The 115,343-nt window shown below is 62.7% G+C and carries 105 protein-coding genes, 1 tRNA gene, 1 other RNA gene and 1 pseudogene (2 of these 108 cut by a window edge); 86 read left to right on the top strand and 22 right to left on the bottom strand.

Features of this window, described 5'->3' with window-relative positions:
* Positions 1–250, bottom strand: the 5' end (the start) of a protein-coding gene (locus tag G394_RS0110215) for an AI-2E family transporter (protein WP_028577564.1). It extends 812 nt beyond the left edge of the window; 250 of the gene's 1,062 nt are visible here — the first part of the coding sequence; its start codon is at positions 248–250; the stop codon falls past the left edge of the window.
* 204 nt (positions 251–454) lie between these two features.
* A complete protein-coding gene (locus G394_RS0110210) occupies positions 455–2,638 on the bottom strand; it encodes a glutamine synthetase III family protein (RefSeq protein WP_028577563.1) in 2,184 nt (727 codons plus the stop codon).
* A gap of 417 nt (positions 2,639–3,055) precedes the next feature.
* Between G394_RS0110210 and G394_RS0110205 the strand changes: the two genes are divergently transcribed.
* The gene (locus tag G394_RS0110205) at positions 3,056–4,300 is read left to right on the top strand and encodes an EAL and HDOD domain-containing protein (RefSeq protein ID WP_051307104.1); all 1,245 of its coding nucleotides are present in this window, start codon (positions 3,056–3,058) and stop codon (positions 4,298–4,300) included.
* Between the two features lie 4 nt (positions 4,301–4,304).
* Here the strand turns inward: G394_RS0110205 and G394_RS0110200 are convergent, their stop codons facing one another.
* A complete protein-coding gene (locus tag G394_RS0110200; RefSeq protein WP_028577561.1) occupies positions 4,305–6,755 on the bottom strand; it encodes a glycogen/starch/alpha-glucan phosphorylase in 2,451 nt (816 codons plus the stop codon).
* 209 nt (positions 6,756–6,964) lie between these two features.
* On the opposite strand from G394_RS0110200, the gene msrB reads away from it, so the two are divergent.
* Positions 6,965–7,366: a peptide-methionine (R)-S-oxide reductase MsrB gene (gene msrB, locus G394_RS0110195; protein ID WP_028577560.1), complete on the top strand. Its 402-nt coding sequence runs from the start codon at positions 6,965–6,967 to the stop codon at positions 7,364–7,366.
* A gap of 221 nt (positions 7,367–7,587) precedes the next feature.
* Positions 7,588–8,070 (top strand): 3D domain-containing protein, encoded by a 483-nt coding sequence (locus G394_RS20200; RefSeq protein ID WP_051307102.1) that lies wholly within the window; start codon positions 7,588–7,590, stop codon positions 8,068–8,070.
* A 61-nt stretch (positions 8,071–8,131) separates the two neighbouring features.
* Here G394_RS20200 and G394_RS0110185 read toward each other — a convergent pair whose 3' ends face one another.
* Genes G394_RS0110185 through G394_RS0110175 form a run of 3 tightly spaced genes read right to left on the bottom strand, consistent with a single transcriptional unit; the run spans position 8,132 to position 10,371 of the window.
* Positions 8,132–8,434: a Dabb family protein gene (locus tag G394_RS0110185; protein ID WP_028577559.1), complete on the bottom strand. Its 303-nt coding sequence runs from the start codon at positions 8,432–8,434 to the stop codon at positions 8,132–8,134.
* A 10-nt stretch (positions 8,435–8,444) separates the two neighbouring features.
* Positions 8,445–9,119 carry a nicotinate-nicotinamide nucleotide adenylyltransferase gene (locus G394_RS18775; RefSeq protein WP_051307101.1) on the bottom strand — a complete coding sequence of 225 codons (675 nt, stop codon included), beginning with the start codon at positions 9,117–9,119 and terminating at the stop codon, positions 8,445–8,447.
* Positions 9,112–10,371, bottom strand: coding sequence for a glutamate-5-semialdehyde dehydrogenase (locus G394_RS0110175; RefSeq protein ID WP_028577558.1), 1,260 nt, complete (start codon positions 10,369–10,371; stop codon positions 9,112–9,114). The genes G394_RS18775 and G394_RS0110175 overlap by 8 nt, the downstream gene beginning before the upstream one ends.
* Before the next feature lie 238 nt (positions 10,372–10,609).
* Between G394_RS0110175 and G394_RS18770 the strand changes: the two genes are divergently transcribed.
* From G394_RS18770 to G394_RS0110140, 7 genes are all read left to right on the top strand, one after another.
* On the top strand, positions 10,610–11,263 hold the full coding sequence (locus G394_RS18770; RefSeq protein ID WP_051307100.1) for a tetratricopeptide repeat protein: 654 nt from the start codon (positions 10,610–10,612) through the stop codon (positions 11,261–11,263).
* An 82-nt stretch (positions 11,264–11,345) separates the two neighbouring features.
* Entirely contained in the window at positions 11,346–12,914 is a 1,569-nt protein-coding gene (locus tag G394_RS0110165; RefSeq protein WP_028577557.1) for a sigma-54-dependent Fis family transcriptional regulator, read from the top strand.
* Between the two features lie 64 nt (positions 12,915–12,978).
* Positions 12,979–14,286, top strand: coding sequence for a sensor histidine kinase (locus tag G394_RS18765; RefSeq protein WP_043775451.1), 1,308 nt, complete (start codon positions 12,979–12,981; stop codon positions 14,284–14,286).
* A gap of 25 nt (positions 14,287–14,311) precedes the next feature.
* Positions 14,312–15,724 carry a response regulator gene (locus G394_RS18760; protein WP_051307099.1) on the top strand — a complete coding sequence of 471 codons (1,413 nt, stop codon included), beginning with the start codon at positions 14,312–14,314 and terminating at the stop codon, positions 15,722–15,724.
* Between the two features lie 193 nt (positions 15,725–15,917).
* Positions 15,918–17,366 (top strand): UTP--glucose-1-phosphate uridylyltransferase, encoded by a 1,449-nt coding sequence (locus tag G394_RS0110150; RefSeq protein WP_043775447.1) that lies wholly within the window; start codon positions 15,918–15,920, stop codon positions 17,364–17,366.
* The gene (locus tag G394_RS0110145; protein ID WP_043775443.1) at positions 17,359–19,902 is read left to right on the top strand and encodes a diguanylate cyclase domain-containing protein; all 2,544 of its coding nucleotides are present in this window, start codon (positions 17,359–17,361) and stop codon (positions 19,900–19,902) included. The genes G394_RS0110150 and G394_RS0110145 overlap by 8 nt, the downstream gene beginning before the upstream one ends.
* Before the next feature lie 249 nt (positions 19,903–20,151).
* Complete coding sequence (locus G394_RS0110140) at positions 20,152–21,876, top strand: methyl-accepting chemotaxis protein (protein WP_028577554.1); 1,725 nt, start codon at positions 20,152–20,154, stop codon at positions 21,874–21,876.
* A gap of 97 nt (positions 21,877–21,973) precedes the next feature.
* On the opposite strand, the gene G394_RS20195 is transcribed toward G394_RS0110140, so the two are convergent.
* On the bottom strand, positions 21,974–25,102 hold the full coding sequence (locus G394_RS20195; protein ID WP_051307098.1) for an EAL domain-containing protein: 3,129 nt from the start codon (positions 25,100–25,102) through the stop codon (positions 21,974–21,976).
* A gap of 205 nt (positions 25,103–25,307) precedes the next feature.
* Between G394_RS20195 and G394_RS0110130 the strand changes: the two genes are divergently transcribed.
* Both G394_RS0110130 and G394_RS0110125 read left to right on the top strand, forming a co-directional pair.
* Complete coding sequence (locus G394_RS0110130; RefSeq protein WP_028577553.1) at positions 25,308–25,769, top strand: YehS family protein; 462 nt, start codon at positions 25,308–25,310, stop codon at positions 25,767–25,769.
* Positions 25,766–26,599 (top strand): CvfB family protein, encoded by an 834-nt coding sequence (locus G394_RS0110125; protein WP_028577552.1) that lies wholly within the window; start codon positions 25,766–25,768, stop codon positions 26,597–26,599. Before G394_RS0110130 ends, G394_RS0110125 begins: the two co-directional genes overlap by 4 nt.
* 228 nt (positions 26,600–26,827) lie before the next feature.
* Here the strand turns inward: G394_RS0110125 and G394_RS0110120 are convergent, their stop codons facing one another.
* Positions 26,828–27,367 carry a hypothetical protein gene (locus G394_RS0110120; RefSeq protein WP_156902566.1) on the bottom strand — a complete coding sequence of 180 codons (540 nt, stop codon included), beginning with the start codon at positions 27,365–27,367 and terminating at the stop codon, positions 26,828–26,830.
* A 157-nt stretch (positions 27,368–27,524) separates the two neighbouring features.
* On the opposite strand from G394_RS0110120, the gene gcvH reads away from it, so the two are divergent.
* The 4 genes from gcvH to G394_RS0110100 all read left to right on the top strand — a co-directional run bounded on the left by gcvH (position 27,525) and on the right by G394_RS0110100 (position 32,218).
* Positions 27,525–27,905, top strand: a complete 381-nt coding sequence (gcvH, locus tag G394_RS0110115) for a glycine cleavage system protein GcvH (protein WP_028577550.1) — start codon at positions 27,525–27,527, stop codon at positions 27,903–27,905.
* Positions 27,906–28,008: 103 nt separating this feature from the next.
* Positions 28,009–29,337 carry an aminomethyl-transferring glycine dehydrogenase subunit GcvPA gene (gene gcvPA / locus G394_RS0110110; protein ID WP_028577549.1) on the top strand — a complete coding sequence of 443 codons (1,329 nt, stop codon included), beginning with the start codon at positions 28,009–28,011 and terminating at the stop codon, positions 29,335–29,337.
* Positions 29,334–30,785, top strand: a complete 1,452-nt coding sequence (gcvPB, locus tag G394_RS0110105) for an aminomethyl-transferring glycine dehydrogenase subunit GcvPB (protein WP_028577548.1) — start codon at positions 29,334–29,336, stop codon at positions 30,783–30,785. The genes gcvPA and gcvPB overlap by 4 nt, the downstream gene beginning before the upstream one ends.
* A gap of 482 nt (positions 30,786–31,267) precedes the next feature.
* Entirely contained in the window at positions 31,268–32,218 is a 951-nt protein-coding gene (locus tag G394_RS0110100; RefSeq protein ID WP_028577547.1) for an HDOD domain-containing protein, read from the top strand.
* Here the strand turns inward: G394_RS0110100 and G394_RS18750 are convergent.
* From G394_RS18750 to hslV, 5 genes are all read right to left on the bottom strand, one after another.
* Entirely contained in the window at positions 32,215–33,480 is a 1,266-nt protein-coding gene (locus G394_RS18750) for a DUF3999 domain-containing protein (protein ID WP_043775438.1), read from the bottom strand. The two genes, G394_RS0110100 and G394_RS18750, sit on opposite strands and share 4 nt — an antisense overlap.
* Positions 33,477–36,113 carry a DUF2339 domain-containing protein gene (locus G394_RS18745; protein ID WP_051307097.1) on the bottom strand — a complete coding sequence of 879 codons (2,637 nt, stop codon included), beginning with the start codon at positions 36,111–36,113 and terminating at the stop codon, positions 33,477–33,479. Before G394_RS18745 ends, G394_RS18750 begins: the two co-directional genes overlap by 4 nt.
* Positions 36,114–36,268: 155 nt before the next feature.
* Complete coding sequence (argB, locus tag G394_RS0110085; RefSeq protein WP_028577546.1) at positions 36,269–37,150, bottom strand: acetylglutamate kinase; 882 nt, start codon at positions 37,148–37,150, stop codon at positions 36,269–36,271.
* 181 nt (positions 37,151–37,331) lie between these two features.
* Positions 37,332–38,675, bottom strand: coding sequence for an ATP-dependent protease ATPase subunit HslU (gene hslU / locus G394_RS0110080; protein ID WP_028577545.1), 1,344 nt, complete (start codon positions 38,673–38,675; stop codon positions 37,332–37,334).
* The gene (gene hslV / locus G394_RS0110075) at positions 38,672–39,223 is read right to left on the bottom strand and encodes an ATP-dependent protease subunit HslV (RefSeq protein WP_028577544.1); all 552 of its coding nucleotides are present in this window, start codon (positions 39,221–39,223) and stop codon (positions 38,672–38,674) included. The genes hslU and hslV overlap by 4 nt, the downstream gene beginning before the upstream one ends.
* Positions 39,224–39,420: 197 nt before the next feature.
* On the opposite strand from hslV, the gene G394_RS0110070 reads away from it, so the two are divergent.
* Together G394_RS0110070 and ssrA are read left to right on the top strand one after the other, a co-directional pair.
* A tRNA-Arg gene (locus G394_RS0110070) sits at positions 39,421–39,497 on the top strand.
* A gap of 96 nt (positions 39,498–39,593) precedes the next feature.
* Positions 39,594–39,985, top strand: a transfer-messenger RNA (tmRNA) gene (gene ssrA / locus G394_RS20785).
* A gap of 419 nt (positions 39,986–40,404) precedes the next feature.
* Here ssrA and G394_RS0110065 read toward each other — a convergent pair.
* The 4 genes from G394_RS0110065 to G394_RS0110050 are packed head-to-tail and all read right to left on the bottom strand — an operon-like array spanning position 40,405 to position 43,204.
* Entirely contained in the window at positions 40,405–40,827 is a 423-nt protein-coding gene (locus G394_RS0110065; RefSeq protein ID WP_011700568.1) for a hypothetical protein, read from the bottom strand.
* Positions 40,824–42,410: a recombinase family protein gene (locus tag G394_RS0110060; protein WP_028577543.1), complete on the bottom strand. Its 1,587-nt coding sequence runs from the start codon at positions 42,408–42,410 to the stop codon at positions 40,824–40,826. The genes G394_RS0110065 and G394_RS0110060 overlap by 4 nt, the downstream gene beginning before the upstream one ends.
* Positions 42,403–42,927: a DUF2924 domain-containing protein gene (locus G394_RS0110055; RefSeq protein WP_028577542.1), complete on the bottom strand. Its 525-nt coding sequence runs from the start codon at positions 42,925–42,927 to the stop codon at positions 42,403–42,405. Before G394_RS0110055 ends, G394_RS0110060 begins: the two co-directional genes overlap by 8 nt.
* Before the next feature lie 34 nt (positions 42,928–42,961).
* The gene (locus G394_RS0110050; protein WP_028577541.1) at positions 42,962–43,204 is read right to left on the bottom strand and encodes a hypothetical protein; all 243 of its coding nucleotides are present in this window, start codon (positions 43,202–43,204) and stop codon (positions 42,962–42,964) included.
* Positions 43,205–43,500: 296 nt separating this feature from the next.
* On the opposite strand from G394_RS0110050, the gene G394_RS0110045 reads away from it, so the two are divergent.
* The 12 genes from G394_RS0110045 (at position 43,501) to G394_RS0109990 (ending at position 56,625) form a co-directional block, all read left to right on the top strand.
* The gene (locus G394_RS0110045; RefSeq protein WP_009379056.1) at positions 43,501–43,734 is read left to right on the top strand and encodes a LexA family protein; all 234 of its coding nucleotides are present in this window, start codon (positions 43,501–43,503) and stop codon (positions 43,732–43,734) included.
* A 33-nt stretch (positions 43,735–43,767) separates the two neighbouring features.
* Positions 43,768–44,556, top strand: coding sequence for a hypothetical protein (locus tag G394_RS0110040; protein WP_028577540.1), 789 nt, complete (start codon positions 43,768–43,770; stop codon positions 44,554–44,556).
* Positions 44,546–46,648 (top strand): 7-cyano-7-deazaguanine synthase, encoded by a 2,103-nt coding sequence (locus G394_RS0110035; protein WP_028577539.1) that lies wholly within the window; start codon positions 44,546–44,548, stop codon positions 46,646–46,648. The genes G394_RS0110040 and G394_RS0110035 overlap by 11 nt, the downstream gene beginning before the upstream one ends.
* Positions 46,649–46,821: 173 nt before the next feature.
* On the top strand, positions 46,822–47,148 hold the full coding sequence (locus G394_RS0110030; protein ID WP_028577538.1) for a hypothetical protein: 327 nt from the start codon (positions 46,822–46,824) through the stop codon (positions 47,146–47,148).
* A 195-nt stretch (positions 47,149–47,343) separates the two neighbouring features.
* A complete protein-coding gene (locus tag G394_RS0110025) occupies positions 47,344–47,928 on the top strand; it encodes a sigma-70 family RNA polymerase sigma factor (protein ID WP_028577537.1) in 585 nt (194 codons plus the stop codon).
* Positions 47,929–48,032: 104 nt separating this feature from the next.
* On the top strand, positions 48,033–48,368 hold the full coding sequence (locus G394_RS0110020) for a hypothetical protein (protein ID WP_028577536.1): 336 nt from the start codon (positions 48,033–48,035) through the stop codon (positions 48,366–48,368).
* Positions 48,365–49,381: a PD-(D/E)XK nuclease family protein gene (locus G394_RS0110015; protein WP_028577535.1), complete on the top strand. Its 1,017-nt coding sequence runs from the start codon at positions 48,365–48,367 to the stop codon at positions 49,379–49,381. Before G394_RS0110020 ends, G394_RS0110015 begins: the two co-directional genes overlap by 4 nt.
* A gap of 26 nt (positions 49,382–49,407) precedes the next feature.
* The gene (locus G394_RS0110010; RefSeq protein WP_028577534.1) at positions 49,408–50,178 is read left to right on the top strand and encodes an ATP-binding protein; all 771 of its coding nucleotides are present in this window, start codon (positions 49,408–49,410) and stop codon (positions 50,176–50,178) included.
* 12 nt (positions 50,179–50,190) lie between these two features.
* Complete coding sequence (locus tag G394_RS0110005; RefSeq protein WP_028577533.1) at positions 50,191–50,664, top strand: DUF669 domain-containing protein; 474 nt, start codon at positions 50,191–50,193, stop codon at positions 50,662–50,664.
* Positions 50,664–51,146: an ERCC4 domain-containing protein gene (locus G394_RS0110000; protein WP_013258639.1), complete on the top strand. Its 483-nt coding sequence runs from the start codon at positions 50,664–50,666 to the stop codon at positions 51,144–51,146. Before G394_RS0110005 ends, G394_RS0110000 begins: the two co-directional genes overlap by 1 nt.
* Positions 51,098–53,326 carry an SF1B family DNA helicase RecD2 gene (recD2, locus tag G394_RS0109995; protein WP_028577532.1) on the top strand — a complete coding sequence of 743 codons (2,229 nt, stop codon included), beginning with the start codon at positions 51,098–51,100 and terminating at the stop codon, positions 53,324–53,326. Before G394_RS0110000 ends, recD2 begins: the two co-directional genes overlap by 49 nt.
* Positions 53,323–56,625, top strand: coding sequence for a CHC2 zinc finger domain-containing protein (locus tag G394_RS0109990; RefSeq protein ID WP_028577531.1), 3,303 nt, complete (start codon positions 53,323–53,325; stop codon positions 56,623–56,625). Before recD2 ends, G394_RS0109990 begins: the two co-directional genes overlap by 4 nt.
* A 33-nt stretch (positions 56,626–56,658) precedes the next feature.
* Here the strand turns inward: G394_RS0109990 and G394_RS21190 are convergent, their stop codons facing one another.
* Both G394_RS21190 and G394_RS0109980 read right to left on the bottom strand, forming a co-directional pair.
* Positions 56,659–56,808 carry a hypothetical protein gene (locus tag G394_RS21190; RefSeq protein ID WP_043775422.1) on the bottom strand — a complete coding sequence of 50 codons (150 nt, stop codon included), beginning with the start codon at positions 56,806–56,808 and terminating at the stop codon, positions 56,659–56,661.
* Between the two features lie 24 nt (positions 56,809–56,832).
* Positions 56,833–58,341, bottom strand: a complete 1,509-nt coding sequence (locus G394_RS0109980) for a Fic family protein (protein WP_028577530.1) — start codon at positions 58,339–58,341, stop codon at positions 56,833–56,835.
* A 627-nt stretch (positions 58,342–58,968) separates the two neighbouring features.
* On the opposite strand from G394_RS0109980, the gene G394_RS0109975 reads away from it, so the two are divergent.
* The 3 genes from G394_RS0109975 (at position 58,969) to G394_RS0109965 (ending at position 60,616) form a co-directional block, all read left to right on the top strand.
* Entirely contained in the window at positions 58,969–59,742 is a 774-nt protein-coding gene (locus G394_RS0109975; protein WP_028577529.1) for a hypothetical protein, read from the top strand.
* 3 nt (positions 59,743–59,745) lie between these two features.
* Positions 59,746–60,024 carry a hypothetical protein gene (locus tag G394_RS0109970; protein WP_028577528.1) on the top strand — a complete coding sequence of 93 codons (279 nt, stop codon included), beginning with the start codon at positions 59,746–59,748 and terminating at the stop codon, positions 60,022–60,024.
* 91 nt (positions 60,025–60,115) lie between these two features.
* The gene (locus tag G394_RS0109965) at positions 60,116–60,616 is read left to right on the top strand and encodes a hypothetical protein (protein WP_015721258.1); all 501 of its coding nucleotides are present in this window, start codon (positions 60,116–60,118) and stop codon (positions 60,614–60,616) included.
* Positions 60,617–61,216: 600 nt separating this feature from the next.
* Here the strand turns inward: G394_RS0109965 and G394_RS0109960 are convergent.
* The 3 genes from G394_RS0109960 to G394_RS0109950 are packed head-to-tail and all read right to left on the bottom strand — an operon-like array spanning position 61,217 to position 62,714.
* The gene (locus G394_RS0109960; protein WP_028577527.1) at positions 61,217–62,131 is read right to left on the bottom strand and encodes a tyrosine-type recombinase/integrase; all 915 of its coding nucleotides are present in this window, start codon (positions 62,129–62,131) and stop codon (positions 61,217–61,219) included.
* Positions 62,112–62,486 carry a hypothetical protein gene (locus G394_RS0109955; protein WP_028577526.1) on the bottom strand — a complete coding sequence of 125 codons (375 nt, stop codon included), beginning with the start codon at positions 62,484–62,486 and terminating at the stop codon, positions 62,112–62,114. Before G394_RS0109955 ends, G394_RS0109960 begins: the two co-directional genes overlap by 20 nt.
* Positions 62,487–62,519: 33 nt before the next feature.
* Positions 62,520–62,714, bottom strand: coding sequence for a hypothetical protein (locus G394_RS0109950; RefSeq protein WP_028577525.1), 195 nt, complete (start codon positions 62,712–62,714; stop codon positions 62,520–62,522).
* 140 nt (positions 62,715–62,854) lie between these two features.
* Between G394_RS0109950 and G394_RS0109945 the strand changes: the two genes are divergently transcribed.
* The 53 genes and pseudogenes from G394_RS0109945 to G394_RS0109680 all read left to right on the top strand — a co-directional run.
* Positions 62,855–63,127 carry a hypothetical protein gene (locus G394_RS0109945; protein WP_028577524.1) on the top strand — a complete coding sequence of 91 codons (273 nt, stop codon included), beginning with the start codon at positions 62,855–62,857 and terminating at the stop codon, positions 63,125–63,127.
* Positions 63,124–63,402, top strand: coding sequence for a hypothetical protein (locus G394_RS0109940; RefSeq protein WP_011366961.1), 279 nt, complete (start codon positions 63,124–63,126; stop codon positions 63,400–63,402). The genes G394_RS0109945 and G394_RS0109940 overlap by 4 nt, the downstream gene beginning before the upstream one ends.
* Positions 63,402–64,925, top strand: coding sequence for a terminase large subunit domain-containing protein (locus G394_RS0109935; RefSeq protein WP_028577523.1), 1,524 nt, complete (start codon positions 63,402–63,404; stop codon positions 64,923–64,925). The genes G394_RS0109940 and G394_RS0109935 overlap by 1 nt, the downstream gene beginning before the upstream one ends.
* A gap of 114 nt (positions 64,926–65,039) precedes the next feature.
* The gene (locus G394_RS0109930; protein ID WP_028577522.1) at positions 65,040–66,548 is read left to right on the top strand and encodes a phage portal protein family protein; all 1,509 of its coding nucleotides are present in this window, start codon (positions 65,040–65,042) and stop codon (positions 66,546–66,548) included.
* A complete protein-coding gene (locus G394_RS0109925; RefSeq protein ID WP_028577521.1) occupies positions 66,548–71,137 on the top strand; it encodes a minor capsid protein in 4,590 nt (1,529 codons plus the stop codon). Before G394_RS0109930 ends, G394_RS0109925 begins: the two co-directional genes overlap by 1 nt.
* Positions 71,134–71,646 (top strand): hypothetical protein, encoded by a 513-nt coding sequence (locus tag G394_RS0109920; RefSeq protein WP_028577520.1) that lies wholly within the window; start codon positions 71,134–71,136, stop codon positions 71,644–71,646. The genes G394_RS0109925 and G394_RS0109920 overlap by 4 nt, the downstream gene beginning before the upstream one ends.
* Positions 71,643–71,996 (top strand): hypothetical protein, encoded by a 354-nt coding sequence (locus tag G394_RS0109915; protein ID WP_028577519.1) that lies wholly within the window; start codon positions 71,643–71,645, stop codon positions 71,994–71,996. Before G394_RS0109920 ends, G394_RS0109915 begins: the two co-directional genes overlap by 4 nt.
* A 103-nt stretch (positions 71,997–72,099) precedes the next feature.
* Complete coding sequence (locus G394_RS0109910; protein WP_028577518.1) at positions 72,100–74,508, top strand: DNA adenine methylase; 2,409 nt, start codon at positions 72,100–72,102, stop codon at positions 74,506–74,508.
* A 12-nt stretch (positions 74,509–74,520) separates the two neighbouring features.
* Complete coding sequence (locus tag G394_RS0109905; RefSeq protein ID WP_028577517.1) at positions 74,521–74,883, top strand: hypothetical protein; 363 nt, start codon at positions 74,521–74,523, stop codon at positions 74,881–74,883.
* A gap of 18 nt (positions 74,884–74,901) precedes the next feature.
* Positions 74,902–75,765, top strand: coding sequence for an HK97-fold major capsid protein (locus G394_RS0109900; RefSeq protein ID WP_011366969.1), 864 nt, complete (start codon positions 74,902–74,904; stop codon positions 75,763–75,765).
* 18 nt (positions 75,766–75,783) lie between these two features.
* Entirely contained in the window at positions 75,784–76,143 is a 360-nt protein-coding gene (locus G394_RS0109895; protein ID WP_013258624.1) for a hypothetical protein, read from the top strand.
* Complete coding sequence (locus tag G394_RS0109890; protein WP_028577516.1) at positions 76,130–76,594, top strand: hypothetical protein; 465 nt, start codon at positions 76,130–76,132, stop codon at positions 76,592–76,594. The genes G394_RS0109895 and G394_RS0109890 overlap by 14 nt, the downstream gene beginning before the upstream one ends.
* The gene (locus G394_RS0109885) at positions 76,581–76,940 is read left to right on the top strand and encodes a hypothetical protein (RefSeq protein ID WP_028577515.1); all 360 of its coding nucleotides are present in this window, start codon (positions 76,581–76,583) and stop codon (positions 76,938–76,940) included. Before G394_RS0109890 ends, G394_RS0109885 begins: the two co-directional genes overlap by 14 nt.
* Positions 76,930–77,415: a phage virion morphogenesis protein gene (locus G394_RS0109880; protein ID WP_028577514.1), complete on the top strand. Its 486-nt coding sequence runs from the start codon at positions 76,930–76,932 to the stop codon at positions 77,413–77,415. Before G394_RS0109885 ends, G394_RS0109880 begins: the two co-directional genes overlap by 11 nt.
* Positions 77,416–77,474: 59 nt before the next feature.
* Complete coding sequence (locus tag G394_RS0109875) at positions 77,475–78,023, top strand: hypothetical protein (RefSeq protein WP_028577513.1); 549 nt, start codon at positions 77,475–77,477, stop codon at positions 78,021–78,023.
* Positions 78,024–78,035: 12 nt separating this feature from the next.
* A complete protein-coding gene (locus tag G394_RS0109870; protein ID WP_028577512.1) occupies positions 78,036–78,293 on the top strand; it encodes a hypothetical protein in 258 nt (85 codons plus the stop codon).
* A gap of 2 nt (positions 78,294–78,295) precedes the next feature.
* Complete coding sequence (locus tag G394_RS0109865; RefSeq protein WP_028577511.1) at positions 78,296–79,825, top strand: phage tail sheath C-terminal domain-containing protein; 1,530 nt, start codon at positions 78,296–78,298, stop codon at positions 79,823–79,825.
* 30 nt (positions 79,826–79,855) lie between these two features.
* Entirely contained in the window at positions 79,856–80,302 is a 447-nt protein-coding gene (locus G394_RS0109860; protein WP_225940361.1) for a phage tail protein, read from the top strand.
* Between the two features lie 15 nt (positions 80,303–80,317).
* Positions 80,318–80,995 carry a T4 family baseplate hub assembly chaperone gene (locus G394_RS0109855; RefSeq protein WP_028577510.1) on the top strand — a complete coding sequence of 226 codons (678 nt, stop codon included), beginning with the start codon at positions 80,318–80,320 and terminating at the stop codon, positions 80,993–80,995.
* 143 nt (positions 80,996–81,138) lie between these two features.
* Positions 81,139–82,011 (top strand): annotated as a pseudogene (locus G394_RS21835) (phage tail tape measure protein); the annotation flags it as partial.
* Between the two features lie 2,771 nt (positions 82,012–84,782).
* Positions 84,783–85,094, top strand: coding sequence for a DUF7768 domain-containing protein (locus tag G394_RS0109845; protein WP_028577508.1), 312 nt, complete (start codon positions 84,783–84,785; stop codon positions 85,092–85,094).
* 3 nt (positions 85,095–85,097) lie between these two features.
* Entirely contained in the window at positions 85,098–85,568 is a 471-nt protein-coding gene (locus G394_RS0109840; protein ID WP_011366981.1) for a CIS tube protein, read from the top strand.
* Entirely contained in the window at positions 85,565–85,855 is a 291-nt protein-coding gene (locus G394_RS0109835) for a LysM peptidoglycan-binding domain-containing protein (RefSeq protein WP_028577507.1), read from the top strand. Before G394_RS0109840 ends, G394_RS0109835 begins: the two co-directional genes overlap by 4 nt.
* A gap of 66 nt (positions 85,856–85,921) precedes the next feature.
* On the top strand, positions 85,922–87,205 hold the full coding sequence (locus G394_RS0109830) for a phage late control D family protein (RefSeq protein WP_028577506.1): 1,284 nt from the start codon (positions 85,922–85,924) through the stop codon (positions 87,203–87,205).
* Complete coding sequence (locus G394_RS0109825; RefSeq protein WP_028577505.1) at positions 87,198–87,572, top strand: YcbK family protein; 375 nt, start codon at positions 87,198–87,200, stop codon at positions 87,570–87,572. Before G394_RS0109830 ends, G394_RS0109825 begins: the two co-directional genes overlap by 8 nt.
* Positions 87,569–87,988: a DUF1353 domain-containing protein gene (locus tag G394_RS0109820; RefSeq protein WP_028577504.1), complete on the top strand. Its 420-nt coding sequence runs from the start codon at positions 87,569–87,571 to the stop codon at positions 87,986–87,988. Before G394_RS0109825 ends, G394_RS0109820 begins: the two co-directional genes overlap by 4 nt.
* Complete coding sequence (locus G394_RS0109815) at positions 87,981–89,030, top strand: phage baseplate assembly protein V (RefSeq protein WP_028577503.1); 1,050 nt, start codon at positions 87,981–87,983, stop codon at positions 89,028–89,030. Before G394_RS0109820 ends, G394_RS0109815 begins: the two co-directional genes overlap by 8 nt.
* Before the next feature lie 13 nt (positions 89,031–89,043).
* The gene (locus G394_RS0109810) at positions 89,044–89,418 is read left to right on the top strand and encodes a hypothetical protein (protein ID WP_015721232.1); all 375 of its coding nucleotides are present in this window, start codon (positions 89,044–89,046) and stop codon (positions 89,416–89,418) included.
* On the top strand, positions 89,415–89,678 hold the full coding sequence (locus tag G394_RS0109805) for a PAAR domain-containing protein (protein WP_013258605.1): 264 nt from the start codon (positions 89,415–89,417) through the stop codon (positions 89,676–89,678). The genes G394_RS0109810 and G394_RS0109805 overlap by 4 nt, the downstream gene beginning before the upstream one ends.
* 10 nt (positions 89,679–89,688) lie before the next feature.
* Positions 89,689–89,997 (top strand): hypothetical protein, encoded by a 309-nt coding sequence (locus tag G394_RS0109800; RefSeq protein WP_020886740.1) that lies wholly within the window; start codon positions 89,689–89,691, stop codon positions 89,995–89,997.
* A complete protein-coding gene (locus tag G394_RS0109795; protein ID WP_028577502.1) occupies positions 89,994–91,004 on the top strand; it encodes a carboxypeptidase regulatory-like domain-containing protein in 1,011 nt (336 codons plus the stop codon). Before G394_RS0109800 ends, G394_RS0109795 begins: the two co-directional genes overlap by 4 nt.
* A 12-nt stretch (positions 91,005–91,016) precedes the next feature.
* Positions 91,017–91,907, top strand: coding sequence for a hypothetical protein (locus G394_RS0109790; protein ID WP_028577501.1), 891 nt, complete (start codon positions 91,017–91,019; stop codon positions 91,905–91,907).
* The gene (locus G394_RS0109785) at positions 91,907–92,824 is read left to right on the top strand and encodes a GPW/gp25 family protein (protein ID WP_028577500.1); all 918 of its coding nucleotides are present in this window, start codon (positions 91,907–91,909) and stop codon (positions 92,822–92,824) included. Before G394_RS0109790 ends, G394_RS0109785 begins: the two co-directional genes overlap by 1 nt.
* 99 nt (positions 92,825–92,923) lie before the next feature.
* Positions 92,924–94,333, top strand: coding sequence for a baseplate J/gp47 family protein (locus G394_RS0109780; RefSeq protein ID WP_028577499.1), 1,410 nt, complete (start codon positions 92,924–92,926; stop codon positions 94,331–94,333).
* Positions 94,333–95,907 (top strand): phage tail protein, encoded by a 1,575-nt coding sequence (locus tag G394_RS0109775; protein WP_028577498.1) that lies wholly within the window; start codon positions 94,333–94,335, stop codon positions 95,905–95,907. Before G394_RS0109780 ends, G394_RS0109775 begins: the two co-directional genes overlap by 1 nt.
* Before the next feature lie 10 nt (positions 95,908–95,917).
* The gene (locus tag G394_RS0109770; RefSeq protein ID WP_028577497.1) at positions 95,918–96,511 is read left to right on the top strand and encodes a hypothetical protein; all 594 of its coding nucleotides are present in this window, start codon (positions 95,918–95,920) and stop codon (positions 96,509–96,511) included.
* Positions 96,512–96,521: 10 nt separating this feature from the next.
* Positions 96,522–97,511 (top strand): hypothetical protein, encoded by a 990-nt coding sequence (locus G394_RS0109765; protein ID WP_028577496.1) that lies wholly within the window; start codon positions 96,522–96,524, stop codon positions 97,509–97,511.
* 122 nt (positions 97,512–97,633) lie between these two features.
* On the top strand, positions 97,634–98,095 hold the full coding sequence (locus G394_RS0109755) for a hypothetical protein (RefSeq protein WP_028577495.1): 462 nt from the start codon (positions 97,634–97,636) through the stop codon (positions 98,093–98,095).
* A gap of 12 nt (positions 98,096–98,107) precedes the next feature.
* Positions 98,108–98,641, top strand: a complete 534-nt coding sequence (locus G394_RS0109750; RefSeq protein WP_028577494.1) for a hypothetical protein — start codon at positions 98,108–98,110, stop codon at positions 98,639–98,641.
* A gap of 15 nt (positions 98,642–98,656) precedes the next feature.
* Entirely contained in the window at positions 98,657–102,205 is a 3,549-nt protein-coding gene (locus G394_RS0109745) for a DUF4815 domain-containing protein (RefSeq protein ID WP_028577493.1), read from the top strand.
* Between the two features lie 12 nt (positions 102,206–102,217).
* Positions 102,218–102,475 (top strand): hypothetical protein, encoded by a 258-nt coding sequence (locus G394_RS0109740; protein ID WP_022993020.1) that lies wholly within the window; start codon positions 102,218–102,220, stop codon positions 102,473–102,475.
* Between the two features lie 249 nt (positions 102,476–102,724).
* Positions 102,725–103,684, top strand: coding sequence for an amidoligase family protein (locus G394_RS0109735; RefSeq protein ID WP_028577492.1), 960 nt, complete (start codon positions 102,725–102,727; stop codon positions 103,682–103,684).
* Positions 103,685–103,695: 11 nt separating this feature from the next.
* Positions 103,696–104,220, top strand: a complete 525-nt coding sequence (locus G394_RS0109730; protein WP_028577491.1) for a DUF5049 domain-containing protein — start codon at positions 103,696–103,698, stop codon at positions 104,218–104,220.
* Entirely contained in the window at positions 104,205–105,002 is a 798-nt protein-coding gene (locus G394_RS0109725; protein WP_028577490.1) for a glucosamine 6-phosphate synthetase, read from the top strand. The genes G394_RS0109730 and G394_RS0109725 overlap by 16 nt, the downstream gene beginning before the upstream one ends.
* A complete protein-coding gene (locus tag G394_RS0109720) occupies positions 104,999–105,523 on the top strand; it encodes a gamma-glutamylcyclotransferase family protein (protein ID WP_028577489.1) in 525 nt (174 codons plus the stop codon). The genes G394_RS0109725 and G394_RS0109720 overlap by 4 nt, the downstream gene beginning before the upstream one ends.
* A 160-nt stretch (positions 105,524–105,683) precedes the next feature.
* A complete protein-coding gene (locus G394_RS0109715) occupies positions 105,684–105,899 on the top strand; it encodes a helix-turn-helix domain-containing protein (protein WP_011367784.1) in 216 nt (71 codons plus the stop codon).
* 9 nt (positions 105,900–105,908) lie between these two features.
* The gene (locus G394_RS0109710) at positions 105,909–108,041 is read left to right on the top strand and encodes a type I restriction-modification system subunit M (protein WP_028577488.1); all 2,133 of its coding nucleotides are present in this window, start codon (positions 105,909–105,911) and stop codon (positions 108,039–108,041) included.
* Entirely contained in the window at positions 108,041–109,456 is a 1,416-nt protein-coding gene (locus G394_RS0109705; RefSeq protein ID WP_043775376.1) for a restriction endonuclease subunit S, read from the top strand. The genes G394_RS0109710 and G394_RS0109705 overlap by 1 nt, the downstream gene beginning before the upstream one ends.
* Positions 109,443–110,486 carry a PDDEXK nuclease domain-containing protein gene (locus G394_RS0109700; RefSeq protein WP_028577486.1) on the top strand — a complete coding sequence of 348 codons (1,044 nt, stop codon included), beginning with the start codon at positions 109,443–109,445 and terminating at the stop codon, positions 110,484–110,486. Before G394_RS0109705 ends, G394_RS0109700 begins: the two co-directional genes overlap by 14 nt.
* Positions 110,483–113,473: a type I restriction endonuclease subunit R gene (locus tag G394_RS0109695; RefSeq protein WP_028577485.1), complete on the top strand. Its 2,991-nt coding sequence runs from the start codon at positions 110,483–110,485 to the stop codon at positions 113,471–113,473. The genes G394_RS0109700 and G394_RS0109695 overlap by 4 nt, the downstream gene beginning before the upstream one ends.
* A complete protein-coding gene (locus G394_RS0109690) occupies positions 113,463–114,509 on the top strand; it encodes an HTH domain-containing protein (RefSeq protein ID WP_028577484.1) in 1,047 nt (348 codons plus the stop codon). The genes G394_RS0109695 and G394_RS0109690 overlap by 11 nt, the downstream gene beginning before the upstream one ends.
* Complete coding sequence (locus G394_RS0109685; protein ID WP_028577483.1) at positions 114,506–114,685, top strand: hypothetical protein; 180 nt, start codon at positions 114,506–114,508, stop codon at positions 114,683–114,685. Before G394_RS0109690 ends, G394_RS0109685 begins: the two co-directional genes overlap by 4 nt.
* Positions 114,686–114,814: 129 nt before the next feature.
* Positions 114,815–115,343 carry the start of an HlyD family secretion protein gene (locus G394_RS0109680; protein ID WP_028577482.1) on the top strand. The gene runs 545 nt beyond the window's last position, so only the first 529 of its 1,074 coding nucleotides appear in the window; its start codon is at positions 114,815–114,817; its stop codon lies off the right edge, out of view.

Here is a 115,343-nt window from a genome sequence, read left to right as displayed (position 1 = left end):
GCAGCACGGCCAGGAAGAGCATGAAGAGCCCGAAGACGATGCCGACGGCCAGCAGCCGCGGGCAGCGGAAACGCTCCAGGGTTCGAACCAGTCCTTCCAACAGGAAGGCGATGACCACGCTGGCGATGACAGGCGCCAGCAGGTTGCCGACGGACAGGACGACGGCCGTGCAGATGGCCAGGACCAGCAGAAGGATGACCAGCTGCGTGTCCGAGAAGACCGTGTTCAGCCACTTGCGCAGGATTTCCATGGTGTTCGCTCGTTCGGGGTGGAAATGGGCTTCCGCTTATCTAGACACAGCCGTGCGCGCCGTCAACGCGGGGCCTGCGCCCAAAAAAGCGGCCGCCCCTGGTGGGGGCGGCCTGAGGAGGAGTTTCCGGAACCGGCCGGTTTTCGGCAAAGAACCTGGCGAGGGGAGGATGCGCTTCGACAGGCCGGTTCGGCGGAAATAGGGTTAGCGGATGAAGAGCATCTCCATGTAACTCGGCAGGGTCCAGAGGTCGTCGGCGACGAGGGTCTCCAGAATGTCGGCGTGCTTCCGCACTTCGCCCATGGCCGGCAGGATGGTCTTCTGGAAGTACTTGGCGTGCTCCATGGTCGAGGAGCCCTTGTCGGCTTCGAGCAGAGCTTCGAGCTCGTAGGTGACCTTCTGCATGGCGCGCAGGTTGGTGGTCAGTTGGTCGAGGGTCGTGGTGCCGAATTCCTTGCCGATGGCCTTCAGGTTCGCGCAGGCCGTGGCCAGTTCGCTCTGGTAACGGAAGGAGGCCGGGAAGATGACGGTCTTGGCCATGCGCAACATGAGGTTGGCTTCGGTCTCGACGGTCTTGCAGTACTGCTCCAGGTAGATCTCCTCGCGGGAGCGCAGCTCGGCCTCGGTCAGCACGCCGAACTTGGTGAAGAGCTCGATGGTCGAAGGCGCGGACAGCATGGGCAGCGCGTCGGGGGTAGCCTTCAGGTTGGCCAGGCCGCGGCGCTCGGCTTCCTTGTGCCATTTCTCGGAGTAGCCGTCGCCGTTGAAGATGACGGCTTCGTGCTCGACCATGAGCTTCTGCAGCAGTTCCTGTACGGCGGCGTTGAGCTTGGTCTTCTTGCCGCCAGTGGCCTTTTCCAGCTCCGTGGCGATGTAGTCCAGGGACTCGGCCATCATGGTGTTCAGGGCCACCTGGGAGCCGGCGATGGACATGGAGGAGCCCACGGCGCGGAACTCGAAGCGGTTGCCGGTGAAGGCGAAGGGGCTGGTGCGGTTGCGGTCGCCCGGATCCATGGGCAGCGGGGGCAGCGTGTCGACGCCGATGTGCATGACGCCCTTCTGCTTGGAGCTCTTGACCTCGCCCTTCTTGAACTGCTCGAAGACGTCGGTCAGCTGTTCGCCGAGGTAGACGGACATGATGGCCGGCGGGGCCTCGTTGGCGCCGAGGCGGTGGTCGTTGGAGGCGCTGGCCACGGTGGCGCGCAGCAGCGGGCCGTACTTGTGCACGGCGCGGATGGCGGCGGCGCAGAAGACCAGGAACTGGGCGTTGTCATGGGGCGTGTCGCCGGGATCGAACAGGCAGCCGACCTCGTCGTTGCCGATGGAGTAGTTGAGGTGCTTGCCCGAGCCGTTGATGCCGGCGAAGGGCTTTTCGTGCAGCAGGCAGACCATGCCGTAGCGCTTGGCCACGCTGCGCAGCACGGTCATGACCAGCTGGTTGTGGTCCGTGGCCAGGTTGCCCTGCTCGTAGATGGGCGCGATCTCGAACTGGCTGGGGGCCACCTCGTTGTGGCGGGTCTTGACCGGGACGCCGAGCTTGAAGAGTTCACGGTCCACTTCCATCATGAAGGACAGGACGCGGCGCGGCACGACTCCAAAATACTGGTCCTCGAACTCCTGGCCCTTGGGCGGCTTGGCGCCGAACAGGCTGCGGCCGGCGATGAGCAGGTCGGGGCGGGCGAAGACGAAGTTGCGGTCGATGAGGAAATATTCCTGCTCGGGGCCGGCGTAGCTGGTGATGGGCAGCTTGGTCTCGACGCCGAAGAGCTTCAGGACGCGCTTGGCCTGCTTGTTCAGGGCCTGCATGGACCGCAGCAGCGGAGTCTTCTTGTCCAGTGCCTCGCCGGTCCAGGACACGAAGGCCGTGGGGATGCACAGCACAGTGCCGTTGGGGTTTTCGAGGATGTAGGCCGGGCTGGTCACGTCCCAGGCGGTGTAGCCGCGGGCCTCGAAGGTGGCGCGCAGGCCGCCGGAGGGGAAGCTGGAGGCGTCGGGTTCGCCCTGGATGAGCAGCTTGCCGCTGAACTCGGCGATGGCGCCGCCCTTGCCGTCGGGCACCAGGAAGGAGTCGTGCTTCTCGGCGGTCAGGCCCGTCAGGGGGAAAAAGACGTGGGTGAAGTGGGTGGCGCCCTTCTCGATGGCCCAGTCCTTCATGGTGTTGGCCACGACGTCGGCCACGGAGGCGTCGAGCTTCTCGCCCAGCTCGATGGTCTTCTTCAGGGACTTGTAGATGTTCTTGGGCAGGCGCTCACGCATGACGCTGTCGTTGAACACGTTGCTGCCGAAAACCTCGGTCGGGGAGGTTTCCTTGAAATTCAGGGGGGCATGCGTGGGTTTATAGTCGGTGATGGCCTTGATGGCGTCCCGACGGGCCGTTAATCCGTTCATGATATCCTCCAGGGCAAGTTGGTGTATGCAGTTTCCGGCATGAGCCGTGCTCAGGTTCGCGAGGTACTAAGCAATCCAAGTGCCATTTCGACAACACCCTGAAATATATACCCCAGCCGAACTGGACAGTTAAATAGGTTACATTTTTGAAATATGCAACCGAATTATTTCCCCGGATGATCATAACAAAATTACAATTTTGCAAATCATGTATTGGGACTGGATACATCCTTGTACCCAGCAGCCACCGCAAAGAAAGCGTGCGAACCGCGCGCGACCGCATCGGCAGCATCGCGAGGCCTCCTTTGTCGTGAACATTAATGTTAACAATCCGTCCGGACCTTGATTTAAAGATCATACGCGTGCACGCTCTCCGGCAGAGCGACCTTCTCCCCACCGCAACCCGGAGTCCGTCCGATGCAAGCACCCGGCGCCGACAATCTGCATCTGCTGTCCCGCAATCCGGTTTTCACCTCCGCAAAATCCGTCTGGGGCTACGAGATCCAGGCCGCTTCGGGCCAGGCCGGCCTCCCGCCCGACCGGGAAGGCGTCGGCACGGTTGTGATCGCCGGGGATTACGTAGGCCTGAAGAACATCCTGGCCCGCAACAAGAAAATGCTCCTGGCCTATTCCCGGAAGCAGCTGGAACAGGCCGTACCCCGGGCCATACCTGCACAGTCGTCCGTCATCCTCCTCGGCCCCGACTGCCAGCGGGACAAGGGCCTGGACCAGTCACTGGCCCTGCTGGTCCGAGAGGGCCACACCCTGGCCCTGGAGTGGGACCCGCAGGTCACGCCCGGCGCCTCGTGCCTGGACGCGGCATCCTTACTCTGCCTGGACAGGCCCGGCATGATCGCCGACGCCGGCCTGCCCGAAGCCCTGAAGCGCGGCGCCGCGGCGAAGGATTGCCTGGTCCGCAACGTCGTCACGCGCTGCGAGGCGGAGAGCCTGCTCGGCCTCGGCGCGACCCTCTTCCAGGGGTCCTTTTTCAAGACCGCGGAAATCATCCCCGGCCGCCGGCTGTCCTCCCACCAGAACTCGCGCCTGCAGTTGCTGCGCGTCGTCGAAGGAGAAAATCCGGACCTCGACGCCCTGGCCAGGACCATCCAGGCCGACGTGAGCCTGTCCTACCGCCTCCTGTCGTACCTGAACTCCCCGGCCTTCGGCTTCATGCGCAAGATCGACTCCATCCGCCAGGCCATCACGCTGCTGGGCTGGATCAACGTCCGCAACTGGCTGCGCGCCGTACTCATGGCAGACATGGCCCAGGGCGAGATCCAGGGCGAGGTCCTGCACGTCTCCCTGTGGCGGGGCCGGTTCCTCGAACAGCTCGTGGCGCAGAACGATTTCTGGGATTTCAGGCCCGACGAGATGTTTCTGATGGGCATGTTTTCGCTGCTCGACGCCATCCTCGGTGTGAACATGTCCGATGCCCTGGCCTGCCTGCCCCTGACCGAGGCCCAGAAAAAGGCACTCATGGCGGCGGGACCCACGGAATACGCCCCGCTGCTGAACCTGCTACCCGCGCTGGAAGACGGTGAAGGCCAGGGCCCCGACAGGATGCTCCAGGACCTGAGCCTGGACGCGGACGCGACGCGCCGGCTCCATCTCGAAGCCGGCGCCTGGGCCGCGGCGATCCTGGACCTGGGACCCAGGAGCTGACGGATCACGCCAGGGGCGTCACCTGCCAGATGTTCCGAGCGTATTCCATGATGGCCCGGTCGCTGGAGAACCGCCCCATGTGGGCCGTGTTCAGGATGGACATGCGCGTCCACCGCTCCTGGTCCTCATAGGCCCGCGAGACCTCTTCCTGGGCGTGAACGTAACTCTCGTAGTCGGCCAGGACCATGTAGTAGTCGCCCTGGTTCAGCAGGGAATCGACGATGGGCCTGAACAGGTCCGGCGCCTCGGGCGAGAACGCGCCCGTGGCGATCATGTCCAGGGCCTTCTTCAGTTCCAGGGAACGTTCGAAGTACTGCCGCGGGTCGTACCCGTCCACGCGCATCCCCACCACCTCTTCCTCGGTCAGACCGAAAAGGAAGAAATTCTCCTCCCCCACCGCCTCCCGGATCTCGATGTTCGCGCCGTCCAGGGTGCCGATGGTCAGAGCCCCGTTCAGGGAGAATTTCATGTTGCCCGTGCCCGAGGCTTCCATGCCCGCCGTGGAGATCTGTTCCGAGAGGTCCGCCGCGGGGATGAGTTTTTCGGCCTGGGACACGCAGTAGTTGGGCAGGAAGACCACACGCAGGTCGCTGCCCACGGCCGGGTCCGCGTTGACCACGGCGGCCACGGAGTTGATGAGCTTGATGATCAGCTTGGCCTGGAAATACCCCGGCGCCGCCTTGCCCCCGAAGAAGACGGTGCGCGGCGTGTGGTGGCCTCCGGCCTCGGTGCGGATGCGGTTGTAGAGGGTGATGACGTGCAGGACGTTCAGGAGCTGGCGCTTGTACTCGTGAATGCGCTTGACGTGCATGTCGAAGAGGGTCGCGGGGTTCAGGCCCACGCCCAGCTTGCGCAGCACGTAGCGGGCCAGGAGTTTCTTGTTGCGCCGCCGCACCTCCTGCCAGCGTTGCCGGAAATCGGGGTCCTCGGCATGGGGCGCCAGGGCGTCGAGCCGGTCCAGATCCATGATCCACTCGTCGCCGATGACGGAGGTGATGAGCTCGGACAGGGCCGGGTTGGCCTGCAGGATCCACCGGCGCGGCGTGATGCCGTTGGTCACGTTGATGAAGCGCCCCGGATAAAACTCGTCGAAGTCCCGGAACAGCCTGTTCTTCAGGATGTTCGAGTGCAGCTGCGCCACGCCGTTGACCTTGTGGCTGCCGACGATGGCCAGGTGGGCCATGCGCACCTGCTTGCGGTCCCCTTCGGCGATGAGGGACAGGGCGCGCAGCAGGTCCGTGCGGCCGGGGTGCCTGCGGTCGACCTCGTCCAGGAAGCGGCGGTTGATCTCGAAGATGATCTGCATGTGCCGCGGCAGGACGTTCCCCACGAGGTCCACGGACCATGTCTCCAGGGCCTCGGGCAGGACGGTGTGGTTGGTGTAGGAGAAGGTCCGCTGGCAGATGCCCCAGGCCCGCTCCCAGTCCAGGGCCTCGTCGTCGACCAGCAGGCGCATGAGCTCGGCGATGCTGATGGCCGGGTGCGTGTCGTTGAGCTGCACGGCCACCTGGTCCGGGAAGCAGTCGAAGGATGAGTAGTTGTTCTTGCGGAAGCGGCGCAGGATGTCCTGAAAGGTCGCGGCTACGAAGAAATACTGCTGCCGCAGGCGCAGCTCCTTGCCGCGGGCGCTCTGATCGTTGGGATAGAGGACCTTGGAGATGTTCTCGCTCTCGGCCTTGGCCTGCACTGCGCCGATGTAGTCGCCGCGGTTGAAGACCTCCAGCTCGAAATCGCGGGTGGAGATGGCTTTCCACAGCCGCATGTTGGTCACGTTACCGTTCAGGTACCCCGGGACCATGATGTCGCAGGCCATGGCCATGACCGAGTCCGTGTCGACCCAGCGGAACCGCTCCAGGCCGGCGCTGTCCTGATAGACCTCACTGCGTCCGTAAAAGTGAATGCGATACATGAAGTTTACGCGGCGAAGGACCCACGGCGAGTCCTGCCGCAGCCAGTTGTCCGCGCACTCGTGCTGGTAGCCGTTCACGATGGTCTGATAGAAGATGCCGTAATCATAGAGGATGCCGTACCCGTAGGCCGGAATCCTGCACGTCGCCATGGAGTCCATGTAGCAGGACGCGAGCCGCCCCAAGCCGCCGTTGCCCAGGCCCGGGTTCCACTCCTCCTCCAGCAGCTCGTCCAGATCCAGACCGAAATCGCGCACGGCCTCCCGGCATTCGTCCTCGATGCCCAGAGCCTGGATGTAGTTCATCAGGAACCTGCCGGGCAGAAATTCCAGGGACATGTAGTAGACCCGCTTGGCGATGGAATCGTAGTAGGAGCGCTGGGTTTCCAGCCACTTGCTGACCAGGCGGTCGCGCACGCTGTAGCACAGACCGAGGTAGTAGTGCATCTGCCGGGGCGGGAAGGGGTCGCTGCCGAGGGTCAGGGCCACGTGCCGCTGGATATCGTCCTTGAGCACTTCCACGGTATGGTTGATCTCCGGGCTGTTCATGAATCCTCCTGCTTTTGATGCTGTCCGTACCCCGAACGGGAAAACATTCCAACTGGAATGTGCTCCTTTACAGGTTCAGCGCCGGCATTAGAAAACCTGAAACAAGGAGAACAGCAATGTCTGTCGCCAACGCTAAAGGGCCGCGAGCCCTGCTCTTGACAATTATGGTGCTGGCCTTGGCCTCAACCTGGCCGGCCGGAGGAGAGGCAATGGAAAAGATCATCAAGACCGACGCCCAGTGGCGCGAGTCCCTGACGCCCGAGCAGTACCATGTGCTGCGCGAAAAGGGCACGGAACCCGCCTTCACGGGCCTGTATCACGACCATCACGAGACCGGGGTCTATGCCTGCGCCGGCTGCGGCACCCCCCTCTTCGCTTCGGACGCCAAATTCGACTCCGGAACGGGATGGCCGAGTTTCTTCCAGCCCATCGACGAGACGCATGTCTCCACGCACGAGGACCGCTCCTGGTTCATGGTCCGCACGGAAGTGGTCTGCGCCGTCTGCGACGGGCACCTCGGACACGTCTTCCCGGACGGGCCCAAGCCCACCGGCCTGCGCTACTGCATCAATTCGGCTGCCCTGAACTTCGTACCCCAAAATACCAAGTAATCATCCCATCCCCCAGGAAGGAATGACTTTTCCTTCCTGGGCCACCCCAAATCCAATGCCCTTCCCCTGGGGTTGCCTCCCTTCGCTTCATCGGTTACATGCAAAATCGTTATGGACTCTCTTGTGTCATGCGGCCGGCATTTCCCGCTCCCCTTTCTCCTGCCCGTCTCCCCTCTCCCGATTCCCGCCGGCGGCATCAACTGAAGCATCACGAGGTATATATGAACGGTCACGGCTCTTTTGTCGTCACCTCCCTCTTCTTCGCCATGTTTTCCACCCTGGTGGGATTCGGGGTGCAGAAGACGGCCGAGTCGGAAGCGCGGCAACAGTACCTGCCCCGCATCCAGGCCCTCGACGAGGAACGGCAGGAACTGACCCGCCAGGTGGCGGAACTCGAACAGATGAAGATCAAGGAGGTCACGGTCACGGCCTACAGCCCGACCGAGGCCGAATGCGGACCCGATCCGCATGTCACCGCAAGTATGGTCAAGGCCCGGCCCGGCATCGTCGCCGTCAGCCGAGACCTCTTCGACCAGGGCTGGGTCTTCGGAAAGAAGGTCTACGTCAAAGGGCACGGGATCTTCGAGATTGCCGATCTCATGTCCAAGCGCCACACGCAGCGCGTGGATATCTTCTTCCCGGACACCGAGAAAGCCAAGAACTTCGGCGTCAAACAGGTCAAGGTGGCCCTGCTGGCAGGGTAGGGCAACGAAAAACCCCGTCTCGCGACGGGGTTTTTCATTTCAGAGGGAGCGGGCCGGAAGGCTAGAAGTTGTAGTCCACCACCCTTCTCTCGGCCGCGACGGCGGAGACGAAGGACACGCATTTCTGGTGTTCGGGATGGACTTGGTAGGTCTGCAGGTCTTCGGGGGAGTCGAAGACGGTGTACAGCACGACCTGGGTCTCCGGGATGGATGCGAATACGTCCGCGCTCACGACCAGGGTGCGCAGCTCGGGGATGAGCCCAGGCAGGGCGGACAGCATGTCCTTCATGATCTTCGCGTTTTCGGCCGCGGTCTTGCCCTCGGCGCTGTCCTTCAGTTTCCACATCACGATATGTCCGACCATGATTCCTCCGTCAGGGTTGTGATTGCCAGCAGTCCAGGAAGACGCGGGATTCGTCCCGCAACCTGCGCCTGACCGCCTCGGGCACGAGCCCGGATGTCTCCAGGCCCGCGCAAAACTTGTCCCGCACCATGCTCGCGCTGATGTCAAGCCGCGGCATGCTCACGAAGGCCACGAGCCGGCCGCCGGCGATGCGCCGCAGGCCGGGACCCTCCTTCTCAAAACGCCAGTGTTCGTCCAGAAAGCCGTCGACCCTGTCAAGCCCGATGCCCATGCGGTCCACCACGGCCAGATCCGCCAGCAGTGGCAGTTCGAGCCCGCGGTGCCATTCGGGCAGGGTCAGCAGATCCGTGCTGCCGAGGATGAAGACGTGGTTCACGTCCGGGGCGAACTCGCGCAGGCGGGTCAGCGTGGCGAAGGAGTAGGACGGAACCGGCATCCCGCCCTCGAAGTCGCTCGCCCCCAGGCCGTCCACGCCTTCGACCGCCTCGCGCAGCAGGCCCAGGCGTGTGTCGAAATCCAGCAAGCCCACCTCGCCCTTGTGCGGCGGGATGCGGGCGGGCATCAGGTCCACCCGCGCCAGGCCCAGGGCCTCCCTGGCCTCCAGGGCCATGCGCAGGTGGCCGTTGTGCACGGGGTTGAACGTGCCGCCGAGTATCCCGACCGATCCGGCCAGGGGGTTAGGCACGCACCTGTCCTTCGCCGAAGACGATGAACTTCAGGCTCGTCAGTTCCTTTACACCCATGGGGCCGTAGGAATGGATCTTGGAAGTGCTGATCCCGATCTCGGCCCCCAGGCCCAGTTCGCCGCCGTCGTTGAAGCGCGTGGACGCATTGATGAGCACGCAGGAGGCGTCCACCGTGCGCAGGAAACGCATGGCGCGGTCGTGGGTGCGGGTCAGGATGGCTTCCGAATGGCCGGAGCCGTGGGCGGCAATGTGCTCCTCGGCCTCGCGCTGGGTGTCCACGACCTTGACGGCCAGGGTCAGTGCCAGGAACTCGCGGCCGTAGTCGTCGGCCGCCGCGGGCTGGGCCGAGGGGCCGAGCAGGGCCAGGGAGCGGGGGCAGGCCCGGAAGGTCACGCCCTGGGGTGCGAGGCGCTCAGCCAGACGCGGCAGGAAGGACTGCGCCGCCTCGCGGTGGACCAGCAGGCACTCCAGTGCGTTGCACACGCCGGGGCGCTGGACCTTGGCGTTCTCGATGATGGCCAGGGCCTGGTCCTGGTCCGCGTCGGCGTGGACGTAAATGTGGCAGACGCCCTTGTAGTGCTTGAGCACGGGCATGGTCGCGTCCTTGACCACGGCCCGGATGAGACCCTCGCCGCCGCGCGGGATGACCACGTCGATATACTCGTCCAGCGACAGGAGATGCTTGACCGCGGCCCGGTCCGTGGTCGGGACCATCTGCACGCAGCCCTCGGGCAGCCCGGCCGTGTCCAGGGCCCTGCGCAGGAGGCCGCCCAGGATCTGGTTGGAGTGGTAGGCCTCGGAGCCGCCGCGCAGGATGACGCTGTTGCCGGCCTTGAGGCAGAGGATGGCCGCGTCGACCGTCACATTGGGCCGGGACTCGTAGATGATGGCGATGACGCCCAGGGGGATGCGCATGCGGCCCACGAGCAGGCCGTTGGGGCGCTTGATCATGCCCTCGACCTCGCCCACGGGGTCGGACAGTCCGGCCACGTGCCGGCAGGCCGCGGCCATGGAGTCGACGCCCTTGTCGGTGATGCGCAGGCGGTCGATGCGGGCCTCGTCGAGGCCCGCCGCCCTGGCGGCGTCGAGGTCCTTGGCGTTGGCCGCGAAAATCTCACCGCGGGTCTCTTCGAGGAGGCCCGCCAGGACCGTCAGCACCGTGTCGCGCTGACATCCCGTGGCCGTGGCCAGTGTCCGCGACGCCGCCCGGGCCGACGCGGCCAGTTCGCGCATTTGCGTTTCCAGATTCATCCGTCACTCCTGTCTGCTGGGGGTCCAAAGCCGAATCGTGAAAATGATGTTCATTAAAGACTATACCAAGGCCGTCCGCCAGGCAAGAAACGGTCGGGGCGCAGTCCCCCTTTTCGCCAAAAACTCATTGATCTCAATATATTTTTTCCCGCAGCATTCCCTTTGACCTTTTTTCTGATTCCGCATACACAGGCAGAGCTTTTACAATAATGGCAATTTGAAATTTAAGGAGCCTTCCATGGACGAACGCACCCCCCATCTCGATATCCTCAAGACCATCGAACAGGAAATGGACTCGGACATCCATCCCCTGCTGAAAAAGATCCTCGACAATATCAAGCCCATCGGCATCGCCGTCGGCGGCATCGTGGCCGCCGTGGCCGTGTACACAGGGGTCACCTCCTACCAGTCTTCCCAGCACGAGAAGGCCGTGAGCCAGCTCGGCTCCATCATGGTCCTGGACGACCAGGCCGCGCGCGCCGAGAAGCTCCAGTCCTTCGTCCAGACCGGTCCCGCAAGCCTGCGGCCTGCTGCCCAGCTCGAACTGGCCCGGATCTTCATGGACGCAGGCGACTACGACAAGGCCGCCGCCGCCTGGAAGGCCCTGGCCCCGAGCGCGAACATGAAGACCGTGACCGGGCTCGGCGAAGCCAAGGCCCTGGTCTTCAAGGGCGACTACGCCGGCGCCGTGACCATCCTGTCCGCCCTGAAGAAGGACGCCGGCGAGGAGTTCGCCGGGGCCATCTCCGCCAATCTGGCCTTCGCCGCGGAAAAGGCCGGGCAGTCCGACCTGGCCATCGCCGAATACGAGGCCCTGAAGACCAAGGACAGCGGGAACGACGCCTTCCTCGACTACAAGATCGGCAAGCTCAAGGCCAAGACCCAGGGCTAGAGACCGATGCACGGCCCGCCGCCGCAACCGCGCGGCGGCCGGCTTCGCCCGCACCAACTTCGGGATATCGGACGCAATCCTCATGACAACCGACGATTTTCTGCACTATCTGCAGACCCTGCACGCCACGGTGCAGCAGCTCGACCCCCTGAGCCCCCTCCAGTCGAGCCTGGACAGCCTGCTGTCCATGACGGCCGAGGCCATGAAGTACAAGCGCATGGCCCTGGCCATCTTCGACCCCAAGACCAATACCATCCGCTTCGACCTGACGTACGGGCACAAGGGGCCGGTCAAGGCCACCTACACGCCCGGCCAGGGCGTCACGGGGCAGGTCCTGGGCAGCGGCAAGCCCATCATCGTCGAGGCCATGGAGCGTGACGAGCGGTTCCTGAACAAGGCCATGGGGCGTTCCCCCAAGGAACTGGCCGAGCTGTCCTTCATCTGCGTGCCCATTTCGCGCATCAACGCCGACGGCTTGACCGAGGCCCTGGGCGTGCTGAGCGCCGACATCCCCTGCCAGCCCCTGGACGTCCTGCGCATGCACTGCGCCTTTCTGGAGGTGCTGGCCGCGGTCATCGCCCGCCAGACCGCCTACCTGCAGGAGAACATGGCCCAGAAGGAGCTGTGGGCCTCCATGGGTTTCCTGGGCGAGACCATGGACCGCGAGAAGGCTCTCATGCAGGCCAAGATCGTGGCCACCTCCAAGGCCATGGCCTTCGTCATGGGGCAGATCATGCAGGTCGCGTCCAGCAAGGCCTCGGTTTTGCTTCGCGGCGAATCCGGCACTGGCAAGGAGTTGCTGGCCGAGGCCATCCACAACGCCAGCTCCCGCCGCACCAAGCCCCTGGTGCGCCTGAACTGCGCCGCCCTGCCCTCGGAACTGCTGGAGAGCGAACTCTTCGGCCATGAACGCGGGGCTTTCACCGGCGCCGTGGGCACCAAGAAGGGCCGCTTCGAGTTGGCCCACACGGGCACCCTCTTCCTCGACGAGATCGGCGAACTGAGCGCCGAGGCCCAGGCCAAGCTGCTGCGCGCCCTGCAGGAGGGCGAGATCCAGCGCCTGGGCAGCGAAAAGAGCATCAAGGTCGACGTGCGCATCATCTGCGCCACGCACCAGCCCCTGGAGAACCTCATCCAGTCGGGCCGCTTCCGCGAGGACCTCTACTACCGCATCAACGTCTTCCCCATCTTCATTCCGCCCCTGCGCGAGCGCCGGGAGGACATCCTGCCTCTGGCCGAGTACTTCCTGGAGTTCTTCTCCAAGGAATACGCCAAGAACATCAAGCGCATCTCCATGCCGGCCATCGACCTCCTGACCCAGTACCAGTGGCCGGGCAACGTGCGCGAACTGCGCAACTGCATGGAGCGCGCGGCGCTGATCTGCAACGAGGAGGCCATCCGCACCTACCATCTGCCCCCGACCCTGCAGACGGCCGAGAGTTCGGCCACGGACAACCAGCTGTCCTTCGGCGAGGCCGTGGGCAAGTTCGAACAGGAGATCCTCGTGGAGGCCCTGCAGAAGTGCGGTGGCAACATGCTGCAGGTGGCCCGGGAGCTGCGCGCCAGCTACCGGATCATCAACTACAAGATCAAGAAATACAACCTCGACCCGAAAAAGTACGACGTGCGGGGCAAAACGCGCAAACCCTGATTGCGGGAGGCCTGCGCCTGGGCTATGCTGACGACGTTCGGCCCAGCCCGGCAAGGAGTGTTCCATGCAGCCCGCGCCGCCAAAACGCGCCCACATCCGCACCAGAATCCTCGAACGTCTCGCCCGCCGCAAGGATGAGGGGCTTCCTGCGGACAGGCTCACGGCGCTGAACATCTTCTTCGAACTGGGCCTGGAATTCGAATCCCTGCGCGACTTCAAGTCCCTCTGCGTGCTCGTTCCCGACATCTGCCTGGGAACGCCCGCCTCCCTGTACATGCGCGGCCCCAAAGGGGACCTGCGCCTGCGCCGGACCACCAGCGCCCAGGGATCAAAGGTGTTCAGCCTGCCCGACCCGCCGTGCCCCCAGTCTCCGGGCATCGTCCGTACTGACGGGGCCACCATCGTGACCATCTGCGACGCCGAACAGGAGCCGACGCTGCTCGGCGCCCTGTCCCTGCACCGCGAAGTGCCGCCGGACGAGGATGCGTTCTGGCTGGAGTACGCGCGCGGGGCCGCCCGCGTCATGGCCGTCAAGCTGACGGCCGTGAGCAACCGCAAGCGCCTCACCTTCATCAACAACCTGGTTCGTGACATCGGGCACAACGTCATCGTGCCCAATATCCAGTTCAAGCTTCTTTTCCTGCAGCTGGAACGCCAGCTGACCCAACTGCAGCACAGGATCGACGGGCTCGCCCCGCCCAGGCGCGACGCCCCGGACCGCGACGCGCGTCTCGAACTGCCCGTCCTGGCCCGGGACCTGCTGGCCCTGCAGAAGACCATCTCCAGACGCTTCCAGCATTCGAGCCTGTTCCTGGAAAGCCTGCTGCGGCGCAGCCATTTCGAGAAAGGCGGCTACGACCTCCTCCTCAAGCCGTGCCGTTTCAAGAGCCAGATCTTCGAACCCCAGATCGAGCGCTTCCTGTCCATGTTCCGCGCCCAAGGCATCCGCATCGAGGTCGCCCCGGACGTGCGCATTGACGAGGACGTCGTGCTGCAGGCGGACCTGGGGCTCTTTTCCCAGGTCTTTGCCAACCTGCTGGCCAACGCCATCAAGTACACCAGGCCAGCCGGCCAGGACGGCGGGACCGGCGAGAAGCTCATGCGCTACGGATGGGAGACCGTGCCGGACTCCTTCGGTCAGGGCAGGGAAGGGGTCCGCGTCTTCGTGGCCACCACGGGTCCCGAGATTCCCCCCGAGGAGCAGGCCCGCCTCTTCGACGAGGGGTTCCGGTCGGCGGAGACGGACAGCGTGGACGGAAGCGGCCACGGCCTGTCCTTCGTCAAGCAGATCGTCGAACTCCACCGCGGCCGGGTCGGCTACGCCTACGAAGCGCCCATGAACATCTTTTCCATCATCATGCCCCGCGCATAGGGCGCCGGACGGCAGAGGCTTGAACATGGTCGATTCCATACTGATCATCGAGGACGAGGCGACCTTCCGCGAGGCGCTGCGCCATTTCCTGCAGGACGCCGGCTTCGCCGTATGCGAGGCGGCGCAGGCCCACCAGGCCCTGGAGCTTTTCGAACTGGGGCCTGCGGACTTGGTCCTGCTGGACCTCGGCATCCCCGGCGGCGACGGCCTCGAACTGCTCTCGGCCATGAAAAGGCTCCGCCCGGCCACGCCCGTCATCATCGTCTCGGGCCGGACGCACATCGACGCGGCCATCGAAGCCTTCAAGGCTGGCGCCTGGGACTACGTCACCAAGCCCATCGCCAGCATGGACGTCTTTCTCAACGCCGTGCGCAACTGCCTGGCCCAGGCCCGACTCACGCAACGGGTGCAGGACAGCCAGGAGCACCTTTTCCGTCTCGTGCAGAACCTGCCGGTCATCATCTTCAGCATCAACCGCAACCGGGAGTTCGAGTTCCTGAACCGCGCCACCCTGGACATCCTCGGCTACACGCCCGAAGAGATACAGCAGGAGCCCATGGCCTTCCTGAAGCGCATCGCGCCTGCGGACCGAAGGAAGTTCACGGCCGGCCTGAAGAACGGTTTCAAAGCCAACGCCACGGAGTTCCGGCTGGATTTCCGATTTCTGCACAAAAAGGGGTACGAAATCGAGCTGCGCATCCAGTCCATACCCAGCCCGCACCGCGGGGACGACGCCCCGGACCGCATGGAGGGCATGATCCAGGACGTGACCCGCAATGCCTACATGGATAAGGTGCTCATTCAGAACGAGCGTCTGAACATGCTGCGCAGCATGACCGAAGAGGTGGCTCACGAGATCCGCAACCCCCTCGTCTCCCTGGGCGGCTTCGCCCGGCAGCTGCGGGCCAGGTACCCCGATGCCCGCGAGACCGAGGTCATCATGGACGAATGCAACCGTCTCGAACGCCTGGTGCAACGCGTCAACGCCTACCTCGAACCCCTGGCCGTGACTCTGACGCGCTGCTCCGTGCCCGCAACCCTCGACTTCGTCATGCGCCTGCTGTCCATCCGCCTGGAGCACAAGTCCATCGCCTGCAGAAACGAGATCGACGACGATCTGCCGCCCGTCCTGGCGGACCAGGAGTTCCTGCACCGCATCTTCATCTATCTCCTCGGCCATGGTGCCGACGTCGTGGCCGAGTCGGGCTCCATCCACATCACGGCGTCCGCGGCCGCAGGCCTGCTCCACGTGACCCTGACCATGAGCCCCGTCGGGGACGCGGCCGTGGACGAATACCGCCTGTTCATGCCCTTCGAGGACGAGGAGGTGAACCTGGCCATGTGCTCCCGCCTGGTGGAGCGCATAGGCGGCCATCTCCTGCTGACCCGCGCGGAAGGCCGGGCGATCATGACCGTCAGCCTCCCCGTCCACCCCTGACAAAGGCGGGTGGGCTCCCGTCTGGCAGCTTTTTTTGCGCAAACGAAGAAAAATGTTCCACTTTCGTCCTTCGGCCATATGGACGAACCGACTTTGTTGAACTATTTCTGGCACACATCCGCGACCCGAATCGGGATGCTCGCGCACCGGCCCGGACGTGCGCACGCGAAACCTCAATCACCAAGGAAACCTCATGGCAAAGGATATAAGCTGCGTCAGCGTCGACGACCCCAAGCTCTCCACCCTCTTCCGCCCCTTCGCCCTGAAGATGGAACAGCAGGGACTGCCGCCCATCGTCATCAACACCTTCAAGTGCTACTTCAACCAGTTCCTCTACGGCGCCCAAGGCAAGCTCTCGGACCGCGACATCCTGCCCGTCGAGGACGTCGAACTGGCCGATTACGACGCCATGGACCAGTTCAAGGACGTCGGCGAAAAGGCCCTGGAGCAGACCGCGGTCATCAAGCTCAACGGCGGCCTGGGCACGAGCATGGGCCTGGAGTCGGCCAAATCCCTCATCCCGGTCAAGGACGGCCTGAGCTTCCTGGACCTCATCCTCCTGCAGGCCAAGACCGTGCGTGCCCACTACGGCGTGGAGTTCCCGCAGATCTTCATGAACAGCTTCAAGACCCACATGGACACCATGCTCAAGGTCGGGAACTTCAACAACGGCACCACCGGCATCGACTTGGCCTTTCTCCAGCACCGCTACCCAAAGATCATGGCCAAGGACCACTCCCCGGCCTCCTGGCCCCAGAACCCCGAGCTGGAGTGGAACCCCCCCGGCCACGGCGACATCTACACGGCCATGATCACCTCGGGCATTCTCGACGCCCTGCTGGACAAGGGCTACAACTACGCCTTCATCTCCAACTCCGACAACCTCGGGGCCATCATGAACCGCCGGCTGCTCGGCTACATGGTTCACCACAAGCTGCCCTTCCTCATGGAGGTGGCCCGGCGCACGGAGCAGGACAAGAAGGGAGGTCACCTCTGCCGCCTGAAGAAGAACAACCAGCTGGCCCTGCGCGAGGTGGCCCAGTGCCCGGACCAGGAGATGGACTCCTTCGGCGACATCGGCAAGTACCGCTTCTTCAACACCAATTCCATCTGGGTCGACCTGCGCGTGCTGCAGTCGGTCTTCGTGTCCCACCGCATGATGCCGCTGGACCTCATCATCAACCCCAAGACCCTGGACCCGCGCGACCCTGCCTCGCCCAAGGTCTTCCAGCTGGAGACGGCCATGGGCTCGGCCATCACCAACTTCCTGAACGCCCAGGCCGTCATCGTGCCCCGCAAGCGCTTCGCCCCGGTCAAGACCACGAACGACCTGCTGCTGGTCATGTCCGACTGCTTCATCCGCACGGAGCGTGACACCATCGTGCCCAACCCGCTGCGCAAGGACGCCATGCCGGAGGTTTCCCTGGACGGAAAGTTCTTCAAGAAGATCGACGCCTTTCTCGAGCGCTTCCCCCAGACCCCGCCGTCCCTGCTGGATTGCGCGAGCCTGAAGGTCGAAGGGGACGTGCGCTTCGAGGAGGGGGTGCGCTGCGTCGGCGACGTGCGCATCGTCAACAAAGGGCCGGTCCAGGCCGTGGTGCCCGCCGGAAGCGTGCTGCAGGGAGAGACGCTCCTTGGCTGATCCCGGAACGGCCGCCTGGAGCCCCTTTCGCTGCGTGCTGCTGTCCATCCTGGCGGTCGTTTTCCTCGCCCTGTGCCCGCAAGGGGCACAGGGCGCCGGCCAGGTGCTTGTCCTCAATTCCTACCATCCCGGCTACAAGTGGTCCGACGACATCCTGCACGCCCTGGAGACCAGCCTGCATCAGTTCGACCCGGAGCTCGTCATCAGGGTCGAGCACCTGGATACCAAGCGCAACCTCGACCAAACCTACATTGACAGCCTGCCGGACTGTTTGAAGCGCAAATACGCCTTCATGCGTCCGGACCTCGTAGTGGCTGTGGACGAAGCAGCCTTCAAGCTGATGCTGGGGCGCGGCGAGGAAATGTTCGGGAGCGTCCCGACGGTCTTCTGCGGCGTCAACGCCAGCCCCCTGCCGGCCGTGCCGCCCTGGATGACGGGAGTGCGCGAGCACGCGGACCTTCCGGCGACCATCCGTCTCATGCGCAGCCTGAAGCCGAACCTGCGCGAGGTGGCCGTGATCGTGGACCGCACCGACACCGGACAGGCCATCCTCGCGGACCTGCGCACCGTCTTTCCCGCGGATCTCTCCCTCCGGGTCCTCGACGACCTGCCCCTGCCGCAGCTGGCGCGCGAGGTGTCCGGCCTGCGGCCGGAAACGGGCCTGCTTTTCCTGCTCTACTCCAGCGACCGCAACGGCAACGTCTACGAACCCGCAGAGGCCATGGGCGTCGTCTCCAAGGCCAGCCCGACGCCGGTCTTCGGCGCCTGGAACTTCCTCATGGGCCACGGGCTTCTGGGCGGCTACCTGACGAGCGGGTACGCTCAGGGGCGCATCGCCGGAAACCTGGCGGCGCGCATCCTGTCGGGGGAAAGCCCGTCACGGATTCCCGTGGTCGTCGACGATGTCGTCGCTCTCGAAGTCGACGTCCGTGAGATGGCGCGTTTCGGCCTCTCCACCATCCAGTTTCCCGAGGAAACCCGTTTCTTCAACGTCGGGCAGGGAACGCGCCGGGACATTCTGGTCCTGCACTCCTACAATGCGGGCTTCCGCTGGACGGACGACATCCTGCGCGGCATCACGGAAAACCTGGCGAATTTTCCGGGCGGCACGGAACTGCATGTCGAGTACATGGATACCAAACGGCATCCCGAAGCCGAATTCACCTACCTGAACTACCTCCTGCTGCGCGAAAAGTACCGCTTCACAAAATTTTCGGCGGTCCTGACCTCCGACGACAATGCCTTCAACTTCGCCCGTCAGTACCGCAAGGCCCTTTTCCCGGGCGCCCCCATTGTCTTCTGCGGGGTCAACTACCTCGAAAACCCGCCGGCCATGGCCGCCGAGAACATCACCGGGGTGCTCGAATCCTACGACATCGTCGGCACCGTGAAGGCCGCGACGGATCTGGTGCCGGGCGCCCGGCACCTCGTCGTCATCAACGACGCCACGCCCACGGGCCTGGGCAACCTGAAGCGCTTCGAGGAGGTGCGCCCCCTCCTGCCCGAACGGTTGCGGGTGGAAATGCTTCAGAACATGTCCATGACCCGCCTGCTGGAACGGCTGGCATCCCTGCCTCCCGACGCCATCATCCTGCTCATGAGCATGAACCGGGACAAGGACGGCAACACCTTCACCTACGATGAAAGCTGCGCGAAAATCGTCGGAGTCAGCCCCGTGCCGGTCTTCTCCTTCTGGGACTTCTACCTCGGGGCGGGGACCGTGGGCGGCGTCGTGACCAGCGGGTACCATCAGGGGCTGTCGGCCGGCTCCCTGGCCCGGCAAATCCTGTCCGGCAAGAGCGCCCGCGACCTGCCCGTCATCGTGGAAAGCCCCAAAAGCCTCATCTTCGACGCCGGCGTCATGCGGCGCTTCGGCCTGAATCGCCGCCCGCTGCCCCAGGACGCCGTTCTCATCAACGACGACGCGGAATCGGCCCGCTACACCCGGGCCGTCTGGACCATCGTGATCCTCATGGCCATCATCGTCCTGCTCCTGATGGCCTTCCTCGGCTTTTACGGCTGGCAGCGGCGCAAACGCCGCCACCTGGAGCGCACGGTGCGCATCGATCCCCTGACCGGGGCCTTCACGCGCGCAGCCTTCGAGTCGGAGATGCCGCGCACGATCGCCTCGTCCACGGAGCGCGGGGAGCGATTCATGCTCTGCTTCGTGGACGTGGACAAGCTCAAGCACGTCAACGACACCCACGGCCATCTGCACGGGGACACCTACCTCAAGGAGGTTGTGGCCGTCCTGCGCTCCTCGATCCGTTCCAGCGACGAGATCTACCGCGTCGGAGGCGACGAGTTTGTCGTCGTCTTCCCGGGCTGCGGCCAGGTCGAAGCCAATCGGGTCTGGAACCAGGTGGACGAGCGCATCCGGGACATCAACCGCGAGGGACGCCTGCCCTACGCCATGGGCATCACCCATGGCTGCGTGGGCTTTGATCCGCAGTCGCCCCAGGACATGGCTACGCTCCTGCGCCTGGCCGACTTGTCCATGTACGGACGCAAAAACCATCAGGCCGACGCGCCCTGACCAACCGCACCGCCTTCACCCCTTCCGGCCCCGCTCTGGGAACGCCGGCATGTCATACATTTTCTTGTTTTTTTCGGCTGATCGGATATATTGTCAGACAAGCTCCGCTCCAAATCCCGAAGACAGGCTTGAACAGCGTTCAGGCAGTCGAGGCAGGGCTGGCGCAGTGTCCGGAAGACGCGTTTTTCCGCAGGAGCCTTGAACATCGAGAAAGACGAAAACCACGCACCATCCATGAGGAGGCACACCATGGGCATTCGCTTCGGAATCCGCAACCGGCTGTTGTTCCTGACCGGCATCATGCTGCTTTTCATGGGCGCCGTGGTGACCTTCTTCATCTTCCAGGCGCGCGGCACCAAGGAGGACATGATCGCCACCGTGGGTCGCATCATGAACGAGGACGCCCGCGCCAAGATCATGGTCGCCACGAAGAACATGGCCACGAGCATCGGCGCGGCCATCCAGGGCGAGAGCGACAACGACCGGCGCATTGGCATCATCAAGAAGCTCATCGGCGACATCCGCTTCGAAGCGGACAAGTCCGGCTACTTCTTCGTCTACCAGGGCACCGTGTGCCGGGTGCTGCCGCCCAAGCCCGAATCCGAAGGCAAGGACATGGGAGGAAGCAAGGACGTGGGCGGAATCCTTTTCGTCCAGGAGCTGCAGAAGCAGGCCCAGGCCGGGGGAGGTTTCGTCGAGTACGTCTTCGCCAAGCCCAACAAGGGCGACCAGCCCAAGCTCAGCTACGCCGTCATGATCCCCGGCACGGACATGTGGATCGGCACGGGCGTGTACATCGACAACATCGCCGAGGCCCAGGCCGCGGTGGCCGCCGACTTGGAGGCCGCGGCCGCGCGGTCCCTGACCATCGCCCTGTCCTTCATCGGCGCGGGCTTCGCCTTCCTCATCCTGCCCCTGACGATCTTCCTCATCCGCTCCATCATCACCCCGCTGAAACGCATGATCGGGATGCTCAAGGACATCGCCGAGGGCGAGGGCGACCTCACGGCGCGCCTCAAGGACACCTCCGGCACAGAGACCCAGGAGCTGGCCGAATGGTTCAACACCTTCGTCGAGCAGGTCCACGGCATCATCCGCGAGGTGGTCGGCAATTCGAACCAGCTGAACCAGGCCTCCCAGGGCCTGCTCGGACTGGCCACGCAGCTGCGCCGGGCCTCGGGGGACATGACCTCCAAGTCCACCACCGTCGCCGCCGCCACCGAGCAGATGAGCTCGAACATGAACTCCGTGGCCTCGGCCATGGAGGAGTTCTCGACCAACATCTCCACCGTGGCCTCGGCTTCGGAGGAAATGACCGCGACCATCTCCGAGATCTCCCAGAACGCCTCCAAGGCCAAGGAGATCACCGGACACGCCGTGGGCAAGGCCGGCGAGGCCTCACGCCGCGTGAATGAACTGGGCGCGGCCGCCCAGGAAATCGGCAAGGTCACCGAGGCCATCACGGCCATCTCGTCCCAGACCAACCTCCTGGCCCTGAACGCGACCATCGAGGCGGCCAGGGCGGGCGAGGCCGGCCGCGGCTTCGCAGTGGTGGCCAACGAGATCAAGGAGCTGGCCCAGCAGACCGCCAGGGCCACGGAGGAGATCAGGGACAAGATCCAGGGCATTCAGGGCGCCACGGGCGTGACGGTTTCGGAGATTCAGCAGGTCACCCAGGTCATCGACGAGGTCGACGCCATCGTCGGCAGCATCGCCGCGGCCGTGGAGGAGCAGTCCGTGACCACGCGCGACATAGCCGACAACGTCGGACAGGCCGCCCAGGGCGTGCAGGAGGTCAACACCAACGTGTCCCAGGCCGACACCGTGACCCGCGACATCGCCAGGGAAGTGGCCTCCGTCAACGCCGCCTCGGGCGACATCGCCTCTTCGGCCGAAGCCGTGCAGCAAAGCTCCGAGGGTCTGAGCGGCCTGGCCCGCGACCTGAACGCCATGGTCGGAAAGTTCAGAATATAGCGCCCCGGGTGCGTGCGAAAAAACGGGCCCCTGCGAGGACGCGCCGCGTCCTCGCAGGGGCCTTTTCGTTATGCGGCGGATTCGGTCGCGGTGAGATTCAGGACGCCAGGGCCGGCAGCAGCGCGCCGCGGGCCAGGAGCTTTTCGCATTCAGCGGCCGGCACGGGCCGGCTGGCCAGATAGCCCTGCATCGTCATGGGGCCCAGGCCGGCCAGGATGCGGCGCTGGGCCTCGGTCTCCACGCCTTCGGCCACGATGCGCAGGTTGAGGGTCCGGGCCATGGACACGATGGCCGTGACGATGGCCAGGCTGTCCTGGTCCTCGGTGATGTCGCGGATGAAGGAGCGGTCGATCTTGAGCCCGTCGATGGGCAGGCGCTTGAGGTACGACAGGGAGGAGTAGCCCGTCCCGAAGTCGTCGAGGAAGAAGGTCCCGCCTGCCGCCCGCAGGGAATTGAGGGTCGCCTCGGCCTTGGCCACGTCGCCCATGAGCATGGACTCGGTGATCTCGAAATACAGCCTGCCGGGCTGCAGTCCCGTGTCCGCGAGCACCTCGCCCAGGGTCTGGGCCAGCCCGGCCCCCGCAAACTGCCGCGAGGAGATGTTCACGGACATGCTCAGCTCGAATCCGGCGTCCTGCCAGAGCTTGGCCTGGCGGGCCGCCGTGCGCAGGACCCACTCGCCCAGGGGGAGGATCAGGCCCGAATCCTCGGCCAGAGGGATGAACTCGGCCGGGGAGACGAGGGTGTCGCCGTCGCGCCAGCGCACCAGGGCCTCGACCCCGACGATGCGGCCCGTGTCCATGCGCACCAGGGGCTGGTAATGCAGTTCGAAGCGCTCCCCTTCGATGGCCTTGCGCAGCTTCGATTCCAGGGAGATGCGCCGGTGCGCCGCCGCGTCCATTTCGGGCGTGAAGAATTGGTAGTTGTTGCGGCCCAGGTTCTTGGCCCGGTACATGGCCATGTCGGCGTTCTTGATGAGTTTGCCGACCTCGTTCCCGTCGTCCGGGGCGATGGTCACACCCAGGCTGGCCGTGACGAAGAACTCAACGTCGCCGAGGCTGAAGGGCCGGCCCAGGGCCTCCAGGATGCGGGTGGCGATGTGGCTCACGCCTTCGACGGCCTCGATTTCCGGCAGCAGGATGAGGAACTCGTCCCCGCCCAACCTGGCCAAGGTGTCGCCGGCGCGCAGGAGGCCTTCCAGCCGGCGCGAGAGCTCCACCAGCAGGGCGTCGCCGGCCCCGTGGCCGAGGCCGTCGTTGATGTTTTTGAAGTTGTCGAGGTCCAGGAACAGCAGCGCCAGCTTTTCCCCGCTGCGCCCCAGCTGCGCCAGGGCCATGCGCAGCCGGTCGTCCAGCAGCATGCGGTTGGGCAGCCCGGTCAGGGCGTCGTGCTGGGCCTGATATTTGAGGGCGTCCTCCTGGCGCTTGAGCTCCGTGATGTCGTGAAAGATGGACACGTAGTTGGTAGTCAGTCCGGCCTCGTTCCTCACGGCGCTGATGGTCAGCCACTCCGGGTAGGACTCCCCGTTCTTGCGGCGGTTCCAGATTTCCCCGGCCCAATGCCCTTCATGCACCAGTTGGGTCCACATGTGATGGTAGAAATGCTGGGGGTGCCGGTCGGACTTGAGGAGGCGCGGGTTGTGGCCGATGGCCTCCTCGGCCGCGTACCCGGTGATGGTCGTGAATCCGGGGTTGACCTGCACGATCTGCCCCTTGGGGTCCGTGACCACGATGCCTTCGATGGTGTTCTCGAACACCTTGTTGGCCAGCAGGAGCTTTTCCTCGGCGTTCTTGCGGGCCGAGATGTCGCGCACCACGATGAGGTAGAACTCCGGCCTGTCACTATCGGCCCACAGGGCCGAGACGGTGACCATGCCCCAGAACGGGGGGGCATCCCTGCGCACAATGCGGACCTCCAGCGTGGTCTCCATGAGCCGTTCGGCCAGCAGCGTATCCAGGGCGTCTTCAAGCATCCCGAGGTCGCGGGGGCGGACCAGGTCGCGCCAGGTCATGGCGCTCAACTCCCGCGCCGTGCAGCCCGTCAGTTCCCGAAACTTCTCGTTGACCTTGCAGAAGTTTCCCGTCACGCCGTCGATCTGTGCGACGCCCATGCCCGCCATTTCGAAAAAGACCCGGAAACTCCGCTCGCTGGCCGTCAGGGCCGCGGTCTGTTCCTGCACCTTCCGGCCCAGCCTCGCATTGAAGAGGAAAAGAACGCCCGCGATGCTGCTGCCGACGCAGACGGCCGCCAGCAGGACAACCACCGAGACGCGGACCAGCCTCTCCCTTCTGGCCCGCACGTCGTCCTTGAGCTCCGAATAGATGAACCCCGACAGGTCGGCATCCTCCGCGACCAGCCCCAGGCGGGCGTACGCCCCGGCCATCTGTCTCCAGCGCGCGGGGTTCATGTGCCCGATCTCGACGAGGTCGGCCCTGACCAGTTCGCGCATGGCCTCGGCCTCGAAGAGGAGCTGCTCCTTGGGAATGTCCGGCGCGTACCTGGCGTGGATCAGGTCCACCATCTCGCCGGGGTGGGACATGGCGTAGGCCCAGCCGCGCCTGACGGCGCGCAGGAAGCCTTCCACGCCTTCGGGGTCTTCGCTGATGCGCCCTTTGGTCGTGACCAGGCAGTCCCCGTAAAAATCGACGCCGTAGTGGGAGGGCCGCATGATCAGAGGCGCCAGGCCCATGCGCCGCAGCAGATACGGTTCGCTCGTCATGTAGGCGCTCATGGCGTCGACGCGGCCCGCGGCAAGGTCATCCACGCTCCACGTGTGGGGCACGACCTCGAAGGCGTCCGGGTTCATGCCCTCGGCCGCGATCATGGCCGAAACCTCCACGTCGAATTCCGGTTCGAACATGACACGCTTGCCGACCAGATCGTGGGGCATACCGATGCCCGCGCCGCGCACGGCCATGAGCATGTTCGGGGAGTGCTGGAAAATGGCGGCCAGGACCACCAGCGGATCGCCCTTCAAGCGCCGGACAAGGACCGACGGCGATTCCACGGCGAATTCGGCGCGGCCCGAAAGGAGGCTATCAGAAGGTTCGGCGCCGGCAGTGCGCTCCAGGAAGGCGACATCGAGCCCTTCCTCGCGAAAATAGCCTTTCTCCAGGGCGGCGTAATAGCCGGCGAACTGAAATTGATGACGCCACTTGAGCTGCAGCCTGATCTTCGGCGTGGGGGCCGCCCAGACGCCTTCGGGCGACCAGGCGACAAGAGTCATTGCCAGGATTGCGGCCACCGCAGCGACGAAGACGCATTGCGGCAGGCGTGGACGTGTAAGACGAGCCGTATGACAGCGCATGACGTATGCCCTACCAGCAGAAACCACGGGGTCAAGGGCCAATATGGCCTGCAGCGCCCCATTTTTCAGATGACCGCCGGACCCATCCCGTGTACTCGGTGGGGCACCTAAAGGAAACACGTACATGACCAACAACGACATCCTGCGCAGACTGCGCTATGCCCTGAACCTGGACAACGCCGCCCTCCTGCGCCTCTTCGGCCTCGGCGGACACTCCTTGAGCCCCGGCGACCTCGACCTGCTGCTGAAAAAGGACGAGGAGCCCGGCTTCGTCGACTGTCCCGACATCCTGCTGCTGGCCTTTCTCGACGGGCTCGTCATCTCCCGTCGCGGTCCTCGCGACCAGGACCCGACCGAGTCCGGCGAGCTGAACAACAACCTCGTCCTGCGCAAGCTGCGCATCGCCCTGGAGCTCAAGGACGCGGACATGCTGCGCATCCTGGAGGCCGGCGGCATGAAGGCCTCCAAATCGGAACTTTCGGCGCTCTTCCGAAACCCTTCGCACCGCAACTACATGCCGTGCCGCGACCAGCTGCTGCGCAGGTTCCTGGCCGGCCTGGCCGCCATCTCACGGGAGGAGTTATGAGCCGCATCGGCACCACAGCCAGCCTGAAAATCATGAAACTGGTCACGGGCGGGGCCTTCCTCGACAGCGGCGACCTCGGCGAGGTCTTCATGTCCAAGCGGGAGCTGCCGGCGGGTGTCGCCGTCGGCGACGAGGTCTCCGTCTTCCTGTACCGCGATTCCGAGGCCGTCCTGACGGGCACCACGGCCCGGCCCAAGGCCGAGCTCGGCCAATGCGCCTTCATGAAGGTCGTGGCCGTGACCAAATCCGGCGTTTTCGTGGACTGGGGGCTGCCCAAGGACCTCTTCGTCCCGGCCTCGGAGCAGTACAAACCCCTGGAAGAGGGGCGCTCCTACGTCATCCTGGTCTACCTCGACGAGCGTACCGGACGCCTGGCCGGGACGGCCAAGCTCCACTCCCATCTGAACGAGGACGGTTCAGGCTTCGTGCCGGGTCAGGAGGTGGACCTGCTCATCTGCGGCTTCTCGGACATCGGCTTCAAGGCTGTGGTCGACAACACGCACCTGGGCCTCGTCTTCCGCGACGACGCGCCGGGCGAACTGCGCTACGGCCAGCGCGTCAGGGGCTTCGTCAAGGCCGTGCGGCCCGACAACAAGCTTGACCTGTCCCTGCTGCCCCCCGGACTGTCCGGCGTGGACATGCTCGCCGGGCGCATCGTCGAATACCTGCGCGCCAACGGCGGCGTTGCCCCGCTGACGGACAAGAGCCCCTCCGAACACATCGCCGCCGCCTTCGGGACGAGCAAATCCGCCTTCAAGAAGGCCCTGGGCAGACTCTACAAGGACCGCAAGATCCGCCTGGAGCCCGACCGCATCGTGCTTATCGACTGAACCGGAAACGCCACGACGTGCCAACGTAACCGCGCCGGCTTCCGACGCGGGCTGGCAGTCGTACAGGACCTGGAACACGTACGGCGTGCGATGCTGGATCGCCGGATGGCGGGGATGGTCAGGCAGGCCAGGACCAGGTGAGACCGGCGACGAAGACTTCCGAAAAAGATGCAGGGGCTGAAAATGCGGATGCCGCCCGAAGGCGGCATCCCATGTACGGACAAGACCTTACTCTTGCCAGTCGAAGATGGTGTCCAGTTGCGGAATGAAAGGCTTGACCGCTTCCCGGTTTTCCACGGAGGTGGCCAGCGTCTTCTCCATTTCCACCATGCTCTGCTTCATCTGCTCGATCATCTGCGCCTTGGAGTCGGCGGGGATGTCCTTGCTGGCCTGAATCTCGTCCACGGACTGCTGCATCTGGCCCAGCACATTCTCGCCGTCCTTGCCGAGCTTGACGGCCATATAGGCCTGGGTCACCTGCTGGGAGACCTCGCTCCAGCTCTCGACATTGAAGCCATGCTTTTTGAGCATGCCTTCGACCTCGCGCTGGTCCTTCAGGCTCCTGGCCCAGTCACCCATGAGGCGGGACGTGCTCGTGGCGTCCCCGTCATCCTCGGCCTCGTCGGCATACTGGTCGAAATAGGGCTTGAGTTCCTGCATGGCACCGATGAACCCCTCCACCTGCTTCGCCCCGAGTCCCGCACACCACGCCCCCTGGGACACGAACAAAAACGCCGGCAACATGACCAACAAACGCCACAACCGCATAGCTTCCTCCTTGCAGTCACGGGCAATGCATAATCGATTTGCACTGTCCCACTTCTCTTCATTGCGCTTTCGTGGCATTATATTTATGTCACCCCGAACTCAAGGGGCTTAGGGGGCAATTCCCCCATATTTTTCCCTACTTCATCTGGAGGCTGGCATGAATCCCAAAGAGCTTATGTATGCAAAATCCCATGAATGGGTCAGAATCGAAGGCGACGAAGCCGTAGTGGGCATCACCCATTTCGCCCAGGAACAGCTCGGCGACCTGACCTTCGTCGAACTGCCCCAGCCCGGCGACCAGGCCCAGGCCGGCAAGGAGATCGGTTCCGTCGAATCCGTCAAGGCGGCCAGCGAGATATACTCTCCCGTCAGCGGCGAAGTCGTCGCGGTCAACAGCGAACTCGAGAACGCCCCCGAGCTGATCAACAAGGAGCCCTTCGGCGCCGGCTGGATGTTCAGGGTCAAGCTGTCCGCACAGCCCCAGGGCCTCCTCGACACCGACGCCTACGCTGAACTCTGCGCGGCCGAGGCCCACTAAACACCACCCCGGCCGCTATTTCCGCTGCGCGAAGGTTCATCGCAGGACCTGACGAACTCCTCGCCTCCGGCTGGATGACCGCGGCCCCATACCCGGAGGCACCATGCCCTTCATTCCGCACACTCCCGAAGAACAGCGGGAGATGCTGGCCGCCATCGGCGTGGACAGCATCGAAGCCCTGTTCGAGGATATTCCCGCAAAATTCCGGGCCGGGGAGCTGAACATTCCCTCCGGCCTCAGCGAGATGGAAGTCCGCCAAAAGCTCGACAAGACAGCGGCCCGGAACCACACGGACCTGACCTCGTTCCTCGGGGCGGGCTTCTACGACCACTACATCCCCAGCGCCGTGGACGCCCTGTGCAGCCGCGGCGAGTTCTACACGGCCTACACCCCCTACCAGGCCGAGGCCTCCCAGGGCATGCTGCAGGCCATCTTCGAGTACCAGACCGCCGTGGCGCGCCTGATGGACCTCGAATACGCCAACGCGTCCCTCTACGACGGCGGCACGGCCCTGTACGAGGCCATCATGATGGCCGTGCGGCACACCAGGCGTTCGCGCATCCTCATCTCCGAGAGCGTGAACCCCATCTACCGGGTCATGCTGGACAGCTATACGACCAACCTCAAGCTCGACCTGGTCACCGTCCCCCACAAGGACTGCAACACGGATATGGACGCCATGCTCGCCGCCCTGAACGACGAAACGGCCGCGGTCATCGTCCAGAACCCCAACTTCTTCGGTACGGTCGAGGATTTCACGGCCCTCTTTGAAAAGGCCCGCGAGCGCAAGATCGTCTCCGTCATCTCGACCTATCCCGTCATGCAGTCGATCCTGAAGACGCCCGGCAGCATGGGCGCCGACATCGCCGTGGCCGAGGGTCAGAGCCTGGGCCTGCCCCTGAGCTTCGGCGGGCCGTACCTGGGCATCATGGCCTGCAACAAGCAGCTCATCCGCCAGATGCCCGGCCGCATCGCCGGCCGCACCGTGGACAAGAACGGCAAGACGGGCTTCGTCCTGACCCTGCAGGCCCGCGAGCAGCACATCCGCCGCGAGAAGGCCACGTCCAACATCTGCTCCAACCAGGCCCTGTGCGCCCTGCGCGCCCTGATGTACATCAGCCTGCTCGGGCCCCAGGGCCTGAAGAAGACGGCGCAGACCGGCATCGAGCGCGCCCATTACGCGGCAAATCGCCTGGAGCGGCTGCCCGGCGTGCGCGTGGTCAACCAGCCCTTCGGCAACGAGTTCACGGTCAAGCTGCCCGTGCGCGCCTACGAGGTCATCGACAAGCTCCTCGACATGAAGTTCGTGCCGGGCTTCCCCCTGGGCCGCTACTACCAGGGCATGGACAACCACCTCCTGGTGGCCTGTACCGAAAAAACCACGAAGCAGTGCATCGGCATCCTGGCCGAACTGATTGGAGGCGCCCTGTGAAAACCCTTTTCCAAGATTCCTCCAAGGGACGCACCGGCGTGTGGCCCAAGGAACCCAAAGGCAACACCGAGGCCGACATCCCCGCCTATCTGCTGCGCGACACGGCGCCGAAGCTGCCCGAATTGTCGGAGATCGACGTCATCCGCCACTTCACCCGGCTCTCGCGCCTGAATTACAGCGTGGACAGCAATTTCTATCCCCTGGGGTCGTGCACCATGAAGTACAACCCCAAGTTCACCGAAGCAGTGGCCGCCCAGCCGGGCTTCACGAACCTGCACCCGCTCATCCCGCAGCTCAAAGGGGCCGGGCACATGACCCAGGGCGCCCTGGAGGTCCTCTACGAGACCGAGCAGCTCCTGGGCGAGATCACGGGCATGAGCGCCTTCACCCTGCAGCCCATGGCCGGCGCCCACGGCGAGCTGACGGGCGTCATGCTCATGGCCGCCTACCACAACGACAAGGGCAACAAGAAGACCAAGATCATCGTGCCCGACTCGGCCCACGGCACCAACCCGGCCTCGGCGGCCATCGCCGGCTACGACGTGGTCTCCATCCAGTCCAAGAACGGCATGATCGACCCCGACGAGCTGGAGAAGGTCCTGGACGACGAGGTGGCGGGCCTGATGATGACCTGCCCCAACACCCTGGGCCTGTTCGAGTGCGGCCTGGAGCGCATCGTCAAGCTGGTCCACGGCGTGGACGGCCTGCTCTACTACGACGGCGCGAACCTGAACGCCATCATGGGCAAGATGCGCGTGGGCGACGTGGGCTTCGACGTCGTGCACCTGAACCTGCACAAGACCTTCGCCACGCCCCACGGCGGCGGCGGGCCTGGTTCCGGACCCGTAGGCGTCAGCCAGCGCCTGGTCGACTTCCTGCCCATCTCACGCGTGGTGAAGCTGGAGGACGGCCAGTACTACCTGAACTACGACTATCCCAAGTCCATCGGCTACATCGCGCCCTTCTACGGCAACTTCGGGGTCATCCTCAAAGCCTACGCCTACATCCTGCGCCTGGGCCGCGAGGGCATCGTGCGGGCCACGGAGAACGCCGTCCTGGCCGCCAACTACCTCCGCAAGCGCATCGAGGAGCACCTGGAAATCCCCCACGACCGCATCTGCATGCACGAGTTCGTGGCCTCGGCCGCCAAGCAGGCCGAAAAGGGAGTGCGCGCCCTGGACATCGCCAAGGCCCTGCTGGACAAGGGACACTACGCGCCGACCATCTACTTCCCGCTCATCGTCAAGGAATGCCTCATGTTCGAGCCCACCGAGACCGAGAGCAAGGAAACCCTGGACGGCTTCGTGGACGACCTGATCGAGATCCTCGGACGCGTGGAGACGGACCCCGAGTCCATCCACGACGCCCCGGTGACCACGCCCGTGCAGCGGCTAGACGAAGTGCGCGCCGCCCGCAGCATGGAGTTGGTGGACGACGCAGGACTCTAGCAAGCCTAAATATCAATCTACAAAGAGAACTTAAAGCCCCCGAAAGGGGGCTTTTTCATTGAAAAAATAAAATAACGACAAAATTTTATATGTGATATACTATAATTTTCATTTCAAATTAAAATTCATATATCGAGTATTTTGTCACTCAAGACAGCACATAACAATTCGAATTTTTGGATAAATCAGACAAATTTACTAGAGATTAAAGGAATTCAGAAAATGACAATGGATACGAACGCTCGAAACACGTTGCAAGGCAAATAGAAGTGATATAATTCTCCTGCATCGCTGACCGACTGCATGTAGGGAATTCCATGTCATACACTTTTGTAATACCTGCGCTCTTGACCCTCGCCGGCCTTGGATATGTATTCCTTATGCGCAATACTGACCCGAAGGATGTTGCAGGGAGTGGCACCGTTTCGACGCATCTGCCTCCGTCATTCGGGGAAAGAAACGCGTTTTCGGAATGGGAACTCGTGCTTTCCCGCGCCTTGGACCACATCTACGGCGGCACCCATGCCTCCACGGAAGTGCAGATGACCCATGTCTACGAGGCGCCGCCGGCCCTGACCGTCACGGCCATGACCAATCTGGTCAAGGCCTTCGAGAAAGTCGGCACACTGCACTCCTCCCTCTCGGCCCTGGACAACCCCGACGCCAGCATGAAGGACCTGGGCGACCTCGTGACCCGCGATCCCCTGCTCTCGGGGAGGGTGCTCAAGACCGTCAATTCGCCGTTCTTTCGCACGGCCATGGACGTCAAATCCGTACATACGGCCGTGAGCATCCTGGGCCTCGTCAACCTGAAGAATCTCATCGCCTTCGGCGTCCTGCCCTACTCCCTCTACAAACACCCCGTTCACCGCCGCATGTTCAAGAGCGTCTGGCAGCACATGAACGCCACGGCCATCACCGCGGCGCACATGGCCAAGGCCCGCCAGGACCTGGACAGCGGCACCCTCTACACGGCCGGCCTCATGCACGACATCGGCAAGCTCGTCCTCGTGCTGCTGATGAAGAATCCGGACGAGAACGCCGATTACCCTCAGAACCTGAGCGCCGAATACGAGAGCCTGACGGTCACGCACCTGCAGGCGGCATGGGTCATGGCCACGTCGGGAAGCATCCCGGGCCAGCTCAAGTCCCTGGTCCTGGACCACCACCTCCCGGCCCTGATCCCAGTCCAGCAGCTGGACTGCAACGCCGAGCACGCCAAGTACCTGACCGTCCTCTTCCTGGCCAATCAGGTGGCCAAGCTCATCGCCCCGGACGGCACCCTGCTCGACGACGTGAGTCGGCTCGACCGCCTGGATCCCAGCTACCGCGAGATCTTCTCCCAGGCCGAGGCCCGGGAGATCCTCCTCTGCCCGGGCCTCATCGACGACATCCTGGCCAACTTCCGGGTGGTGCAGGCGTCCCTGAACTAGGCGCGGCCGGCCCCGTCCATGCCTCGGGCCAGGTGCCAAGCCATGGCCCCGAGCAGGGCCACGCCCAGGCCCAGCACCGCCCACAGGGCGATCTTCGTGTATTCCAGCGGCGGTTTGAGGCGTCCCTCTCCGCCAAGACTCCGCCATTCTCCCAGCACGGCCCGCCCCATGGGCGCATCGGCCCGGCCGCCGGCCAGCATCGGCGCCAGCAGGTCCTTACCCGGCTGCACGCCAGGGTTGCCGACGGCCAAGGTGTAGGGGCCGGCGCCCTGGGCCATGAACACGAGTTCGTGCGGCAGCCAGCCAGCGCGCAGCGGCTCAGGTGTCCCCTGCATGGCGACCCGCAGCCTCGGCAACGTCCCGCGCAACGGCAGGCCGGGCCCAGCCAAGCGCTGCCCGTCCACCGTCAGCCGGAACAGGGTGCCGCGGGCCGCGCTGCGCCAGCCGTCACCCGACGGCGTGAACACCTCCACCCCTACCACGCTGTCCTCGTCACCGCCCAGATCGAGCAGATCGACGGGCAGCCCCGCCGGCAGGGCGTACTCGTACGTCCCGGACTCCACGACCGCCCCGGCCAGAGGGACGAAGCGGCGCACGGCTTGCCCCGTCCCAGCTTCCCCCAAGGCCGATTCCAGGCCTGACAGGTCCTGGTCCGCCGACAGAAGATAGTATTTCCAGGCCCGCCCCGACAACTCGACTCGGTCCTGCAGGATGCGGCCGCCGGGATGCTCCATGCGCGCCAGAACCCCGCCGCCGGCGTCGCGCCACGTCGCCAGGTCGTCGCTGCCGCGCACGGCGACGCGCAGCATCGTGTCGCCGCCGCCCAGCCCGAAGCGAAGGGCACCAAGGCCAGATGGCGCAGCCGTGGCGTCGAGCAGGATCATGCGGCTCTCACCGGCTGAAGGACGGACCAGGGTTTCGACCACGGCGCCGCGCTCCGAGGTGCGCACCTGCAGGCGGAAGTCGACGTCGCCGCTCCCTCTGACAGGCCCGAGCCGGAAAAGTGGCAGGCTCACGGCCGGGACGGGCTCCGCAGCCACCCTGCGCAGATGCATGGGCACCTCTTCCCCGGCGGCGTTGAAGACGCGCACATCGCCCAAGTCGGCGCGGGCGCTGGCGTTGTAGACGGCAAACGGCAATTCGAGGCGCTGCAGGGAATGGCCCGGCCCGGCTTCGAGAACGAAGCCGCCGGCGAAATCCATGGGCGAGACCGCGAAAGCAGATACAGGTATAAGCAGGGCCAGAAGCAGGACGAAGATCATTTTCCCTCCTTGGGGGGCAGCGGACAGAAATACCCCATGACGAGCATGAGCAGGCCCACGCCCAGGAACGATACGATGCGCGCCACCGTGCCGATGCCGTCGAGATCGACCGAAAAGAGCTTGACGACCACCACGGCCAGGAGCCCCGCCCCGGCCAGCCAGGCGCGCCGGTTCGCGCGCCTCCAGCCCAGGAGCATGGCCGCCAGGGTGGCCACGGACCACAGCACCGAGCACGAGGCCTGCATGACCGCAGAACGGTACAGGGCCTCCACGGAATAGGGGACGCCGCCCAGGAAATGGACGCTGCGGGCCAGGACCACGTTGGCCCACGCAAAACCGCCCGCCGCCAGGAAGGCCGGCAGCCGACGTTCCGGGGAAAAGGCGCCCAAGGCCTTTTCCCTGTCTGCGGCCCTCGCCCACGCGGCCAGGGCGGCCAGAACCAGAGCCTGGGCCAGGTCCATGGGGCTCAGGACCGGGATGTACGGCAGCGGGTACGGGTCCCCGGCGGACAGGCTGACGGCCGCCCACCACAGGCACAGGAACACGGCCGGCACGGCCCCGGACCGCAAATAGGCGGCGCGGTGGCGGCGCAGGGGCCAGTCCAGGGGCGCGGACACGGCCGCCAGCAGGAGCAGGACGCCCGTCACGGCCAGGGCCGCGTCGGCCCAGCTGCCGGTTTGCAGCAGCCGGAATGCCTGCCAATGGGCCTCCCGCCCCGCCAGTACCGCAACGAGCAGGCCAGCGGCCGAGTGCGCCCAGCCACGGGCCCGCGGGGTCCATTCGTTCTCAAGAGCACGCAGGGCGGCGAAGAGCGTGGCCAGCGCCAGAGGCCAGGCCAACCAGCCGTGGTTCACTGAGGGGTGGCTGTCCCAGTTCAGAGCAGCCGGGAGCGCAAGCGCGGCCGAAGCCTGGGCCAGATGGCGCGCCGCTGGCCACGCCGTCCTTCGCTGCAGCAGGAACCAGACGCCCAAGCTGGCCGTGAGGGCCGCCACCAGGGCCGGGCCGTCGTGGGGAGAGAAGCGCAGATACAGGGGCCCGTACCACCACGCCGCACCCCAAAAACCTGCGACCGCCGGCATGAATTCCTCCTGCCGCAGACGCGCGGCGGGAAAGGCCCACCACGCCCAGGACGAGGCCAGCCCGCCCGCGCCGAGAAAAAGACCGGCCAGCAGCTGCCCGTCGTCCAGGACGGGTTCGACGCCGGTCAGGCTTGCGGCGAAAGCCGCGGCCGCGCCGAACTGCAACAGGACGCCGAAAACCCGCGTGACCAGGCGCTTCTGGCGCAGGCCGAGCCAGACCATGCCCGCCCCCTCCAGAGCCCAGGTCGAGGCGGTCCAGGTGGCGTCCAGGGCCATGGGCACGGCCAGGGACACGAAGATGACGCCCAGGGCCAGATGGGCCTCGCCCAGCAGGCGTAGCCCCGTCCCCGTGGTGCCTGCCTCGGCCCCATCGCCCCCGGCGGAAAGGCGGCGGATGCCGCCCAGGGTCAGCAGGTACCACAGGGCCAGGCCCAGGCAGCTGAAGGCCCCGCCCATGTCCGTGTCGCGCACCAGCCCCATCTGCAGGGCGAAGGCGGCCAGGGGCAGGCCAAAGACCAGGGCGCTGTCCAGACGCGGGTTCTCGCGCGGGGTCCGGGCGAAGAGGATGGAGACGGTGCCGTACATGATGAAGAAAAGGATGAGGAAGGGCTCGGTGCTGGCGAAGTACTGCGGCGCGTAGTAGCGCGCGCCCCAGGCCGCGCCGATGCCGAAGGTGCAGGCGAAGCCCAGGAGATTCAGGGGGCGCCAGGTGCGGCGCCAGGCGATGCCCAGCACGCCCGTGTTCAGCAGGGCGTAGTAGGCGAAGAGGTGCACGTGGCTGCCCTGCCCGGTGGACAGCAGGACCGGGGCCAGGAACCCGCCCGCCGCACCGAAGAGGGCCAGGGACATGGCGTTCTGGGCCACGGCCAGGACGCCGGAGAAGACCACGACGCCGGTCATGAGCGCCAGCGCCGCCACGGGCGGCAGCATGCCGACGTAGCGCGCCGCGGCGAAGATGGTCAGGTACAGGACACCCACGCCCCCGCCCTGGACCAGTAGGGCGTAGACCGGCTTGCTCCGCCGCAGCCGCCAGCCCAGGACCAGCAGGGCGATGCCCAGCAGCCCGGCGCCGGACATGCGCATTTCCACGGACACCAGACTGTGGTCCGCGGCGTACTTGAGCAGAAAGGACACGCCGAAAAAGAGCACGACGATGCCGACTTTGACCACGGGGTTCCCGCCCGCGAACCAGTCCCACACCGTCCTCACCCCTTCCCGGACCCTGGCCTCGAAACCCGGCAGGGCCGCCTTCGGCGCAGGCCGTGCCGCGGCCGGCCGGGCAGGCGTCTCCTCGGAAAAGACGAATTCCCCTTCGGCGCCATCCGCTGCCGGTGCAGCTAGGGCCGGCACGTCCGCTCTCACCGCGCCCGCCCTCTCGGCTGCGACACGCCCCTCCAGTTCGCGGAGCCTGCGTTCCAGGGAGGAAATGCGCGACACCAAGGCGAGACAGACGGCGCACAGCACCGGCAGGACGAGGAAGACGGGGCTGCGCCAGAAGGTGTCCGCGGCGCCGGCCAGGGCAATGAAGGTCAGAATGACGAGGAAGATGCGCACGGCGCCTCCGGTGCTGACGGATTCGGCCGCGGAGGTAGCCCCGGGGCCGCATTGCAAGGCTTTGCCGCGCAGCGGCGGCAAAGGCAAGGGGCGCAACGAAAAAGGCCCGGCCTCCGCGCTGACGGAAACCGGGCCGCATATCGCGCACGGAACGATTACTTGCTGACGATCTCGGAGCCGATGCCGCCCTGGGTGAACATTTCGAGCAGAATCACGTTCTCGATGCGGCCGTCGAGGATGTGAGCTTTGGACACGCCGCCGTCCACAGCCTCCAGGCAGCACTTGATCTTGGGGATCATGCCGCCCGTGACCACGCCCTGCTCCAGGGCGTGGGCGGCCTGGTGCAGGGTCATGGAGGAGATGAGCTCACCCTGCTTGTCGAGCACGCCGGCCACGTCCGTCAGCAGGATGAGCTTCTTGGCGCCCACGGCCACGGCCACGGCGCTGGCCACGGAGTCGGCGTTAATGTTGTAGGTGTTGCCTTCCTCGTCCACGCCCACGGGGGCGATGACGGGCACGAAGTTGGCGTTCTGCAGGGAGGTGATGACCGAGGTATCCACGGCCACGACCTCGCCGACCTTTCCGAGGTCGATGATCTCGGGCGGCGCGTCGGAGCGCTCCACGGCCATCTCCAGCTTCTGGGCCCAGATGAGGCGCCCGTCCTTGCCAGACAGGCCCACGGCCCGGCCGCCCTGGGTGTTGATGAGGTTGACGATCTCCTTGTTGACCTTGCCCACCAGCACCATCTCGACCACGTCCATGGTCGCGTCGTCGGTCACGCGCAGGCCCTGGCGGAACTCGGACTGGATGCCCAATTGCTTCAGCATGTTGCCGATCTGCGGCCCGCCACCGTGCACGATGACGGGGTTCACGCCGATGTAGCGCAGGAGCTGGATGTTCAGGGCGAAGCTCCGGCGCAGGGCCTCGTCCTTCATGGCGTGGCCGCCGTACTTGATGACGATGGTCTGGCCGTAGAACTCGCGGATATAGGGCAGCGCCTCCAGCAGGATGGAGGCTTTGAGTGCGTCGTCGGTCATGGTTCCCCCGTGGGCTTGATGGTGCGGAATGGTGCCGGGATAACGGCGTGACGGGTCACTTTGGCAAGGCGGGGGAAAAAGTTCAAGGGCTGCGAGCGGTGAATCGTGAATGGTGAATGGAAAGGCGCCGTCTTACCCGGGCCGCCTTGTCCACTCACCATTCACCACGCGTTGGAGGATGTTAGAGGATGTATCTCGTCAGGTCCCGGTTCTCCTGCACGTCATGCAGGGCATGGGCCACATAGTCGCGGTCGATGGTCACCGTCACGCCGCTCATGTCAGGCGCATCGAAGGACAGTTCGGCCACGATCTTCTCCATGATGGTGTAGAGCCGGCGCGCGCCGATGTTCTCGGTCTCCTCGTTGATCTTCTGGGCGAAGCGGGCGATCTCGTTCAGGGCCTCGTCGGTGTACGCGACGTTCACGCCCTCGGTGCCGAGCAGCGCCTTGTACTGCACGGTCAGGGCGTTCTGGGGCTCCGTGAGGATGCGGTAGAAGTCGTCGCGGGTCAGGGCCGAGAGCTCCACGCGCAGGGGGAAGCGGCCCTGCAGCTCGGGCACGAGGTCCGAGGGCTTGGACATGTGGAAGGCGCCGGCCGCGATGAAGAGGATGTGGTCCGTGCGGACCATGCCGTACTTGGTGTTGACGGTGCTGCCCTCGACGATGGGCAGCAGGTCGCGCTGCACGCCCTCGCGGGACACGTCGGCCTTGCCGCTGCTCCCCCCGCCGCCGCAGATCTTGTCGATCTCGTCCAGGAAGACGATGCCCGACTCCTGCACGCGCTCGCGGGCGATCTCGTGGACCTTGTCCATGTCGATGAGGCGCTCGCACTCGGACTGGATGAGGATGTCGTAGGCGTTCCTGACGCGGACCTTCTTGGTCTTCTTTTTCTTCGGGAAGACTTTCGAGAGCATGTCCTGCATCTGCATCTCCATGCCCTCCATGCCGGGGATGGCCATGGCCTGCACCCCGCCCGAGGACTGGACCTCGACCTCCACCAGGCGGTCGTCGAGCTTGCCCTCACGCCAGAGCTGGCGCAGCTTCTCGCGCGTGGAGTCGGCGGCCCGGGACTCGGGGCCGATGTAGTCCACGCCGGCCGACTCCAGGGGCTTGGTCGGCAGGAGCACGTCCAGCAGACGCTCCTCGGCCGTGGCCTCGGCGCGCACGCGGACCTTGGCCTCCTCCTCCTGGCGCACGAGGTTGACGCCGATCTCCATCAAGTCGCGAACGATGGATTCCACGTCGCGGCCCACGTAGCCCACTTCCGTGAACTTGGTGGCCTCGACCTTGAGAAAGGGCGAACCGGCCAGCTTGGCCAGGCGGCGGGCGATCTCGGTCTTGCCCACGCCCGTGGGCCCGATCATGAGGATGTTCTTGGGCGCGATCTCCTCGGCCAGCTCGGGGTCGAGCTGACGGCGGCGCCAGCGGTTGCGCAGGGCGATGGCCACCATGCGCTTGGCCTGGTTCTGGCCGACGATGTACTTGTCCAGTTCGGACACGATCTCTCTGGGGGTCAGGGTGTTCATCGGGAAGTCCTGGTCACGGTCTCGAAGACCACGCGGTCGTTGGTGAAGACGCAGATCTCGGCCGCGATCTCCATGGAGCGGCGCGCGATCTCCTCGGCCGATAGGTCGGTGTTGCGGCGCAAGGCCCGGGCCGCGGACAGGGCGTAGGCCCCGCCGGAGCCGATGGCGGCCACGCCGTCGTCGGGCTCTATGACGTCGCCGGTGCCGCTGAGCATGAGGATGGTTTCGGCGTCGGCCACCAGCAGCATGGCTTCCAGGCGACGCAGGTATTTGTCGTTCCTCCAGTCCTTGGCCAGCTCGACGCTTGCGCGGACGAGGTTGCCGCCGAATTCTTCAAGTTTCGCTTCAAATTTCTCGAACAGGGTGAAGGCGTCGGCCGTGGACCCGGCGAAGCCGCAGACGATGCGGTCGCGGTACAGCCTGCGGACCTTGCGGGCCCCGTGCTTGACGACGATGGCCTGTCCCAGGGTGACCTGCCCGTCGCCGGCGATGGCCACGCCGTGGTCGTCCTTGACCGCGAGAATGGTGGTTCCGCGCATTTCTGGCATGTTCTCTTCCTTGTTGTGCGCCCTTAAAGGGCGCGTGAGTGAAAAATCAAAAATGGGCACTCCCCCGCCCTTGTCAAGGCAATGCCCCGGATTTGCCGGAAAAACGGGTGGTTGCGAGACGACAAAAAAAATTTTCGGTGTGCGCAAAAAACTGCTTGACGATCGGGCGTCATGCACATAGAAACCGACTTCTCGACGCGCCCGTAGCTCAGTTGGATAGAGTGCCTGACTACGAATCAGTAGGTCGCATGTTCGAATCATGCCGGGCGCACCATGAGCGAAACAAAGGAGCAAACGTTGTTTGCTCCTTTTTTCTTACCCTTGCCAGTCGTGAAAACGGTCTTATAAGTTTGACCGTGTTCTTTGAAATGGGGCCGCCCTGGTTTCGACGGGGATGATGAGGCCAAAGTCGCAGGTCGAGGCGCTGGGAGGTCCTCGTTAAAACCCAGCATAAACATAATTGCCAACGACAATTATGACTACGCAATGGCTGCCTAGTTAAATAGGTAACCGTTGCATGACGACCAAGGTCGTCACATCCGTGCGGTGGATGTCTGATAAGCCGTATCCGGGTGGCAAACCCCATCAGGCTGGCGAAAGGTTACTGTCTGGATGACCAATCGCGAGACAAATTCCGGGCTGGCGCCAAGGAAGCCCGTTCAGGGGCTAACCGTGGAGCGAGAAGCAAAACCTGATCTAAACCTGTAGAAGCTTTGCGCGGAGCATTCTCGGACGGGAGTTCGATTCTCCCCGGCTCCACCATTTAGAAAAGACAAACCCGTCTCTCTGGGGTCATTCTCCGGGGTGACGGGTTTTCTTTTTCCCCTTGTTTCTAAAGGGGTTGCGCCCGTTTCACATCTTTCCAAAGCACCTCTTCGCACCATCGATTCTCCCCATCCTCCCGCCTTTCTTTCTCTGTTTGGCCCCTGATTCTCTGTTTTCTCCGGACCAAGTCCGAAGCTCGTCCGGAAAGCTACATCCTTGATTGATATGGGTTTGCGGCTGATTGCCATTTTTGGCGGTTGTCTTAGGGCGTCGTTCGATGCCGCAACCGGACGTTTTTTTCGAAATCGCCCGCCTCGGCCATGAAAAGAAGCGCGGTCAACTCCGGCTTCCTGCCCCCTAAAGAAGAAAAGCCGACGCTGATGGTCGGCTCTCTGGGGCGGTCTCCGGTCCGGTCGTCAGTCGGTGGCAAAGCCGAACTGGCGGCGCTGCTCGGCCCAGTCCTCTGGAAAGGTCTGGGTCAGCTTGGCCAGCGAGAGCCCGTTGGGTTCCTCACCGTTGATCAGGGCTTCGACGATGTCGGGGGCCAGGGTCGTCAGTTTGAGGATGCGGGCCACATACGAGCCATCGACGTCAAGGGTACGGGCAAGCTCGCTGATGGACTTGATCTGGCCGGATTCGAGGATGTCGGCCCAAGAAAAGGCCCTTCCCAGCGCCTGGAGGACGGCGGACTGCACCGGTTCCTGCGCTCCGGTGATTTCTCCATCCAGTGCCTGGGGAGCGATGACCGTCTTGCGGCCGCGCATGCGCCGGATCAGCATCGGGATATGGATCTGCAGGTTGCCGTTGTCGGCTACGGTAATGGTCGGCTTCATTTTCATCGGCTTGCCCTCCGTTCGGTGACTTCGCATGCCAGACCGGCCAGCTCGGCGATGAGCGTAGTCAGCCCGTTGGTGCGCAGCTCCATGTCGATTCCGGTCTCGCGGATCTCGACCTTATCCACCAGGAGGCGGATGAGCCGGTTTCGCTCCACCGGGAAAAGGTCCTCCCAGAAGCCCTCGACATTCTGGAAGGCCTCCGAAACGTCCTGTTCCGTGATGTTGTTCCCCCGGTAGGCTCTGCATCGCTCGCTCACGTGCGTCAGTTGTTTCGAGAGCTCGACCGCCTGGCGGTTGACGGTCGTGAGCATCTCGGTCTTGCCCGGCTGATCGTTGCCGGGTTTCATAAGTTCGATGGCTTGCTCCCGCGCCTGCGACAGCTCCATTTCGAGTTGGGCTTTCTGCTTGAACAGCCGCTCCCGCTCCACCTGCTCGATGTCCCGGGCCGCGAAGTAGGTTTTGGCCACCAGCGTCGGCGTGCGGAACACCGCGCTCAACTGCTCGACCACGGCCTGCTCGATGTCCCCGGCGGGAATCCGTTTGAGGGGGCACCGGCTCACGGTCCGCTTGCTGTCCTTCTGGCAGATGTAATAGGTGTAGTGGCGGCCGTTCTTGCGGGCGTAGGTCGGTCCCATCGCGCATCCGCAGTGGCCGCAGCGGATGACGCCTTTCAGCGGGGCGACCATTTTGGTTCTTGCCATGGAAACCTTGACCGGTTTGTTGTCCTCCAGGATGGCCTGCACCTTGTCCCAGGTCGTCCGGTCGATGATTCCTTCGTGCTCACCGGGGTAGCTGCGATCCTTGTGGGCAATCTCGCCGATATAGACCCGGTTGTTCAGCAGCCGGTAGATGTGGCCTGTATTCCATTCTGAGCCCTCGCGAACCTTGCCTTTCTTGGTGGTCCAGGCTTTTGTGCGGTATCCCTGTTCGTTCAATTCCTGGCCCAGCTTCTTGGCCGAGCCGATCTGGATGAATCGGCGGAAGATGTACTGCACCGTCCTGGCTTCATCCGGGTTGACCAGCAGCTTCTTGTTGTCCCGGTCGACGTCGTATCCAAGAATGGGTACGCCGCCGCAGTATTTCCCCCGGCGCTTGGCGGCCGCCACCTTGTCCCGGATGCGCTCGGCGATGACCTCCCGCTCGTACTGGGCGAAGGTGATCAGGATGCCGAGAAACATCCGTCCGGTGGGGTCGGTGGTGCTGAAGTGCTGGGTGACCGAGACGAAGCTGACACCCTTCTCGTTGAAGAGGTCGATCATCTTCATGAAGTCCAGCAGCGAGCGGGACAGCCGGTCGACCTTGTAGACCACGATCACGTCAATCTTCCCGGCATTGATGTCCGCCAGCAGGCGACGCAGCCCCGGGCGCTCCATGTTTCCACCCGAGAATCCACCATCGTCGTAGCGATCCGGCAGAGCCGTCCAGCCACGCATCCTCTGGGCTTCGATATAGTGTTCCGCCGATTCCCGTTGCGCATCCAACGAGTTGAACTCCTGTTCGAGACCTTCCTCGTGGCTCTTGCGGGTGTAGATGGCACAGCGCAGGGTCTTGTTTTTGCCCGGCGCGACATTGCTGTTATCAAGCATCCGAACCTCCCTCGGCTTTTCTGCCGTAAACCTTCTTCAGTCCGAAAAAGACCTTGCCGTTCCACCTGGTCCCGGTGATCTCCCTGGCCACCGCGCTGAGCGACCGGAAGGTGCGGCCTTCGAACTCGTAGCCATCGGCAAGGACGATCACCTCATAGCGCCGGTCGTTCCAGACCCGCACCAGTCTGGTCCCGGGCAGGATCGCTTCGTTCGATTTCCGCTCTTCTGGGATGCGTCGATTGACAGTGGCGACCGGGTCCTCCTTGGCGGCCTGCTGGAGATGGACCTTGGCCTGTTCGGACAGCCCGCCGTAGAAAAGCTCCTGGATGCGATAGGCCAGCCGCTTGATGAGGAATTGTTTCTTGTACTGGGGTGGCTCTTCTCCGTAGAGGTCGAGCCATTTTTCCCGGAGCTGCTCCAGGGACATGGATTGCAGCAGGGCCATCTGCCGAAGGACTGAGTTTCGGGTTCGGTCCTGGATCTTGCCGCCGGTGGCGGCGTTCTGTAACTCATTCATTTTCAACTCCTTATTTTGGTTTCCGGACGAGTTGTCATGAATGAATGCTCTGTTCCGGCAATGAATCAAGTCCTTCTCCGAGCACAGGGGAAGAATCTTCGAAAACCTCTAACTCATTGCCCACACATGCGTTTTTTGCCATTCGGCGCAGGATCGCCGTGGCCAGAATGGAGGCGGCTGACTGGAGCCTCGCCTCACCCGACAGGCGGCCGGGTTTGCCGTTTTTGTCAAGGTCATCCGTCCCTGGCCCATCATTCATTTCCTGTACATCCAACATCGAACACCTCCGGTTGGACCGGGGGGCTGGATGGCGTGGATACCAGAAAACGGCGGCGGTCGGGATGCGCGTTCTATGGCACCCACAACCGCCTCAGCTCCGCCTCTGGTCGGTTATCTGGTTACATCCGGCTTGAACCGGACTTGCGTTCGTTACCTACCGGAGGGACGTGCAAGATGACGGAATCAGACGAGAAGTCCTGTTTTTTTGATTGACCTGATGTTCATCAGGTCGTATATTTTGTGGTCATAAATTGGGCTTAATCCGCTCAGTGGCTACGACACGGAGCAATCGCCATGGGAAAGAAAAAGGTATCGGAAATAACCGACCCACAAGCAAACACGCTGAGGGTCATTTGCCAAATCATCGATGAAAAGGGGTTGCCGCCAACGGTGAAAGAATTGTCGGAAGTCCTTGGTATCAGCCACGCGAGCGCCCACGAGCAGATCGCTCAACTGGTACGGAAAGGCTATCTGAAGAAAGAAGCTCGTAAGGCCCGAAGCATCGTCGTCATCAGGAGGCCCGAATAACGATGCTGGGTCGCGAAAAATAAGGAGATCGACATGGGGCACGTCAGACTTGGAAGCCTTCCGAGGTCGAGGGCATGGAAAGAGGTGGTCGGCCTGATCACGGCCGGTGCCGACGTGTCCCAAATCGCAAACGCAACAATCCGGGCAGCCGATAAAGCATTCACCTTCGTGCTCAACGATAAGGGGTTCACCGAGGCGGTCTGGTTGATGACGCAACTCGCCATTGCCGCAAAAAAGGAGAACCTCGGCGAGCATCTCCAATCCCTCGGCGTCAACCTGCCGCAGGATACATCTCTTCCCGATCTTGCAGCCGCAGTCTCCGAGGCCCTGGATAACAAATTGGAGTCCAACGGTGGCCGATCCGACCTCGGTGAAATGTCTCAGCGTGCATTGGTCGGAGCCCTGGTAGAGCACATCTCACCAAAACTGCCGTCTCTCTTCGCCCCCGGGCCAGATGATGTTCGGGCCGCACTGGCAGCGCTCGGGAAAAAGCGGGAGTTCGGAGAGCTGTCGCGGACTTTCTTCGCCAAGCTGACCAACGAGAGCATGAACTACTTCCTCTCAAAAACGCTGGCTACCCATCTGGGCGAGGGCCAGCGCTTTGCCACCATGAATGAAATGGGACAATTCGAGAAGGCTCTGAACACGCACTGTAAAGAGGCGTCCCTGATCGTCGAGCAGTTTTCAGCAGTTTGGTTTTCGAAGCACAGGTACGAAGAAGGTGGTGACATCTCCAGGGAGTCTTCCAATGGCTTCGCCTCTTACGCGCTGAAAAAGATGAAGGACGAGCTAAAAGAAGGAGCGCGAGCCGATGCAAGATAAACGATATATCATCTGTGGGAACGCACCGACCGATGGGATTGAAGAAAATCCTGACCGTGATCTGCGCCTGCGCCTTTGGGGCAAGGATGGGCCGGACAAGATCACCCTACGCATTGAAGACATCCACAAAAAGATGAGCAAGGACGTGCCTGATTCTTTCCAGGACCTGCTCGAAATCGCCACCTACGTTTACAGTGCCGATCAGGCCATCCCACGAGGGGCCGACGACGTCGATTCTTTTGGCCATGGCTGGCGCAGGGATCTGCACTTCATCATCCCGGTGCGGAAGCCAGATTTTTGGAACGGAGACGATATCCACCAGGCGCTGCGCTCCACGCTTGGTTTCTTGTCTGACGACAACTATCACTTCGAGTTCGTCAAACTGAAAGAGGCTCAGGCATTCCAGGGATATCTGAAATTTGATGATGACGGACGGCTCTTCGGCTATCCGGAACAGGTAGTGATGTTTTCAGGTGGGCTGGACTCGCTGGCGGGAGCCATCGATGAAGTTCTGAATGAAAAACACAAGGTCGTCCTTGTTACCCACAAATCGACACCGAAGCTCAACACGCGCCACCGGCGACTGGAAAAGATGATTGCCGACAAGGCTGGGGAAAACGCCCCGCTACACATCGGCGTCCGGGTCAACAAGAACAAGGGGCTGAACTACGAGTACACCCAGCGCAGCCGATCCTTCCTCTATGTGTCTATCGGGGCGACCATCGCAAAAATGCTCAATCTGAAAAGCGTCCGTTTTTACGAAAACGGGGTCATCAGTTTGAATCTGCCGGTCTGCGCTCAGGTAGTCGGCGGCCGGGCAACACGCACCACCCACCCCAGGGTGATCCGAGGTTTTCAGGAAATCATCAGCCTGGTGGCTGGCGAACCGTTCACGATTGAGAATCCCTACATCTGGAAAACCAAGGCCGGTGTCATCGAGGTGATCACCAAGGCCGGATGCCAGGACATGATCGCGGCATCGACCACCTGCACCCATACCTGGGAGATGACCAATCACCATACGCATTGCGGAACGTGTTCCCAGTGTATCGACAGGCGTTTTGCCATGATTGCGGCAAAAGCCGATCAATATGACCCAGTGGAAGCCTATAAAGCCGACATCTTCACCCAAAGCCGAAGCAAGGACGAGGACAAGATCATGACAGCCGCGTACCTGGAGCGTGCCAATCAGGTACGCGAGCAGGACGACATCACCCAGTTTATCGCCCGATTCAGCGAGGTCAGTCGGGTCTTCCGCTACCTTAATGGGAACTCCGGAAAAGTGGCCCAGAAGGTCTATGACCTTTACAAGCGCCACGCCAAGGAGGTCTGCGATGCAATGGACACAATGGTTGGCCGCAACATCACCGCCATCCGCCAACGCACCTTGCCGGGAGACTGCCTACTCAGGACGGTCTATGAATCGGGATCGGTAATCTCCGTCCCCGCCATTCCGGTTGAGCAGAAGCAGCCGGACAACTACTTCAGGAAGCGCGGGGGTGTCTGGGCGGCACGCTTTAACGGCAACGCCGAAGTGCTTGTGACGGGTGTTGATAAAGGGGCCGAGTACATCAATTTCCTCCTGGCAAGGCCGAACAAGGAAACCTCGGTCTACGAGATCGTCTGCGGGTTCGCCATCGATAGCTGCAACGCGGTCCTGAACTCCAATGAGACCGATGAAGGTTTTCAGGTCACCCAGGGGGTTCCGTTGGGTGATACCGGCTTCGTTGCCGACCGCAAGGCCGTCGAGCAATACCGGGAGACGGCTCACGAGCTTCTTCGGGAAATTGAAGAAGCCCGGGCAGAAAACAACGATGCCGAAATCCAGCGGCTCGAGAACGAAATGACCCAGATCACCGCCGCAATCAACGAGGCGGTTGGTCTGGGTGGCAAACTCCGGAAATCCAACGACAAGCGGAAGAACATCCGCGACGCCTTCCGGAGTGCCGTGAACCGGGCCATCACGTATCTGGAAAAGTATGACAAGCCGCTGGCCGCCCACCTGAAGGAGTCCATCAAGTGCGGCAACGAACCGGTCTACCGGACCGAAGAGGAGATCGTTTGGGAGGTCCGCCCGATAGTCAACGAGTGACCCGGGGCCACCCAGGAAGAAAAAACTAAAAAATATTTCCGCTACGCCAAATGTAGCCATTGCGACGCCGGATGTAGCGCCTTCCCCAATGAAGGCGCGATCCGGCGTTTTTTATTGGTCAGCACAGGGTTGGCCACCGGGCGTGCCAGAACTTCCGAACAAGGAGACTGGCAGTGGCACAAGTCAACAAAGCACACCTCACCCCACCGAAGCGGCGACTCATCGAGTTGATGCAGGACATCAACTTCGGCCGCATCACCAACATTCCGGTCCGCGACGGCGAGCCGGAACTCACCCCTGACACGGTCATCGAGCGCGAGATCAAGCTGGCTGGACAGAGCGGTCCCCGGCCCGAGCGCGACCAGGATGACTTCATTCTCAAGCAAGAGGTCGTGGCGCTGCTGGAGCACCTCGCGCAGATGGGCAGCGGAAAAGTCTGCCTGCTCGAGATCAAGCACGGTCTGCCGTTCCTGATGCGCATCGAGGAACGGGCAGCCTGAACACGTAACGACCTGAACCCTTAGACACTGGACAACAAGCTGGACGCATGGCGGAGGCTGTTGTGGGTGTCGCCGAGCCGAATACGGCAATTGGCGGCGTACCTGCGACCCCTTCGCCCACGCGACAGCTTTGTCCTGTGATCTGGCCCGTGCCGACACCCACGCGGACCTCCTCCTCGCTCCGAGGAGGCCCCGATGGTTTCTCAGAATTCTTACGACGGCATCGACAAGTATGCCGCCGACCTCATTCGGCACAAAGCACGTCAACTCGTAGGCAAGGCCGGATTCACCGAGGACGACAGACCCGACCTCGAACAGGAACTGATGATCGATCTGCTGCAGCGGATGCGGCATTTCAATCCCGCCAAGGCCAAGAAGACCACCTTCATGGCCCGGATCGTCGAACGTCACATCTCCACCATTCTGGAGGCCCGGTTCGCCCAATGCCGGGACTGGCGGCTCTGCCAAACATCACTCAACGAACCCCTCGACAACGGTGAGGGCGACAGCACCGAGCGGATCGACTTCCTGGATAGCGAAGGCTCTCTTGGGGGCGGCACACGCGAAACAAGAGAGCGCCTCGCCCATGAGATCCGCATGGATCTCGGCCAGGCCATCGCCTCGCTGCCGGAAGAGCTCCGGGATCTGTGCTTGCGCCTGCACGACAGCACCATGGCCGAAGTCGCCCGGGAGATGTGCATTCCCAGAACCACCCTCTACGACCGGCTGAACAAGCTCCGGGACGCGTTCCGCGAGGCCGGACTCGAGGACTACCTGTGATCTCCGACGCATCGACTCCGGCTCCGGTAAGTAAGCACCGTGCCGCATGGTGCGGCTATCCGGGGCCTCGGAAATCAGAACCTGAACAAAAGAGGAGTTCAACCATGACTCACGACACCTACAAGTACCGTTTTGACGAGTCGGTCCCGGCCCAGGAACTGGAAGACACTTTCATGCTGGCGATGCTGGCTGTCGAAAGCCTGCATGGCCGTTCCCGTGTGCGGATGGAGAGCCGGTTCAATCTGGACAAGGACCGCCGCACCTGCGTGATCGACGCATCCACCGATGTCGGCAGCGACCTCGCCCGCATCTTCACCGGCTTCGCCACCAAGGAATACGGCGAACGCTCGGTCCTGATCGAACGTACCCAGCCGTCGGGCTGCGCCTGTGCCTCCAAGCATCGCGCAGCGCCCGCCGCCGAAGCGGGGGTGGCGGTATGAGCGAGCTGATGACCACCACCTATTCCATGTGGCGGCTGTTCCGCAACTGCCGCATGGCCTGCAAGTGGCGCTACATCGACGAGCTGGTGCCGCTCGAGCGCGACCCCAATCTGGCCTTCGGCTCGGTCATCCACGACTGCCTGGAGTGCTGGCACGGCGAGCGGTATCTGGCCAAAGTCCTCGACCACATCGACCGGACCTATCCGAACCGTGCGCAGGACGATCATCAACAGGCCGACTGGCATCTCGCCAGGGCCATGATGAGCGTCTATGCGGAACACTATCCGGCCGAAGAGTTCGAGGTCGTCGCGCTCGAGAAAACCTTCGAAGGTCCCATCGTCAACCCGGCGACCGGGGCGACCTCGCGCAGTTTCATTCTCGCCGGAAAAGTGGATGGCATCGTCCGTCAGGATGGCCAGTACTTCCTGCTGGAACACAAAACCGCCTCGCAGATCGACGCCAGCTACCTGGAGCGGCTCTGGACCGATTTCCAGATCATCCTCTACGCCTGGTACCTGGAGCAGACCCTCGGCATCACGGTCAGCGGCATCATCTACAACGTTCTGGTCAAGGCCAAGCTGCGCCAGGGCAAGGGTGAGACCGAAGCCGAATTCGAGGCCCGCCGGGCTGAGCTGATTGCCAAGTCGAAAACCGGCAAGAGCAGCGCCAAGCGCAAGCTACCGGAGGACGACGAGACCTTCCAGCAACGGCTCCAGGAGAAGTACCTCGAGCCGGGCATGTTCCATCGCGAGGTGCTCTACATCTCCCGAGACCAGTTCGAGGAACTGCGGGCGGAGCTGTGGGAACTCTCCAAGGCCATGCTCGACGCCCGTCGGCGCGACACCTTCTACCGCAACACCAGCTACTGCTTCCAGTACGGAAGACCCTGCGCCTACTTCCAGCTCTGCCGCTCGGGCGGCAACCCCAACGTCATCGAAAACCATTTCCAACGGATCGCCCCGCACGAAGAGCTGCGGGACGGAGCCGGTGAAGACGCCGCTCCGGTGTTTTGAAATCCCAACCATAAGGAGACGAAGCCATGCTTCCCAAGACCAAAAGCAAACCCAAACACACGCTCTCGGACCTCACCGCCCTGGTGTACGGCCCGAGCAAGATCGGCAAGAGCACCTGGTGCTCCAAGGCCGATGACGCAGTGTTCCTGGCGACCGAGCCGGGCCTGAACGCCCTGGAGGTGTTCCAGACCCCGATCACCTGCTGGGACGACCTTCTGCAGGCCTGCGCCGAAATCGCCGAGGGCAAGCACGAGTTCAAGACCATCGTCGTCGACACGGTGGATAACGCCTACAAGATGTGCTCGGACTACGTCTGCAAGAAATTCAAGATCGAGCACGAATCCGACCTGGGCTACGGCAAGGGCTACGCGCTGATCAACAACGAGTTCCAGCGCGTCATCAACAAGCTCGCCTTCCTGCCCTACGGTCTGATCCTGATTTCCCACTCCCAGGAGCGGGACATCGAGACCCGGACCGGCAAACACACCCGCATCGTGCCGACGCTGCCGGAAAAGGCGCGAAAGCTGGTCACCGGCCTGGTGGACCTGATCCTGTTCTGCGACCTGGACATGAAAACCGGCGAGGACGGCAAGCCGGTATGGCAGCGCGTGATGCGCACCAAGCCCAGTCCCAACTACGACGCCGGTGACCGCACCGGCCGACTCCCCGAAGTCATCCCCCTCGATTTTTCGAGCTTCGTGAAAGCGTTCAACAACACGGCAACCGGAGCTGCGGCGAGTGCCGCCCGGCCGAAGCCGGAGCCGACCGCGAGTGCGGCGGCGAAACCTCAACAGTAAGGAGATCCGACCATGGAACACTACGAAAACCAATCCGGCAGCAACCTCGACCTGGCGCAGTTCGACGACGCCTTTGAAACCGCCGAAGTCGAGGAGCGTGAGTTCGAGGCCGTGCCCGATGGCAAGTACCAGGTCAACGTCGACCGGGTCGAACTGACCCGCGCCCAGACCTCGGGCAACCCCATGCTCAAGTGGACCCTGCGCATTCTTGCGCCGACCCACAAGGGCCGTCTGCTCTGGCGCAACAACGTCATGGCCAGCAACGAGAACATCAAGTGGCTCAAGCAGGACCTCTACACCTGCGGGCTGCAGCTTCAGAAGCTCTCCGACCTGCCGGGCCACCTCGAACAGCTTCTGAACATCAAGCTGGAGGTGACCAAGCGCACTCGCGGTGAAAACGAGAACATCTACTTCAACCGTCGCATTGTCATGGCCGACGATGCCGGGGCTCCCGGCGCGGCGATGGACGACATGATCCCGTTCTGATGATGGACCGGATCACCGTTGTCGTCGACACCCGCGAACAGGAGCCCTACAGCTTCGATAGCGACAAGGTTTCGGCGGTTCGCAAGGCGCTGCCCGCCGGTGATTACTCGCTGGTCGGCCTCGAGGAACGGGTGGCGGTGGAGCGCAAATCCCTGACGGATTTCGTCTCCACCGTCATCCGGGGGCGAAAGCGGTTCCACCGCGAGCTGGAAAAGCTCTCCGCCTACGAATCCGCCTGCGTGGTTGTCGAGTGCAACTTTCGCGATCTGGTCGATGGCCGCTACCGCAGCGATGCCCACCCGCATGCGCTGATTGGAACGGTCGCCTCCATCGTCGTCGACTTCGGTGTCCCCGTCTACTTCTGCTCGGACCGGCAGGCCGCCTGCCGTTTTGTCGAGGAGTACCTGACACGTTTTCACCGGAGGATCGCGAGATGCCAAAAAGAAATGAGAGTAACCCGGCGCGACTCCGGGGAAGAATAGAGCGCGTTTACTATGCCGGACCCAAGTTCTCCGCAGGCCGACTGCTCACCCCGACCGGTGAGGAAGTCCAGTTCGCGGGCAATTTGTTCGCCCGTGAAAATCAGCCTGTGGTCCTGCTCGGGTCGTGGTCCACCCATCCCAAATACGGCCGTCAGTTCAAGGTCGACGGGATGGAGCACGACCTCGAACTCGACCCGGAGGGGCTGATCCACTATCTGGCTAACCATCCGGAGATCAAGGGCATTGGTCCGGCCAAGGCCAGATTGATCGTCGAGAGTTTCGGCGACGCCTTTGAAAAAACCCTTCTGAACGACCCCGAGCGCATTGCGCTCAAGGCCCGACTGCCCTTGGATGCTGCCCGGCGGCTGCGTGACGAATGGTTGAAGAACCGCAGCGTCAACGCCGTCATGGCCTGGTTGTCGGCATTCGGTCTGACCCATCATCAGGTCACCACTCTGGTCGAAAGACTCGGCGGCAACTGCCTCGATATCCTGAAGGAAGACCCGTACATCCTCATTCGGGAGATCCGGGGATTCGGCTTCAAGAAGGTCGACAAGATCGCCCGCAAGCTGGGAACCCCCAAGGACCATAACCCTCGTATCCGGGCCGGGTTGAATTTCTGCGTCCGTGAAGCCCTGGACAATGGCCACTGCTGGATCGAATACGAGGATCTGGTGGACCAGGCCAACCTGCTGCTGGTCATGGATGCCCTGGACAGCCGGGTTCGCATCGAGAGCGCCCTCGACGTGCTCATCGAAGAACAGGCGCTTGCCTGCGATTCCCACGGCGGACGTTTTGTAGTCGCCCTGCCGGAGATCGTCCGTATGGAGCGGGAGCTGGCCTCGCTGTTCGGCCAGGCCGAAACACCCAATCCTCATTTCCAGTCCGTCAAGAAACTCGACGCCCTGATTCGGCGCTGCGCGGTGACGCTGAACGAGAAGCAGCTTGAAGCTGTGCGCTCGGCACTCAAGCACAGCATCAGCTTGATCTCGGGTGGAGCCGGTTCTGGCAAGAGCTACACCATCTCGGTCATCAACACCATCTGCGAGGAGAGTGATCTGGAGGTCGTGCTCGCCGCGCCGACCGGTAAGGCGGCCAAGCGTCTGGAGGAAGTCAGCGGTCGCAGCGGCACCACCATTCACCGTCTGCTCGGCTATGACGGCAAGGGCTTCTCCCGCAGCAAGGAGAACCCCATCGATGCCGACGTCCTGGTGGTCGACGAGTTTTCGATGGTCGACGTGCCGCTGGCCTGGCATCTGTTCGAGGCGGTCGACCTGTCGCGGACCACGGTGCTGCTGGTCGGCGATCACAACCAGCTTCCGCCGGTGGGACCCGGAAACATCCTGCGCGATCTGATTCAGACACGCGCCATCCCCACGGTCATCCTCGACAAGGTCGTGCGCCAGGCTGGCGTCCTCAAGGAGAACTGCACCGCCGTTCTCAAGGGCGAGGTGCGCAAGACCAGCGAGGCGTCGGTGGCCGGATGCCGGGATTGGTATCTGGTGGATCAGTTCACCGACCCGATGGCTGCACGCTCGTTCCTGCTGGAGCTGTTTCAGGAGCGGCTCGACGCCCTGGGGTTCGACATCATCAAGGACGTGCAGGTGCTGACGCCGACCCACAAGGGGCCGCTCGGCACCAAGGAACTGAACGAGGAATTGCAGCGGCTCATCCAGCGCAAACTCTGGAACACCGAGGTGCCGCCGGTCGCCATGGGACGCCGCGCCCCGTTTCTCAAGCACGACAAGGTCATCCAGACCCGGAACAATTACGACCTGAACGTGATGAACGGTGCCATCGGCTATGTGGTCGATGTCCTCGCGAACGGCACCTTGGTCATCGACTTCGACGGCATGCCGGTGGAGCTGGAGAAGGGTTCGCCCGACCTTCAGGACCTGCAGCTCGCCTATGCGCTCACCATCCACAAAACCCAGGGCTCCGAGTTCCCCTGCGCCGTGTTGGTGGTCCACAAGGCGCATTCCTTCATGCACCACCGCAATCTGCTCTACACCGGGGTGACTCGTGCCCGGCGCACCGCCATTGTCCTGGGTGACCATTGGGGCATCCAGAACTGCGCCAAGCGTTGCCAGGTGGATGACCGCCGGACCTTTTTGCCCCTGTTTCTGGACGCCGCCCAGCACGCGGATGCCGATTTCGCCCGTGTCGCGGAGGCCGAATGAGTATGGGCGGAACGGATAACGTCAGGGAGTATTACCGGCTCGTCACCGAGATGGACATCGGTGACGTGGCCCGGGAACTCCTGCCGGGACGGATCACCCAGGAGACCGGCCAGCGCTTGATGTGCGACTGCCCCAACCATCAGAGCCAGTCGCGCCTGTCGCTGCACGTGATGCTCGACAAGCAGGGCTGGTACTGCTTCGGCTGCGGAGCCGGCGGTGATGTGCTGCAGCTCGTTGAGTTCATTCAGACGGGCTCGGTCACCGCCGGGCAATCCGGTCCGATGACGGACAGCCACCGTCAGGCCCGGGACTATCTCGCCAAAAAGGCGGGCTTGCCGCCGCTGTCGCGCTATGGCCTGAGCCAGGAGCGTCTGGCCCAGACGGAGGCCGACCGTACCTTCGAACTGCGGGTCAAGGACGCGCTGACCTCGCTGGCCAGGCTTTACCACGCCAGGCTGAAGGAGTCGTCGGAGGTCCTCGACTGGCTGAAATCCAAATACGCCCTTAGCGAGGAGACCATCGACGATCTCCTGATCGGCTACGCGGACAACGCGTCCGGCGCGGTCGCCCAACTGACCGGGGGTGAGGACGGTTTTTCCAAGCGGGAGCTCGCCGCCACCGGCGCTTTCCGTCCCACCAGCCAGGACGGCCTGACGCCATTTTTCGAGCGCCGCATCGTCTTTCCCTACTGGAGCCGTGGCCGAGTGGTGTTCATGATCGGCCGCAAGACGCCGTGGACCCCGGACGTGGGCTGGGAGCAAGGGAAATACAAGAAACTGCCGGTTCATGACGAGCACCAGCGGCCCTACGTCGCCGACTTCATCAACAACGCGCTGCTGTTCAACGAGGACTGTCTGCTGGCCCGGCCCGGCAAGGTGATCATCACCGAGGGGGTGACCGATTGTCTGGCGCTGATGCAACTGGGCCTGCCCACCGTATCTCCGGTCACCGTTCGCATCCGGGCCGCCGATTGGGAACGCCTGATCCCCAAGCTGCGCGGCGTCGAAACCGTCTACATCTGCCAGGACAACGAACTCTCCCAGGCCGGTCTCAAGGGGGCGCTGCAAACCGCCCGCACCCTGGCCGAACACAAGATCGACACCCGCCTGGTGACGCTGCCCTTGTCGGAGACACAGATCTCGGCCCGGCAGGAGCTGACCGAACGCTTCGGCCTGACGGCGAGCGTGGGGCCGAAGGAGCTGGCCAAGCTGCTGGCGGGACGTCCCGCCGAGGAAATCAAGTCGGCCGAGGTGCTTCTCGCCACCGCCAAGATCGACGTCAACGATTACATTGCCGCCGGGCATACCCGGGAGGATTTCGAACGCCTGCTCGCCGAGGCCAGCACGCCCATCGAGTTCGGCGTGCGCTCGCTGCCAGAGGGCGCTGAGGAAGAGGAACGCAACCGCCTGCTCGAACCGATACTGGGGGAGATTTCCGAGCAGTCTCCGTTGGAACAGGCCCGCCTGCTGAAGCTGGTGCAGGAGCGCATCGGTGGTGGCGTCTCCATGGCCACCCTGAAGGAACAGATCCGCGCCATCCAGAAGGACCGCAAGGTCGAGTTCCGTAATGAAAAGAAGAAGGCCAAGCGGATGTCCGGCGCGATGCCCGGATCATGCCGCGCCAGGGTCGACGAGGTGCTGATCGACACGGAACTGGAGAACGGCGCTCCCGACTACACCCTGGCCGCCGAGGCCGCCTACGACTGGTTCACCGCCAACGGTGCCCAGTTCTTTCACACCCTGCAGGGCGAGCCGTTCATGTATTTCGATAACGCCATCTACTGGATGGATTCACCGGACCGTGGCCGCAAGCGCCATTACGCGGCCATGCTCTACAAGCACACGGGCATGGTGCCGACCTCCAACGGCGGACGGACATTTTTCGAGGTGCTGCCCAGCCTGGCCATGATCCGTGGCCAGGTGCGCGACCATTTTTCCTGGCTGCATACGGATGTGGCTTCCTACACCGTCTATTTCAACCTGAACAATCCGGAGCACGAGATCGCCAAGATCACCCCGGACGAAATTCAGATCATGAAGAACGGCGGTAACGAGGACGGCATCATCCTGGATGGCTCGCGGAAGATGAAGCCGCTGAAATTCCTGCCCGACGCCGACCTCGAAGAGGCGGACCGGCTCCTGGTCGATCTGCTGGTGGGCAACATGACCTGTCCGCAGGGAGATCGCTTTCTCATCCTTTCCTGGCTCTCCTGTTTCCTGCTGATCGACTTCGCCGGGACGCGGCCCATGACCCGCTTCGAGGGCTCGGCCGGATCGGGCAAGACCACCGCCAGCAAGATCACGTCGACGCTGCTTTACGGCGAGCCCCAGCACAAGAAAGCCACCGACGCGGCGAACTACACCGATGGCTCGCAGAACCCGCTCATCGTCCTCGACAACATCGAGGTCAAGCAGATGACCGAGGATCTGACCACCTTCATGCTGACCAGCATCACCGGCATCGCCAAGGAGAAACGCAAGAGCGGCACCGACAGCGAGACCATCACCGAGCGGACCAAATGCCTGCTGAACACCACCGGCATCGAGCCGCTGTGCGGGGAGCTCTCGGAGGTTCAGTCACGCAGTTTTGTGATCAATTTCGATGTCGCCAACCAGGGCAATGACTGTTTCATCGAATCCGAGGTTGTCGCAGGCATCCAGCAGCATCGTGACCTCATCATTTCGGTCATCATGAAGCGGACCCGGGTGGTGCTGGCGATGATGCGAGACGGCATGAGACGCCATGCCATGAAGCTGTTGCACGAGGCCCTGGGGAACCACGACAAACGCCGCTGCAATGAGTATCTCAGCCTGATGTACCTGATGATGCTGGCCGGATCGAGCCGTGAAGAGATGGAACAGGGGCTGGAAGCGTTGGCACCGGCATTCGCCCGGCAAATCGAGTCGCTCAACCGGACCAGCCGGGATACGGCCCGGGATTCAAACCATACGGCCACCGCGCTGGCGACCCTGTTCAACGCATGGCGCACCGCGACCGAAACCAATGCGCATGATGTTTACGGAGACCGCCGGACGGACCCGGTTCAGGAGTTCGTCCAGCGGTATCAGATCCGCTTTGAAGACGATGGAAGTTTACGGGAGGTTCTTTCCCGGGACCTGTTCGTGGCCCTCAAGCGAGTCGCTCGGGATTTCGGTCTGCGTTTCGAGATGGACTCATCCCGGCAATTCGCACAGCGGCTGGTGAATGATCTGGAGACCATCCGGGGGGCAGGGTTCGAGATTGAAATAGGCCAGAAGCGATACGGCACAAAACTCTACACGATCCGCCGCATTGAATGACCCGGGAAGAGGGGCAAATGATGCTTTTCCTCTTCAGGTTGTCGCCCGCCGCTCCCGTAGTCGCTTAATCATTTCTGCGGCTGGCTGAACCTTGCCATCCTTGATCTGGCGTTCGCCAAGGACCAGAATTTCTTGGAGTGCAACAGTGTGTTTGCTCTGCTCGTTTTGATCGATTTTCTTCATTTCACACCCCCATTGCTTTGAAGCTCAGTCCCTCGCGTATCCTTCCCGGACGGCATTTTCCATGTCGGCCAACTCGTCATCGGTCAGAAACCCGAAATGCGATTCCCTCTTTCTCGCCGAAAGGCGACCATTGTTTTGCAGGCAGAGCTGGATAAAAAGATCAATGAGGCGGTCAGGCATGTCCACGATCTCCTGAATGGCCTGCTTGGTCTTGTCGTAACTCGCCAGAAAATCGAGTTCTTCCACCAGTTCGTGCTCGATGGTGAGCTTGACGAAATCATACAACGCCTCCGCCTGAGCGGTCATGTCGATGTACCTGTACAGAGGTCCGGTCTCATCCGGCACGGTCATCTGGCCGAGATCGTCCAAGTCGTATTCAACCAGCCGCATCAGCGGGTTTGAGAACGCCTCCAGGGAGTGATCGTAAAGCGCCGGATTTTTCAGCATGGCGGCGGAGACCGGGAACATGAGCCCTTTCGGGATCTCGCCGCGCAGAAACAGGATATTGTGAATGAGAAACCGGTGAATACGGCCGTTGCCGTCCTCAAAGGGATGCATGAAGACGAATCCGTAGGAGATGGCGGCGGCATGGATAATGGTGGGGACCGCGCCCTCCTTCATCACTTGATGGGCAGCGAGTAGTCCCGCCATCAGTTCCGGGAGGTCGTCGGGCTTCGGGCAGACATAGTGAACGAGCTGCTTCTGATAGGAAATAGTTTGACCGACGTAGTTCTGGTTGGCCCGGTAGTCCGTGTCTCGAAATCGGGGATCGACGATGCGGTTCTGCACGTCGATCAGGAGAGGCTTCTCGCAAAAGTCCTTGTGCTCGGCCATCTCCAGCAAGCCGATGAATTTCTCTATCCGGGAGGCGCTCGGCTTGATGTGTTCGATCTCGAATGAGGACTTGGTCTCTTTGTTATACAGGTAGCTTAGTGCCCGTCTGAGAAGCTCCGGTGGATAGGAGGTCACGACCTCTTCGCACCGTTTCTGCAGGTCGATTCCTTCCATGGCGGCGAGCTTTTCGGTGCGCCGGATGATGGGACAGAAATCATTCCCGCCAAGCAGATTGTCGATGACTCTCTGACGCTGCATGCGACGGCCGGGCGCTGCGGTGTAGTAACGGTCCGGCTCGAGCAGCTCGATGTAATTCCCCTTGGTCAAATCCGGCAGCGGGAGTTCCCGCCCGGTCAGGAATTCATACAGGAACCAGATCCTGCGGGCGTATTTCCCGGTCGGTTTCGAGCTGATCCAGGCCGCTATCTCGTCTGCTGGGACCACGTCGAAAAGGGCCGACAGGATGCCAAGGTTCACGCCGTCGTACTTGAGGGCGAACTCCAGATGGTCTCCCGTCCCGTCTCCGGGCCAATAGGACTGGGGGTAGACGGATTCCACCTGCCCATCCTGAATAGTAGAGCGCAGCGTCCCCGTCGGGCTGACTGAGGACGTGTGCCAGTTCGGCAAAGCTCTCAAGTCGAATTGCTCTATCAGAAACGCATAGCCTGCCAGCCGGTTCTGTGTCGTGTCCAATGTCATCACACCTCAAAAAATCGTTACGTTTCTCAAAAAATGATTACTATGAGCCTTTGAGTTAAAAATATAGTTACATTATCAGCAGTTTTCAAGAAAATTGTTTGGGATGCCTGGGTGAGGGGTCAAAATGGGGGGTGGTCCTCAAAAAACGTATTTGCAACTCAAAATATGATTACAAACAGGCATTTTTTACGAAATACAGTTACAGAGGCGTCGGAATCCGGCGGAGGATGCACAGCCTCCGGTAGAAAGACCTTTCTACGCTGTAGAATGTCCCGGGAACCACTTTCTACGCAGCAACCCATTGGTTTCAATCGGTTTTCATCGGAAGCGTAGAAAGGGTAGAAAGGTTTCCGGGGTCACTTCCCCTGACTCATGAATTTTTCAGCCCCATGACCTCGGTGCTGGCTCACGGGAAAAATCCCCGTGCGGCAAGTAACCTCCATAACCTTTCTACACTTTCTACCATCATAATCATAACCTATTGATTACAAGTCTGTTTTTGCTTGTAGAAAGGTACCGTAGAAAGGGGCGGAGACGTAGAAACCCCTTTCTACAGCTCCGTCACTCGCTCAGGGGCTCCGGTAAGTAACTGGAAACGATGACTACCAACGTTTCCGGAGAATTGCCATGAGCTTGCTGACCACCATGATCCGTCACCTCGGCACGGATGCCCCCAAAGCCGACAGCCAAGCCAGTCTCGCCGTTTCCGAGACCTCGGAACACTGCCAGTCCCTTTTCGTCACCACCGATCTTGAAATCAGGAAGTTCGCCTGGGTCCGGACGGGTGAGATCGACATCGAGCAGAACGGCAAGGTTTTTCGTCTGCTTTCGCCTGAATACTTTGCCTGGCTGCGTTCCCGCATGGTCACGGCCCAAGCCGCGCACAAGGCCGGAAAGCTCCCCGAGGATGCCTGGAACACGCTGCGGCAGCGATTCAACGCCCTGCAGGAGCTGGCCATCCGGGAGTTCGGCAAGGAAAGCCTGCAGGAGGTCCTGCATTCCTTTTCCCCGAAGAACTACCGGCCACCCGCGCTTCGTCCCGAACCCCAGGAGAAACCCGTCGAAGTTCCCAGAAAGGACTGGATTTATCCCGGGAACCAAGCTTGGAAATGTAAGCAGCCGGTAACTTCCCAGGCTGTCGCCAAGGTCGACGCCATCCGTGAGGAGGCCATGGCCAAGAGCTGGTCCGAGGCACGCCTCTATCAGAACCAGGGCCGGTTTCGGTTTCCCTGCGGCGAGGACTACGGCCTGGTCTGTTTCGTCGATGGCGATCAGGAGATTGGCGAGGTCACCGAGCGTTTTATCGAAATTGTCCACGGGCCGAAGTCCGGGCGTCCCAGCACGCTGCGGTTCTACAACCCGGACGTGCCGCAGCCGTGGATGAAGAAAGTGGAGGATTGAGCCGTGAAGAAAAAGAAACGCTACGCCAACGCCAAGGATGTCTTGCCCGAGGAACTCTTCGAGCAGGTTCAGAAGCACTACACCGGAATTCTCTGGGTCCCTGCACCGAGCCGCTTCTACCAGGAACGCCGTGACCTGGTGCTTGCCCTTCATCTGCAGGGGATCAGCAGCCAGGAGATCTCCAACCTCGCCGGTGTGACCACCCGCCGGGTCAACCAGATCATCGCCGCCGAACGAAAACAGGATCGGGACCGACAGTTGAGCGCCGCTTCCGGTAAGTAACCCCTGAACCGGCGGGAGCGCGTTTGGAGGCTAAATCGGCCTCCCGCCCCGCATCCCGGCTTGGGAAAACAATATTCGGCAGGATTTCCACGTGGCACTGAACAAACCGGACAAAGAGACGCTGGACCGCTGGCACCGCAACGAGGGCAAGACCGAACCGCCCCGGCGCGGGCCTGGTGCGCCCGAGGGCAATCAGAACCGGCTGCGTCACGGCATCTTTGCCGACCGCTGCCTGACGCCGGAAGAGAAGGTCATGTTCGACGCGATCATCGACCGCCTCAACCAGGACTTCGAGTTCAACAAGTCCAGCGACTTCCTGCAGGTGGAGCTGGTGGGCGTCTACTCGGTGAAGCTGGTCCGCGCCCAGATCGAGGGGAACACGGACGCCGCCGAAAAGCTCGACCGGATGATCCGCTGCCACATGAAGGACCTCAAAACCACCAAGATCGCCCGCGAGGGTGAGGAGCCGAAAGGCCCGCAGACCTCTCCGGCGGAATGGGCGGCGGCGCTGCTCGAGAAGGTGGCCGAGGCCGCAAACGCCCCGGGCGCGAAACCCTCCGGCCGCAAGAAACGCGGAAAGAATTGCGGATAACACCATGGAGGGCCTTTCCGATGACCCCGGCACACGGCGACTTGCGGCAGACAGCTTCACCAGGAATTGCGGATAAGACGTGTTCCTTGCACTTTCGGAATCGGCATTCTCCGGCTGCCGATCATCATTTCCACTCCTCGACCTCCTCCTGCAGCTCTCGATATCCGCTTGGGATGTGTGCGCATAAGCCGAACCGCATAAGCCAAGTAGATATCGGCATGTTCACGCCGGGGCTCTCTCACACAACCCAAGTAAATATTGGCATATCCAGCCCCAGGCAGAACCGGCCAAGCCCCGCAAACAGCCATTACATCGGCAGCGGCCCTCGCACATGCCAAGCAGATATTGCCATGTGTGTTCCGCGACTGGAGCGCATAAGCCAAGCAGTTATAGCGATGTGCGGCCGACAGACAGCGAAGGAGAAATTCCGGTCAATCGATATTTCCCGCTCCGCCTGGGAGACTAAGAACCATCGTCATGATCAATCATCATCGGCGGATGTGTTCTTTTGCGGGCACTGTCATTCACTGTCTTCGACACTGTCTCGCCCAACGAAAACAGGAGCAGCCGAGGCCGCTCCCATCGTCGGGTTCGGAAGGATCAGAGTCGTTCGAGGGCTTCCTCAAGCTGGCCGTCCACGAGGTGGGTGTAGATCTGGGTGGTGGACACGTCCCGGTGCCCCAAGGCCCGCTGCACCACGAGCAGGTCATTGGTCGCGCCGTAGAGGTGGGTGGCGAAGGTATGCCGCAGCCCGTGCGGCGTCAGTTCCTTTTCGATCCCGGCCTTCCGCAGCCAGTGGGCGAGCCGGTTGGCTATCTGCCGCTGGCAGAGTCTGCCGTCCCGGTTCGACAGGAACAAGGCTTCCATTTCCGGGCGGCCGTGTCGACGGCGCTCGGCCAGGTAACGGCGCAGCAATGTGCGGAGGTCGGTCTTGATGAACTTGACCTGCGGCACATTCCCCTTGGCCCGCACCCGCAGATGCTTGGCGTCGAGGTCGATGTCATCCATGTCGAGCGCGGCCAGCTCGCCAAGCCTGATCCCGGTGCCCAGCAGCACCTCGATCATGGCGCGGTCGCGCAGCGCGGAGAAGTCGGTCCGTCCTTTGAGCTCCTTGAGCAGACGTTTCTTTTCGGCGGTGGTCAGGAAGACCGGCAGCTTTCTCGGCAGCCGATGCATGCGGATGGACCGGGCCGGATTGTCATCGACCACGCCCGCCTCGGCGGCCCAGGCGAAAAACGCCCGCACCGCCGCCTTCATCCGATGGAGCGAGGCCGCCGAGCGTGGGCCTCGCTCACTCTCGGTGACCGCCCCGGCGGAAAACACCTGGTCGAGGAGCCCGGCCGTGACTTCCCGGCAGACGATGCCCGGGGCCAGCTCATCGGCAACGCGGGCCACCAGGGCGAGGTCTCGGCGGTATGCGGCTATGGTCGCAGGGGAGCGACCTTCGGCCGACAGGCGGGCACAGAACGCCTCTGTCGCGCCCGTCAGGTCGAGGTCAGCCGTTCGGTTGCTCATCGCTGGACTCCTTCACCCGGCTGTGGCCCATGGGTGTGCTCTTGGGCAGCGGCAGCTCCTCGATGCGCCCAGATTCCATGGCCCATACCATCATCATGCGGAACACCCGGACGGTCTTGGCGACGGTGCGTTCGGCTCGCTCCTTGCCGTCGGGGAGTTTGAGCAGCAGGTCGGACTTGTAGAACTTGCCGACCTGGGGAAGCCGGATCTCTGCGAGCTGGCGATCCGCGCCGAAGAAGGCCTCCACTACATCGAGGTCCTTCCGGTAGGTGTAGAGGGTCCGCTCTTTCTTTCCGGATTCCCGCAGGTGGCCGATGAAAGCCTCGGCGGCTTGATGCACGGTGCATTCGCTCATGTCAATGTCTCCTTTGTCGGTGGCTCGGTGTGTTCAGGACAGGAACTCGTCCAGCTCCCGCAGCAGTTCCTCGACGTGGCCGAGGGAGCCAACGCTCGCCCAGTTGATGTCCGGCTGCTTCGCGTCCGTTTCGAGCTTGCCGCGAATGCCCTCGATCAGCCGGGCGATGTTCTCCTGCTTTTCTCGGTACGCCTTGAGTGCCTGCTGGCGGTTTCTGTCGTAGGTCATGGCCTGCCTCCGGTTCCAGTTTTCGTGGATGCGGGACCATCCCGCGTCACATCCAATGACGCTTCTATTTCGTTGGAAATCAAGTGTTTGCAGAGATCTTTCTGCATGTGCCCCAAACCCATAACCCAAAGGAGATCAACATGTTGAAGAAGACCCTCGAATGGACCATTCCGCTGGCGCTGGCCGGGATCATGACCGGCTGCGCCACCTACCGGCCACCTGCCCAGATCCAGTCGGCGGTGGCCACCGTCAACCGCCACACGCCCGGGTACGTGACCGAGGCCAACAAGGCGCTGCGCGAGGTCGGCCACCCGGACGCCGAGCGCCTGACCGGAGTCGGTCTGCGCCTGCAGACCGCCGTGGACGCCCTTGACCAGTGGGCCAACGGCGCGAACCAGGAGGCAGGCCAATGAAAGAGATTCTTCAGGAGAACAGCGATGCCGTTCGCCAGGCCGGTGAGGCCCTGGTCGAAATCGGCACCGAGCTGGCGGCGGGACGGATTGAGAACGCCCTCGGCCGTCTGGAAGCGGCCCAGCAGCAGTACCGGGCTTGGGCGGAGTTGGACCAGGCCATCATCGACATTCAGGAGGCTGTCCACGACAGGAAGAACACTCTGGCCGTGCAGCAGATCCTGACGGAACTGGTGGGCACCATCCTCGGCAGCGCCTTGAGGACGGGAATGCACTGATGGCGGTAACCGACAAGGAGCGCAAACTTGCGGCGACCCTGAGCGATCCCGTGTTGTGGGGGCAAGCCTACCTCTACAACCGGGATGGCTCAGGCCGCGACTATTGGCCGCATCAGGTGGAGGACCTGCGCTGCCCGGCCAAGAACATCATCCACCTCGACGGCCGGGACGTGGGCAAGTCCATCGTGCTCTCGACCGACGCGCTCCATTACGCCTTTACCACCCGGGGCGGCCAGGGCCTCATCGCGGCTCCGCACCAGGGGCACCTCGATACCATCATCGAAGAGATCGAGTTCCAGCTCGACACCAACCCGGATCTGATGAACAGCATCGCCCTGACCAAGTACGGCAAGCCCAAGATCCACCGCAAACCCTACTTCCGGCTGGAGTTCACCAACGGTTCGGTGCTCTATTTCCGCCCGGCCGGGGCCTATGGCGACGCCTTCCGGTCCTTGCACGTGGGCCGCGTCTGGGTCGATGAAGGAGCCTGGCTGACCGAACGGGCCTGGAAGGCGCTGCGCCAGTGCCTCAAGGCCGGGGGGACGCTACGCATCTACTCAACGCCCAACGGCCTGCGCGACACCACCTATTACCGGCTCACCTCATCGGATCAGTTCCATGTGTTCCGCTGGCCGTCTTGGCTCAATCCCCTGTGGACCGAGGATCGCGAGGCCGAATTGCTGGAGTTCTACGGCGGCCGTGACAGCTCCGGTTGGCAGCACGAGGTGGCCGGTGAACACGGTAAGCCATCCTATGGGGCCTTCAATGTCGAGCAGTTCAACCTCTGTCGGCAGGATCTGCTGGAGTACCAGAAGATCGTCATCACCGATTCCGAGATGCGCGACTGCGACACCGAGGAAGCGGCCCACGACCGGCTGGAGATGCTGCTCAACCTCACGCCCCGCAGCGGTCAGTTCTGGGTCGGCGGCGACCTGGGCTACACCAACGATCCCACCGAGATCGTCGTATTCCAGGAGTTGGAGATCGGCGAGCGGACGCTGCTGAAGATGATCCTGCGCGTTCATCTCGAACACGTTTCCTACCCGCACATCGCCCAGATCATCGCGCTGCTGGAGCGTTACTACACCCCGGCGGGCATCGGCGTGGACAACGGCGGCAACGGCCTGGCCGTGGTCCAGGAGCTGCTCACCCTGGACAAGTACAAAGGGCTGGAGCTGGAAGGCAGGCTCAAGGGATACGACTTCGGCGGCATGACCCGGCTGGCGGTCCGCGACGGCAAGGAAGTCAAGAAGCGGACCAAGGAGCTGATGACCAGCCTCATCAACGGAGCCCTGCAGCGCAAGCAGCTCATTTTCCCCTCGGACGATCTGGAGGTGGAAGACCAGTTCACCACCCACACCTACACCCTGCGGGACGGCAAGATCATCTATTCCAAGGGCAACGACCACATCATCGACGCGGTGCGCTGCGCCATGCTGATCCGGGAGGAAGGCAACCTCGACCCGGTCGGCGAAGAGGTGGTCTCGCTCAAGCCGGTGCTCACCAATCCGGTCTTCATCTGACCGCATCCTCCGACGCTTTCCACCCCGCTCCGGTAAGTAACAGGCATCGAGCCGGATTCGGCCCACACGGGCCGGATGTGCGGCTGTCATGGCCGAAACTACCGAGAGGATCACGTGGAAAGCACCGCCCATCAGGACGAACAACCCGAAAGCCTGGACACCACCGGCTTTGTCATCGCGCCGCTGGCCGCTGCGGCCGCGCTCGACTCGGCAGCCTTCAGCAAGGTCAACGCCGCCGAGGCGATTCCTGCCACCTGGGAAGAACGCGCCCGCAAGGCATGGGAATACTATGTCGAGGAGCCGCTGGTGAAGAACTGCGTCAACTCCTGGCGCACCTTCGCCGTGGGCGACGAGATCAAGATCACCAGCGACGACGAGACCCTCAAGGAGCAGGCCCTGGAGGCCGCCTGGCGGCTGAACATCTCGCAGTTCATCAAGGACATGGTTCTTCAGCTCCTGGTGAAAGGCGACGCCATCGGCTTCAAACGCTTCACCAAGTCCGGCCAGGACATCGAGGAGCTGGTCTGCGTCAACCCGGTTTCGGTCAAGGTCAAATACGCCCAGGGCGAGCTGATCGAGGCCCGGCAATTTCCCGAGGACACACCCGGCGGCGGCGAATCCATTCCGCTGCCCGTCGAGCAGGTGGTCCACCTCAAATGGGACGCACCGGCCTTCTCGCCCCGAGGCAACTCCCTCGTGCTTCCCGCCTTTCAAGCCATCGAACTGCTGCGCGACTACCGCCGGGCCGAACAGGCCATCGCCAAGCGCTGGGCCACGCCGTTCCGCCTGCTCAAGGTGGGTGGCGCGTTCGGCCAGAAGATGGTGATGCCGGACCAGCGGATGCTCGAACAGGTCCGCGACATGGTCAACAAGATGGACATGAAAAGCGGCCTGGTGGTCCCGTTCTACGTCAACGTCGAAACCCACGGCACCGACGGCCAGGTCCTCAACGTCGAGGACAAGGTCAAGGAGGTGAAGGAAGACATCGTGGTGGCCTTGGGGCTGTCACGCTCGCTGGTGACCGGCGACGGTCCGAACTTCGCCACCGCCTCGGTGAGCATGCAGAAGATGATGGTCATGATCCGCGAGATCAAACAGGCCGCTCGCAAGCTCCTCGACTGGGTGTTCGACGACTGGATGGAACTTAACGGCCACGGCGACAAGAGCATCCAGTTCATCTTCAACGACCTCGACCCCAGCGACGCGGTCGATTTCAAGAAGCTCCTCATCGAACTCTACGACCGCAAACTCATCAGCCGCTCCAGCCTCCAGCTCAAGATGGACCTGGACCCGGACATCGAGGCCGCCAACCGCGAGACCGAACGCAAACAGATCGACCTGATGGACGAGAAACAGGTGAAGCCGGTGGTGGATATGGTCGTCTCCGGCATCCTCAGCGTGCCTCGTGCTCGGAAGATGCTCGGGATTCCGGCCGAGGACGATGAACCCACGGCGGAGGCGGCATTAGTCTGGTCGGGCGACCTGGAGTCCACCGGCATTGCTGCCGTGTGCGACGAGTGCAGCCACTTCATTGCTGACACCAACCACTGCCGGGTCCACAACAGCGAGCGCACCTTCGACGCCCCGGCCTGTCGTTTCATCGACCGCCGGGAGCCCCGCTGATGCCGTCGGACCTCAAGCAGCGCATCCAAGCGGCCACACTGAAGAGTCTGACGGCCCGCAACCGCTACAACGACCAGGTCACGGCCCAGCTCACCCAGGCGCTCAAACAGGCCGAAGACGAGGTCGCCCGCGCCATCCTCCAGTACCGCTCCCTCGGCTCCCTGCCGGACAACAAGCTCGCCGCCCTCAAAGGGCTGGAAAAGCTCCAGCTCGAACTCGACGACACCATGAAACGGCTCAAGCGGGAGCAGACCCTGGTCTTTCGCAAGACAACCAAGGACTCCTTCAAGCTCGGCATCCAGCAGGGAATCGGCGAACTCGCCGACGCGGCGCTGCCGTTCTACGCCGACCTCAAACCAGAAGGCATCGACAAGCTGGCCACTAAGGTGTTCACCATCGTCGACACCAATGCCCTCGACTTCATGGTGCAGTACAACCTCACACTCGCCGGTGACGTTCACCGCGAACTCGCAGACGGCATCAAGCGCACCATCCTGAACGGCGTCGCCACGGGTAAGGGAGCCGACGACATCGTCCGGGATATGGGCAAGGTGATCATCGACAAGGACTCCTTTCGCCAGGCCGGAAGCCGGGTGTTCAGCAAGGCTCAGTACCGCATGGAGATGATCGCCCGCACCGAGGTCCTCCGCGCCCACAACATGGGCAGGCTCAAATTCCACGAGCGGGTCGGCATCCAGAAACTGGAATGGCTGGCCATGGAGGATGAGCGCATGTGCCCGGTCTGCGGCGGCCTGGACGGCAAGACCTTTCCCATCGACAAGTTCCCCCAGCAACCCGCGCATCCGCACTGCCGCTGTACCAACATCGTGGCCTGGCCGATGACCGTCTGCGGTAGCGAGATGGCAACCAAGGCCGCCGCCCAGGCATCGCAGGGGGACGCCTGCATTCTACCGCCCCATGTGCTGGAAGGCATGGCCGCCGCCCAGGCCAAGGAGAACGCCAAGCTCAAGAGCGCCTTTGAAACCGGCGACATCGCCGACCTCGGTTCGCTGACGGTCAAACAGCTCCAGACCCTGGCGAAACAGAACGGCGTGGCCATTGCCCGGACCAAGGCCGATTTCATCAAGCTGCTCGATCTGGCCGAACCGGGGATCGATCACGGTGACCTGGCCGGAGCGGCGCTCAGCGCCAAGCTCAAGGAACACAAGATCGGTCTGCTGCGGACCAAGGAAGAACTGGTCGAGCTGCTGGGACTGAAGCAGGCGGAACTCAAACAGGCCAAGCTGCTCGCCGCCCAGATGGCGAAGATCCCGCCCGCCGAGGGGCTGGAAGGCATGACCGCCCAGCAGCTCAAGGAGATGGCGAAGGAGAACGGCATCTCTCTCAACATGACCAAACAGGAGACCATCGAGCTGCTCGACAAGCTGGAGCCCGGCGTGGATCACAGCGGCCTGATGGGCAAGGAACTCGCGGCGGCCAAACAGAAGCACGGCATCGGCATCCTCAAGAACAAACAGCAGCTCGTCGAAGCGCTACAGAAGAAGGCCGGTGCCGACATGGCCGAGTCGGTCAAGAAAAAGGCGGTCGACGAGGCCAAGCAGAAGTTGATCCTGAAACAGAAAACGGCCCTCGAAGACGCCGCCAAGGCCGTGGTCGTTCCCGACACGCCGACCGGCTATAAGGATTTCCTCGACGCGATTGCCAAGGCGGAACAGGCGGTTTCCGGCGGCACCGATCTGCCCCAGGAGCTGCTCGCGGCCCACAGCAAGGAAATCGCCCTCAAAAAACAGCTCTTCCAGGATCAGGTCGGAAAACTGAAATCGGCAGAGCTCAAGACGCTCGCCAAGGAGACCAAGGTCCAGTATTGGCAGTGGGCCAACAAAGACGAGCTGACCACGCTCTTCACCGAGACCGACCCGGCGAAAATCAAGGCGGTTCAGGCCAGCATCGACACCAAGCACGCGGCCTGGGCCGAAAAGCATGGAGGCAAGAAGAAAACCGCTCCTGCCAAGCCCGCCACGCCGAAGAAAGAGCCGCCGAAACCGGCTCCACAGCCGAGCCCGGTCAAGCCGCCCGAGGCCAAGATCGGCAAGAAAGGCGCGGAGTTCGCCACAGTCGATTCAGCGTGGCAGCAGAAAGGTCTGCCGTCAAAATTCAAGAAAACCGGCAAGGCCGCAGTCGGCGGCGCACACGAAAAGGAGTTCTGGACCGACGAAAACGGCGACAAATGGCTGTTCAAGCCCATTGGCCGCAAGGATGATGAGTTCATCGCCTTCGGAGAGGAAGCCGCCTACAAGATCGGCCGCCTGATCGACCCCCATTCCATCGAGGTGCGCACCATCCAATTGAACGGCCGCACCGGCTCCATCCAGAAATGGCGTACCGATCTGCGGGACGACTTCGATTTTCGCAACATCCTGCCACAGGATCTGACCACCATCGAACTGGAGCAGATCCAGCGCGAGCATGTGGTCGACTGGCTGATCGCCAACCACGACGGACACTCCAAGCAATTCATCCGCGCCCGGGACGGTCGCGTCTACGGCATCGACAAAGGCCAGGCATTCAAGTTTCTGGGCCAGGACAAGCTCTCGTTCGACTATCACCCCAACGGCGTCTGCGGCGAGGAAGAGCCGTTTTACAACAAGGTCTTCCGGGGGGCCAAGGAAGGGAAGGTACGGGTCGATCCGAACGCGACCCTTCGCTACATCCAGGAAGTCGAAAAGATCGCCGACGAGGATTACCTCGATCTGCTGCGGCCATACGCCGAGGGACGGTTTTCCAAGGACCCGGCCGGGATGCGGCATTTCTACGATCTGGCCCTGGAGCGGAAACACAATCTCAGGCGGGACTTCGAAGGCTATTACGCCGATGTGCTGGGGGATCGGGGCTTCCGTTTCGACAAGCTGAGCGCCGCCACCGGGAAGAAAAAGTTGCTCTCCTCCGCCGAAGAGACCCTGGTCGAAGAGGCCCGCAAACTCGGCTGGCAGGGCAAGACGCTGCCCTTCGACAGTGGCGACGTGGAGGACCAGAACGCGCTGATCTTCACCGAGAGTTTCAAAGGGAAGAAGCGAACCGTGGTCAAGATGAAGATCCGGCCGGACACCGACCGCCGCATCGACGAGGTGCTGCGCAGGTATGTGCAGACGGCGGTCGGGGAAAAGGGACAACCGCTGGTCGAAGACAGCTTCTTTCCGACGATTCTGGACGCCGTCAAAAACGTCAATTTCCACGTGGGCGACGGCAAGTACAACCGGACCAAGATCGACAAGGCACTGCGCCTGCGCAAGAAACTGGAGACCCTGCAAAAGAACACCGACCCCAAGGTCAAGGAGATGGCGGACCATTATCTGAAATGGGTCAAGGAGATCGAAGAGTCCGTCGACTGGGACCGGGCCACCAACGGCGTATTCGAGCAGTACCTGCCCAAGCTCGACGCGCAGAAACCCAAGGAGAAACCGCCGTTCAAGGTGGAACGCGGCAAGGTGACCCACATCAAGCGCAGGATCGGTTCCGGCACCATTACCGTCGAGGCCGACGACATCGACAACCGGACGCTGTTCAATCACAACTCCCGCATGCAGGACGGACACCAGTACACCGTCACCTTCGAGGACGGCACCCGGGTCCGCTATCGCCCCTGGTCGGACACCAACCTCTACGCCCAGCGCGGCGAGCTGGAAATGTTCCTGGATGGCGACGCCACCCCCGGACGGGTCGAGGCGATGCTGGAAAAGCTCGAACAGCTTGGCATCGACACACGGGTGGCCACTGCGGAAAACGCCGAGCAGATGTACCTCGAAAAGCTCGCCTACATCCGCAAGACCGACAAGAGCGCTGATTACAAACGGCTGCAGAAATCGCTCGACGACCGCAACGCCAGCACCACCGAGCGTGTTCAGGCCCTGCGCGGCTATTGGCAAAAGGAGCTGGGCGTCCAGGACATCACCCAACTTTCCGGATACAACCCGCTGGGCGAATACCAGGCGGGCTTTCTGGACCGCGACGCCAAGGGCGGATACCGGCACCAGTTCCGGTTCGACATCACCGAGGAGGACCTGGAAAAACAGATGAAGGGCTATTCGCTGGTCCACGATCTGACCAACGGCGAGAGCATGTCCGGCTTCATCGACATGATCATGGAGAACAACGGAGCTATGGTCAGCACGGTAGAGAAAATGCGCATGGGCGTGGCTCCGGGCGGAATGTCCCCGGTGGCCGACATGCAGACCGGCGGCGCGAGCTATTTTTTCACCCGGATCAAGAAGCAACCGGCCAGCGACGCCTCACCGGCTCTCTATTTCAAGAAACAGATGCTGCGGCGCATGGACGCCATCAGTTATGACCATGACGCCTACGGCAAGGTGATCGACGACTACGTGCAGCGCAACCGGGGAGCCAGCATCGACGACTGGAAGCGGTTCTCGCAGCGCCATGGCAACGAAACCATCTTCAAATACTCGGTGACGCTGCTGGACAACGTCGAGTTCATCGTGGCCAGAAGCGACAACGAACGTCGGGAGATCATCCAGAGTTTCACCCGGCGCGGCATCAAGAAACTGCCCGACGGGCGCAAGGTGGAGGACATTGTCCATACCCCGCAAAGCTGGAGCAAACGCAAACAATGACCATAAAGGACTTTATCGAACAGGAGAAACGACGGCTGCAGGAAGCGCTGCACTGGTTCAACAACCGGGGCAGTCGCATGACCGTCAGAGAATCCGGGGATCTCTTTCTGGACGCCCTGGTGGACAGCTTCACCGTCACCCGGATCGCTCCCCATTTCGACACCGCTGGAAACCATCTGCACACCGATTTCTGGCTGTTGTGGAAGGCACTCGGTTACGACGAGGGCTTTCAGCACGCCCACACCATCAAGGTGGTCGATGTCCGGGTCGAAGACACACTGATGGCCGAACATGACGGCAAGGAGGCCGAAGGCTGGCTGATTGTCGAGCTGACCGACGATCTGGGCCGGATTCACCATGTCGAAATGATCGAGCCGGTCTCGGAGCCCGAGCTCGCGGCGGACTGGCAACGCTGGATCGCCTACCGCCAGAAAAGCGCCGAAAGATTCCGCCGGATCGACGCCCAGCTTCTAGCCGAACATCTCCGGATCGCGGAGGACTGGTCATGAAACTGCGCTATATGCTCGACTCGATAATCGCAGACCGGCAAGCCACCGCCCCGGAATACGTGCCCGTGGGCGTCTGGGTTCAGGGGCCGGGTCCCGGTCTGGATGTGGAGATGTACTATCTCGACCGTGGGCCGAACGGGCTTGCCGACCGCAGGGACGAGGCCGCCTGGGTGGTCAACCGTCTGGTCGAGGCCGGGGCCACCTCGCTTCCGGCGGATTTTCTCGAATACCACCGGCTGTCCCGCTCCCCCTATGACGGGGTCTTTTCCGAGATCACCGAGAGCGACGAATACCCCTCCCTCGACGCCTGCGGAAAGGCCGTTCTGGCCCGGCTGAACCCCGCCCGCTGAAATTCGCCGTCACCCTCCGACACATCGCCGACGCTTCCGGTAAGTAACCGCTGAATGCTCCCCGCAGGTCGCGGAGAGCACAGCAAACTGACCGGAGACGTTGATGGAACTGTTCGCCACAGACCTGGAAAGGCTGGCGTTTCTACTGGAGGCCGATGCGGCGCTGACTCTCGATCCCGATGCGCTCGGGACCGAGGCCGCCGAACAGTCCGCTCCTGAAGAGCTCCCTCCCGAGAAGCGCCCCAAGTACATCACCAACTACATCGGCAGTAAGCAGAAGCTCGTCGACTGGATCTGGAAGCATACCCCGGAAGGCGTTGGCACCGTGCTCGACGCCTTTTCGGGGTCTGCGGTCGTGGCCTACATGTACAAGACCAAGGGCCTCCAGGTCATCGCCAACGACCGGCTCCGCTACTGCCACCATGCCGCCAAGGCGATCATCGAGAACAACTCGGTTCGCCTGAGCGAGGACGAGATCGAGGCACTCCTGGCCGACAACGCCAAGGCGGGCAGCTTCGTTCAGGACAACTTCAAGGGCATCTTCTTCGCCAAGGGCGTCCATGCGCTGATCGACACCATCCGCGCCAACTGCGACAAGCTCTCCGGTTTCAAGAAAGACATCGCCCTGTTCGGCCTCGGCAAAACCTGCATGAGCGGCAAGGGCGGCTTCGGCCACTTCTCGTCGTCCACCGATTATGGCCGCCGCCAGGACACCCCCGACGAGTTCAAGGATCGTCTGCGCAAGAATCTGCAGCGCATCAACGCCCTGGTCTTCGACAACGACAAGGAAAACAAGGCATACCGGCAGGACATCAACGATCTGCTGCCGAAAGCCAAGGCGGATCTGGCCTACTTCGATCCGCCCTACGCCACCGAGTTCTCGACCACCAACTACGAGCGGGCCTACCACTTCGTGGAGGGGCTCATGACCTATTGGGAAGGGCTCGAAATCAAGGCCGACACCAAGGTCAAGTATTACGAGACCGACCACAAGACCGTCACCAAGGCCAACGCCAGCGAGTTTTTCCAGACCTTCCTCGGCAATGCCAAGCACATCCCGCACTGGCTGATCTCCTACCGCGATCACGCCTATCCCAACGAACAGGAGCTGAAGCGGATCATCGGCTCCTTCGGCAAACAGAGCCGGATGAAGTCCAAGGATCACCACTACGCCATCACCTCCAAGCACGGCGAGGCTTCCAACGCCAAGGAGCGTCTGTTCGTCTGCGCTCCCGGGGCCAAGGCCAGCGCCGAACGGGAGGAGAAACCCTTTCCGATGGCCGCCGCCGCGAACTTCCACACCAGCATCCCCGTGGACATCCGGCTGGGCGATGGTGAACGCCTCGCGACCGAGGCCATGGATGTCGGTTCGGCGGGCGACCCCCAGTTCAGCTTCGTTCTCTGCCGCACCGGGACCAACAAGAACGGCGACCACTTCACCGCCGAGGAGTTGTCCGGTCGGCACATGACAGCCGTGAACAAGAAGGTCGATCTGCAGCATTCGCAGGAGTTCAACGACATCGTCGGTGGCATCGTCGCCGCCGACTACCTGGAGGACGACAACGGCGGCCGCGTGGAATGCGTCGGCGAGCTGTACGTCCACGACACCCCGGCCGCCAGGCTGGCCTACAAGCTTATGAAGCGCGGGATCATCTCCCAGGTCTCCATGGAGTGCGACTACCAGGAAGGCGAATGTTCGGTCTGCCATAAGCGCTTCCAAAACAAGGCCGATTACTGCACGCACCTGCGCAAGTTCAAGGGCCGTGATTTCAATGGCCAACCTGTTTTCGAGATTCTGCACGGCGTCACTTTCACCGGACTGGGACTGCTCGACCGCAAAGGCGCGGACGAGAACGCCAGGATTCTGCAGGTGGCGTCCCTTCAGAGCCAGCCCGACCAATCCCAACCCGAAGGAGATTCCACGATGGAAGACAAAACCAAACCCACCGATGACCAGGCCGCCAAGACTGAATCTGACGCGGCCAAGAAGAAACCGGCCCAGCAGGAAGGCGATCCTGCTCGCGTTACCGACCTGGAAAAGGAAAACCGGCAGCTCAAGGCCCAGGTCGCCGAGCTGCAGAAACGAGTCCAGGAACTGGAAGCCGAACAAAAGGCGGCCGCCTGCCGCTCCCGGGCCAAGAAGCTGCTCACCCGGCTGGAGAAGCAGGGACTCTCCTTCGCTTCCGAGGAGGACCGGGAAGCCGAACTGAAACGCCTGGCCGAACTGTCCGACGAAGCCTTCGCCGCCACCGAGGCCGCTTACGAACGCCTGCCCAAGTCGGCCAAAGCGGACAAGGACAAGGAAGAGAAACCCGCCGACAGCGACCAGGGCGGCAAGCCCGCCGCCAAGGCCTCGACGGAAACCCCGCTGCGCAGCGACGCCGGTGTCCGGCCCCACGATGTGGACGACCGCAAGGTGTCGCTCGAGGACCGCCTGCGCGACGGGTTCATGGCCGCTTACCGCAACCGTGTCGGCGAGGACTCTCCCGAACACTCGGAAATCAACGCATAAGGAGGAAACACCATGTCATTTATCAATCCGTGTCACCGCAGCCTCGCCTATGGCGACGGCCACATCCAGGGCGACGGCCAGCTTGGCCAGGTGGTCCGCATGGTCGGCGACGACCTGTTCGCCGTCAACACCGATCCCACCAAGCGCTCCTTCGGCATCCTGATCAAGGACTACGCCGGTGGCGAAATGCCCGGCATCTACTGTGACGGCGGCGTCTACGAGACCGACGCCTTCGAAGGGACCGTCGTCGCCGGAGACGACCTAAAAGTTTCGGCGGGCGGTCGTCTGACCAACGGCGTCGCGGCCGGAGAGCACGTCGTCGCCCACGCCATTTCCGTACAGAGCGGCGTCCTCAAATTCCGCCTACTCGTCTAACCCAAGGAGCCAACGCACATGAAAACCAATCAGTTGAAGATCCACTCCCAGGAGTACATGGAAACCATGGCGCGGCTCATGAGCGAGGCTCTCGAGTCGCCCGAAGGCATGCGGGCGCTTGCCGCCGCCATTGCCGCGCCCATCGAACAGGAGATCAAGCGCAAGGAGATCTCCTCGCTGCTGCTCACCAAGCACACGCTGCCCAAGGGCGAACGTCCGGTTTACCAGAAGAAACCGACCGTCAAGGCCCACTGGATCAGCAAGGACGGCGACGCCCAGGAGCAGGAGGTGGGCAAGGACGAAGTCGAGTTCCCCACCAACCGCATCCACTCCAATCCGATGGTGGACGTGTCCGTCCTCAAGAACGGCAACATCGGCACGCTGATGGACATCCAGACCAGCGCCGCCGACGCCATCCGCAAGGAGATGGACCGCCGCACCATCTCGGTGCTCTCCTCGGCCATCCCGGCGACCAACACCATCGAGGTCACCGGCGACCTGCTCACCGAAGAGGCGCTGAACGAGGCCATCTCGATCATCGAGGACCTGGAGCTGTCGGTGAAGTACATCGTCATGCGCGGCCGCCGGTTCAACGACATGCGCGGCTGGAACCTCGATCCCCAGACCAAGCTCGAGCTGCGCCAGAAGGGTGTCATCAAGAACTACGGCACCGGCGGCATTCTGCTGACCGCCTCCATGCCGCTGGACGAGATCATCATCGTCCCGGATGAAGAGGTCGGAAAGATGCCGGTGCGCGAAAACCTGAAGACGGAGTCCATCGATCAGAAGACCCGCTTCAAGACCGGCTGGCTGGTGTGGTCCGAAATCGGCCAGGGCATTACCCGCCCTGACATCATGGCCAAGGTCAAACTGGTTCCGTAATCCGGGAGGTGACGTGAGATGAATCGAATCAAGAACATCCGTCCCGGCGTTCTGGTGATCCCCGACGCCGGGCTGAAACTCAAGCCCGGCCAGGTGGTCGAGGTGGAACGCCTCACCAAGCAGATCCAGGCGGCGCTCAAGAACGGCCGCCTGGCCATGGCCGACAAACCGAAGCAGGAACCGCTCGCCCCTCCAGAGCCCGACCAGGACGCGGAACCGGTGGACCTGAGCAAGCTCTCCGCCACCGACGCCATCTCCAGGGTCAACGAGGAGGCCAATCCTGAGACCCTCAAAGGCTACATGGACACAGAGAAACGCCGCACGGTGATCGACGCGCTCAAGAGCCGTCTGGAGGGCCTGCAAGGTGCTGCTGAGTGACCTGATCGCCGACCTGCGGCTCGACCTGTCCGATCCGGGCGCATCTCTCTTCGAGGACCAGACTCTGGAGAGATGCGTCCGGAAAGCCGTTTTCCGGGTCGGCCGTGACCTCGACCAATCGCAGACGGTCACGGCCGGAGAGATCACCCCCGATCCCACCGGCGAGGTCCGCGAGCTCCTGGTGATCATGGCGCAGATCCACGCCTGCCAGGTCATGCGTTCGGCCACCGCCAACGCCTTCTCCTTTTCCAGTGGCGACAAGCGGGTGGATAAAACCGGCCAGCCCGGCCACTGGGCCAAGCTCGAGGCCGATCTGCTCGCCGACTACCGCCAGCGGCTCACCGAGCTGCGTCCGGCCACCCAGCTCGACCAGGAAGCCTACATCCTGACCCCGAGCGGCCTCACTCCGGTCATCTACGAACAAGGGATCGATCTCGATGTTGTTGAATGACCGGGAACGCGCCGAAGCCGTGGCCGATGTCGCCCGGCTGATCCTCTCCTCGGGCCAGACCGCACGCATCTTGCGCGTGGTTCCCGGCGAGCGGCTCTACGGCACCGACGATGCCGAATACACGGAAATCTCCGTCATCCCCCTCGAACTGAACGAAACCCCGCCGGAGGAGCTGAGCGGCAAGATCGACGCGCTCGCCTGTGTCCTTCCGGATGCCGATGTCCGGGGTGAAGACCGCCTGGCCGCAGACAGGGAAACCTATCGCATACAGAGTGTGGAAGAAGAACACTTCTTCGGCACCGTCACTCATAAGAACCTGCAACTGGTGAAGCTCAATGGGCGTTAGGCGGACCGGTGACTGGGACAAGGCCCGCGCCAAGCTGACCACCGGCATGGGGCCACGCCTGGCCACGGCCCTGCGTCAGGCCACGATCCGCAACGCCCTTTTTCTGGTGCGCGAGATCCAGCGGGGGATTCGCTCCCAGGCCCCGGGCGGACAGGCCTTCGTGAAACTCGCCGAGAGCACCACCCTGCGCAAAGGCTCAAGCAAGGCGCTCATCGACACCGGCTTTCTCGTCAACGCCATCACCCAGAAGATCATGGCCGACAAGGCGTTCGTCGGCCTGCTGCGCGGCACCGTCAACAAGGACGGGGAAGACATGGTGAACATCGGTGCCGTCATGGAGTACGGGGCCACCATCAAACATCCGAACGGCGCGACCATCATCATCCCCGCCAGACCCTTTCTGCATCCGGTGATGGATAAGTACCGCGAGCAGATCCTCCAGAACTATCGCGAGGCGATCCGCTCCGCGCTTTGAGCCTCCGACACATCGCCAGCGCTTCCGGTAAGTAACCAGGCAGAAAACGGAGGCGTCCTTTGAGCACGATACAGACCGTCACAGAAACCCTGATCCGCCTGGCCAAGCAGGCCATCCACTCGGACACCGTGCTGGTGTTCCCGGATGACCTGTTCGAGGTCCAGCGCACCCCCAGCGTCATCCTCCAGGGGCCGAAGCTGACGGAAGACCGTTTCCGTCGCAGCCAGAGCCGCCTGTTCGAGAAGAATGTCGCGGAGCTGAGTTTCGAGGAGTGCCGGTTTCCCCGGCTCTATCACCTCGATTTCGATCTGGTGGTAACCGTGGATCGGGAGGCCGAACTGCTCGGTTTTCACGAATCGGTGTCGCGGTTCCTCCAGCTTCACCCGGAGATCGCCATCGTCGACCAGGGCAGCCTGAACCTTACCGAACTGGTTCCTCTGGGCGGCCTGGCCCGGGTGAACCTCTCCAACCTCCGGCAAAGCTCCGGACGCATCCGCATCGAATCCTGCCCGGTGTACGACGGCGACCTGCGCGACGGTCGGCTGATCCGGGACCGGACCTTCCAGTTTCACGGCGACGTGACAGAGCAACGAACCATTCAACCGTAAAGGAGAACAACCGTGATCGAGATCAGAAACCTGCAGTTCCAACCCCTGACGTTCAACCTCTCCGGCCAGGGAACCCTTCACCTCGGGCCGCGAGAACGCAAGAGCATCGCCCGCAAGGACCTCTCCGCCGAGATCAAGACCGCCGGAAAACGCGGCCTGGTGCGCATCACCGACCTGACCGGCGGCGCGGAACCGGAACCGGAAAAGCCCACGGCAACCGATGACGCCGCAGCCGATGAGGCCAAGACCACCAGCAAGCGGAGGAAATAACCATGCCGACCTATCTATCGCCCGGGATTTACACCCGGGAAACGGACTTCAGTTTCTATGTGAAGCAGATCTCGACCTCGTCGGCTGCCATGGTCGGAGTGGCCGAGAAAGGCCCGATCAACAAGCCTGTGCTGGTGACGAGCTGGGAACAGTTTATCAACCGTTTCGGCTCCTATATCAACGAAAGCTATCTGGCCTACGCCGCACGGGCGTTTTTCGACAACGGCGGGTCGGTCCTCTACGTCACCCGCATCGCCCATCTCACCGACTCCACCGACCGGGACACCCTGACGGCGCTCAAATCTTCCATCGTGCTGCAGAACCGGGAGGCGACGCCCGCCGACGCCCTGCGGATCGAGGCCGTGAACGAAGGCGTCTGGGGCGACCGACTCTCCATCTCCATCGAGGACGGTTCTCTCGATCCGGCCAACCATTTCAACCTGGTGGTCCGGCACAAAGGCGATGTGGTCGAGGTGTTCAAGGATCTGAGCATGGACGAGACGCTGCCGAACCATGTGGAGCTGGCGATCAACGACCGCTCGGATTTCATCCTGGTCCAGGATCTGGCCGCAGCAATGGGAACGCCCAGCGACCGTCCGGCATTGGGCGTGTTCACGCTCAGCGGCGGCGACAATGGTCTGACCGATCTGGCCGATGCGGACTTCATCGGCGATCCCTCGCAGCATACCGGCCTCTATGGCTTTGACGAGATCGACGCCCTGAACCTGCTGATGGTCCCCGGCGTCACCACAGTGCCGGTGATCAACGCCGGAATCGCCTATGCCGAGGGGCGCAAGGATCTGCTGTTCATCGCCGACACGCCCATGCACCTGGAGCCGCTCGAAGCGGTCGACTTCCGCAAGGGACAAGGGATGTACAGCCACGCGGCCTTCAACTCCTCCTACGCGGCGCTCTACTACCCCTGGCTGGAGATCAGCGATCCGGTCAACTCGCGCAAGAAGCTGGTGCCGCCCTGCGGCGCGGTGGCGGGATGCATCGCCCGCAGCGACCAGAAGACCAACGTCTGGAACGCGCCCGCCGGTATCGACCGTGGCCGCATCTTCAACACGCTCTCCCTGGCCTACAAGACCAGCCGTGGCGAGCGCGATGTGCTCTATCCGGAAGGGGTCAACGTCATCGCCGTGTTCCCCGACACCGGCATCAACATCTGGGGCCAGAAGACGCTGCAAAGCCAGCCCTCGGCCGTGGACCGCATCAACGTGCGCCGTCTGATGATGTTCATGGAGGAAGCCATCTCGGAATCCTCCCGCTTCGTGGTGTTCGAGCCGAACCATCCCCAGACCTGGCGTGCCCTCGGCCGCCTGATCAACCCCTTCCTGCAGGACATCAAGGACAAGGGTGGCCTCTACGACTTCGCATTCCAGTGCGACGAGGAGACCAATACCCCGGCGGTCATCGACCGCAACGAAATGGTGGCCCGCGTGTTCGTCAAGCCGACCAAGACGGCGGAGTTCATCGAGCTGAACTTCATCCTGACCAGCACCGGCGCGGACTTCAAAGAAATCATCTAACGGGAGAACACGGCTATGAGAAGCGGAAACATGCCCAAGAGCCTTTACCAGAACTGGCAATTCGCCATCGAGGTAAATGGCTTCGACGTGGCCCTGTTCCACAAGGGACAGGAGCCAAAAACAGAATTCGAGGAAGTGGCCTTTGCCCCGGCCGGTTCGATGTTCGACCAAAAGGTGGCAGGGCGGGTCAAGTTCGAGGACATCACCCTCGAGAAAGGCAACCTGCAGGACGGCTCCGACGAGGCGGCCCGCGAATGGATCAAGAAACAGGTGGACGTGAACGCCGTCACCGGCGGTCTTCCGGCCGACTACATGCGCGACATCGACGTTGTCCGCTACGACCGCACCGGCAACGAGACCCGCCGCTGGACCCTGCACGGTGCCTGGGTGAAGGCGCTCGAATACGACGAGCTCGAAGGCGGCAACACCGAGAACACCATCGAGAAGCTCACCATCTGCTTCCAATACTGGACCTAAACCGGAGGATCGACCATGTACAGCTTTGAACTGCCAAGCGGCACTGAACTCGAGCTTCGGGAAATGACCGGGGCCGAGGAAGAACTGCTCACCAACCAGCGCCTGATCCGTTCCGGAGAGGCGATCAACCAGGTGCTCCGCAACTGTTTCGTCCGGCTGGGCGAGAAGACCGATCCCGATCTCGCCGAGGTGATGAACCTGCTCTCGGGTGACCGGCTGTTCGCCCTGGTCCGCCTGCGCCAGATTTCCCTCGGCGACGAGGTGGAGCTGGAGCTGAGCTGCCCGAACAGCTCCTGCCGCATGACCAACTTTGTGACCATCAATCTCGAGGATCTCAAGGTCACCCCCTACGGCGAGGAGCGGGAGTTCGCCTTCAAGCTGCCCGGCTCGAAGAAAACCGTGCGCTTCGGATATCTCGACGGCCACAAGGAAAAGCGCCTGGCCAGCCTGCGTGAGCCCAACATCACCTCGGCCATGCTCATCCGCGTCCTCGACATCGACGGCAAGGCTCCCTCCAAGAAGAGCCTGGCGGAAATGTCGATGCGCGACCGCAACGCGCTGCGGCAGGAGATGTCGCGGGTCGACGCGGGAATCGACACCTCGGTCGAGACCGAATGCGATGGCTGCGGCACCAAGATCCGTACCCGCCTGGAGGCCGAACCGGCTTTTTTGTTCCCCGGAGTTCGCTTGTAAGCGACGCATTCTTTCTCGCTTACGGCGGACTGCACTGGGGCTGGTCGGAAACCCGCTCGCTGCCGCTCAGGGTCCGGCGTCAGTTCGTCGAGGCCCTCGAGCGGCAGCTTGATTTTGAACGTGAGCAAACGGAACGGCGATAGATGAACGGCGATCTCGGACTGGGCATAGTGGTATCGATGAAGGATGCGTTCTCGCAGAACGCGCAGCGCATCCGTGGCTCCATGATGGACCTCGATTCCACCGTGGCGGATGCCAGCGAGCGGATGACCCGCAACCTGGACCGCATCCAGCAAGGGACCATGATGCTCGGGGCGGGACTGGCCCTGATGGCAGTGCCCGCCGCCCTGGTCGCCTCCACCGCCGCGACCCAGAAGGCTCTGGGCGAGCTGGCGTCCCTCGGCGTGCAGGACCTCCGGGCCATCGAGGACGCCGCAGAATCCTTCACCAACCAGTGGTCCGGTGCTGACAAGGCGGCGTTCATCACTGCCACCTACGATGTGAAATCGGCCCTGTCCAACCTCAGCGACGAGGCGGTGGGCGTCTTCACCTCCATGGCCGCCATGACGGCCAAGGCGACCAAGGCCACCACCCAGGAGATGGTCGGCACCTTCACCACGGCCTACGGGATCTTCAAGCCCATCATGGCCGACATGAACGACATGGAATGGGCGACCGCCTTTTCCGGAGCCATGGCGCAGACCGTGGCCTCGTTCAAGACCAACGGCACCCAGATGGCCGACGCCATCAAGAACATCGGCGCGGTGGCTGCCGCGAGCAATATTCCGCTGAACGAGCAGCTCGCCGTGCTCGGCCAGCTCCAGACCACCATGCCCGGCTCAGAGGCGGGCACGCTGTACAAGGCGTTCATCATGAAGGCGGCCGAGGCCGGTGACGAGCTTGGCCTGTCCTTCACCGACACCAGCGGCCGTCTCAAGGGCGTGGTTCCCATCCTGCAGGAGATCAAGCGCCAGTTCCCCGATCTCTCCAACGCCGCCGCCCAGGTGAAGCTGAAGAAGGCCTTCGGCTCCGACGAGGCGGTCAAGTTCCTGCTACAGATGTCGGCGGGCATGGAGAGCCTCGAAGGCAATATCCAGTCGGTGGGCCGGGCCATGAAGACCGGCACGGCGGTCACCGAACAGATGGCCGACGCCATGAACCAGGACATCGGAGCCAGATTTCTGCTCCTGCGCCAGCAGATGGCCAACCTCAGCGAAATCCTGGGACGCACTCTGCTACCGGTGGTCACGCCGGTGATCAACGGCATCTCCCGCTTCATTCTGTTCCTGCAACGCATGGCTAAATCAATGCCGGGCGTGACCCGGGTGGTCCTGGGGCTGTCCATGGCCCTCGGCACCATTCTGGTCGTGGCCGGAGCTGTCACAGCCGCCGTAGGCATGGTGGGACTCATGCTGCCCGCCATCAAGGCCGGATTCGTGGCCATCAGCGCCGCGCTCGCCGGAGTGGGTTCGGCGGTCGCGACCTATTTTCTGCCAGTTACCGCCATCATCGCGGGCGTGATCCTCTCGTTGTATTTGCTCAAACGCGCCTGGGAAACCAACTTCGGCGGCATCCAGGACGTCATCACCGGGGCCTGGAACAAGGTCTCGCTGGTCTTCCGGGGGATCAGGGAGCTTGTGGGCTCGCTCAGCGGCGGTGTCGGACAGATGTCGGCCGAACTGGCCCAGAAGCTCCAATCCGCCGGTCTGCTGGGCTTCGTGGTCACCGTCTTCAAAGCCTATTACCGCGTTCGTGAGGCCATGGCCGGATTGTGGGGCGCTTTTTCCCATGCCTTTGGTCGCATCCGCGCCATCCTCGAACCGACCGTCCGCACCCTGATGAGCGCCTATGCGGCGCTGGCCAGCGCGGTCTTTTCGGTGGTGGAGATCTTCGGCGTGGCCGCCAGCGCCACCGACGGCTCGTCCTGGCGCACCTTCGGCACGGTTATCGGCACCGTCGCCGGTGTGCTTCTGCAGGGGTTGGCGTTCGCCCTGAAGATCGTGGCCTGGAACCTGTCGCTCATCGTCCGAGCCCTGGCGGTGGTGGTGCGCAGCGTGGTCTGGGTCGGCAAGGTCATCGTCGGGTCCCTGTTCGGAGCGGCCAAGTTTATCTACAAGTTCCTGTTGCCCGTGCGCATGATCGGCGAGGCCTTCGTGGCCGCCGGAAAGATCGTCTATGCGGTCTGGCAGGTGCTGACCGGCGACATTTCCCTGCTGGACGGTCTCAAGGCCATCGGCGGCGCGGTCTACGATTTTGTTGCCACCCCGTTCCGCTGGGCGCGGGATGTGGTGGTCGGTGTCTGGAATTTCATTTCCGGGATATTCACCTCCATCGGACGCCTGGTGGCTGACGCCGCCGGACAGATCGGCCAAGCGATTCTGAATCTGCCGATCATCAGCACCCTGCGGGATCTGTTTGCCACCGTGCGCTCCTTCTTCGCCGGGGATACCACCTTTTTCGAGGCGGGCAAGAAGCTACTGATCACCCTTGGCGAAGGGATCTGGTCGGCGGTGACCTATCCCTTCACCATGCTCAAGAACGCTTTGGGCAAGCTGCGCAATCTGCTGCCGTTCTCCGATGCCCGTGAGGGACCGCTCGCCAGCCTGACCGCCTCCGGTTCCGCGCTGCTCAAGACCCTCGCCGACGGCATGAGCCTTACCCAGTCGCTGCCCGCGAAAGTGTTCGGCATCGCCGCTCGCGGGATTCTCACAGCCGCTGCGGGAGCCTGGCAGCAGATCAAGACGGCGGGCGGCAATCTCATGGACGCCGCCTCGGCTCCCTTCCGCATGGCTGGAAAACTCTGGGATGGGTTGACCTCCGGGGCTCAAACCGTCGCGGCCAAGGCCGGTGCCATCTTCGGCGGTCTCAAACAATCCCTGTTTGGCGACACGCCCGTACTGGCGCTCAAACCGCCCCAGGTCAATGCCTGGGACGCGCTGGCCACGGGAGCCGTCAATATCCGCGACCGGATCGTTGCCACACTGTCGGCCGTTCCCGGCGCTGTCGGTCGAATCTTTACCAACGCCGGTGCCGAGGGGCAAACCCTCTGGCAGAGGCTTTCGAGCGGCGCGAGCGCGGGCATTCAGGCGATCAAGGATAGAAGCGCCGGGATCGCCAATGGTTTGCTCTCCTCCGCTCGCGCCATGCTGGGAGTCCAGCCCCCGATTCCGCAGGTGGCCGAGCGGAAGCAACCACTCGGGACCGAGCCGCCCGCCGAATCGATTGGGCAACGCATCATCGAAAGTGTACTCAGTCTCGTGCCGCGTCTGGACGAGCGCTTGGTGCCCAAGGCCCTGAGCGCCATGCTGATGCTCCAGCCGGTCATGGCCACTGCCGCGCCGCCTCCGCAACCGATGAACGGCATCGTGCAGACCGTCGCAGCGGCCGTCGAGCCGGTAAGTAAGAGCTATATCCAGCCGTTCGCGGTGGAACCGGCACTGGAAAACGGAGATGCCTCTCTGGCTCCGGCCGGGATCGAGCGGCCCAAGACAACCGCGCCGACTCCGATAGCGAAGCCCCTGCAATCGGGACTCGCCGAGACGGTGCCTTCCGAGCGGTTGATCGCTCCGGCTCGCACCGCTCCCGCGACACCCATGCGCGGAGAGGAAGCCGGTCCGGGGCTGCGCGAACTGCTGGAATCCTTGCTCTCGCGCCTCGATGGCTTGGCCGACCGCCCGGTGGAACTCAGCGTGACCACCAACATCGATGGCCGGAAGGTGGCCGAGGCCGTCTACAAGGATCTTCGGGAGCGGAAGATCAGAAACTACGAAACCCTTTGAGAGAACCGATGAAACGCATCTTTGTCTGCAGCCCGTTCGCGGGCGACATAGCCCGAAACGTCAAGGTCGCCGAGGCACTTTGCCGCCAGGTCATGAGAAGCGGTCACGCGCCGTTCGCGCCGCATCTGCTGTATCCGACCTTCACCGACGACAGCGTTCCCGAGCAGCGGGAGACGGGCATCGCCTGCGGCCTGGCCTACATGGAATGTTGCGACGAGGTGTGGGCGTTCACCGGCAACGGCATTTCCAACGGCATGCGGCGGGAACTCGACCGGGCCGGACAACTGGGCAAACCGATCCTCGAGATCGTCGAGATGTAAGCAATGGCCTGGGATCAACAACCCATCAAGGGATATCTGGTGGACGCCGACACGGGGGAGCGGCTCGAATTCCAGTACAACCCCAACTCCATCAGCGACGAGAAGTCGACCGACTACGCGACGATCAAGATCCCCGGTATGAGCCACCCGCGCTACCAATACGTCGCCGGGGAACCGCGCCGGATCGCCTTCAAGGTCGAGCTGTTCAAGGGGCCGGTGAAACAGAAGGTCGACTGGCTCCGCTCGCTGCAATATCCGGAACACGCCGGAACCATGCTCAAGAACGCGCCGCACCGCGTACTGCTGATTTTCGGCGATCTCTACCCGGGCGTGACCTGCATCGTCCGTCAGGTGAAGGCGCGGTTCTTCGGCCTGTTCGACCGGGACAACCTGCTGCCGCAACGGGCCGAGGTGGACATCGTCCTCGAGGAATACGTGGACCGTTCCATCAACTGGTCGGAGGTACGTTCATGATCAGCCGTGATTCCCGCTACGCCCGCTGCGTTCTCTACCGGGACAGCGACGGCACCTCCCTCGGCATGCGCCAGCGGATCGACACTACTCCGAGATATGACGACCGCCTGCACACCGTGGTTGAGGGCGACCGTCTGGATCTGCTCGCGCACCGCTATCTGGGTGACGCCCGGCTCTGGTGGATCATCTGCGACTACAACGACATCTTTTTCCCGTTGGCGCTCGAGCCCGGCTTGGCGCTGCGAATTCCCTCCCGCGAACACGTTCAGATGCGCCTGCTCGACTGAGACCTCCGACACCTCGCCATGCCTTCCGGTAAGTAAGCAGGGAACTGCGAACCGCCGGAGATACGCATGGATCTGGATACCTTCAAACCGACATTTCTGATTCAGATCGAGGGGCAAGACCTCTCGAAGGACATCACCCAAGAGATCACCTCGTTCATATTCACCGACAACGAGGAGGAGCTGGATGTCCTCGAACTGTCGGTGACCGACCGCAACCTGCAGTTCGTCGACGATCCGCTGTTCCAGGAAGGCAACGAGATCGTGGCCCGCTTCGGCTACGTGGGGAACCTCTCTCCGCGCAAGAAGGCGGTCATCAAGGACATCGATTACGACTTCCCGGAAAACGGCGATCCAACTATCCGCATCAAGGCCTACGACAAGGGCTTCAAACTGGCGGGCAAGGAGAACCAAAAAGTCTGGCAGAAACCCGCTCCAGGCATCCTCTATTCGGAAATCGCCGAACAGATCGCCGCCGCCAACGGCCTCACGCCAGTGGTCACGGCCACCAAGGGAACCCATCTCCGCGTTACCCAGAGCAACATCTCGGACGCCCAGTTCCTCAAGGAGCTGGCGGAAAAGGCCCGCGACCGCGATGGCGACGGCATGAGCGGCTATGTCTTCTACATCCAGGACGACGAACTCCATTTCCACCCCCGCGAGCTCGACCAGACGCCGCTTCTGACCCTCGAATATTTCACCGACACCAAGGGCCTGTTGCGCTCGTTCCGCCCCAGCACCCAATCCCAGGGAGCCAAGGGCGCGGGTGTCGAAACCAAGACGGTCGGCGTCGACCCGCGCAAGAAGGACGTGGTCGAGCACAAGGCCAACAACGCCACCACCCCCGAGCGGACGGCCCTGGGCAAGCAGACTTATCTGGTCGACGGCAACACCGGCGAAGGCAGCTTCAAGGAACAGGAGACGGGGCAAATCGTGCCCAGCTTCGACCGTTCCGAAGGCTTTCACGAAGAGCCGCGCCAGGAGCCCGCCCAGGACAGCGCCGAAGGCAAATTCCGCGAGGCCGAGCTGCGCCAGGTCGAGGCGGATGCGGCCACCATCGGTATTCCCCAGCTACGCGCCAAGAAGAACGTCGATATCAAGGGCGTGGGACGGAAGTTTTCCGGCATCTATTACTGCCACTCGGTGCGCCACAGCATCAGCGGCGCTGGCTATCTCTGCGAACTCAAACTCAAGAAGAACGCCCTCGGCAAGGGCGCGGGCGACAAGTCCGCCGAGTCCCAGGGCAAACCCAACGACAAGGAGGCCCCGCCCACGCCGCAAAACGAGCCGCCAGCCATGGTGACCATCGACGCGGATTCCGGCGCGGTCACACAAGGAGGCGGCAATGGGTGATCTCAGCAAGAATTTCAACCGTTCGGAATTCGCCTGCAAGGGCAAGAACTGCTGCGGCCATTCGGCTGCGGTCCATCCCGACCTGGTCGACGCCCTGCAGGCTTTGCGCGACCACATCGGCAAACCGCTGTCCATCACCAGCGGCTTCCGTTGCAACCGGCACAATAAGGCGGTGGGTGGCGCGGAGCAGAGTTTCCACACGCTGGGCATGGCGGCCGACGTGAGCTGTCCCGCAGGCGTTTCGCCCGAGGAACTGGCGGTCATCGCCGAGGAAATTCCGCTCTTCCGCGAGGGCGGCATCGGCGTCTATGCCTCCTGGGTCCATCTCGACGTGCGCCAGTCGGGCAAGGCGAGGTGGCGGTCATGAGCGCCGAAACCAAGACCCAGTTTTCCGGCACCGCGCTGGGTCTCTCCGGGCCGCTTCGGGTGGAGATACTTCCCAATGGAATGACCGCCAGGCTGACTCAGCCGTTCCGTGTCCGTACCGGCGCTGGCCGCATCATCGAAGTGCCCGCCGGGTTCGAGACCGACTTCGCCTCGGTGCCGCGCCTGTTCTGGCGCGTGGTGCCGCCCTGGGGGAGATATTCCCCGGCGGCCGTCGTTCACGACTACCTCTACCACACCGGCAAGGTCTCGCGGCTTGCTGCCGACCGCGTCTTTCTCGAACTGATGGCGGCCCTGGGCGTGCCTCTGTGGAAAAGACAGGTCATGTATTGGGCGGTTCGCCTTGGCGGCTGGCTGGCCTGGGACACCAGTCGAAAACGGGAGACGGAGCATGCTTGAAACCCGCGACCGTCAATCCGAGGAGCGCTACCGCAACCGCTGGTACGGCAAGTACCGGGCCTTCGTGCGCGACAACAACGATCCCGAACGCCTCGGCCGGGTCCGGCTGGAGATCCCCGCCGTGCTCGGCAGCGGGCGGGAGAACTGGTCCGAATGGGCCGCTCCCTGTTTCCCCTACGGCGGCAACGACGACACCGGCATGTTCCTGATCCCCGAGGAAGGTGCCTCGGTCTGGGCCGAGTTCGAGGGCGGCGTCGTCCAGTATCCGATCTGGACCGGGGTCTGGCTGGCCAAGAGCAATCCCGGCGAACAGCCCGAGGAATCCAAGCGCACCTGCGCGAATGCCTTGTGCCATGACTGCGAGGACAAGGTCGAGCATCAGGTCAACCGGCATGACGATCTCGAACACAAGAAGTACCACGACCATCCGCCGTATTACTGCCCGCGCCTGAAGGTCCTGCTCAAGACCGAAACCGGCCACACCATCCTGGCCGATGACCGCGACGGCGACGAGCTGCTGCGGATCATCGACCGCGCCGGACAGATCCTCACCATGGAAGGGAAGGTGAAGCCGGAGATGCAGAGCGGCAACGCTCTGCGCCGAGGCACGAAGGACGCTGAGAAAGGCGACCAGCTCGACATCGCCTCGCAGATCGTCGGCTCCCGCGCCCGCATCCAGCTCACCGACCTCTGCCGCCAGCAGGTGATCCTCGAAGCCTGGCAGGACAAGGAGAAGGTCCACATCCTCTCGTGCGACAAGGGCCGCTCCCGCTGGCAGAAGATCCTCATCGATACCACCAAGGGTCGGGAGAAGGTTCACATCTGGGGACTCAACGGCACCCAGGAAATCCTCGTCGATTCCACCGCCGCCGCCGAACAGATCCGGCTGACTGACAAGGCCGGTCAGGTGGTGCGCATGAACGCCGCGCCCGGCCAGGAGAGCATCAGCGCCACCGACAAGTCCGGCAGCCTCGTGTTCATGGATGGGGTGGCTGGAAACATCATCATTCGCTCGACGAACACCGTCTTGATCAACACCTGAAGGGAAGCATCGCATGGGAGAAAGAACAACAACGCCCTCCGGACTTTCGGCCAGCGAGGAATTGCTGGCCCGGACCTTCGATCATTGGCGGGAGGAATTCCGCAGCATCCTCGAAAGTCACCGCCGGGAAATCCAGGACCGCCTCGAGAAGATCGAGCGTGAAATCGAGAAGAAATCGGACAAGGAAAACGTCGAGGTGCTGGTCCGCTCGATTTATTCCGATCTGCACCGACACGCCGAGGAGATCGACCGGCTGCATGCCAGGGTCGGCTCCAAGATGGGGACCGAGACCATGTGGAAGATCGTCGGCCTGGTGTTGACCATCGGCAGCACCATCGGCGGACTCGTCGGCTTTCTGATCCATCTGCTGCTGAAAGTGAACCCATGAGTTCCCAGGCGCGACTCGGCGACATCAGCAGCCACGGTGGCGTCATCATCACCGGGGCAAGCCGAACGCTGGACAACGGCATGCCCGTGGCCCGCATGGGGGACCTGCACGTCTGTCCCATCCCGGGGCATGGCGTGACGCCCATCGTGACCGGGAGCTTCGACACCATCACCGAAGGATTGCCCAACGCCCGCATCGGCGACATCACCGCCTGCGGAGCCATCATCGTCACTGGCAGTCCCAACACCATCGACAACTGAGGGGGACGCGATGAACAATCTCGAACAGCCGCAGGAACCGCACTACTGGGATGTTTTCCCGAAACTGATCCGGGTCTCGCGATCCCCATTCGTTCAGCGTATTCCGCTCTCGATCCGTGGTCTGCCCGAAGCGCCGGTGTTCGAATCGTCCAATCCCGACGTGGCCAGTGTCGATGAAGACGGCAATGTCGAATGCGGCTTCGTTCCCGGAGCGGCCATGATCCTGGTCTGGGATTCACCCGAGCGGCTCAGCCTGCGGCACGTTCAGGTCGAGGTCTATGGCGGCGGCGTCTCCGCACCGGTGGAGGTCCCTTCATGACGGATGCCCCGGCAGCCTTCAGCCACTGGGAGGTACAGCCTCGCTCCATCCGCCTCTCCGCTGGCGAGTTCGAGCAACGGATTCCGCTCTCCCTGCGCGGCGACGTGGACGCTCCGGTCTTTGCCACCAGCAATCCGGAGGTCGCGGAGATCGGGCCGGACGGTGTCATTCGCTGCGGCTGGACCATCGGCAACGCCGTGCTCATGGTCTGGCGATCCTCGGCCCGGGACAGTCTCCGCCATGTTCTGGTGGAGGTCCGCGATCCGTCCTGGTTCGCCGACCACCCGGACTTTGCCAGCGGAGCCACGGTCTTCCTCAGCGGCATGGTGGTCAACGCCCTCAATACCAGCGGTGTCGGAAACGCGCTGATCGAATTCCGCCGCTCGGAAACCGGCCCGGCGGCGTACCAGACCTTCGCCAACGCCTATGGTGGGTTCGAGCTGTCCGTACCCGAGGGGTTATATTACGTGGAGGTCACCGCGCCGGGATACATCGCCTGGCATGACTGGGTGAATGCCGACCCCAACACCTCCGGCGACATCCAGATCGTTCTCTCGCCCGAGCTCGACGGCCAGGTCGCCCGCATCGTGTTGCAGTGGGGCCTGAATCCCCGGGACCTCGATTCCCATCTCACCGGACCGACGCCATCCGGCGGCAGGTTCCATGTGTTCTATTCCCACACCATCGAAAACGAGGCGGCGGAATTGGACGTTGACGACACCAGTTCCTACGGGCCGGAGACCATCACCATCCATCGGCTCATCCCCGGTGTCTACCGCTACGCGGTCCACGACTACACCAACCGCAACGCCAATCCGAGCACCGGCCTGGCGCAGTCGGGAGCATCGGTGAAAGTGTTCCTGAACGATGGCCGTGAGCAGACCTTCACCGTTCCCAACGCCCCGGGCACGGTCTGGACCGTGTTCGAAATAGACGGTGCGACCGGGACAGTGACGCCGGTCAACGCCATGAGCTATCAATCCCAACCAGCCAATGTCGGCATGTAATGGAGGTTGTCCATGATTTCCGAAGAACCCGCCGACTTGCAGGCCACCATCGAACAAACCGATTCCGGCGAACAGCAGTATGTGCTGCGGGTGCTCTGCGATCACCTGTCCGGCATCCGTGAAGAACTTTCCGGCATCCGCACGCTGCTGGAGGCCAGTCACGCCGCCTCGGAGGCGATGCGTGGCCAGGCCCAGGCCTATCTTGAGGCCCAGCAGGCCAGGACCCAGGAGTACCTGGAGCAGGTCCAGATCGAGCCGGAGCCCGATTTTTATCCCTTTGTCGAACTGCCTGTGGGCACCGAACCCCGGGATCTGCCGGATGGCAACCGGCTCTTCACCTTGCCCGACGGCATGATCCTGCGGACCACGGACGACCAGCGCATCTGCGTTATCGACGGAGGAGAACAGCAGGTCATCACCCCCGGACCCGGCACGGCCACCGAGGTCGCCCCGGGACGCCTTTACACCCTGGTCGAGTCCTATCTGCGCTCGACCCAGGAGGCAGCCGGTATCAGCGGACTGCCTGCCGGGATCGAGCCGACCGCCATGGGCGCGGAACGCTTCGCGGTGGTTCTGCCCGAGGGCATCCGCCTCGACGTCGATCACCGGGAGCGTTTCATCACCCTGATCAACCCGGCCGGACCTATCGACATCATCGGCATCGGCCGCATCGAGGGCATCGGCGAAACCATCGCTGCCCGTCTACTCTCCGGCGGAGCCAAGGGATTCCAGTGCGGCCAGTCCGGCCACGGTGGGTTGATCGAGGCGGACGGCACCATCCATCTGGGGCTCAAGAGCGGACTGGATCTGGTGATCCGGTTCCAGGGAGAACCTATCGACGACGACGCACCGGAAAATGGCTGCTCGGGACAGTGCGGCATCGACTGCGAGGAGCGTACCTGATGAGCTACGATTTCCTCGGCAAGGGATTGCGCTACCCGTTCCGGTTTCAGTCGGTATCCGGCGGCACCCAGATCTCGACCGCCACCTCGCGGGAGCACGAGCATATCCGCGAAAGCATCCTGCAGATCCTCGGCACCCGGATCGGCGAACGTTTCATGAATCCGGAGTTTGGCTCCCGGCTGAAGGATCTGGTGTTCGAACAGAACGACGAGGTGCTCAAGGGCCTGCTGCGCCATTACGTGATCGACGCCATCAAGCGCTGGGAAAAGCGGGTGATCATCACGGAGGTGCGCTTCGACGACCGGCCGCTGAACATCGACGGCAACCTGCTGCTGGTGCATATCGCCTACCGGGTGATCCAGAGCCAGGTGGACGGCAACCTGGTCTATCCCTTCTACAGAGAAGACCCGAACAATCCCGCGCCCAGCTATCCCCAGCCGGAGCCCGAGCCGGAACCGCCGCCGGTGCGCAGCGTGCGCCTGTCGCCGGACGTGCGCTCGCTGTTCAATCTGCTCTGGTTCGACGCGGCCGAGATGAGCCCCGATCCGGATGATTCCCTGATCTGGCCAGCGGGAGAATACGAAGTCGCCTACATCGAGGGAGCCTTTCAGGACCGCAACGGCAAGTGGATCGTCAGCGATCCGGGTGACAACCACGGCCACTACCTGACATTCGAGGGAGCGCCAGAAACGGAAGCGCCCCAGGCCGAGCACGCCCTCTATCTGGCCGCGAGCGGTCTGGGCTTCGACACCCAGAGTCAGGCGGAAGACAACGCCGCTGGCACCGTTCACCGGATCACCACGTTGGAGCCGGGCCGCATCGGCCTGTTCTATTTCGAGGGCAAGAAGGAATCCCACTACCTCAACAACACCTCCGGGCAGCCCAATCCCGTCTGGCAACTGCGCGGCCCGCTCTGAGGCATCCCGCCTCCGACACATCCAGGTCCCTTCCGGTAAGTAACCGGCGTGGCGAGAGCATCAGGCGCTCTCGCATAACCGCCGAAAACCGGAGAGACCATGGGCCGCGCAAGCATCGGATACATCAACAAGGATTACGAATCGATCCGTCAGGAGCTGCTGGCGAAGATCCCGCAGCTCACCGACCGCTGGACCGATTTCAACCACTCCGATCTCGGCGTCGTCCTGCTCGATCTGTTCTGCGGCGTGGGCGACATGCTGGCCTACTACCTGGACGCCCAGGCGGCCGAGGCCTTTCTGCCCACGGCCCGCCAGCGCCAGAACGTCATCAACCTCTGCAAGCTCATCGGCTACCGGCTGGATTCGCCGGTGGCCTCCACCACCACGCTGCGTTTCCGGCTCTCCGCCCCGCTCGGCAAGGATCTGACCATTCCGGCGGGAACGGCCTGCCGCGCCTTGCTGAGTGACGGCGAGGCGGATTTCGAGACGGTCGAGGACGGCCTGCTCCCGCGAGGCCTACTCTCGGTGGACATCCCGGCCCGGCAAGGCGTGCGCCGCACCGAGACCTTCACTTCGACGGGGCTGCCATTCCAGCGCATCCGCCTGACCGGCGACGTCATCGCCCAGGGCACCATCACCGTTACGGTGGGGGACGACGCCTGGAGCGAGGTCGATCACTTCCAGGACAGCCTGGCCGACAGCCGCCATTTCATGGCCGACCTGGACGCCCTCGACATCTCCACCCTGATTTTCGGCGACGGACAAAGCGGCGCTGTACCCGCTCAGGGAAGCGCCATCGCCGTCAGCTATCTGCAGACCATCGGGGACCAGGGCAATCTCGGTCCGAACCGGATCACCCAACTGCTGAGCCCGGTCTACCTGAACGGCGGCCAGGTCTCCCTGACCGCCACCAACCCGGTACCCGCCACCGGCGGCGCTTCGCGGGAAGCCCTCGAACACGCCCGCCGACAGGCACCGGCGGAGCTGCGCAGTCTCTGGAAAGCCGTCACCCTGGAGGATTACCAGGCGCTCGCCGAAGGTTACCCAGGCGTCGCCAAGGCCAAGGTGCTCGACACCAATGCCTGTCAGAACATCCGCTATTACAACGTTCAACTGGCCATCGCCCCCAACGGCGGCGGAATGCCCTCGGCGCTGCTCAAGCGGGACCTCGCCGAGTTTCTCGAACGCCGCAAGGTCATCACGGTCGAGATCACCCTGTTCGACCCGATCTACCGGCCCGTTTCCATCGACGCCGAGGTCTACATCTGGCCCGGTGAACCGCTGGAAAACGTGCGCAGCCGTATCGAAGCCGCCCTCACCGATTTCTTTTCTTTCGACCGGGTCTCCTTCGGGCAGACCATTCACTTCTCCGACCTGGTGGCGCTGATCGATGGCGTGCGCGGCGTCAGCCACATGCATCTCTACGCGCCGCAGCAGGACATCGAGCTGCGCCACGGCGAAATTCCGGTTCTCGGCAGCGTCAACCTCGATCTGCGGAGGGCCGGTTGATGTCGGATTGGTTCAAGGACAATCTGCTCGGCCTGCTGCCGCCGCTTTACGAGCACAACGACGAAGCCGGTGACCTGCGCACCTTTCTGAGCCTTCCCGCCGGGACGCTGGACGAGCTCAAGCAGGCCATCGACGACTTCCCGACCATTTTCGATGTCGATCACTGCGACGAGCGCTTCCTGCCGCTGCTGGCGAGACTGGTCGGCCTCGAAGTGGACGGCACCTGTTCGCCAGACTGCCAGCGCCGCCGCGTGCGGGAGGCGGTCGAGATCTATCGCCGCAAGGGCACCATTCCGGCCATCGAACGCGACTTCGACTCGCTCGGTTGGCAGGGGGAACTGCAGGAGACCTTCCGCTCGGCGCTGCGTCTCAATGCCCGCTCCAGACTCAGCAGCGCCAAGCTACCCGGGCTGGTGTTCAGCCTCGGCGTGTTTCGCGTGCTGTGTCTCAACCAGACCGAGGGACTGCGCGACGCCCTGGTGTTTCACCACCCGGCGGGCACGCGCTGTTTCTGGCTCCAGTTTCTCCTGGAATGGATCGAAGGCGGCGCGATGCTCGACTTCGGGCATGCCAACGCTGTGCGCCGGATCGTGCTGGCGTTTCTCGACGAGACCTTCGTCCTTGGCCGCTCCTCGCTCGGTTCCTGCCGTCATCTGACCAACAAGCAGAGGGTCTGGGAGCTTCTGCAACTCACCAGTACCACTGAGATGATCCCGGAGATCGACCGGGCCGCCGTAAAAGTCTCCCGTTTTCAAGGCCGCCAGAACCGGATGCGCCTGAACCACAAGGCCCTCAACGACTGGCGGCTTCCGTACACCCGCGTCGGCGAGGACCGGGTTTCCTTCTGCACGCCCATCTACACCGGCCGCGACTTCGAAGGGGATGTGCTGGAAAGCGGCTTCGGGCTGGGCGAGAGCCATCTCAACCGCAAGCCGCTGACCCATGGCGAGACCGCGCTGCGCTACTGCTTCCGGCAAAAGGATTTCTTTTTCGACACGCAGGCGGAACCGGTCGAGCGGGCGGAGGCCAAGTACGATCTGCGCCTGCCGCTGGAATCTCGGTACCGCCTCTGCTTCCAGCTTGGCCGCGCCAGGCTCAACGAAGGTCTCGATCTCACCGCCAACCAGGGCGGCATCAGCAATCTGCTGCTCGCCTCCACCGCTGGCTGCGACGCGGACGTCACCCTGGCCGTCGACCGGATCGACCGATGGCGGCGGAGAGGGCCTGTGTTCCGGCTCAACGCGAACACCCTGAACACCCGGTATCTGAGCAATGCGAATCTGACCGGCGAACGAGCCTCGCTTGAAGTCTACGTGGACACGGGCTCTCTCCAGCGCCATCGGGTCGAGACCATGAAGCTGGGCGCAAGCCCGCTCAACACCACCGGCCTGCGTCTCTCCGTGGACCGGACCCGCCCCCTGCGCGTCAGCCGCATGCGCCTCAACCAGGCCGGATTCCGCTGGTCGCGGCCTTCCTACCACTGGCTGTTCCGTCAGCAGGACCTGCACGCGCCCACGCAGGCCGGGTTCGAGGCCGCCACCAATAACTATCGCGCCACCCAGTGGCCCACCTGAAGGAGAACCCATGGCGATTCACCTCTATCTTGACGAAGCGCTGACTCAGCAGATTTCCGAGGGGGATTTCAGCCGCCCCGAGGCCGAGAGCTACAACGGCACCGATGGCGACATCAAGGACCGGCAGCTCTACGTCGCCAACGAGCAAACGAGCCTCCCCTCGGCCATCGACGCGGCGCAGCCCTCCATCGCCCTGGCCGAACCGCGCTTTGCTGACGGCGAACTCATCATCATCGACGGCGAGCAGATGCTCGTCGAAAGCGGTGGCTGCACCGTCAATCTCACCGTGCAGCGGGGCGTGGCCAACACCGCTCCGGCCGCGCACGACGCCGGGACGACCATCTATTCCGGCTACGACTACACCGGGCTGGTGCTCGATCCCATCGATGAGACCGGCACCGACGAAGCGGTCTGGTACCGCCTGGCCCGGACCCAGGCCGAACTCGACACCGCCACCCAGGGCGCACCGCTCAATCTCGGCGACAAGGCATTCCAGCAGACGCTGTCTTTCTGGCGGCGCTGCACCGTGCTCCCGGGCACCCCAGTGCAAAACAAACTCGACATCAAGCTGCGCCTGACCGGCACGGAAAACCCGATTCTCTAAGGAGGCCGCCATGGCATACCACAGCATTCAAGGACTCGCCCACGGTCGGCTCGACCTGCTCAATCAACTGCGGACCTTTCTGGTGACCACCACCGGATGGACCCTGCACGACGATCAGTCGGCCGACCCACAGCCGTATTTCGTCTTCAAGTCGCACGGGGAATCCGGGGCCGAGGACGTCTATCTGCAGTTCCGTATCAGCACCACCTCCGGGCGGATTCACGTCGCGGCATTCCAGTATTGGGACGCGGCCACCCACACCGGCGTCAACGAGGCGTCGCACACCAGTTACACATACCTGCGGGTGGAGGACAGCGCCGACTTCATCTTCTGGCTGTTCGCCGACCTGGATCACGTTTTCGTGGTCACCAAGCTCGTCTCCACCTACTACGGCCATTACAGCGGATTGCTGAAACGGTTCTGGTCCGGGGCCGTCGCGCTTACGCAGGCGGCGGTTACTGCTGGAAGCGGCGTGGTGCTTCAGGTCAACGACGCCACCGTGGTCACGCCCGGACAGGACTATGTGATCAAGGACGACGCGGGCATCGAACGCGTGCGGGTGAGCGCCATCGACACCGCCGTCACGCCAAACACCATCACCGTCGAAACCCTCGTTCGGGATTACGCCTCGGGAGCCAAGATCGGTGAGGACCCGCAGCCGGTCATCAACAGCTACTACAACGCACCGGGTACCTTCTACGCCGTGAACAAGTTCGACGGCTGGACTTCCGCGTCCGGCCAGCAGGGCCGCTGCGGCGCGGCCAACGGCGGTCTCCAGGGCGAAACCGATCCAGAGATGCGCTACGGCACCACCATCCTCTTTCCCTGGCTCGCCTCGATGTCCGGTTCCGCCGCCTACCAGGAACTGCGTGGCGAACTCATCGAGATCTTCGCCGTGGGCGGCGGCAACGTCGCCTCGGAAGACACCATTCAGATCGGAATGGACAGCTACCGCGTGTTCAATCTGACCACCGGCGGCTGGTGCGCGGTGAAGGAGTAACGCCATGGCAACGCATAGCGGAAAGCTCAAAATCGTCACCACGATCACCGGCCAGCGACGCCCGGAAACGCTCCTGTCCATGAACCGTGGTCAAGCGCTCAAGCTCTGCGGGAGGATTCGCCGTGGCCGTGCATAAGGGACAACTGGCATCCATCACCACCCGCAGAGGTATCCGGCGGCCGGAACTGCTCGCCATCGGCGCGGCGCAACCCGGAGCGCTCTTCGAGCTGTTTTCCGTGGCACCGGCCAGGCGCACGGTGATGGTCCGGGCCGACAGCGCAGTACGGGTCGCCCATCGGCTCGAACGTCGATCCGACCTCGCGCTTCGCGTGAACAACCGCCTGAACCGGAGCACCGATCTGTGGCTCGTCATCCATGGCCGTCTGGGCGTCGATGCCGACACGGCGGTGCGAGTGACGCGCCCCTGGCTGCGGAGCATCGACACCAGCGTCCGGACGTCCGGCGCACACATCAGCCTATCCGACACCGTTCAGCGCATCGCGATTCCGGCCGGTCTGCTGGCCGACACGCGCCAGATCCTGTTCGCGGTGCTCATCGATCAAGACCACGAAATTCAGACCTAAAGGAGAACAGCAATGGCACTGGGACTCATCGTTAAAACCGGCCGGATACTGACGGCCAAACTCCTCCTCGGCCAGGCCGTGGACGGCATCACCCACTGCGCCATCGGCGACGGGGATGCCAGCTTCACCGACCCGCAGAATCCGCCCGCGCCGGATATCGGCCAGACCGGGCTCAGAAACGAACGTGCCCGCAAGCGCTACTACAAGCGGACCTTCCTCAAGGAGGACGCCGAAGGGGCGCTCCTGGTCAACGGCGTGCGCTACCTGGAAACCGGCGAGGAGACCAACACCATCGGCGTCTTCTTCCGCTTCGACGAGGCCGAGGCCAACGGCATCACCATCCGCGAATACGGCTTCTTCGGCGGCGACGTGCAGTACGTGGCCAGCACCACCGGGGATCTCGCCATGGGCGGCGTGTTCCATCAGGACACCAACCCGACCGGCGAGGTGCTGCGCCCGGGCTACCTGTACGAGGTGAAGAACATTCCCGACTTCAACAAGATTTCCGACACCCGCGTGGAGCTGGTCGGGATCATCAAGATCTAACTGGAGGATTCAAACATGAGCATCTCACGCGAAACATTCGACCCGACCAAGAACTACAAGCGCATCCGCTACCATCAGGATCGCGACCTGCTGGATTCGGAACTCAACGAGCAGCAGGACATCATCAACCTGGAGCGGCGCAAGATCGCAGACATCCTGTTCAAGGAAGGCTCCATCATCATGGGCCTCGAGGTCAGCTCGGCCGCCAACGTCCTGACCCTGGCCCTTGGCGTGGTCTACATCGACGGCCATCTCGAACAGGTGAGCGGCGCGACCCTGACCTATGATCCGGCCACCACCAGCGGGGCCGATTACGTTTACGTGGAGCTGCTGAAGTACAACTACGGCTACACCCAGGACCCGGCCCTGATCAACCCGGCCACCGGCGAGCCCACCGCCGAACGGGAAAAATGGGCGCTCTCCCTCAAAGCGACGGACACCAGCGGCCAGACGCTGCCCAACAACGTGACCGAGCGCCGGGTGATCCCGATCTACAAGTTCGACCGCGAGAGCGGAGACGTCACGCCCACGGTGCAGGAGAAGTCCAACCTCTACCTGCGGGATCTGCTGGGCACGCTGCCGGGCAGCCGGATCACCGTTTCCTCGATCACCGAGGACCAGCTCTCATTCGCCGCCGCCGAGGGGCTCAATTCCCTGATTCAGAACCTGGCCGAGCGCACCTTCGACCAGGCCGGAAGCTATCTGGTGCGGGGCTTCGACACCTTCATCGGCGGCGTCGACGACGACAGCGTGGAGGCGATCACCAACGCCGGACGCGCCTACATCCAGGGCTTCCGGCATCAGCGCGATCTGCCCACCTCGACCCTGGTGCCCAAATCCATCGCCACCAAGTCGGTGCGCGGCGAGCAGAAGACCTTCGACATCAACAAGCGCCGCTATCCGGTCAACTCCACGCCGCTCAAGGAGACGACCCAGGTGGAGGCCATCGTCGAGATTACCCGCAACGTCACTCGCGGCTCGGTGGGCGGCGGCGAAGACCTGCTCGACCCCAATCCCGTCGTGGACATCCTCGAGGTCAGCCAGGGGGCGACCATCTTCCAAGAGGGCGTGGACTGGCAGCAGTCGGGCAACCATGTCGACTGGCTCGGCTCCGGTAACGAACCGGCCATCGGCACCACCTACACGGTGCGCTGGACCTACACCAAGCAGATGGTCAAGGGCACCGACTACGTGGACAGCGGCTGGTTCGGACAGGCCAACCATCCGGCGGCCGGAAACTATTTCTATCTGGTGACCGCCTACAACGCCACCGGCGAGACGGCCTTCAACGCCGGTGCGGTCGTTGCCCGGGCCACCACCGCCGGGGAGATGAACAAGCTCTGCTGGCTACCGGTCAGCGGCGCGACCGGCTATCGCGTCTACCGGGCCGCCACCAACGGCGCACGCACCGACTACAAGCGACTGATGGAACTGGGCAGCGAGGCGCTCTCCTATGTCGACGACGGCGTCGAGGAGATCGGCACCGCTTCGCCTCCGGCCACCAACACGGCCGGACTCACCATGTCGCCGGTCCAGCTCGAGCTGGGCAACCTCAACGTGATCAACTTCGGACGCGGCAGCCTCGGCGACCAGCCGGTGAACGGTTCCAACTGCAGCCTGGACTACGACTATTACCTTGGCCGTCGCGACATCGTTTACGCCACCACCACCGAGATCAAGCGGCTGGAAGGGGCTCCAGCCGATTTCCCGAAGCTGCCCATCGTGCCGGAAAACGCCCTGGGGCTGTGCAGCATCGACTGCCCGCCCAACTCCACCGACATGGAAATCCACAACTTCGGCCTGACCCGCATCACCATGGACCAGATCCACGACATCATTCAGGACGTCGAGGACCTGAAGTACAACGACGCCCAGTACCAGATGAACAACGAACTGCAAAACCGGGACGCCCAGACCAAAAAAGGCATCTACTCGGACGACTTCTCGAACACCGCCCAGTCGGACATCTACCATGCCGAATGGGACGCCCGGGTCAACGAGATCGCCCGTTTCGTCGCGCCGGACCGCATTCCGCACTCCACGGTGCTCTCGGTCGATCAGGCGGGCAGCAACGCGAGCTTCTTCGGCAGCCTGGCGCTGCTGCCGGGCAACGAGACCGTGCTGGTGGAGCAGAACGACTGGTCCGAGGAGCGCAACATCAACCCCTACGCCGTGTTCGACAAGCCCCCGGCCATGCTGCAGATCACGCCCAACCTCGGGCGGCGCGGCCAGACCGGCATTGCCGTAACCGGTATCAACTTCACCCCGAGCAAGTCCGGCATCGTGCTGCGCTGCGACGGCCAAGTGATGGCCAGCAACCTGATCAGCGACGAGGCCGGTCGGGTCAGCGCCTCCTTCACCATTCCGACCAACGCCCGCAACGGCAACCGCATCGTGGAGATGGCCGACGGGGTCTACTCGGCCCGGGCCAGCCTGCAGATCAACGATCCGCTGGTCATCACCCGCATCGAGCGCATCATCGAAAACCGCATCATCCGCGTGCCCGTGGTGCAGGTGGTCTGGCGCACCCAGACCATCTTCGTGCCCCGCGATCCGCTGGCCCAGACCTTCAGCTTCACCCAAAACCAGGTGATCTCCAGCATCGGTCTGCAGTTCACCGCCAGGGACCCGAGCATCCCGGTCACGGTGCAGATTCGCGGCGTCACCACCGGTCTGCCCAACGGCGTGGTGTTCGCCGAGAAGGTGCTGGCCCCGAACGAGATCAGCCTGAGCGGCGAGACCCGCATTCGCTTCGACGACCCGTTCTACGCCGAGGCCAATACCAGCTATTCCGTGGTGCTGCTGACCAACAGCACCAATTACAAGGTCCGCACCGCCACCCTCGGCAAGATGGGCCGCTGGGGTATCATCACCCGGCAGACCTACATGGAAGGCGTGCTGCTGGAGAGCTCCAACGCCGAGACCTGGACGCCGCTCAACGGCTCCGACCTGGCGATGAAGATCTACGGCTACAACTTCCAGTCCGAGGGGATGATCCGCTTTCAGCCGATCACCGGCGTGCAGTTCTCCGACATCAACCTCGACGAATACTCGGCCATCCCCCAGGGCACCGGCCTCGACTGGGAATACTCCACCGACGGCGGCGTGACCTGGGACGCCATGGTTCCCGCCGAGGAGGAACGGCTGCCCAACCTCGCCACCCGGGTCCAGATCCGCGTGCGTCTGAGCAGCTCGCTTTCCAACGACACCCCGGCCATCAACTTCCGCGACGTCAACCTAGTGGGCTACCTCAACAAGACCACCGGGGCCTACCTGACCCGCGAGAACGAGCTGACCCAGGGGGTGGAATCGACCAAGGCCTATGTGCAGATGCAAATCCCCAGCGGCACCACCCTGCAATGGTTCGCCAGCAACGACGGCGGCCTGACCTGGGAGGCGATGACCATCCAGGAGACCCGGCCCATCGACGAGAACTGGACCGAGTACACCCTGGTGCGAACCTTCACGGACAACACCGGCAACAAGGTCCGCTACAAGGCCGAGATGACCGGCACGCCGCTGATCTACCCGCGCATCCATTCGCTGGGCGCGACCCTGAGCTAAGGAGGCACGGCCATGATCGTTCGACGCAAAGGCGGCCTGACCGAGTTCATCCCCACGCCGCAGGAGAAGCGCGACGGCCTGATCCGCGACCACGCCCTGGGTCTGCTGGAGAATCTGCACCAGCGCCTGGCGCGGCTGGAACGGGCGTCAAAGCTCCCGACCGACGAAGCGGAGGCCTTCACGGCGCTGCTGGCGCGGATGCGGGCCGACGAGTCGCGCAACCTCGAGCTGCACGCCAGCCTGATCACCTCCGATACCGCTTCTGGCTGACCGGCTCACTGCCACCGCCAACCCAGAAACCCCGGATACGGCCAGCCCGTTCCGGGGTTTCGGCCGCCTGTGCGCCGCCCAATCCGGACAAACTCGCAAGTCATTGAAAATAAACGTGTTAAATGTCGGCTTCGGCTGTTCTTCTACTTGATTTGTGTCCGGAAAGAAGCATTCATTCATGGTGTAAGCGGAGGCTGAAAAGCCTTGCCAGACAACGACTTAGAAGCGCCACGAACGACGGAGGCACGCATGAACCTGAAAGAGATCCACTACGGGATCGAGATCGAGACCGTAAAACGCACCCGGGAGCAGATCGCCTGGGCCATCCACTCGGTGGTGGGCGGCACGGTCCGCCATGTCGGCATCCCCAGCAGCTATGACCCCTGGGAGGTCGAGGACCTGCGAGGCCGCGTCTGGAAGGTGGTGGGGGACGCATCCCTGACCAGCGTCCCGGCCCATCTGCGGGCCGAGGTGGTCAGCCCGGTGCTCGGCTACGACGACATCCCGCAACTGCAGGAGGCGGTCCGGGCCATCCGCCGCGCCGGAGGCAAGATCAACAGCCAGTGCGGCATTCACATCCATATCGACGCCGCGCCCTTCGACGGCAGACACCTGGGTAACCTGGCCAAGATCATCTACAAGCAGGAGCCGCTGATCCTCCACGCCCTCGGCATCAGCCGCGACCGGCTCAATCGCTACACCCGGCCGGTCAGCGACGAGCTGATCCAGCGCATCGAACAGCATCGCCCCCGCACCAAGGACCAGCTCAACCGCATCTGGTACGGCTACCACAACCGCCAGCCCCAGCACTACGACAACAGCCGCTACCACGGGGTCAACCTGCACAACGTCTGGTACCGGGGCACGGTGGAGTTCCGCTGGTTCGAGGCGACCCTCCACGCGGGGCGGATCAAGGCCTACCTGCAATTCTGCCTCGCGGTGGCCGCCAAGGCGCTCAACGGCCGGGCCGCTTCCAGCCGCAAGCGGGATTTCGATCCCCAGAGCGCCAAGTACGACTTCCGGGTCTTCCTGCTCCACCTCGGCCTGATCGGCGACGAGTTCAAGACCGCCCGCAAGCATTTGATGGCCAACATGCCCGGCGACGCCGCCTTCAAAAACGGACGGCCCAAACCGGAGGACGTCCTCCCGGACGAAACAACCACCACTCTCACCAACGAGGCCGGGCAAGTTCCCGGCCTCACTGTTTAAGGAGGTGCCCAATGAAGATTCTGATCCGCTCCACCACGCTGGACGGCGAACCGATCCCCGGCAGCGGAGAAACCCTGCAGGCCGCCGACTGCCTTGAAATTGTCGAGCTGATGCGCGGCCAGACGCCATTCACCGCCAGCCGAGCGCCCAGGGACTACATGACCGAGGTGCTCTCCGGCATCGAAGGCGGACCGACCCGGCCATTGCCGGAGGATGCCGCCGCTGCGGCCGCCGAGTTTCTCACCCGTCTGGCGCGGCACGGACTGATCGAGTTTCTGCCCGACGACAAGGCCAGCGATCCCTGGCCGGAACGCTTCCTCGAAGCCCTGGAGACGGTGCGGCTCTCCGGGCGCACCAATATGCTCGACCACCCGGAGGTGACCCGGCTGACCGCCGATATGGGCTACCCGGAGGTGGCCGAGTGGCTGGCGGACCACCGGCGCGAATACGCGGCCTTCGTTCTCGAAGGAACGAGACCGCTGCTCGGCAAGAACTTCGGCGGCAAGGAGGACCCGGCTCCATGTGCGGACAAGTAGGCATCATCTTCGGCCGCAAGCACAGACGGCCCAACGAGCGGGATTACCTGCGCGAGGTCTTTATCCGCATGCTGCTGCACAGCGAGGAGCGCGGCCCGCACGCCTCCGGTCTGGCCTGGCTCAAGACCGACGGCAGCCACCGCATCTTCAAGCGGCCGATGCGGGCGCACGAGCTGGTCTACGAGAAGCCGTTTCAGGAGCTGCTTGGGCAGGTCGACAACGAGACCACCATCCTTATGGGCCACACCCGCTGGCGCACCCGGGGCAACGAGTTCAATAATCGCAACAACCATCCCATTCAGGCCGGGATCGTCATCGGTACTCACAACGGCACCCTCTACAACGCCGATTATCTGTTCCGCCGTCTCGGGCTGCCGCGCTATGCCGAGGTGGACAGCGAGCTGATCTTCCGCCTGGCCGACCGCTTCGCGCCCGAAGGCCCCATCGACCAGGAGGGCCTGAAGAAGGCGCTTGCCCTTTGTCGCGGCCAGATGAGCGCCGTGCTGGCCTCGCGGCTCGCCCCCGGCACCATCACCGTGCTCAAGGGCAACAAGCCGCTCTGCCTGCGCATCCACCGCCAGCACCGGGTGGTGCTCTACGCCTCGGACGACGCCTTTATCGACTTTGCCGTGGACAACGAGAAGGGTTGGCGCGAGCTAGAGGTGCCGCCCATGACCATGCTCACCATCCGCCACGAGGATGTGCGGGCCATCGAAAACAGCGAATTCCGCTTCATACCCCAGGAGCGCAAAGGGACACTGCCCGAAGGAGTGAATGCATGAACATTGGAGAATCCTCGAAGCTGAACACAAATCCGGAAGACAGTCCCGAGACCATCCTCCGGCTCTTCGTCTACGGCACCCTGAAACGGGGCTACTGGAACCATCAACGTTTCTGCGCCCAGGCCCGCAGCACCGAACCGGCCGTGGTCTGGGGCAGGCTCTACCACCTCCATGCCGGGTTCCCGGCGCTTGAGGTGCCGGAAGGGCTGATCCTGGCCCGGGGCACCGCCGACCCATTAGCCGACGCCCGCAGGCAACAGGAGATCGGCACGCCGCGCTTCGGCCGCCCGACCGGCGACTGGGATCTGATCTATGGGGAACTGGTGACCTTCACCGCCCCGCAACGCGACCTGCCGCCCATCGACCGGCTGGAAGGATTTCGGCCCGGCGGGCACAGCATGTATCAGCGGGTGATGGTGGCGGTGCTGTGCGGGCGCACCTCGATTCCTGCCTGGACCTACTGGATGCCATGCATTGATAACGGCACCCGGCTTGACACCGGCGTCTGGCATCGAGCGTGATAGAAAATAATCGGCTCCAATCGTTAAAGATCGTTTGACATAGCACATAGCGTCTTTGTATATTAAAGGAGTTTTTTAACCTGGGAGAGGTGCGTCCAGTCTCTCCCGTTTCGCCTCTGTCGGACGTGGCAAACAACCAAAGCGCCCGTGGAGCAAGAGAATGAACGAGATGGAAGACCGCTGGTTATCAATAACCGAGATTTGCAAGTACCTCGGGGTCAGCAATGACACCGTTTACAAGTGGATCGACAAGCATGGTATGCCCGCCCACCGCATGGGTCGTCTTTGGAAGTTCAAGAAAGATGAAGTGGACGAGTGGGTCAAGGCTGGCGGCGCGGCCGAGCCTGCGGAAACCGACAAGAAGCGCAAGGAGTAATAGCGGGCTATGAACCATGTGATCCACAACAGCATCGTGAATTTTATCTGGGGTATCGCCGACGACGTGTTGCGCGATGTCTACGTGCGCGGCAAGTACCGCGACGTGATCCTGCCAATGACGGTCATCCGCCGTCTCGACGCACTCTTGGAGCCGAGCAAGGAAAAGGTGCTCGGCATGAAGAAGCAACTCGACGGGGCCGGAATCGCCAACCAGCACGCCGCGCTCTGCCAGGCCGCAGGCGAGGCCTTTTACAACGTCTCGCCCTTTACCCTGCGCGACCTGAAGAACCGCGCCAAGCAACAACAGCTCAAGGCCGATTTCGAAGCTTATCTGGATGGCTTTTCACCCAACGTCCAGGAGATCCTCGACAAGTTCAAGTTTCGCAACCAGATCCCCACGTTGATCGAGGCCGACATCCTCGGCCACCTGATCGAGAAGTTTCTCGACGGCCGCGTCAATCTCAGCCCCAAGCCGGTGCGGGACGTGGACGGCAACGAGCTGCTTCCGGCCCTCGATAACCACTCCATGGGTACCATCTTCGAGGAGCTGATCCGCCGTTTCAACGAAGAGAACAACGAAGAGGCCGGGGAGCACTTCACGCCCCGCGACGTGGTCAAGCTCATGGCCGACCTGATCTTCCTGCCGGTGGCCGACGATATTGAATCGGGCACCTACCTCGTCTATGACGGAGCCTGCGGCACCGGCGGCATGCTGACAGTGGCTGAAGAGCGCTTGGCCGAGTTGGCCGAAAGCCACGGCAAGGATGTCTCCATTCATCTGTTCGGCCAGGAGGTGCAGCCGGAAACCTACGCCATCTCCAAGGCCGACCTGCTGCTCAAAGGCGAAGGGGCTGAGGCGGAGAACATGAAGTACGGCTCCACGCTCTCCAGCGATGCCTTCCCGTCGCAGGAATTCGATTTCATGCTCTCCAATCCGCCCTACGGCAAGAGCTGGAAGACCGACCTGGAGCGCCTGGGCGGCAAGGGTGATATCAAGGACCCGCGCTTTGTCACCCAGCACGGCGGCGACCCGGAATACAAGATGATCACCCGCTCCTCGGACGGGCAGCTCATGTTCCTGGTCAACAAGCTCTCCAAGATGAAGCACACCACCCGCCTCGGCAGCCGCATCGCCGAGGTTCACAACGGCTCGTCGCTCTTCACCGGCGACGCCGGTCAGGGCGAGAGCAACATCCGCCGCTGGATCATCGAAAACGACTGGCTGGAGGCCATCATCGCCCTGCCGGAGAACATGTTCTACAACACCGGCATCGCTACCTATATCTGGGTGCTGACCAACCGCAAGTCTGATACGCGCCGGGGCAAGGTCCAACTCATCGACGCCACCGAATGGTACGTACCGCTGCGCCGCAACCTCGGCAAGAAGAACTGCGAGTTCTCCGAGGAGCACATCCGCGCCATCTGCGACCTGGTGGTCAATCCAGTTGAAACCGAGAAATCCAAGATTTTCCCCAACGAGGCCTTCGGCTACTGGAAGGTGACGGTGGACCGCCCGCTGCGCCTTGCCGTTGACCTGAGCCCGGCCCGGCTGGACCGGTTCGAGCGGGCCTGCGCCAAGGCCAGGGAAGAGCCGCTGGCCAACCTGGCCCGTCGTGTGGCGAAGACCATCGGAGCCGGGCCGCACCTCGATTTCAATGCCTTCATGGACACCTGCGACACCGATGCCGACAAGCACGGTGTCAAGCTCACCGCCAAGCGCAAGAAGCTGCTGCAGAGCGACCTCTGCGACACCAGCGAAGATGCCGCGCCGGTACTGAAGAAGGTCCACAAGCCGGGCAAGGCCACGCCCGATCCCATCCACGGCCTGTTCGAGGCCGAGGTGGGCGGCAAACACTGCGTGGTCGAATACGAGCCGGATACCGCCCTGCGCGACAGCGAGCAGGTACCACTTCTGGAAGACGGCGGCATCGAGGCGTTCTTCCGGCGCGAGGTGCTGCCCTACACCTCGGATGCCTGGATCGACCCGGGCAAAACACTGACGGGCTACGAAATCTCCTTCACCCGCCACTTCTACCGGCCCGCGCCCATGCGCACCTTGGATGAGATTAAGGATGACATCTATGCCCTGGAGCAGGAAACCGAAGGGCTGCTGGAACAGATTGTCGGGGAGGCTGAGTGATGAAGCTGGCCCCTTATCCAGAATACAAGGACGCGGTTGTGAGCTGGGTCGGGAGCATCCCCGCACATTGGCCTGAGAAGCGGGCAAAGTATTACTTCAAGGAGATTGATGATCGCTCCCTGACAGGCGATGAAGAAATGCTCTCGGTGTCGCACATCACCGGAGTGACTCCCCGCAGCCAGAAGAACGTGACCATGTTCAAGGCCGAGTCGAATGTCGGTCAGAAACGTTGCCAACCCGGAGACCTGATCATCAATACGATGTGGGCCTGGATGTCTGCATTGGGCGTCTCGAACCATGCTGGAATTGTGAGTCCCGCCTATGGCGTTTACCGGCCAAGAAGCAACCAGGATTACGACTACTACTATCTCGACAGTCTGTTGCGGATTGAAGGATATCGGTCGGAATACATTTGCCGGTCAACGGGCATTCGCTCTTCCCGGCTCAGGCTCTATCCCGATAAATTTCTGAGCATGCCGGTGGTCTGCCCTCCGCAGGAAGAGCAGCAAGCCATCGCACGATTCCTGAAGGCGCAAGACCGTTTGTTCCGAAAATTTATCCGCAACAAGCGGCGGTTCATTGAACTTCTCAAGGAGCAGAAGCAGAACGTCATCAATCAGGCCGTGACCCGGGGGCTTGATCCCAAGGTCAAGTTCAAGCCCAGCGGCGTGGAATGGATCGGAGATATTCCGGAGCATTGGGATGCCACGAAGCTCAAACGCGTGGTCAGCTTCAATCCATCAAAATCTGAGACACGAGCGAATCCGGCGGATGAAGAAAAGGTTGTCTTTCTTCCCATGGAGAACATCTCTGTCAATGGGGATATCGACTGCTCTGAAAAACGCACTCTGTCCGAAGTCTGGAATGGCTTCACCTATTTCCGACGCGGGGATGTGGTTGTCGCGAAAATCACTCCCTGCTTTGAAAATGGCAAAGGAGCTTACCTCAAAGGGCTTGAATCTGATTTCGGCTTTGGCACTACCGAACTGATCGTTCTTCGTCCTTCAAAGGCCATTGACGGCGCTTTCCTTCGGTTCCTCACGTCAACCAAACAGTTCTTGTTGCTGGGCGAGCAATACATGACCGGCGCGGCTGGCCAGCAGAGGATTCCATCGGATTTTGTGAAAAACTATCCAATCGGTTTGCCGCCAATCAAAGAGCAGCGGGAGATTCTCGAACACATCCAGGAAAAATCGGCCGAGATCGACCAAGCAATCACCCGCGCCCAACGCGAGATCGAGCTGATGCGCGAATACCGTACCCGGCTGATTTCCGATGTGGTCACCGGTCAGGTGGATGTGCGCGGAATCGAGGTGCCGGAGGTTGCCGATGAAGAGCTGCTGGCGCTGGAAGAGGACACCGCCGATGCCGATGACGTGATCGATGACGAGGGGGAGATGGATGAAACCGACTGACAAAACCCCAAAAAACAGCCTCGGCAAACCGCAGGACTACCCGCGCCTGCTGTCCGAGATTAAGGAGCGCATCCGCTCCGCCCAGTATGAAGCCCTCAAGGCGGTCAACAAGGAGTTGGTCGGTCTGTACTGGGACATCGGGCGGATGATCGTGGAGCGGCAGGATGTTGAAGGCTGGGGCAAGGCGGTGGTGGAACAGCTCGCCGCCGATCTGCGGACGGAGTTTCCCGGCGTGGGGGGCTTTTCGGCTTCCAACCTCTGGCGGATGAAGGCTTTTTTCGAGGCGTACAACGGACTCGAAAAACTCGCACCACTGGTGCGAGAAATCGGCTGGAGCCACAACCTGGCCATCCTGGAGCGCTGCAAGGACCCGCTGGAGCGGGAATTCTATCTGCGCATGACCCGCAAGTTCGGCTGGTCCAAGAACGTGCTCATCCATCAGATCGACAACCAGAGCTACGAAAAATCCCTGCTCGGCCAGACCAACTTCGACCAGGCGCTCACACCGGAACTTCGCGCCCAGGCCAAGCTGGCGGTGAAGGACGAATACACCTTCGATTTTCTGGAGCTGGGCGAGGAGCACAGCGAGCGGGAGCTGGAGCGGGCGCTCATCGCCCGGATCGAGGATTTCCTCCGGGCCATGGGCGGCATGTTCGCCTTCATGGGCAGCCAATACCGGCTGGAGGTGGACGGCAAAGAGTTTTTCATCGACCTCTTGTTGTTTCACCGCCGTCTGCGCTGCCTTGTCGCCATTGAATTGAAAGTCGGCGAGTTCCTGCCGGAGTTCGTCGGCAAGATGCAGTTTTATCTGGCGGCTCTGGACCGGCAGGTCCGCCAGGAGGACGAGAACCCCTCCATCGGCATCATCCTGTGTAAGGAGAAGAGCCGCACGATTGTGGAATACGCCCTGCACGACGCCCGCAAGCCCATCGGCGTGGCCACTTATGAAATCACCAAGACCCTGCCCAAGGCGCTGAAAGGTCAACTGCCGTCGCCGAAGGACATCGCCCATTTGCTGGAGGATCTATGAAACCGACCGACACCAGCGAAAAGGGCCTGGAGTCCATCATCGTCGCGTCCCTCGTGGAGGAGGCCGGATACGTTCAGGGCGACCCGCAGGACTACGACCGGGAACACGCCGTCGACCGGGCCAAGCTGCTGCAATTCCTCTCCGCCACCCAGCCCGACACCTATGAGGCTCTTGGCATCGACGAGGAAGGCCCCAAGCGCACCCAGTTCCTGCACCGCCTGCAGGGCGAGATCGCCAAGCGCGGCGTGGTAGACGTGCTACGCGGCGGCATCAAGCACGGCCCGGCCCATGTGGACCTTTTCTACGGCACGCCGACGCCAGGCAACGTGAAGGCGGCCGAGCGGTTCGCGGCCAACGTCTTCAGCGTCACCCGCCAGCTCCGCTACAGCCGCAATGAGACTGCGCTCTCCCTCGACATGGCCGTGTTCGTCAACGGCCTGCCCATCGCCACCTTCGAACTCAAGAACAAGCTCACCAAGCAGACGGTGCTCGATGCCGTGCAGCAGTACCAGCGTGACCGCGACCCGAAGGAGCTGCTGTTTCAGTTCGGCCGTTGCGTCGTTCATTTTGCCGTGGACGATCACGAGGTGCGTTTCTGCACCCACCTCAAGGGCAAGGGCTCGTGGTTTCTGCCCTTCGACAAGGGCTACAACGACGGTGCTGGCAATCCGCCCAACCCGGCCGGGCTCGCCACCGACTATCTGTGGAAGGAGGCCCTCTCCAAGGCGGGGTTGACCGACATTCTGGAAAACTACGCCCAGGTGGTGAAGGAAAAGGACGAGAAGACCGGCAAAAAAAGGCACAAGCAGATCTTCCCCCGCTACCACCAGCTAAAGGTGGTGCGCATGCTGCTGGCCAATGCCGCTGAGAGCGGCGTCGGCAGACGCTACCTGATCCAGCACTCGGCGGGCAGCGGCAAAAGTAACTCCATCGCCTGGCTGGCGCACCAGCTCGTGGGGCTGGAACACGAGAGCAAGGCGTTGTTCGATTCGGTCATCGTGGTCACCGACCGACGGGTGCTCGACAAACAGATCCGCGACACCATCAAGCAGTTCGCCCAGGTTTCCGCCACCGTCGGCCATGCCGAGCATTCCGGCGACCTGCGCCGCTTCCTCAAGGCCGGTAAGAAAATCATCATCACCACCGTGCAGAAGTTCCCGTTCATCCTCGATGAGATCGGCGACGAACACCGCAAGAGCAAATTCGCCATCATCATCGACGAGGCTCATTCCAGCCAGGGCGGCAAGACCACCGCCGCCATGAACATGGCCGTTGCGGAAAAGCCGGGTGAATACAAGGCGGAATGGGATGAACTGGATACCGAGGACAAGATCAACAAGATCATGGAAGGCCGGAAGATGGTGACCAACGCCAGCTACTTTGCCTTCACCGCCACCCCCAAGAACAAGACCCTGGAGATCTTCGGCGAGCCGGACCCGCAGCCCGACGGCACCGTGAAGCATCACCCGTTCCACAGCTACACCATGAAGCAGGCCATCCAGGAGGGCTTCATCCTCGATGTGCTGAAGAACTACACCCCGGTGGAGAGTTATTACCGCCTGGCCAAGACAGTGGAGGACGATCCGCTCTTCGACGCTAACAAGGCCCAGAAAAAGCTGCGCCGCTATGTGGAGTCCCATGATCACGCCATCCGCGAGAAGGCGGAGATCATGGTGGACCACTTCCACACCCAGGTGATCGGCCACCGCAAGATCGGCGGCCATGCCCGGGCCATGGTCATCACCAACGGTATCGAGCGAGCCATTCAGTATTTCCACGCCTTCAAGGACTACCTCAAGGAGCGTAAAAGCCCTTACGCGCCCATCGTGGCCTTTTCCGGGGAGCACGAGTATGGCGGAAAGAAAGTGACCGAAGCGACGCTGAACGGCTTCCCCAGCAGCCAGATCCCGGACAAGGTACAACAGGACCCGTACCGCTTCCTGATCGTCGCCGACAAGTTCCAGACCGGCTACGACGAACCGCTGCTGCACACCATGTACGTAGACAAGGCGCTCTCCGGCATCAAGGCGGTGCAGACCCTCTCACGGCTCAATCGCGCCCACCCGAAAAAGCACGATACCTTTGTGCTCGATTTCCACAACGACTCGGAGACCATCCAGAAGTCGTTCGAGCCCTATTACCGCACCACTATCCTCAGTGACGAAACCGACCCGAATAAACTGCACGACCTGAAGTCGGATCTGGACGGCTACCAGGTCTACTCCCAGGAGCAAATCGACGACCTGGTGGGGCTCTACCTGAACGGCGCGGACCGCGACAAGCTCGACCCGATCCTGGACGCCTGCGTGGCCACCTACAACGCCGATCTCGACGAAGATGGCCAGGTGGACTTCAAGGGCAAGGCCAAGGCTTTCGTCCGCACCTACGGCTTTCTGTCCTCGATTCTGGCGTATTCGAATGCCGACTGGGAAAAGCTGTCGATCTTCCTGAACTTCCTGATCCCGAAACTCCCCGCGCCCAAGGAAGAGGACCTGTCCCGGGGCATCCTGGAGGCCATCGACATGGACAGCTACCGTGTCGAGGTGAAAACCAGCCTGAAGATAGGCCTTCCGGATCAGGATGCTGAAATCGGACCGGTGCCGACCAGCGGAGGTGGCCGCAAACCGGAACCGGAGCTGGACCAACTGAGCAACATCATCAAGGCGTTCAACGACCAGTTCGGCAACATCGATTGGAAGGACGGCGACAAGATCCGCCAGGTCATCGCCGAGGAGATCCCGGCCAAGGTCGCAGCGGACGCCGCCTACCAGAACGCCATGAAGAACAACGATAAGAAGACCGCCCGGATCGAACACGACGCCGCGCTGCAACGCGTCATGATCGACCTCTTGTCCGACCACACCGAGCTGTTCAAGCAGTTCAGCGACAATCCGTCGTTCAAGAAATGGCTGGGCGACACCATCTTTGGCGTGACTTATCAGCAACAGGCCGAACAATCCGCAACGGGAACGAGCCATGGACGTTAAAACGGCCGCAATTCAGGTTTTGCAACAGGCCGGAACGGCGCTGCACGCCAAGGATATCGCCGAGCAGATCATGGCTGCCGGTCTCTGGCAGTCCGGAGGTAAGACCCCAGACGCCACTGTCAGCGCCCGGCTCTACTCCGACATCAAGAGCAATGGGGACAAGTCGCCCTTTGTAAAAGTCGGCCCTCAGACCTTCGCACTTCGAGATTCCACTGAAATATCGAGCGGCGCTGCGCCGGTTCCTGCGGCCGTCGAAGAAGCCCCAAAACATCATCCGAACGCGGGTTTCTCCTTCACTGATTGCGCTCAGAAGGTGCTCGAAGAGTTCGGCGGCAAGAAGCCGATGCATTACAAGGAAATAACCGAGAAGGCCCTGCAAAAAGGCTGGCTGGTGACAGGCGGCAAAACGCCCGAGGCCACCATGTACGCCCAGGTGATCACCGAGATCAAGCGCCAGCAGAAACGCGGTGAGCGGCCCCGCTTCGTTCAGCACGGTCGTGGCTATGTGGGCCTGAGCCAATGGATGGGGCGTGGACTCGCATTCCAAATCGAGCAGCACAACCACCAGGTCCGCAAGGTCCTGCGCGAGCGCTTGCTGGCCATGAAGCCCGGTGAGTTCGAGGAGTTCATCTCTCAGTTACTGGCGGAGATGGGTTTCGAGATGGTCGAGGTGACCAAACTCAGCGGCGACGGCGGCATCGATGTCCGGGGCACCTTGGTGGTCGGTGCCGTGGTCCGCATCAAGATGGCCGTCCAGGTCAAGAAATGGAAGCTCAAGAATAATATCCAAGCTCCGGTTGTGCAGCAGGTGCGCGGCAGCCTCGGAGCACACGAGCAAGGGCTGATCATTACCACCAGCGACTTCAGTGCCGGAGCCATCAAGGAAGCGGCCCAGCCCGACAAGACTCCCATCGCCCTGATGAACGGGGAACAGCTTGTAATGCTGCTGATGGAACACGGCATCGGCGTCCATCGTTCGACGCCGGATCTGTTCGAGATCGATGAGGAGTTTGCTATGGGAGGGGATGTGAAATGAGCACGATTGACAGAGGAACGGTGGGGAACAGAATGGCCATTGAACGGATAAGCAAAATCAAAAGCCATCTGATCTTCCGTAATGGATGCACTTTAAATAAGATCAAGGCCGATATCTACGCCCTGGAGCAGGAGACCGAAGGCTTTCTGGAACAGATTGTCGGGGAGGCTGAGTGATGAAGCTGGCCCCTTATCCAGAATACAAGGATTCCGGGCAGCCGTTTTTAGGAGATATTTCGGCTCACTGGAATCTGTTCCGGAATGGCCGCCTGTTCTCTGGGAACGGGGCAAAGCGGAGGTCAAAAAATGTCGAAGCTTAATAAAGGACGGTTGCTGGCCATCGCCATAGGGGTGCTTGTTATCGGGGCCGCACTCTTTGCTTGGCAATCCTTGCAGAAAAAGGGTCTTCCCGACGGCTTCACCAGCGGCAACGGCCGCATTGAAGCGGTGGAGATTGACATAGCCGCCAAGACGGCGGGGCGGCTCAAGGATATCCTGGTGGACGAAGGCGATTTCATCACGGCCGGACAAGTTCTGGCGAAGATGGACACCGCCGTATTGGAAGCTCAGCTGAGAGAAGGGCTGGCCCGCTTGCGCCAGGCTGAGAACTCGGTGCGGATCGCCAACAGCCAGGTCGTGCAGCGCCAAAGCGAGAAAACGGCAGCGCAGGCAGTGGTCTCGCAACGCGTGGCCGAGGCCGAGGTGGCACGGATACGGCTTGAGCGGTCGCGATCGCTGGTCGCCGACAAAGCCGTTTCCCAGCAGAAATTCGACGACGATCGAGCCGCTTTTCTCAGCGCCGAAGCTATGTTGCGCGCTGCCGAGGCTGATGTCG

The organism is Desulfomicrobium escambiense DSM 10707 (assembly GCF_000428825.1).
GTDB classification, from domain to species: Bacteria; Desulfobacterota; Desulfovibrionia; order Desulfovibrionales; family Desulfomicrobiaceae; genus Desulfomicrobium; species Desulfomicrobium escambiense.
The sequence above is the reverse complement of the archived record's forward strand: the minus strand, read 5'-3'. Positions and strand labels throughout refer to the sequence as shown.

Bases quoted from the DNA above. Each gene is read 5' to 3' on its own strand.
- G394_RS0110210 (WP_028577563.1), bottom strand. From the start codon at position 2,638: ATGAACGGATTAACGGCCCGTCGGGACGCCATCAAGGCCATCACCGAC.
- G394_RS0110205 (WP_051307104.1), top strand. From the start codon at position 3,056: ATGCAAGCACCCGGCGCCGACAATCTGCATCTGCTGTCCCGCAATCCG.
- G394_RS0110200 (WP_028577561.1), bottom strand. From the start codon at position 6,755: ATGAACAGCCCGGAGATCAACCATACCGTGGAAGTGCTCAAGGACGAT.
- msrB (WP_028577560.1), top strand. From the start codon at position 6,965: ATGGAAAAGATCATCAAGACCGACGCCCAGTGGCGCGAGTCCCTGACG.
- G394_RS20200 (WP_051307102.1), top strand. From the start codon at position 7,588: ATGAACGGTCACGGCTCTTTTGTCGTCACCTCCCTCTTCTTCGCCATG.
- G394_RS0110185 (WP_028577559.1), bottom strand. From the start codon at position 8,434: ATGGTCGGACATATCGTGATGTGGAAACTGAAGGACAGCGCCGAGGGC.
- G394_RS0110175 (WP_028577558.1), bottom strand. From the start codon at position 10,371: ATGAATCTGGAAACGCAAATGCGCGAACTGGCCGCGTCGGCCCGGGCG.
- G394_RS18770 (WP_051307100.1), top strand. From the start codon at position 10,610: ATGGACGAACGCACCCCCCATCTCGATATCCTCAAGACCATCGAACAG.
- G394_RS0110165 (WP_028577557.1), top strand. From the start codon at position 11,346: ATGACAACCGACGATTTTCTGCACTATCTGCAGACCCTGCACGCCACG.
- G394_RS18765 (WP_043775451.1), top strand. From the start codon at position 12,979: ATGCAGCCCGCGCCGCCAAAACGCGCCCACATCCGCACCAGAATCCTC.
- G394_RS18760 (WP_051307099.1), top strand. From the start codon at position 14,312: ATGGTCGATTCCATACTGATCATCGAGGACGAGGCGACCTTCCGCGAG.
- G394_RS0110150 (WP_043775447.1), top strand. From the start codon at position 15,918: ATGGCAAAGGATATAAGCTGCGTCAGCGTCGACGACCCCAAGCTCTCC.
- G394_RS0110140 (WP_028577554.1), top strand. From the start codon at position 20,152: ATGGGCATTCGCTTCGGAATCCGCAACCGGCTGTTGTTCCTGACCGGC.
- G394_RS20195 (WP_051307098.1), bottom strand. From the start codon at position 25,102: ATGACTCTTGTCGCCTGGTCGCCCGAAGGCGTCTGGGCGGCCCCCACG.
- G394_RS0110130 (WP_028577553.1), top strand. From the start codon at position 25,308: ATGACCAACAACGACATCCTGCGCAGACTGCGCTATGCCCTGAACCTG.
- G394_RS0110125 (WP_028577552.1), top strand. From the start codon at position 25,766: ATGAGCCGCATCGGCACCACAGCCAGCCTGAAAATCATGAAACTGGTC.
- G394_RS0110120 (WP_156902566.1), bottom strand. From the start codon at position 27,367: ATGCGGTTGTGGCGTTTGTTGGTCATGTTGCCGGCGTTTTTGTTCGTG.
- gcvH (WP_028577550.1), top strand. From the start codon at position 27,525: ATGAATCCCAAAGAGCTTATGTATGCAAAATCCCATGAATGGGTCAGA.
- gcvPA (WP_028577549.1), top strand. From the start codon at position 28,009: ATGCCCTTCATTCCGCACACTCCCGAAGAACAGCGGGAGATGCTGGCC.
- G394_RS18750 (WP_043775438.1), bottom strand. From the start codon at position 33,480: ATGATCTTCGTCCTGCTTCTGGCCCTGCTTATACCTGTATCTGCTTTC.
- argB (WP_028577546.1), bottom strand. From the start codon at position 37,150: ATGACCGACGACGCACTCAAAGCCTCCATCCTGCTGGAGGCGCTGCCC.
- hslU (WP_028577545.1), bottom strand. From the start codon at position 38,675: ATGAACACCCTGACCCCCAGAGAGATCGTGTCCGAACTGGACAAGTAC.
- hslV (WP_028577544.1), bottom strand. From the start codon at position 39,223: ATGCCAGAAATGCGCGGAACCACCATTCTCGCGGTCAAGGACGACCAC.
- G394_RS0110065 (WP_011700568.1), bottom strand. From the start codon at position 40,827: ATGAAAATGAAGCCGACCATTACCGTAGCCGACAACGGCAACCTGCAG.
- G394_RS0110060 (WP_028577543.1), bottom strand. From the start codon at position 42,410: ATGCTTGATAACAGCAATGTCGCGCCGGGCAAAAACAAGACCCTGCGC.
- G394_RS0110055 (WP_028577542.1), bottom strand. From the start codon at position 42,927: ATGAATGAGTTACAGAACGCCGCCACCGGCGGCAAGATCCAGGACCGA.
- G394_RS0110050 (WP_028577541.1), bottom strand. From the start codon at position 43,204: ATGTTGGATGTACAGGAAATGAATGATGGGCCAGGGACGGATGACCTT.
- G394_RS0110045 (WP_009379056.1), top strand. From the start codon at position 43,501: ATGGGAAAGAAAAAGGTATCGGAAATAACCGACCCACAAGCAAACACG.
- G394_RS0110040 (WP_028577540.1), top strand. From the start codon at position 43,768: ATGGGGCACGTCAGACTTGGAAGCCTTCCGAGGTCGAGGGCATGGAAA.
- G394_RS0110035 (WP_028577539.1), top strand. From the start codon at position 44,546: ATGCAAGATAAACGATATATCATCTGTGGGAACGCACCGACCGATGGG.
- G394_RS0110025 (WP_028577537.1), top strand. From the start codon at position 47,344: ATGGTTTCTCAGAATTCTTACGACGGCATCGACAAGTATGCCGCCGAC.
- G394_RS0110020 (WP_028577536.1), top strand. From the start codon at position 48,033: ATGACTCACGACACCTACAAGTACCGTTTTGACGAGTCGGTCCCGGCC.
- G394_RS0110015 (WP_028577535.1), top strand. From the start codon at position 48,365: ATGAGCGAGCTGATGACCACCACCTATTCCATGTGGCGGCTGTTCCGC.
- G394_RS0110010 (WP_028577534.1), top strand. From the start codon at position 49,408: ATGCTTCCCAAGACCAAAAGCAAACCCAAACACACGCTCTCGGACCTC.
- G394_RS0110005 (WP_028577533.1), top strand. From the start codon at position 50,191: ATGGAACACTACGAAAACCAATCCGGCAGCAACCTCGACCTGGCGCAG.
- G394_RS0110000 (WP_013258639.1), top strand. From the start codon at position 50,664: ATGATGGACCGGATCACCGTTGTCGTCGACACCCGCGAACAGGAGCCC.
- recD2 (WP_028577532.1), top strand. From the start codon at position 51,098: ATGCCAAAAAGAAATGAGAGTAACCCGGCGCGACTCCGGGGAAGAATA.
- G394_RS0109990 (WP_028577531.1), top strand. From the start codon at position 53,323: ATGAGTATGGGCGGAACGGATAACGTCAGGGAGTATTACCGGCTCGTC.
- G394_RS21190 (WP_043775422.1), bottom strand. From the start codon at position 56,808: ATGAAGAAAATCGATCAAAACGAGCAGAGCAAACACACTGTTGCACTC.
- G394_RS0109980 (WP_028577530.1), bottom strand. From the start codon at position 58,341: ATGACATTGGACACGACACAGAACCGGCTGGCAGGCTATGCGTTTCTG.
- G394_RS0109975 (WP_028577529.1), top strand. From the start codon at position 58,969: ATGAGCTTGCTGACCACCATGATCCGTCACCTCGGCACGGATGCCCCC.
- G394_RS0109960 (WP_028577527.1), bottom strand. From the start codon at position 62,131: ATGAGCAACCGAACGGCTGACCTCGACCTGACGGGCGCGACAGAGGCG.
- G394_RS0109955 (WP_028577526.1), bottom strand. From the start codon at position 62,486: ATGAGCGAATGCACCGTGCATCAAGCCGCCGAGGCTTTCATCGGCCAC.
- G394_RS0109950 (WP_028577525.1), bottom strand. From the start codon at position 62,714: ATGACCTACGACAGAAACCGCCAGCAGGCACTCAAGGCGTACCGAGAA.
- G394_RS0109945 (WP_028577524.1), top strand. From the start codon at position 62,855: ATGTTGAAGAAGACCCTCGAATGGACCATTCCGCTGGCGCTGGCCGGG.
- G394_RS0109940 (WP_011366961.1), top strand. From the start codon at position 63,124: ATGAAAGAGATTCTTCAGGAGAACAGCGATGCCGTTCGCCAGGCCGGT.
- G394_RS0109935 (WP_028577523.1), top strand. From the start codon at position 63,402: ATGGCGGTAACCGACAAGGAGCGCAAACTTGCGGCGACCCTGAGCGAT.
- G394_RS0109925 (WP_028577521.1), top strand. From the start codon at position 66,548: ATGCCGTCGGACCTCAAGCAGCGCATCCAAGCGGCCACACTGAAGAGT.
- G394_RS0109920 (WP_028577520.1), top strand. From the start codon at position 71,134: ATGACCATAAAGGACTTTATCGAACAGGAGAAACGACGGCTGCAGGAA.
- G394_RS0109915 (WP_028577519.1), top strand. From the start codon at position 71,643: ATGAAACTGCGCTATATGCTCGACTCGATAATCGCAGACCGGCAAGCC.
- G394_RS0109910 (WP_028577518.1), top strand. From the start codon at position 72,100: ATGGAACTGTTCGCCACAGACCTGGAAAGGCTGGCGTTTCTACTGGAG.
- G394_RS0109905 (WP_028577517.1), top strand. From the start codon at position 74,521: ATGTCATTTATCAATCCGTGTCACCGCAGCCTCGCCTATGGCGACGGC.
- G394_RS0109900 (WP_011366969.1), top strand. From the start codon at position 74,902: ATGAAAACCAATCAGTTGAAGATCCACTCCCAGGAGTACATGGAAACC.
- G394_RS0109895 (WP_013258624.1), top strand. From the start codon at position 75,784: ATGAATCGAATCAAGAACATCCGTCCCGGCGTTCTGGTGATCCCCGAC.
- G394_RS0109885 (WP_028577515.1), top strand. From the start codon at position 76,581: ATGTTGTTGAATGACCGGGAACGCGCCGAAGCCGTGGCCGATGTCGCC.
- G394_RS0109880 (WP_028577514.1), top strand. From the start codon at position 76,930: ATGGGCGTTAGGCGGACCGGTGACTGGGACAAGGCCCGCGCCAAGCTG.
- G394_RS0109865 (WP_028577511.1), top strand. From the start codon at position 78,296: ATGCCGACCTATCTATCGCCCGGGATTTACACCCGGGAAACGGACTTC.
- G394_RS0109860 (WP_225940361.1), top strand. From the start codon at position 79,856: ATGCCCAAGAGCCTTTACCAGAACTGGCAATTCGCCATCGAGGTAAAT.
- G394_RS0109855 (WP_028577510.1), top strand. From the start codon at position 80,318: ATGTACAGCTTTGAACTGCCAAGCGGCACTGAACTCGAGCTTCGGGAA.
- G394_RS0109845 (WP_028577508.1), top strand. From the start codon at position 84,783: ATGAAACGCATCTTTGTCTGCAGCCCGTTCGCGGGCGACATAGCCCGA.
- G394_RS0109840 (WP_011366981.1), top strand. From the start codon at position 85,098: ATGGCCTGGGATCAACAACCCATCAAGGGATATCTGGTGGACGCCGAC.
- G394_RS0109835 (WP_028577507.1), top strand. From the start codon at position 85,565: ATGATCAGCCGTGATTCCCGCTACGCCCGCTGCGTTCTCTACCGGGAC.
- G394_RS0109830 (WP_028577506.1), top strand. From the start codon at position 85,922: ATGGATCTGGATACCTTCAAACCGACATTTCTGATTCAGATCGAGGGG.
- G394_RS0109825 (WP_028577505.1), top strand. From the start codon at position 87,198: ATGGGTGATCTCAGCAAGAATTTCAACCGTTCGGAATTCGCCTGCAAG.
- G394_RS0109820 (WP_028577504.1), top strand. From the start codon at position 87,569: ATGAGCGCCGAAACCAAGACCCAGTTTTCCGGCACCGCGCTGGGTCTC.
- G394_RS0109815 (WP_028577503.1), top strand. From the start codon at position 87,981: ATGCTTGAAACCCGCGACCGTCAATCCGAGGAGCGCTACCGCAACCGC.
- G394_RS0109810 (WP_015721232.1), top strand. From the start codon at position 89,044: ATGGGAGAAAGAACAACAACGCCCTCCGGACTTTCGGCCAGCGAGGAA.
- G394_RS0109805 (WP_013258605.1), top strand. From the start codon at position 89,415: ATGAGTTCCCAGGCGCGACTCGGCGACATCAGCAGCCACGGTGGCGTC.
- G394_RS0109800 (WP_020886740.1), top strand. From the start codon at position 89,689: ATGAACAATCTCGAACAGCCGCAGGAACCGCACTACTGGGATGTTTTC.
- G394_RS0109795 (WP_028577502.1), top strand. From the start codon at position 89,994: ATGACGGATGCCCCGGCAGCCTTCAGCCACTGGGAGGTACAGCCTCGC.
- G394_RS0109790 (WP_028577501.1), top strand. From the start codon at position 91,017: ATGATTTCCGAAGAACCCGCCGACTTGCAGGCCACCATCGAACAAACC.
- G394_RS0109785 (WP_028577500.1), top strand. From the start codon at position 91,907: ATGAGCTACGATTTCCTCGGCAAGGGATTGCGCTACCCGTTCCGGTTT.
- G394_RS0109780 (WP_028577499.1), top strand. From the start codon at position 92,924: ATGGGCCGCGCAAGCATCGGATACATCAACAAGGATTACGAATCGATC.
- G394_RS0109775 (WP_028577498.1), top strand. From the start codon at position 94,333: ATGTCGGATTGGTTCAAGGACAATCTGCTCGGCCTGCTGCCGCCGCTT.
- G394_RS0109770 (WP_028577497.1), top strand. From the start codon at position 95,918: ATGGCGATTCACCTCTATCTTGACGAAGCGCTGACTCAGCAGATTTCC.
- G394_RS0109765 (WP_028577496.1), top strand. From the start codon at position 96,522: ATGGCATACCACAGCATTCAAGGACTCGCCCACGGTCGGCTCGACCTG.
- G394_RS0109750 (WP_028577494.1), top strand. From the start codon at position 98,108: ATGGCACTGGGACTCATCGTTAAAACCGGCCGGATACTGACGGCCAAA.
- G394_RS0109745 (WP_028577493.1), top strand. From the start codon at position 98,657: ATGAGCATCTCACGCGAAACATTCGACCCGACCAAGAACTACAAGCGC.
- G394_RS0109740 (WP_022993020.1), top strand. From the start codon at position 102,218: ATGATCGTTCGACGCAAAGGCGGCCTGACCGAGTTCATCCCCACGCCG.
- G394_RS0109735 (WP_028577492.1), top strand. From the start codon at position 102,725: ATGAACCTGAAAGAGATCCACTACGGGATCGAGATCGAGACCGTAAAA.
- G394_RS0109730 (WP_028577491.1), top strand. From the start codon at position 103,696: ATGAAGATTCTGATCCGCTCCACCACGCTGGACGGCGAACCGATCCCC.
- G394_RS0109725 (WP_028577490.1), top strand. From the start codon at position 104,205: ATGTGCGGACAAGTAGGCATCATCTTCGGCCGCAAGCACAGACGGCCC.
- G394_RS0109720 (WP_028577489.1), top strand. From the start codon at position 104,999: ATGAACATTGGAGAATCCTCGAAGCTGAACACAAATCCGGAAGACAGT.
- G394_RS0109715 (WP_011367784.1), top strand. From the start codon at position 105,684: ATGAACGAGATGGAAGACCGCTGGTTATCAATAACCGAGATTTGCAAG.
- G394_RS0109710 (WP_028577488.1), top strand. From the start codon at position 105,909: ATGAACCATGTGATCCACAACAGCATCGTGAATTTTATCTGGGGTATC.
- G394_RS0109705 (WP_043775376.1), top strand. From the start codon at position 108,041: ATGAAGCTGGCCCCTTATCCAGAATACAAGGACGCGGTTGTGAGCTGG.
- G394_RS0109700 (WP_028577486.1), top strand. From the start codon at position 109,443: ATGAAACCGACTGACAAAACCCCAAAAAACAGCCTCGGCAAACCGCAG.
- G394_RS0109695 (WP_028577485.1), top strand. From the start codon at position 110,483: ATGAAACCGACCGACACCAGCGAAAAGGGCCTGGAGTCCATCATCGTC.
- G394_RS0109690 (WP_028577484.1), top strand. From the start codon at position 113,463: ATGGACGTTAAAACGGCCGCAATTCAGGTTTTGCAACAGGCCGGAACG.
- G394_RS0109685 (WP_028577483.1), top strand. From the start codon at position 114,506: ATGAGCACGATTGACAGAGGAACGGTGGGGAACAGAATGGCCATTGAA.